The sequence below is a fragment of the Butyrivibrio sp. NC2007 genome (genome assembly GCF_000421405.1).
Classification (GTDB): Bacteria; Bacillota; Clostridia; order Lachnospirales; family Lachnospiraceae; genus Butyrivibrio.
The window spans coordinates 173,015-271,259 of sequence record NZ_ATWY01000003.1 but is presented as its reverse complement, the minus strand read 5'-3'; the positions used below and the strand labels follow the sequence as shown (position 1 = coordinate 271,259).

The following is a 98,245-nucleotide window of genomic DNA, read 5'->3' as shown; positions in this document are numbered from 1 at the left end:
TGAAACGTCCCCGGTGTCTCAAAAAATGAGCCCTTGACTCCGTCCCCAGGGCTCATTTTGCGTAGTCGGCTCTGCGGATGGCGGAGCGGAGGATCTTGCCGTTTGCGTTGTGGGGAAGGGTGGCTTCGAACTTGATCATGCGGGGATATTTGTAGATGGCGGTCCTCTTCTTGACGAAGTCCTGAAGTTCTACCGCCAGCTTGTTATCCCCCACAAAGCCGTCGCGGAGCACAACGCTGGCCTTGACCAGCGCTCCGCGATTTTTAGAGGGGTAGCCTGTAACAGCGCACTCAAATACAGCCGGGTGGCGCATCAGGATGTCCTCGACCTCAGATGGGCCGATCCTGTAGCCACTTGACTTAATAACATCGTCGTTTCTGCCGACGAAAAAGAAATTTCCATTCTCATCCTGAACAGCAACGTCCTTGGTGTGGTAGATTCCGCCTTCCCAGACCTCGTCATACTGCTCCTGATCCCCGAGATATCCGGCAAAGACACCGGCCGGACGCTTGCCATCCTTAGGGATGATGACAATCTCGCCCTCCTCACCGGCAGGAACAGGCTTATTATTCTCATCAACAAGCTCCACCCTGTACAGAGGCGAAGCCTTGCCGATACTGCCCGGAATCTGCTCCCCGTCCACCTGTGTGCAGACCTGGAGCGCAGTCTCTGTCTGGCCAAAGCCCTCCCGGACCGTGAGCCCCGTCAGAGCCTTAAACTTCGCAGAAATCTCCTTTGGCATGGCTTCCCCGGCCGTAGTCGCAAAGTGCAGATGGCTCAGATCATACCTGCCAAGGTCCTCCAGCACCAGATATTTATAGATTGTAGGAGGCGCGCAGAACGTATTAACCTGCTCCTCCTCAAGAAGCCTCAGCATATCCCCGGCATAGAACTGCTCATAGTCGTAGACCATGATGGCCGCGCCCATGAACCACTGGCCATAGAGCTTGCCCCAGGCAGTCTTGGCCCATCCGGAGTCCGCCACAGTAAGGTGAAGACCCCCGGGCTTTACGCCGTGCCAGCATTTAGCCGTAAAAATATGCGCCAGCGGATACGAAAAGTCATGTATCACCGCCTTTGGCGCCCCATTGGTTCCCGAAGTGAAGTAATACAGCATCGGATCCGACACGTTGGTCTTTACTCTGGCAAAAGAGCTCTCGGCTCCCTCCAGTGCATCGTCAAATCCAAGCTTATCCTTATACTTATCTCCCACCACGACCATAGTGGCAGGAAGCCCATTTACAGCCTCCTCCACCTTGTCGCAGATATCATCTGCATTTACGCATATCACAGCCTTAGCCCCTGAGAGCCTTATCCTCTCCCTGATATCCTCCGCCGAAACCATATGCGAAGTAGGAATTGCCACAGCCCCCAGCTTATGAATCGCCAGAATACTGATCCAGAACTCATATCGCCTCTTAAGAAGCAGCATCACGCTGTCTCCACGGCCTACACCAAGCCCCTTAAGCGCATTAGCCGCCTTATCCGACAGCCTCTTGATGTCCCCAAAGGTAAACCTTGTAACCTTGCCATCTGCGGTTTTATGCAAAAGAGCCAGTCCCTGCGGTAATTCATCGGCAAACCTGTCCATGACATCATAAGCAAAGTTAAAATCCTCGCTGTAGCTGAGCTCAACGTCCACAATCCTGCCCTGTGCATCCTTTATTTCTTTATAGAAATCCTCATAGATCATTCCCATAATCCCTAAATTTCCTCAGTCCCTTAATTTCCATATCTGTCTTCAATATCCGACTTTCCTGAACTTCCTGTACCTCTGCATAACCAGTTCCCCGGCCGGCACCGCAAGAAGCTCCCTTAACTGCCCAGCAATCTCCCCGGTGAGTTTCTCCATATCCACGCCTCTTATGACCTTATCAATAAGTCCCAGCTTATAGAGCTTATCTGCAGTCAGTCCCAGCGCAGCAGCAGCCACATCCGCCTTTTCCGTACTCTTCCAGAGGATATTTGCACAGCTCTCCGGCGAAACAACGCTAAAATACGCATCCTCCAACATCCAGATCCTGTCCGCATGGCTAAGAGCCAGCGCTCCTCCGCTTCCGCCTTCTCCGATAACAATGGACAAAATGGGCGTCTCAAGATCCGACATCTCAGCAAGGCACTGAGCAATAGCCCTTCCCTGGCCCCTTTCCTCTGCGTCAATTCCGCAGTACGCACCGGCCGTATCCACAAAGCAGACAACAGGTCTGCCAAACTTCTCAGCCTGCTTCATGAGCCGCAGGGCCTTTCTGTATCCTTCGGGCATAGCGCTTCCAAAGTTATGCTCAATGCGCTCCTCGATATTTTTGCCCTTTTCAATTCCGATCACAGTAACCGCTATATCTTCAATCCTGCCAATCCCGGCAATTATGGCCCTGTCTTCGCCAAAGAGCCTGTCCCCGTGAAATTCCACGAAGTCCCTGACCACACCTCCCAGAAAATCCTTGGAAGTAAGCCTGTTTTCCGACCTGGCAACCTTAACTATCTCAATATCATTCATTTCTCAAAACCACCTCTACGCACCATAGCCATGGAGCTTTAGTATCCTGTCCAGATACTCCCTTTGCTCCTGGCGCGGCACTATCGCATCAATAAATCCGCACTCCAGCACCCTCTCGGCCTTTTGGAACCCCTCCGGGAGCTTCTGGTTTAGCGTCTTCTCAATCACCCTCGGCCCTGCAAATCCCACTCTGGCCCGGGGCTCCGACAAAGTAACATCCCCAAGCATGGCAAAAGAGGCATCGACTCCGCCCGTAGTTGGATTGGTGAGGAGCACCACATAGAGATTCCCCTCCCTGTCATGCCTTTTTACTGCCGCAGAAATCTTGGACATCTGCATCAGGGAAACCATTCCCTCCTGCATTCTTGCGCCACCGGAAACGGTTACTCCCACCACCGGCAGATGCCTTTCCGTCGCATATTCAAAGAGCCTTGTTATCTTCTCGCCCACAACGGCGCCCATGGATCCCATCATAAAATTACTGTCCATGGCAAAAATGCATACTCTGCTTCCGCCAATAGTGGCTTCTCCGCAGATAACTCCCTCGTTTTCACGGCTCTTTTCCCTGGCAGCAACGAGCTTCTCATCATACCCGGGAAAATCCAGGATATTCCTGGACTCCATGTCCCTGTCCATCTCGATAAAGCTTCGTTTATCCGTGAGCATGAGGATCCTCCTCCTTGCCCTTACCGGAAAATAATGCCCGCACTCGGGACACACAAAAAAGTTCTTCCTGATCCTGGCCACAGACACCTGCTTCCCGCATTTCTTGCAGGTTATACGCCTGCTCCTCGGCCTGTTCTCATTATTTTCAAGCTCATTATTCGCCTTTAAAAATAAGCTTTTAAGCTCCATATCTTACAACACTTTCTGACAGATCCCCGTATCATAATTACCTATGACAAACCTGCCGTTTTCCATGAATTTCATGTGCATATCCCTGTTGTTGTCAATGCCCAGCAGCACAAACTCCGACAGAGCGCTCTTCATCTTGCGAATGGCCCCATCCCTGGTATCAGAGCACACAATGAGCTTACCCAGCATTGAGTCGTAGAAGGGCGTAACCACATAGCTCTGATAAAGAGCCGAATCAAACCTGACATCAACGCCTCCCGGCACATGCAGAAGCTCCACTTTCCCTGTAGAAGGCGTAAAATCCCTGGCATTTTCGGCGCAGATCCTGCACTCGATGGCATGCTTTTTCCTGCCTATATCCTCCTGCTCATAGGGCAGCTCAACCCCCGCAGCAGTCCTGATCTGCCATTCAACGATGTCAATTCCGCAGACCATCTCCGTCACGGAGTGCTCCACCTGAAGCCTCGTGTTCATTTCCATGAAAAAGAACTTGTCCCCTTTTACCAGAAACTCCACGGTTCCCACGGTGACATAGCCCACCTTCACAGCCAATCTCCTGGCCGCCTCATACATCCTGCCCCTTAGCTCTTCCGATAAAACCGGCGCCGGACATTCCTCGATGAGCTTCTGGTTCTTTCTCTGCACTGAGCAGTCCCTGTCCCCGAGGATCAGGACCTTTCCCTTGCAGTCAGCGATTATCTGGACCTCAACGTGCTTGACGTTCTCTAAGTATTTCTCCATGAAGACTGCGTCATCGGCAAAAGAGCTTTCGGCTTCCTTTTTCACCTGCTCAAAGGCATGGACGAGCTCTTTTTCCTCACGTACGACCCTGATGCCCTTTCCGCCGCCACCGGCTCTGGCCTTAAGAATTACCGGATATCCGATCTCCCCGGCCCACTTAAGAGCATCGTCAGCACCGCTTAAAATCTCGCTTCCCGGCGTCACAGGAACATCGGCACTCTTTGCAATCTCCCTGGCGACCTCCTTCTGACCCATCTTGTGCATGACTTCCTCTCCGGGGCTTATGAGCACAACGTCATTTTCCCTGCATTTCCTTGCAAACTCCGGATTCTCCGAGAGCATTCCGTATCCCGGATGAATAGCCTCTGCTCCGGTCTTTTTTGCCACGGTAATGATAACGTCCATGTTCAGATAGCTGTCTTTTACCATGGGTCCGCCTATGCAATAGCTCTCATCCGCCATCTCCACATGGAGAGCGTTACTGTCGGCCTTGGAATAGACAGCCACGGTCTGGATCCCCATCTCCTTGCAGGCTCTGATGACCCTGACAGCAACTTCACCTCTGTTCGCAATAAGGATCTTAGAAAACATATTAGTTTCTCTCCTTTTCCTCCAATATGGCAAAAGAAAAATCGCCGTTCATGCACCTTTTCCCATCAACGCTGAGCTCTCCGTGCAGCATATACATCGGATGGCTCTGTTTAAGGACCTTCGTATCAATCCTGATGGTGTCTCCGGGCTTTATCATGCCCCTGAACCTGACCTTATCAAGGCCCGTATATACCGGGGTCGTGCCTTTATTCTTCATCCTGTCCGCAAACATGATGCAGGCGGACTGTGCCATCATCTCGCACTGGATAACCCCGGGAACTATTGGATTCCCCGGAAAATGCCCCTGTAAAAAGAACTCATCTCCCCGGACATGGTAATAGCCCGTCGCCGAACCATCTTCGTTAAGATAAGCCTCATCCACCAAAAGCATGGGCTCCCTGTGGGGGAGAATCCCCTTAATCTCTTCTCTGTCCATATTTCCTTCCTTACTCAATGACAAAAAGAACCTGATCAAACTCCACAAGATCGCCCTCTGCAGCAAGAACCTGCTTAATCGTTCCGCTGACTGGAGCCTTGACCTCGTTCATCATCTTCATGGCTTCAAGAGTGCACAAAACATCACCCTTTTCGACCTTATCGCCGGCCTTGACAGCTCTTTTGCCACCGACAGCTCCGTGGAAAACGCCAAGAAGCGGCGCTTTAACCTCTACTCCCGATACTGCAAAAGACTCAGCTTCCGCCTCCAAAGCCGGCTCTAAAGCCATCTCAGAAGCCTGAATCTGCATCGCACCCTCCGGCACAACAGCAACCGATGGTGCTACCCACTCTCTTTTCATTCTCATCTTAAAATCCCCATCTTCTACCTCAAGCTCTGATAGAGACAGCCTTCTAAACATATCCTCATAGTCTTTTAACGAATTAGTCATCTTCACGCCTCATATCGTTTAAATGCAATGCACGCGTTATGTCCGCCAAATCCAAGGGAAGTGCTGATGGCATACTCGACAGGGACACTGGCCGCCTCGTTCACAGTGTAGTTGAGGTCGCACTCCTCGTCCTTTTCCTTGTAGTTGATGGTTGGTGGGATTATTCCGTCCTCAAGCGCCAGCACGGAAGCAATGGCCTCTACTGCGCCTGTAGCGCCCATCATATGGCCTGTCATGGACTTGGTGGAGCTTATATGCAGGTCATAAGCTTTTTTGCCAAAAACGGCCTTTATGGCCTTTGTTTCCATAGCATCATTGAGATGTGTTCCGGTGCCGTGGGCATTGATGTATATCTCATCGCCATCACTGATTCCGGCCTCTTCCACAGCATTCTTGATGGCTCTTACGGCTCCGCTTCCCTCCGGGTCCGGAGCTGTGATGTGGTACGCATCTGCTGTATTTCCGTAGCCCACAACTTCAGCCAGGATCTTGGCTCCGCGCTTTTTGGCGTGGTTATATTCCTCAAGGATCAGTATCCCTGCGCCTTCGCCCATTACAAAGCCGCCTCTTCTCTTATCAAATGGAAGACTTCCCTCCTCAGGATTTTCGGCAAGATTAAGAGCCTGACAGTTCACAAATCCTGCCATGGCCAGCTCGTTGATGCTGGCTTCGCTTCCGCCTGCGATTATGGCATCGGCATAGCCGTGCTTGATGGCCCTGTAAGCCTCACCAATGGTGTGGGTTGAAGTCGCGCAGGCCGTAACCACAGGAAGTGTGGGGCCCTTTGCTCCAAACTTGATGGAAACCGCTCCGGCAGCCATGTTGCTGATCATCATCGGCACAAAGAAAGGTGATACCATCTCAGGTCCCTTGTCTCTTAACTTATTCTGCTCGCGGATAGTGGTGTTAATTCCGCCGATTCCGGAGCCTATATACACTCCAAAGCGCTCCCTGTCGAGATCCGACTCCAGAATCCCGCTCTGCTTTACAGCCTGCCCTGCAGCTGCCATGGCGTACTGCATGTAAAGATCCGACTTTCTGATCTCCTGCATGCTGTCGTAATAGTCCTTGGGATTAAAGTCCTTGACCTCAGCATCAAGGCTCACCTTCAGCCCCGATGCATCAAACCTCTTTATCTTATCTACTCCGCATACTCCCTTTTTCAGGCTATCCCAGAAAGTATCCAGATCATTTCCAACCGGCGTTATCACGCCCATTCCGGTCACAACTACTCTACACATACATTCCTCCATCTACCTTTATGACTTCTCCCGTGATGTAAGAACTCATCTCGCTTCCCAAAAACAGCGCAAGACGCGCCACATCCTCAGGGCTTCCCAGCTTGCCCATAGGGATCTCACTCTTTATCTCCTCAGTCTGAGTCTCTGAAAGAGCTGCCGTCATGTCCGTCGTTATGTATCCCGGTGCAATGGCGTTGCACCTGATGTTCTTTCTTCCGTACTCCTTGGCAACGGACTTGGTAAAGCCCACAATTCCTGCCTTTGAAGCTGCATAGTTTGTCTGCCCCTTGTTGCCCATAAGTCCAACGACAGAGCTGATATTTATAATGCTTCCCTTGCGATGTCTTACGAAATTTCTGATAAAAGACCTTGTGACAAACATGCAGCCTTTGAGATTGACGTCAATCACGTTATCGATATCCATTATTCCAAGGCTCGGGAGCAGATTGTCCTTGGTAATTCCGGCATTGTTCACCAGAATATCAATGGTGCCAAAGTCTGCAATGATCTCCTGAACAGCGCTCTCCACCTGGTCTGCATCCTTGACATCGCAGTAGTACATTCTGGCTGTGATCCCGAAGCTCTCCAGTTCTTTCAAGGTCTCATCTGACGCCTTGCTCTCCCTGGTGGCGATAATTGCTATATCCGCACCGTTCTTTGCAAACTCAAGGGCTATTGCCTTTCCTATTCCTCTGCTTCCGCCTGTAATAACGGCATTCTTTCCTTTAAGCATCTTTTCCAAGCTCCTCTATAACCTTCTTAAGGGATTCCATGTTATATACGTTATATATCTTTGCTCCCTCAACAGTTCTTTTGACAAATCCCGAAAGAGCCTTGCCCGGGCCACATTCTATGAAGGTGTCGACACCGTCTCTGGCCATGTTTGTAAGAGTCTCCTCCCACTTGACGCTGCTTTTTACCTGGTCGGAAATGGTGCATATCATCTCCTCTTCATCTCCTGAGTAGGGCTCTGCGGTCTTATTGGCATAAAGAGGTATCTGCGCCTTGTTCAGGTTATATATCTTGCCCTCTTTAAGCTCCTTTTTAAGGCTCTTAGCCGCGCCATCCATGTAAGGCGTATGGAACGCTCCGCCAACTGCGAGCTCGACAAACCTTACCTTTTGCTCTGTCAGTCTCTCCTTTAGCGTCTCCATCTTTTCCTTTTCACCGGAGACAACTATCTGTCCCGGGCAGTTGTAATTTACAGGATAAACGCCGACTTCCTTGCACAGAGTCTTAAGCTCATCCCTGTCCATTCGCATCACGGCGATCATCTTACCATCCACTTCCCCTGCGGACTTCTGCATGAACTTTCCTCTCTTGCAGACAAGCTTGAATGCTTCCTGCTTCTTAAGAGCTCCGGAAGCAGCCAGGGCAACGATCTCTCCAAGAGAGAATCCTGCCACAGCATCAGGCCTTATCCCATTCTTTATAAGAGCCAGAGCCCCGGCAATATCAGCCAGGAAAAGACAAGGCTGAGTATTCTCAGTTTTCTTAAGCTCTTCTTCTGTTCCCGAAAACATCTGTGTCAGAGTTCCGGGACGGATAGCCTCCGCAACCCCGTAAAAATCGTGAACTTCGGGTATATTCTCAAATAGATCCTTTGTCATGCCCGGGTACTGACTTCCTTGGCCGGCAAATAAAAACGCTACTTTTCCCATTTATTACTCCTCTAAGCTTCTTCCAAGAAGCGCACACGCATCTCTGCAAATGCCTGTGATTATCTCCTCGCAGCTGTCCTCGGAATTGACAAGTCCCGCGATCTGTCCGCACATACAGGAGCCCGTCTTAACGTCGCCCTCGATAGCTGCTCGTCTTAAAGCGCCTGCTCCCATCTTCTCCAGTTCACCCGGCGTAGTGGCAGGATCAAGCTCTTTTGCCTGAAAATCTCTTGTCATGCGGTTCTTAAGTGCTCTTACAGGGTGTCCCAAGCTCTTTCCGGTCACGATAGTGTCTCTGTCCTTGGCTTTTAGGACCTTTTCCTTGTAGTTGGGATGGACATTGCACTCCTTGGCGGTAAGGAACCTGGTTCCCATCTGCACTGCCTGCGCTCCCAGCATAAATGCTGCAGCCATGCCCCTTCCGTCAGCTATTCCGCCGGCGGCGATGACAGGGATGTTCACTGCATCCACAACCTGAGGTACCAGAGCCATTGTGGTAGTATCGCCCACATGGCCTCCGGACTCGCACCCTTCGGCGACAACAGCGCTTGCGCCCATTCTCTCAACCATCACAGCAAGGGCAACGCTGGCAACTACGCAGATCACCTTAACTCCTGCGCTCTTTAGCTGCTCCATGTACTTCGCCGGATTTCCGGCGCCGGTGGTCACGACTTTTACGCCCTCCTCACAGACAGCGGAAACAGCCTCATCGATGTAGGGACTCATCAGCATCAGGTTTACGCCAAAGGGCTTATCCGTCAGCTCTTTGGCCTTTTTTATCTGCTCACGGAGCTGCTCTCCGTTAGAGTTCATGGCAGCTATAAGCCCCAGTCCTCCTGCGTTTGATACGGCTGCTGCGAGCTCAGCGTCTGCTATCCAGGCCATTCCTCCTTGAATGACCGGATATTTAATCCCAAGCATTTCGCAAATCGGATTCGTACTCATTTATCCTTCCTCTCAGACCCTTTACTGCTTCTCAATGAGCTCTACAAGCTTGTCGATTGTTGTGATCTCCTGTGAAAGCTCGATCTTGCAGTCAAGCTCTTCCTGCATCTGCATTACAAGCTCCATGATGTCCAGAGAATCAAGGCCTATCTCTGTGAAAGTTGCAGATGGCGAAACTTCTGCCTCGTCCTTATCAAGATACTCAGCGATTATACGAATGATTGTTCCTTTAACGTCCTTCATGTTTTCTCTCCTTTAAGTGTGAAAGGTTTATTTTTTATCAATTCCCTGTTACAATAATCTTGGGGGTAACCCCCAAGTCAATAACAAATTTTGTGAATTTTATAAGGTTTTTTATGACGACTTTTAGCGATTATAAGGACGACGAACAGGAATACTCCCTCACCGTAAGCCAGTTTGCAAAACTATGTGGGACCACAAGAGATACTCTCAGGCACTACTATGAACAGGACATAATAAGGCCCAAGGTCGATAAGAATAACGGCTATCACTACTACTCAGCCTCCCAGATCAGTTCATTTTTCTTTATATCCACCATGAGACAGGCCGGGTGCAGTATTGCCGAGATCAGGGACCTCGTGCACTCCTCCTCAAGGGAAGCCATAGAGAAAATGGCAAACTCCAAGATCCTTGAGATGCAGCGCGAACTCTACCGCATAAACAAGAAGATAAGCGCCCTTCACCTCGGCATGTGGATCCTTGGCGAATTCGGCAGGCACAAGCAGGGAACGCCTTTTATTATGGATATGCCACAGCTCAGTGTCAGCAGAACACAGATAAAAAACAAGGACTATGCCCACCACACAGCAGATATCGCCAAGGACATCTCCGTGCACCTCTCAAAGTCCATTGACAAGGATTCCCTCTCCACCTTCCCCACAGGCGTTTCCATAGCCTATGAGGATCTGCTTAAAAAGCATTACGTATACAACAACATAATCAGTCTCTCCTTCCTTGCTGCCGACAACGTGGAGACCTTCCCTGCAGAGGGTCAGCTTGCCGTCTGCTGTCACCAGGACAATCAGGTAAAAGACATCGAGAAGACCTATCAGAAAATGGTTAATTACATAAAAAAGAACAGGCTAAAAGCCTGTTCTGATCTGTACGTTGTTAGTCTCATAAACCTTTATGACAAGGAAAAAGAGCACACCTACTACAAATATCTGTTTATTTTTGTGCAACGCTGAATTTATAGACGTAGTTTACGGGAACGTCCTTGCCCAACTCCGTCTCTTTAAATGCTGCAAGGATCCTTGATATGACCAGATCAAAGTTTTCCTTGCCACACTCTGTCAGCATTACAAGAAAACTCTGAGTGCCGTTCTGGACCATGATATCGCTCATCCTCAGGGCCTTTTCCACAATGGTACTGAACTGGTCTGCCGTGTCCGATATGCGCTGCATATCACCGCCCGGGCAATCCAACTCAAACAACAGGATAGTGGCATCTCCGCCATATCTCCTGTAGAAGCGCATGATATATTTATAAACTGCGGAGAAGTAGTCCTTTCCCAAAAACAGAGCTCCGGACTTACTGTTTCTCTCCTCAAGTATCTGGACCATTCTGTCCAGCTTGTTCTCTGAGGTCTCGTCAGGGTTATCACTGTTGGTGTCATAACCATAAACACTGTAACCGTGTTTGCCGTTCTGCTTTACCTTATAGAGCGCACTGTCTGCCTTGGCGAAAAGATCATTATATTCTCTGCCGCATTCCGGCACCATTGCCACTCCTATGGATATTCCAAGAGGTATTCCGTTGTCTTCTCCGAGAATCTCCACTGCCTTTTTCCGGAGCTGCTCGTTGAGCCTTTTTGCCAGCTTACTAACAGCCCTCTCATCCAAAAGATCATCATAAAAGCCCATAAATTCATCGCCGCCAATCCTGCACAGCGTGTCGGTTTCGCGGGAGTTCTTTCTGATGATCTCAGAAAAGCCCTTTAATATCTGATCGCCCTTTTCATGCCCGAAAAGGTCATTTACCAGCTTAAAACTGTCAAGGTCAAGGATCATGAGAGATCCGTTCTTTCTCTTACAGAGCTTGGTTACTCTATCCGTACCTCTTGCCTTGTTCAAAAGGCCGGTGAGCTTGTCTACAGTAGCCTCTTCCTCAAGGTTTTCCATCCTCTTGTTGTTCTTGATGGAATTCTCGATACGCCTTACAAGGACATCCTTATTCAGCGGCTTTTTCACAAAGTCTGATGCGCCCATAACAAGACCCATCTCCTCTGCTTCGCTGTCATCGGCTCCGGACATAAATATAATGGGAATACGAGATCTCCCTGTATGTTCCTCGAATCTGCGCACCATAATAAATGCCTCAAATCCGTCAACATCAGGCATAACGATGTCAAGCAAAATGAGATCAGGAATATTGTTCTCTATGTATTTGAGAAGTAGTTTGCCTGAATTCATGCAGGTAACCTGCATGTTCTCCTCAGTCAGCAGCATCTTGGCATGATTTAGGCTGACCGGATCATCATCAACTACGACAATTCTGTATTCCTTCATAGGCAGCTTATCTGTTATCTCCCTTATCTTCCTTCATGGTTTCCTGACCACTGGCTCTCATTATCTTGATTCCCTCAAGAGCTACCTGATAGATCATGGCCATTTCTCGTGAAGCAGGATCATCGTAACTGCATTTTGACTTAAGGGCCCTGAAATGCTGCTCTGCCTTCTCGATTATGGGCTTTGTGATCATGATCCCGTCACAGTAAAGAGTTCCTGTCTGCGGATCATACTTTGAATCCTCATACTTGGTCTTGGCAAAGTCTCCGGCGCCCATTGATGCTGCCAGTTGGTTGATCAGATCCATCTTATCTGCCATAGATTACCTCACTTCAAAATGTTTTGTTCTACCCACATAAATACGTAAAAAAGTAGATATATATATTATAAAAGTGTCAGCGTCTTTACGCAATAATTAAGCCCTGAAACCTTTCGGTTCCAGGGCTGTATATTTTTATCAGGCTTTGATCATATCATCTGCGAACTTTATAAGTGCATCCTCAATTTTCTTAAAATCAACCTCACCGGAGCTTGAGATATCGTTGTTATCCTCGATATATTTCATCTGAACTGTGCTAAAAATATGGTATCTACTGTCCATAAGCTCATTCCCTCCTTTTCTACCGATATTCTGTAATAATTATCTATGTATAGGGCAGATGATATATCTCTTCCTGTAGATTCCAAGCATCATTAAAATCTTATCAATGATCATCATATCTTTTCCCTCCGTTTCTCTTGCTCTTTATTATGTATATATCTTAGCAAAAGAAATATCACAGATTTATCACACAAGAAAAGGGCTTAAACAAGCCCTTTATCTCAGTCTTATGTCGGTAAGTGCAACCCTGTCTCCTGTGAGAGCAACGTAGACTTTACCCGGATTCTCTTTTATTATAGTCGTGTTCTCGATGTAAATTCCGAGATTCTCTGTGGTGGTAATTATGGTATTACCTTTGCGCTCAAAGGTTACTTCGCACTCCACTCCTTCCTTGTTCTGTTCCTTCCATTCCTCCCAGCCCGGGAAGCTGTCTTTCTTCTTCATAGTGAAGTTATTCTCGGAGTAATGATCCTTTATCTCATTCTCTCCGTTTATCTTTATGAGCGCGTATTCATGGTAATTCTCTCCAAATACCTGTCCGTTGTCGGACGAGAAAATTACAATATACGGACAATGCCAGATAAAACTTGCTACAGGAAGGCTCATGGCATGGAAGTTAATGCGCATCTTGTTCTTAAGCTCAATGCCGTCGGTTGCTGCAGATCTGGTCTGACTTATCTGGATGTTCTTTATGTCAGACTCCATGTGGTCGATATAGCTTATTTCCTCGGAAATCCTTGGAACATAGGTCTCATCTACAACTTCTTCCGTCTGCTCAATTTCAATATTTCTTATATTGCAGTTTTCACCCGTGATGCCTATATAAACCGAGGTGGATCCATCCATTAAGGAGATGATATCCTCCTTCTCATAATCGCTGCTCCTCATGGTGACCTTGAGATGATCGTCATATTTAGCCGCAATGATCTCGTATTGTCCTTCACCAAGCTTCTCAAATCCGGCTGCATCATCGAGCTTGATCTCCTTGATCCTTCTGGCGCTGGTACTTATGTAATGGTCATCAAACCATATCTCACCATATTCCTGATAATGATAGGCACTAATGGCCTTTTTATTGTCGTGAACACGGCGATCATAGGAGTCAAACAGAACGATAGACGGCGCAGAAAAGGCATTTGTCGGATCCTCTACAGTACTGCTGTTAAACCTGATCTTCGTGATATTGCCCGTAACCGGAATACCCATACTGATAAAGTCTCTGTAGGTGTGGCAGGTCAGCTCTTTTTCTACAAGAGATATGTCATCATGGATCTTGCCACTGGACTCCTCGTCTATGATCTTGACCATCAGACCTGCAAATTCAGGATCAAACTCAATTCCGGCGCCCTTTACAAAGGCCTCTCTGGCAACGAAATCAGGCTTTGCGTCACGATATCTCTTCTTGGTGGTCATTGTTACGAAGGCGTCAGCCACAGCAATGATCCTGGCAATCTCCGGTATTTCGTCTCCTTTTAGTCCCTCGGGATATCCTGTTCCATTATATCTCTCATGGCTGGAATAAGCTCCAACGCTGAGGAATGGGAACTCTGTGATATTAGACAGGATCTCTTTTCCTATGACGGGCTTTTGTCTGAACGCCTCAATATCCCATTTGTTGGGATCCTCTTCATTCTTGATGACCGAATCGGGAATACCGATAAGACCTACATCGTGGAGAAGTGCTGCATAGTAAGCCTTCTCACAATGGTCCTCATCAAGACCGCAACGCGCAGTAAGCTTTCTGGCGTATTCAGCGACCTTTACGGCATTACCCTTGGTGAAATCATCTTTCTTCTCAACAGCAGATACAAATGCCTTCGCAGTCTGGTCAAAGAGCCTTTGCATTCGCTTGTGCTCTCCCTGCATATTCTGCAATTCCACAGCGTGGGCACGTTCCACCGTGTCATTGATGTCGAGGTATGTGAAGATATACAAACTTACGGAAACGGCAACCATCGCCATGTTAACGAGTGAGATTCCATAAGCGAATATCTGGATTATTCCGCATGCTATCGGAACAAAAATGTAAAGAACAAGCGATGTGTAAATAAGCTTACTGACGTACTTCTTGTACTGTCTTATTACCGTATACTGCACGATGGGACAGATTACCGGAATAATATAAGCTATAAGGAATCCTCGTCCTCTGAAATATCTGTTATTTGCATCGAAATAATAATAAATGTTCGTAAATGCAGACACAACAGCGAGAATCATGCCAAAGAAGGAAACAATGCCTACAACATTTAAACGAGTTGAGGTGACCTTCCGATCTTTTATATCGGTAAGCAGGTTCTTAAGGTAAATGTTAAAAGAGAATACTACAGCGCTGGTTAACAGGAACACTGCGCAGTTACTGACCCTTACCATGATATAACCCTTTTGGCTGGTGTCTCCGGCGTAAACATAAGCAAGCCTGTCAAACCATAGCAGGAAGAATGCAACAATTTCCATCAGAAACAGTGCCCATTTCCTTCTAGCGTCCAGAAACCTTGTCATAAGAAGAAGAATAGCCATCATTCCGCATGCTCCGCACAAAAGGAGCATAATATTCAATTGGTATTCTCTAATAAATGCAATCATTGAACACCCTTTTACTTGTGAAGTATAAAGAACTCATTGAGTTTGTCCAAAAGCTCATCCTTCTGGATATTCTTAAGAAAATATCCTTCGGGTTTTAAAGAAACCACCTTCATAACGCTTTCTTTATCACTCTTTCCGGTAAGGAACATTACCGGGATTGACTTGGTCTCCTCGTCGCTCCTTAGCATTTCCAAAACCTGTGGGCCACTGGTTACCGGCATCTCGTGATCCAAAAGAATAAGGTCGACTGAATTTTTTCCAAGCCACTTAATGGCCTGAAGTCCTGAATTTGCCATAAACACCTTGTAGGTATCCTTTAGCCACTCCCTGACAAGACCAAGATAGTTCGGGTCATCATCTACGATCAGAATGCTCTTTTTGAACTCACCGTTTTTCTCTTTTTCAAAATACTCTGTTATGGTCTTTACATAAGCCGCGTTATCCACAGGGCGTGGGAAAACCTTGTATACCAGATGTTCCGGTATAAGGCTCTTAATCTGCGGAAGATCATTTGGCTCTGCTATAAGGACAATCTGCTGACCTCGCTCTTCCACGTTATCCGAAAGAAAGTGAAGAACCTCCTCCTGCGCAATCGACGTACTATCCATGTATAAAGTGATTAGCTTTACACCTTCAAGTTTTTGATTTACTTCATCTACTATACAGGGCACATACTCACACTCTATCCCTGCATCCTTTGTTTTCCCTATTAGCACCCTAACGAGGAACGATTCTTTTTCTCCTACAACGATCATGCGGTCATTAAACATAATCTCTCCTTTTTTGCGGAAGCATCACTTATTAAGCAATTCTTCCATCCCTTCCCAATCAAATACTTTTAGCATTTTTGCAAGCTCCGACATTTTATCTTTATCTTCCTTAGGAAGCTTGTACTCCTTGAGTTGATTCAGGATCATCTCCACTGCGTCGAAATCCATCTGAGGAATCATCTCCTTAAGGGCTTCATACGCATCCTTAAGCTCATCCTCCGGAATCTCTTTCTTATCAGCATCATCATCTGCGCCTTCATTATCATCAAGCGCCGAGAGCTTATCCTTGAACTCCAGATATCCCTTTAGCAGGTCATCGGTGTACATATCGATAAACTCTTTGTTGTTCTTGTTACCCGCTTCCTCAAGGCTCTCGGCAAGCTTGGACATCTCCTGCGCACCGATTATCCTGAGGGAACTCTTAAGGGCATGCACCTTAATGGTGTAAAGTCTTATATCTTCTGCCTCATAGGCATCACTTATAACCTTTGCATTGCCATCGATGGTATCCAGGAACATCTTCAGTGAGAAGATAAACTGCGAAATTCCGCCTGAATTCTTGATTCCCTCGTCCACGTTGATCTCTTTTACATCGTAAATCCAGTTAAGCTCAGGCGGGATACTTTCAATATCAGCCACAGCATCCGTCTGCTCCGGCTTGAACATGATCTGCTCCGGAAGATGCTTCATTATGGCCTTCTCAAGAGCTGCACTGTCGATAGGCTTTGACAGATAGCCGGTAAAGCCCTTGGACTTATAGAATTCCTCACCCGCTGTAGCGTTGGCTGTCAGCGCATATACCGGAATGTCAGGGTCTGTCTCTCTGATATGAGCCACCGTCTCAATTCCGTCCATTCCCGGCATCATGTGATCCAGAAGGACTACATTAAACTTGGTGGACTTCATCTTCTCAAGACAGTCAGGTCCGCTGGACGCAGTGGTGACAAACATCTTGGTAGCTTTCAAAAGACCTTTTATGACATTGAGGTTCATCGGATTATCATCGACAACCAGAATGTCGGCATCAGGAGCCACGAATTTAGGCACATAAGGGCCCTTTGCTTCCGATGCGTCATGCTCCATGAAGATTCCTGTCGGTGTCGGGTCGATTATCTTCTGGCTAAGGCAAAGGATAAATTCCGAGCCCTCACCGTATATACTCTCACAGGTCAGAGTTCCACCCATGAGCTCTGAAAATCTTCTTGATATGTCAAGGCCAAGTCCGGTTCCCTGGATTCCGCTGTTCTTCTGCTCATCCAGTCTCTCGTAGGCGGTAAAGAGCTTGTCCATATCCTCAGGTTTAACGCCGATACCTGTATCTTTTACGGAGAACCTTAGCTTTGCCTCATCTCCGTTTCTCTCATCCATGGAAACAGACAGAACTACACCACCCTTTTGAGTATATTTTACAGCATTTGTGAGCAGATTAAGAACTATCTGTTTGATCTTGCCGTCATCGCCGTAGAGACGCTTTGGAATCAGCTCATCAACCACGACGTCAAACATAAGCTCTTTTTCCGTACTCTTGACACGTATCATGGATACGATGGACCGTAGCTGTTCCTGAACATCGTATTCCTGTTCCACCAGATGCATCTTACCGGACTCAATCTTGGAAATATCCAGAAGGTCATTGATAAGTCCAAGGAGCGTCTCCGATGCATTCCTGATATCCAGCGCATAGTTTATCATTGCAAGGAAATAGCCCTTGGGCACATCCTTGGGATTCTCTCTCATGATCATCTCATCCATACCCATGATGGTATTGATAGGCGTACGGATCTCGTGGGAGATGTTCGCAAGGAACCTTGTTTTGGCGGAATTGGCACGCTCAGCATCATCTCTGGCCTGCTTGATCTCATCATACTGTCTTCTGATGACAGTGGTTTTCATAAATCTCCATACAATGGCACCTGCCAAAAAAGCTATCGCAATAGCCATCAGTGCCCTGACTATCTTAAGGTCTGAAAAACGCGCCTTCTTGTTGATATTTACCGTCTCTTCCAGCACCACGTTCTTCTTGGTATGATCAAGAACCTGTATGTGAAGTACGTGATTTCCGCTTTCCATACCGGTGTATTCAATATCCTGAAGATCACTTCTTAGAGTCAGAGTTTCGTCGTCCTCATCACCCTCCATATAAATCCTTACAGGAGGATCGGTGAGTGTATAATCCAGAACCGAAACAGCTATCCTTACACGTCCTGTTCCGGATGGCAGATAATATTTTCCGGTGCTGTCGGGCAATATATTCTTATCGCCCATATACACGGATTTAACTCTGGCCATGACTGTTGTTCTTTCCTCGAAGAAATGCTTGATATTGACCTTGCATACTCCAAGCCTTCCGGCAAGATATAAGTTTCCGCTTTCATCCAGCGCGCTGTGGGAGTTGGAGGTCGGAGTGCCGGTAAGGCCGTTTGCAAGGGTATAATGCCTGTAATCGGTCACGTCATCATCGACCATTTCCTGCGCTGAAACCATATAAATTCCGGCAGAGGATATTACCCATACATCGTCGCTCTCATCAAATATGATGTCGTAGTTATTCTTATATGGGAATGACGTAACATCTGTTATGATATCATTCTTCATATACTGGATGGAATTGGATGTTACCAGCCAGTACAATCCTCTGGTCTCGTCCTTTTTTATCTTCATGATAACGTCGCTGGTAAGTCCGTCATCTCTTCCGATTCTTCTGATTCCTGCATCGCTGATGACATAAATGCCATCGCCGTCAGTTCCGGCATAAACCTGACCGTTATCTCCTTCTTCAAGAGTTAAAAATACCGTGTTTCTTATGGCCGGATCGTCAGCAACCACCTTCTCAATCTGTCCGTCACGGATCTTTACCATGCCGATATTCGTACCTACCAGAACAGAACCATCTTGGGACTCTATGGTGCATCTGACCTCATCACTGGGCATTCCGTTTTTTGTATTAAAACCTGTTATCTCTCCATCCTTTGTGTAACAAACAAGACCAAGCCCATTTGTAAAAGTAGATATCCATAGGTTCCCCACGCTGTCAGCCATAATACAGCGAATTCTGGCATCACCTATATATTCTGTCAGCTCATTCTCAATTACCCGGTTGTCTTCTCCCAATATGCTTAGGCCCTGATTGGAGCCTACATACAAATTACCGTCATGCACACAGGTTGCATTGACTACATTCCTCGGAAGGCCTGTCTTCTGGGACATATCCACGAAATTACTGGTGACGATCTTCATGGCTCCCTGAGTAGAAGAAGCAACCCAGAGATTGCCCTGATAGTCACTGGTAACCATCTCTATTCCGCTGTCAACCGGAAGGTCTTTTACCAGATTAAAAGTCCCGTCATCTTCAAGATATCCCAGCTGATTAATGGATGATACCCATACTCTGCCACAGTCATAATTGAGCCAGTGAACCATGTTCAGCGGAGCCACGGATATATGCGCCATATCATCAGCAACAACTCCGAAGCGCCCATAGTATACCTCGCTCCCTTCAGTACCTATATATACGTATCCATCTTTATCCGGATCAGTAAGAATGTTGGAGATTCTGTTCTCCATTCCCAGCTCCTGAGTACTGTAGCACTGCGTAACTATCTTGTCCTCAATTGAAAAGATAATGCCATTCTTAGTCTGTCCGTAGATAACGCCCTGAGAGTCACTGCATAGACTAAGTACCCTCTCCTCATTGATCCTGGCATCATAAAGCTCATGTATAGTGAGTGACGGATCTGCAAAGCACACTCCCGCGGTAGTTCCTATATATACATTTCCGTCCTTGTCTTCAGCAAAAACTCTGATGGAAGAAGAAGGAAGGCCCTCTTTGTATGTAATCCAGGTCACCCTCTCATCGTCCAGCACAATGACGCCATTGTCATTGGTTCCTACCCAGATCCTGCCCTGGCTGTCCTCAAACAGACCTCTTCCGCTGGTGAGTCCTTCAGAGGAAGTGATCTTCTCAAACACGCTGCCATCGTAGCGGATGATTCCGCCGTAGCTGCCAATCCAGACATATCCGTCACTGGCGCCGAGGATAAAGTTGGCATCGGAAGTAGGAAGGCCGTTTGTTGCATCATAAACCGTCGTGGCATATCCTACAGAACCGATCTGCCCCGATACAGCATAGCCTCCGCCCAGCTTCTGTGAGCCTTCATTTGCTGTTTCCTGCCCTGTTTCGCTTTCTGTGGCAAAAGAGCTGACAGAACCCGCGCACACAGCAGTAGCAATAAACATTACTCCGATAGAAGCCGCTATGAAGTTTTTGATCCGTCTTCTCTTCAATCCGCCGCTCCTTACATTTCTCTGTTGTACTTCTTCAAAATAACCTTAACTTCAGGCAGGTTCTCCATAAAGACCTCTACGCACTTGGGGTCGAACTGGGTTCCTGAGCCCTCTGTTATGATCGAGAGCGCCTTGTCCATAGGGAATGCAGGCTTATAGACTCTTGGAGATGTAAGAGCATCAAATACGTCCGCTACAGCCATTATTCTGGCTGAAAGCGGAATAACCTCTCCGTGAAGTCCGTCAGGATAGCCCTTGCCATCCCATCTCTCGTGGTGGTAAGCTGCCATATTTCTGGCCTCTTTGAGGTAGTTCTCACCTCTGACGGTACTGATGGCATCCTCCATGATCTTTTTACCGGTCGTTGTATGTGTCTTTATGATCTCAAATTCTTCATCAGTAAGTTTTCCGGGCTTATTAAGCACAGCATCCGGAATGTTGATCTTGCCTATATCATGAAGAGGCGCAGAACGCACTACATCTGAGATAAACTTGGCATCGATCTTCTCCGAGTAATATCCCTTTTTCTGCAATCCTTCCACTATTATCTTGACGTAAGCAGCGGTCTTCTGAATATGCGCTCCGGTGTCGGAATCCCTGTTTTCAACCATGTCCGCCATGGTTATGATAAGACCGTCCTGCATCTTGGCTGTAGTATCAGAGAGCCTTCTTAGGTCTCGCATTTGCTCTGAGAGGTTCAAGGTCATGGTACAGATAGAGTTATAGAGCTGCTCTACTTCGTCCTTGGTCTCAATCTCCAATGACCTGATACTTCTTACGTTTTTATCAAGCTGTTCCTGCTCATAACCAAGGTTCGAGAAATTATCCACGCACTGGGCCATACTTCTTATGGGATAAACCATGGTAACGTTGGTAACCCACAGATTATGCGCAATTACCAGAATGAAGAATCCCAAAAGGATAAAGAATGTCTTTATCGAAAAACTCTTCATGTATTCCCGCATATTAGTAATGGAAACATCTGCAACTCCATAGCACGCCACACGTCCGGCGCTGTCCTTTATGGGTAGGAAAATTGAACGCGTCCAATTGTTGATATTTCCGTGTTCAAGAGGAGCGACATTTTCCCCCGCGAGGAACTGTGGCAAATGCTCCATGAATCCCTCTTCATACTCGATCTTTGTCGGTATGGTCTCTACGCTATCGCCGTCCAGGTCAAAGATTCTTCGTCCCGCATCATCTTCAAATTTCATAAAAAAGAGGTTCTCAACAGACTGTGATGAGTCCTTGATCTTTTTAAGAAGTTCCTGGGTCTCAAGATAGCCTTCAGCTCCCTCTCCTGCTGCAATGTAATCGTTTATCCTGTCCGGATCGATAACTTCTGCAGAAAGTTTCAGCGCATTTAATGCATCAATGGTCTTCTCCTGCTTGGTATTACTAAAGTACAGGCTAAAGCCGGTCCATCCTGTCACAAGCACCAGTAAAAGAGATGTGCTTATGACAATGGCAGTTGTCCTGTTACCCATGCTCTTCTGCGTGGATTTTCCCCATTCCTTGAGTTCTGCGATCTCTTCCTTGCTAAGTGGCTTCTGTTTCCAGTTTCCCCTCTCAAACCTGGTTTGAACGCTGCTTGGGATTATTTTAAGAAGGACTACAGCAACAATTGCAGAGATGCCAAGGTCAAGAAAATACCTGAAAAGAATGTAGATATAGTAAGCTGCAAACAGATTTCCGCCTATTGCTGCAGCAAAAAGAACCGTAGACTCAGAATTTCTGGCTACAGTTGCACCGTCAAGGAGATTCCAGTTCATGACAGCACTTACAGTACCGGCAACGAACGCTCCGATCAAAATATAGATTATAACTTTGGAAATTTTTTTAAATGAGTATTTTCTGATGTACCACACTGTATATATGGCTATTACTGCGTTAAGAAAGCCAAAATACACAGCCTCCGGGTAATAGATCCCGCATACTGCACTGGTCATTACTGCGGTGAAAATGCCGGGGAAAAGGCCTCCTACCGCGGCTACAGTGATGGTACCGAAATTATTAAAGAACAGTGGCATTCCGATTTTGCCCATCACAAAAGACAGCAAAACATTGACCACGACTCCGATCAATGCAAGCACAATTCTGATGCCGGCTCCGCCTTTTGTTGGACTGGGATATCTATATTCAGCCATGATTCACCATCCACGGGTATAGAGTACGATAAAGCGCATGTCTATTATCATTTTACCACAACCATCGCTTCTATATTTCCCCAATCAAAATTTCTTAATAGTTTTTCTAAATTTTTAACTTTTTTTTCATCCTCCGGCGGAAGTTTGTACTCATTTAGCTCAGATAAGACCATCTCTACTGCTTCGTAATCCATCTGGGGTGCAAATTCCGCAATGGCTGCATAAGCGCCGGCAAGCTCAGACTCGGATATGAAAGGCTTATCGCTTTTAGCATCTCTGCCGTTGTCATTTATAGATTCTATTGGTGATAGTTTTTCTTTGAAAGAAGCACAAACCTCAAGAAGCTTCGGAGTTTTATCAGTGATCTTTTCCCTGTTGTTTTCATCTCCTGCGTGTTCCAGCTCCTCTGCGAGGTTCGAGAGCTCTTTTGCCCCCATTATCCTTGCTGTGCTCTTAAGAGAATGTACCTTGATGGTATAAGTCTTAATATCCTCGCTGTCAAAAGCGTCCCTGATCTCCTTAATACGGTTCTCAAGGGTATCAAAAAAAGTCCTGATAAACTTGATATACTGCTGAGGCTGGCCACAATTCCTCATGCCCTCAGCCGGATCAATGTCCTCAACTTCATTGATCCATTTCAAAGATTCAGGTAGTTCCATTGCTATTTCCCCTCTAGATAAATCTTTAAGTACAAATATATGATAAAATATTTATATGATAAATGCTAATAAAACCGATCAAAAAAATCGCGAATCTATCTTCTTAAACGAACATCTGATGACGGCCACTTGCCTGTTCACCGTTATAACAAGTGTTATTTCACTGTTCTTTATCCCCTCTCAGGGCGATTCCTTTACAAAATTTGAGATCCTGGTCAAACTCCTGACCACCATCGCAATGCTTTTTGCCTTCAAATACTACAACTGGGATGTGGCAAAAGGCCTTATGGGTGGCGTATTGTTTTGTCTTATGTATCAGGAGGCCTATCTGGTCCTGGGGCGTCTTTGGGGCGAGCAGGATTTCGACACCTACCTGGTGGTGGGCGTTCAGGGCAGTCTGTACCTGGCAGCTGCCGGAATGTCTTTTCTCATGACCATCATTATAACCATCAACCACTTCATTATAAACTACGCATCCCACGGGAATCCCGAAAATGTCATATTCAACCGCATGGCAATTATCTTCAAACTGGCTGTGTATGTGCTCCTTCTGGTAACCAACAGTAAACTGGGCTTTTCCTCTGAGATGCTTTGGAAAAATGCCCTCCAGTATCTGACGGACATTGCAATACTGCTTCTGATTGTCAGCATTGAGTCGCAGTTTGATTCCTTTAAAGTGCTTCGCCAGGAGCTACTGAAATTTAAGCGTGAACGGAGAAAAAATAAATGAACACTCGCAAACGTCTGACAGGAATATGGCTCATGGCCATGGCTCTTCTTTCGCTGTGCGCATATACTGCCTTCTTCGTGGCCCAGATGTGGCTAAATATCCTTTATGCTGTATATCTTTCTCTGGCGATCATGCAGGTATCGGCCCTGATCGTCTATTTGTGGGGCACGGAAAAGCTGACATTTAAGCCTCTGCGAATGCTGTACCACCTTTTCTGTGCATCGTCCTTTCTGGTTATACCATCATTTGTCTTTATTTTCATGGGTTTAATTTCACAATATCACATCAAAATTCCCGAGAGCATCGATGCCAGGAATATGCCCGTGGAAAAGATACTTCCCGGAAACAGGACAACCATCTATAACACAGGGACTGTCTATGTCTTTTTCCCTGAATATACCAGTGCCGAGCTGGTTACAGGAGATCGTCCTTCAAAAAGAGATGATTCCATTACCTGGTGCTGCGGAGCAGCTTTCCAGCACACTGTAAGCCTTGGATTTTCCGAGGAAAATGTAGAGGGAGATCACGCTGTAAACGGCGCTTACTATGAGAGTCCCTACACAAGAGATGCCTTCGGAGCATTTACTTTTGCTGATGGAAAGTTTGCTTTTACCTTTGACGGCGCAAGAGATGCCATTAAAAGCGCTGCTGATGCCGGCGGAAATGGATTCATGCAGTTTGCACTTATAGACAACAAAAAGACCGTTATGAACTTCGACAGACCCAGAGCGCGCTGCTACAGGACTATCGCCGAACTTAACGGCCATCTTTGTATTATAGATTCAGTTAACATGCTGCATTTCGATGAGTTCCTCTCTGAACTCGACAGGCTCGGCGTCACAAACGCCCTCTACATGGACATGGGCGCAGGCTGGAACTACTCCTGGTATCGAAATGCTCAGGGGAAAGTTGTTACTCTCTTTGGGCTTCCGGTGCCCTGGTCTCACAACTGGATCGTTCTCCGTAAATGAGCTTTAGAATTCAAGCTCTTTTTTCCTGAAGATCAGCATGGTTATTCCGAGAGCTCCGAGGATGTAGATCAGTACCGCAAATAAAACATATACAATTCCACCCGCAAAATCTCCCATTATAAAATCTGAGGCTGCAACAGACATCATGCCATCGACATAATATCTCTCTGCATGATATTTGGCGAGATTGGTCATCTGTAATATCAGCTCAAGGGAGAGAGGAATTATTATCTGGAATGTAAGATACGCAAAAAGGCCTATTGCCGCATTTTCCGAAAGGAAATAGAAAAAAGCTGCTATTGTAACATAGGCTATTGTCGCAAGGAATTCCATTATAAAGGATACAATAAGGAACCTGGTCTCAATAGGAGCAAATGTCGCTCCAAATACAGCCTTAAGTATAAAAACATAGATAATGGTAATGGCCTCCATCAGCAAAGTCATCACGCACAGATCCAGAAATTTCCCGATAACAAATTTGTCTCTCGAGAGCCCTCTTCCTATTACCCCTATCATTACCATGGATTTGAACTCATCGGCATATATGCCAAGAAGTGCCGCAAATCCGATGATCTTCATTGCAAAAGAATGAAGTCCAATAAGCTTGCTGAATACGGCAAAGCTTCTGTCCGGGGCTTTGCCAATTGAGTTTGCAATGGATACAGCATCGAATATGAACCATGCAAGGAGCAGTATCCAAGGGAGTATTTTAATAAGGACGCGCTTAAGATCAGCTTCAAGTAGTCTTCTCATAGATCCATCTCCCTTCTGTCAAATGTCGCAATATTGATCGCTACAACGATAGCCAGATAAATAAGTGCCGGTATGATCGTATAACCAATGTTTCCCGCCTGGAAATCCGCAAAGGAAGAATCCAAAAGGCCCATAAAGCTTATGTCATAAACAGGAAGTTTAAATCTATCCTGGACCGCCTTTAGAAGGCCGGTCCCAACAGCGCCTGCCAGCACCAGTACCAGCATGCCTCCGGCTGCGCTCATGGTTAGGAAAAGAACCAGTGATGCCAGTGCCATTATTCCAAGTCCTCTGATGACGCTGTATACGCAAAACAGAAGAAGAAACGCGTTCTGTTTGGGAGATATCGGAAGCCCTGAAACAGTATTCTTTATCAGTGCTGCAACATACAGGATAAGATATGTTCCGCAGTATAATACGAGTGAGTCCTTAAGCTTGGAAAACACTATGTTTTTGCGCTCCATTCCCATTCCGATCATGCTTATCATGATTCCGCTCTTTATCTCATCGGAATAGACTGAGAGAAAAATTGGAATACTAAGGAATATGAGTCCAATATTACCGAACATAGACTTGTACAACTCCATCTGTCCGGCAGCTGTACTGGCAGCATCCTTAAACAGTATAAACAGCACCAGTATCAGCACGATCACGTACATTGACGGCTTGGCTATTATTCTTTTTAAATCTGCTTTCATCAGTCTATTCATTGATTTGAACCTCCGATCAGTCGGAAATAAACATCCTCGAGAGAAGATTTCTCTGTGACCTCACGCATGATCTTGATTCCGTTCTCTTCCAGCACTTTCTTGGCTCTTTCAACGTCATCTACTGCGATCTCAACTGCCGGCTGATTCTCCTGAAGATCCTGCTGAGTGATCTCTTTTACCACATAGCCTTCATTGACAATTCCAAATCTGTCAGCTGTATGCTCAAGCTCTCCCAGAATGTGGGATGAAATGATAACCGTCATACCAAACTCATCTCTGAGTTTCTTGACCAGATTACGGATATCGGCAATACCCTGTGGATCAAGTCCGTTGGTGGGCTCGTCCAGAATGAGAATGTCGGGATTTCCAAGGATAGCATTTGCTATTCCAAGTCTCTGCTGCATACCAAGAGAGAAGGATTTTACAGGCTTATTGACGCCTTTAAGGCCAACTATCTCAAGAACCCTTGCAATCTCCTGCTTGCGCTCTTTTCTGGGGATTCCCTTTACAGTTGCAAAGTACTTAAGGTTCTTTTCAGCATTGAGGTAATTATAGAATCTGCAACCAACAAGGAAGCCTATCTTGCTTCTGTTCTTAAGAAGCTCCTTCTTGGTCGTAGAACCCACAATTGATACGTTACCTGAATTAACCTCAGACAGGCCCAGGATCATCTTAAAGATTGTGGTCTTACCTGCGCCGTTTCTGCCCACAAGGCCGTAGATATCGCCCTTGTTTACCTGCATATTTACGTTTTTAAGCACTTCGTGCTTGCCATAGGATTTATTTACATTTTCAAGTTTAATTACCGCTTCGCTCATCTTATTTCCTCCCTATTACCAAACCGCGATCCTTTTTTCAGGTTCGAGGTACATGCCATCGCCTTCTACTATTCCGTATGTCTCGTAAAACTCATCAAACTGCTGCAATCCAACATTTACTCTGTAAAAAGCAAGAGGATGAGAATCCCCGGAGAAATAGCTCTTTTCCGCTTCCAAAGGCATGTTTACCCTCCAAAGCCGTGCATAGGAGGTAAAGAACAGATCATAGTCAAAGTCCGGAACCTTGGAGGCCAGATAAAGAGTTGCCTTCAGGCCGCCCATGTCGGCTGTTGCTTCTCCGGTAAGGTTTGCTCCGTTATAAAGACCTGATCCCGGAAATGGCGTTAAGGTCGAATAATATGAAGCAACCTTGTCGTTGAGATCAACAAATGCCACCTGATCATTGTAGGGCAGCCAGGAACTCTTTATGCCGTTCTTGTCGTAAAGAGATCCGCCACTGTCAAAGCCGTGAGTAATCTCGTGACCGATTATGGCGCTGAGTCCCCCCAGCTTCTCTTCATAGGTCATATCAGGTGAATAGCTGTTGGGTTCGCATATTCCGGCACAGATATATATTCCGTTGGTTGCCGGGTTATAGAATGCGTTTGTAGTTGTAGTAGATGTGTCTTTTCCAAGCGGATCCCAATAATCCTTCCTGAATTTCTCACCTGCGAGGAAAGCTCTGTGATTAACCGAATATCTCTGCATAGCATAATAGGCATCCAAAAAGCTTCCGCCCTCTTCTTTGGATTTGAACGGAGTCTTGCTGTAATCAAGAACTTCAAAATTCTGATAGGCTATATGGATTCCTATATTATTAAGCTTATCAAGGCATGCTGCCTTGCCCTCGTCAGACAGCCAGGGCTCTTCGGCAAAGATCACATTATATGCGTCAATAATGTCCTCTGTCATTTTTGTAAGCTCTGCTGTGGTTGCATCATCGAAATAGTTCTCAACATAGGTTTTGTTGAGAGCTCCGAGCATTGCTGTATGGCCTATGAAATACTCGAACTGCAGAGAGTCTTCGCGCTGCTGCTCTGACTTACCGAAGTCCATAGGCTGCTGGGTCTTGGATTTAGAGAATTCACTCATTTTATCCAGTGTGTCCCTATCAAGGCACATTGCACTGTCCAGGCAATAATTGACTATCAGATAGTCCTTCATCTCGTCCAGATTGCTCTTCTTGCACAGCCCTGCGAGCCTCTTTGTGTAAAACTCGGAAATAACCAAATATTCAGCGTTTGAAAATCCCCAGTCATCCAAAAGTTTGATAAGCGGGAATTTTCCTGCGATATTTGCTGCCTCATCCCTGGTTTTTGTGCTCTGTGCCACGTCTTCTAAAGTCATGTCCACTGTTGAAGAAGCAACTGCTTTTTCCCACTTAAGGCAGTTCTTAAAGATCTTTTTCGCATCGCTCTTCGGATAGCCAAGGGCCTCTAACATGTACAGCACCTTGTTCTCTACCTGTTCATACATCTCAAGAGCCGATGCTGCATTCAGCCTGTCATAATAAAACTTCCCGTTCGGAGCCTGCAGGGAAAGCTTCGGGGTATCTACTATTGTAAGGTTAATATCGGGATACTCTTCAATATGATATGAATCCATTACGTCCACCGTTATCGGCGCAAGCGCAAGTGGATTTCTCTCAAGATCTCCAAAGAAAGCATACAGTTCATCCATGCTGCTTATGGATTCAATGTCTGCTATATAGGGCTTTAGAGGTTCTACGCCCTGACTATTTCTATAATCCCAGTCTGATGAAAGCGCATAGTACTTTCTGAGTACCTCCGCCTCTTCTCCGGGTAGTGATTCATCTGTGGCAGCTTTTTTCATCTTTTCCAGAACTGCATCACTGATGTCCTGGAATACTCCGTAGTATTCATTTCCAACTTCCAGCTTCCACTCTTTGTTTTTGGCCGCTGCGAAATCATCCTGCGGGCGATACTCCTTATCCGCCTTCACTGAATCATAAAGGTCGGAGTCAACCCACCCCTTGCTCAGCGCAGAGCTAAGACGATCCTGAAAGCTTTCTGCCGTCTCCTTGGAAACTGCAGAACATGCCGTTAGGACAAAGGCCATCACCAGCGAAGTCACAACAATCGTCGGTCTTTTCTTCATCAGTCCTACTCCTCTCGTAACTGTGTCATTATAAACCTCAACAAATCTCCTATTTACCATTATAACGGTAATTATGCACCAAAATTCCAAAAAGAATATAAATTTTGAGCCCCGGGGACGGAGTCAGGGGCTCATTTTTCGGAGACAAAAAAAGAGCCTCCGCGTAATGCGGAGGCTCAAACACTTACATATCAGGTATCGGTTATCCTTCGATAGCTATCAGATTCTTTTCCGGAATCTTCTTGTCCATAGCTTTTTTAGGAATTGTCAGATTCAGAACGCCGTGTCTGTAGTTGGCTTCAATGTCGCCTTTCTCGACATTCTCACCTACATAAAAGCTCCTGCTCATGGATCCGGCGTACCTCTCCTGACGGATCAGTTTGCCTTTCTTGTCCTCATCTCTGTCAAGGTTCTTGGATGCGCTTATCGTGATGTAGCCGTCGTTCAGTTCTACTGTGATGTCTTCTTTCTTGAAGCCCGGAAGATCTATTGAAACCTCATAGTTGTCGTCCTTCTCACGGATATCGGTCTTCATCATCCTTGCTGCCTTTCTTCCGTAGAGCTTACGCTCCATGCCTCGACTCATGTCGTCGAATTCCTTCATGTAAGGGAATCCAAACAGATCGTCTATGAAATTCTCTTCAAAAATACTAGGTGTTAACATAATGCTTACCTCCTTTGCACAAAAACAATTGGTTAACTGTTATTGAGCAATGGGACGGAGGGTTTAGATCTTAGGAAAGTTAAGTCCTAACGGTCTTCTCTGTTCCTTTGTTCTATAATCACTATAACACCACTATTAGCACTCGTCAACCGAGAGTGCTAATTTGGATAAAAAGCTATTGTAAACTCCAATACAAAATTAATCTTTTTCCAAAAAAGGGGAATTAAACTCCGCTATTACGCTGCATCAGCCATGTAACTATGCGTCCCACTGGCTTATCATCGTATTATCTAAAACACTATTTTGTTTGATTTAAACGGAGGAAATACCATGTTTGATATGAGAACAAGAGAAATACAGGAAGCCATTGCTGCAGCAGACGTTGCACTTGATCATCTTGAAAGAGCTAAAAGGAGCCTCTCAAGCGCCAGCGGATGGGGATTATTCGATACCCTCGGCGGAGGATTTATCAGCGGCCTTATTAAACACAGCAAAATGAGCGATGCTGAGCATGAAATTAACCAGGCAAAGCAGGCGCTTGAAAAATTCTCAAAAGAGCTTAGAGACGTAAACGGCTATTCATCAGTGCACATCAACGGATTCCTTACATTCGGAGACCTCTTCTGCGATGGATTTTTGATGGATGTCATTGTACAGTCCCAGATTGGCAAGGCAAAGCGCGAGTGCGAAAACGCAATAAATCAGGTTACAAGCATTAGAAATGACCTTCAGAGGATGCTCTGATCAGGCCACTGCTCATCATAATTGGAGCAAAAGAGATATCAGCGGAATGGTAGCTACTGACAAAAGCGTAGATAATGCTACTCCCTTAGAAGCCAGGGCGTAATTACCCCCATATTGCTGTGCAACCATTGCAGTCATAGAGCCTATCGGAGTTGCCAGCATAACATAGCACACCTGCAATATCAGCTTGTCATCGATGAATAAGCCAAGGAGCAGAACTCCAAGGATCGGCACTGCTATCAGCTTTATCAGTGAGAACAACAGGAGCTTAACATCACCAAATAGCTCCCTGACTTTTATGGAAGTCATGGACTGGCCGATTACCATCATACTAAGAGGTGCAGCAATGCTGCTGAGGTGCTTGGCAGACGAAGTGATAAAAGAAGGCATATGAATACCGGAAACGTATATAGTGATCGAAATGATGCAGGAAATAACGCCAATGTTCAAAATCTTTTTGAGTGGATTCCCGCCTTTAAGCGGATTATCACCCTTAATTGCTGCTATTCCGTATGTATACATGAGAAAATTATAGGGGAACTGAAAAAGCGCCCCGTACAGCACTGCTTCCGGACCATACGCAGCCTGTAAGATGGGAAGCCCCATAAACCCTACATTGGAAAAGATCGTCATGACGCGGTATATACTTTTGTCATCGCTCTGTACCCTTAGAATTGGCAGAATAATGAAAGATATCACGATCAAAAAAGCATACACTGCCAATGTAACAAGAAATCCAAATAACAGGGAGCTTCCCCTGATGGTACTTTCCTCATTCATTCCCGCCGACAGGATCAAGGCCGGCGTTGCGATATTTACCACGATCCACGAGAGGGTCTTACAGCCGCTGTCTGTGAGAAAGCTCTTTTTCCCACAAAAAAACCCGATCCCCATCATTATGAATAAAACGATCATCTGCTGAACCAGAACCATCTGTCAGTGCCCCTTAACATAAAACTCTTCCATAGTCTCCAGGCATATCGCCACAAGATTCCCTCCCATGACACAGCCACAATCTATATCTAAAAGATTTCCGTTCCTGAAAACATGATTATCTTTCTTTCCAAGAAACCAGGTCGGAGTGTGGCCGATAATGAATATGTCATCTCCCCTATCCCAGTCTTCCTCGAAATCGGGCCTGTCATACAGAAACTCCTCAATCGACGACAGGTCAGCATTCTCAAGGTCTTCAAGGCTGTGGATGTTCTTGCCGATAGTGTGAACAAGCACAAACCTCTGCCCGTTAACCGTAACTTCCTCATAAAGAGAGAACTCCTGAACATACTCCACAAGAGCTTCCCGATCATACGCCGAAAGCCGCCTAAATGCGTCAGAAGTTATCTTACCACCATTTTCGCTCAAAAACCAAAGGTTTGTATCCGTGATGAAGTCCATGGTAAGCGTCTTTTCCACTGCTTCCTCAGAATTTACCTCTTTTAATCCGGGCAAAAGAACTTTAAGCATCATATTCTCGTGATTCCCGGCGATGGGGATGACATTTGGCTTATTCATCATCCAAGCCAGAACCTCCACCGGCTTAGGCCCACGATCAACGCAGTCTCCAAGCACATATAGCGTATCTTCATCAGAGAAACCAATGAGCTTCACTAGCTCCATCAGTTCGTCGTAACATCCATGGATATCTGAAACAGCGTAAGTTGCCATAAATACCCTCTTTGAGTCCGGTTTTGGTTTCCTTTAACATTGTATCACAGTGAGTCATTGGGGACGTTTCACTTTGTCTCATTTTGAGTCACCGGGGACGTTTCACTTTGTCTCATTTTGAGTCACCTTATTTCTTGAGTATCAGCACCCCGTTAGGCTCCAGCTTACCATCACTCCACTTGCGTGAGTATACAACGCCCTCAAATCCGCTAACATCGATATCCACCGCATTCTCCTCACAGTTAAGGTAAATCTGAATGCTCTCATTTTCCCCGATCTTGGTAAAAGAGATAACCCTCTTCTCCTCAATATCATTGGGGAAGTGGAAGTTTCTGCTCTTGCAGGACTGCAGAGTCTTTCTCATCTCGATGAGGCGCTTCATCTCTGAAATCTCGCCATCTTTAAGGCCGGCGTCAATCTCATCCCAGGGCATACAGCGTCTGCAGTCAGGATCATAGGATCCATCCATAGCCACCTCTGTACCGTAGTAGATACAGGGGCTTCCCGGCATAGTGAACAGAACAGCAAGCTGCTGGTAAAAGATATCTATGTTGTGCCCTGCTTTATCCAAAAGCCTGTTGGTATCATGAGAATCTAGGAGGTTGAACAAAACATCGTTCACCTGGGCATAATACATGGTAAAGCATCTGTTTATGTCGTATTCAAAAGACTCTCTTCCTCTGTTCTTGTATACCCAGAAGTCCGAAATTGCCGTAGTAAGCGGATAATTCATGACAGAATCATACTCATCTCCACGCAGCCATGAGATCGAATCATGCCAGATCTCGCCAAGAAGGTAGAAGTCCTCCTTCATATGGCAGGTCATATACCTCAAAGCCTTAAGGAATGAGTGTGAAACCTCATTTCCTACGTCAAACCTCAGTCCGTCTATGTCAAAGGTCTCAATCCAGAACCTGACAATATCCAGCAGATAGTCCTGAACCTTGGGGTTATTGGTGTTGAGCTTTGGCATGTACTCTGCGAATGCAAAAGAGTAATACCTTCCGTCCCTTGTATCCCTGCCCTTCTCAAGTGGCCACTTATTGATCATGTACCAGTCAGCATATTCAGATGCCTGGCCCTTCTCCACAATGTCCTCCCACATAGGATGGTCAATTCCGGTGTGGTTAAAAACCGCATCCAGCATAACTCTGATGCCCAGCGCATGAGCCTCGTCCACCAGCGCTCTGAGGTCCTCATTGGTGCCAAACTGAGGGTCAACTTTCTTGTAGTCCTTAGTGTTGTACTTGTGGTTACTGTGCGCTTCAAATATAGGATTTAAGTATATTCCGGTAATTCCAAGGTCCTTAAGATAAGGCAATCTGTCACGAATACCTCTGATATCTCCGCCATAGTAGTCCTTAAAGCCAACTTCTCCGGTCTGCCAGGGCATAACACCCTCGGGATCTATGCTCTTATCACCATTGCAGAATCTCTCGGGAAAGATCTGGTACCACACCGTATCGTTGACCCAGGCCGGAGTCTTGCACACATCCGCAGGATTCATCCAGGGCATGATAAAGTAAGAAAGCACCTTTCCTTCAGTATTCATCTCTTCTTCGGTGTAAAAACCATCCTCGAAGAAGTACATAACCTCATCTCCGGCGTGGAGCTCAAAATAATACTTGCATCTCTTATATTCCGGGCGAAGTGTGGTGGTCCACCAGATGTGATCCTTGAGCCTTTTCTTGAAGCAGATTTCTTCCTTCTTTCCGCTCCAGCGCTCGTTTCCGCCCATTATTCCGGCATCATAGGGGTCTCCGTAGTATATAAAGACTTTGTCCACATCATATCCGGTTTTGATATTGATTATTAGCTGCTCTGAATCCAGTGGATAGCAGTACTGTTCTGACATTCGATGATAAATAGCACTTAAAAACATGGGTATCTCCTTTCGGAAAACGTTTTCCGTAACAAACACTACTATATCCTATCCGTTTCAAAATTGCAACACAATTCTGAAAATGAGCCACTGACTCCGTCCCCAGGGCTCAAAAATGAGCCCTTGACTCCGTCCCTAGGGCTCAAAAAACACCTGCCGGGAGGCAGGTGTTTTTATATACTATATATGTTATATATTTTATTTAACTTTGACTCCGAATATCACCATTCTGTTGTTGGCTCCGGAATACTCGCAGGTACTGAGAATTACGATATTATCCAGCTTCAGGTCCTCTCCTGCGTCGTATAAAGATTTCTCCTTTGCTTCCTCAAAGAGCAGTTTGAGTGCATCGCCCTCTTCTCCGTTATTTACAGCATTCATAAATGTATCGCCATAAACCACGTTATTATCTGCAAAAAACGCTGAGAAAACCCTGTAGGTAATCTCCTCATCCTCGGTCCAAACCACAAATGTCGGATGCTGTTTAAAATACTGTTCATCCTTGTAGTTCAGCAGCGGATGGAACATGCTGCCGTCCTTACGGTTGTGGCCGTAGACCACGGTCAGAGGCGCACCAAACGCATCCGGAAGCTCTGCATCCGCAAAGAAGCACCCAACGCTCCCTGAAGAGCCATCAAACCTGTGATCCAGATAAAAGCTGTTGCCTGTGGTCTGGACCACAGGCCCGTCGATTTCTCCATCGCAGGCCTGTAGCCATCCCATTGTATCAGAATTGATCTCTATGAGGGATGCGAAATCAATGCTAATGCCTTTATCTGCCGCCTCTTCGGCAGCCGTCCCGGACTCTCCCGGCTCTTTTACCTGATTCTCCGAAACCGTACCATATGCAATTTCCCTGATGTTATCGGCCTCTATCCTGTCCTCGTAATATCCCTTTACAAAGTATGCAAGGATCACGCCGGTCAGAACCATTCCTATGAGGAAAAGACCCATAAGCACTTTTAATCTGGTCATATTAGCCTCAAATCATTATTTCTTGCCGGGTTTAATGCGCATATACTTGCCAAATACTGCTGAGAAGCAAAGTGCAAAGGCAATAAAGAGCATTATCAGCGCTGTAAGCGGTGTATCGTCGCCGGTTCTTACACCCTGTATTGAACCATCGCGAGTGATCTGATCCTGAACTTTGTTGTCAGTAGCCACAACAGCTACTGCTGTAGCTGCTTTGCTGTCGCTATTGCTATTACTGTTGCTATCGCTGCTACTACTGTTGTCAGAACCGCCACCTGATGGTGCAGGAGCAGGTTTTGGAGGTGCATTAAACTCTACCTGTACCAGGGTCTTAGCAGGCATCTCGGTTGCAGCACTTGCCAATGTAACAACTACCGATCCTTCAAGCACTGTGACATGCTTAAATGGTGCATCTCCACTGAGCAGAGGACTCCAAACAGCTTCAAACTCCGCATAATCACTTTCAGAAGAAATGACATCGCCATTCTTTTCAATCCTGCCGGTGTATGGATGCTGAATTCCGGCTGCGTCAGTATAAACATATCCCGAAATACTTACATGGTGAGGTGCTCCGGCTCCACCGTCTTCACCTTCTGCCCACCAGCTGATCGTCAGGGTGTTGGAATATGTATAACCATTGGCTGCATCAGGCTCAAACTCAACTGACATAGCCTCTTCAATATATGGAGTCTCGTCGTTTACATAACCATAATCATCGTGACCGATTTTTTCCGGATCATCTACAACGATTCGCTTCTTATATACCTTAACTTCACCGCCGGTAAGAACTTCGCCCTTGCTGTTTGTTACTACATCAGTTGTGTTCTCAACCTTAAGGTAGTTTTTACCCGCTAGATACAGAAGCCAGTTAGTGACTGTCACTCTTACTGCAGCGTCAGAAGCCGTGGGCACTTTACCCTGTGCATATCCGTAGATTCCTCCAACAGCCGTATCTTCTTCAGTACCTGATGTAGCACTTCCATCGGTAACAGAAATCTCTTTTACCTCATATCCCGCATGATTAGGATTCTCGGTAACTGTGTACTGATACATTGTATTGATGCCAACCAGCGCAGCAACCTTGCCCGAAGGGATCCTGATAGTTCCATCCGATGATGACAGCTCAATCCTGTCATATGCCGGCTCAGAAGCCTTGGCATCAGTCCTAAGATCCTCATCGCCGATAGAAGCATCATACAGGTAGTACTTGCCGGTATAAGGAACTACTGTAGTATCCGGTCTTGTAAAGCTTACCTTGAACGGGAATGCATAAGTTGTAACTGTCTCACCATCAGATCTCTTCTCTATCTTCTTCTCAACCAGCAGCACACCATCACTCTCCATCGCGGTATTGGTAATGGTTGTTGCGATCTCGTCAACGCCATAAGTGGTCTGATAGTAATTCTTGATTATGAATCCGCTCTCGTATTCATAATCAACGTCCTCAGTGATCGTATAAACAATCTCTGTAGGATTAGCCACGCTTGCGCCTGTGCCATACGCATACTTAGGAAGTCCTGTAAATACGTATGTCCAGGTATTTCCGTCGCTGCTCTTTGTAGGTGTCACATTGAGGTTCTTGTTTGTGATAGGCGCATTTTCGTACTTAACGTAACCTGCAGCTTCATCTACGAAAAGAGTAATCTCCGCCGGTCTGATCTTCTGAGAATCAGAGTTATCATCCCAGATCTTAACTGCTGTAATACTCTTGGTAATCAGCGTATTGGTAATAACAGTCTTATATGCGTCTGATTCATAAGTAGTAACGTAACCTGCCTCAGTTCCGTCGTTGGTCTGAGCATACTCAGCATCTGCTGAAGCAAGACTGTATCCGAGAGGAACGAATGGGATTCCGCCTGCATTGGTCTCAAGGAATCTGTACTCATATCTTACAGGATCAACTCCTGCAGCGTATTCCACGTAAAGTGGCAGATTATCAACAGAAGCTCTCCAGCTGTTAGTCTCATTGAGCTCTATAACTGCCTGTCCGGTTACATCAGTCCAGTTCTCCTCAGCCGTAGCCTTTCTCTGAAGCTTTACAAATGTGCTCTCCGGCCTTGTGCCGAACTTGTTTGAATCATCGCTCCAGACCTTCTCTACGCTTGCAGTAGTATAAGGGGTATTGATTATCTTTGTTAAAAGAGCTTTCTCCGCGTCGCTCTTTACCTGCTGTTCCTGTACTTTTTCGAAGTCCGTACCGTTGTATAAGTAGTATTCTGTCGCAGCCCCGTCCACGGTTGTCTCAGAAATGTAGTAAACGATGAACTCGCCGCTCTTGTTCTTAAGCGGAAGATCTTCAATCACTGCCTTCCAGTTAACACCTGCATTGAGGTTTCTGATGTACTCGGCGCCGTTCTTCTTTACTACAGAAAGAGCTCTTGTTCCATCATCTGTACCGGTCTCAAAATTCCTTGAAAGAAGCTTAACCACTACAGCATTCTTCTGTAAATCATTATCGGTGTTCCAGATCTTCTCTACTTCTATTGCCTGGTCTCTAAGTACAAGATAGTTAGTTACTTCACTGGTCTGCTCCATATCAGAACCAGCGTATACATAGCCATCATCCGGTAAGAGCTCTGTTATCTCTTTTGCCCTATCTCTTGTATAAGCGCTGATGGAAACCGGCTCTGCAAGTCTATACTGATACTTCGCAGGATTTGCACCATCAGAAAGTACGTACAGTGGAAGCTTATCGATTGTTGCTTCCCAGGAGCCTGCTTCAATAGTAACAACAGGGCTTGCAGTTGCATTTGTATTGTGAAGCTCATCCTCAGATACATCTGCCCACTCTCCGCTTCCAATCCTTCTCTGAAGTGTAAGAGTCAGTTCATCAGGTCTTAAGCCAAATCCATTATTGTCATCTTCCCAAAACTTTCTTCCGGTGATCTTGGTAAGTGGTGTATTTACGATCTTAAACTCAAAGGATCCTGTTCCACTGCTCTTTGCATTTGCCTTTTCCACTTTGGCAAAGCCTGTGCCATCCTGAACGTAGTAAGCTGTGTCATATCTTGGATCTGCAGTCTCTTCTACGTAGTAAACAATCTCGTTGCCATCCTTGTTTACTGCAGGAAGTCCTGTGAAAGTCTTGCTTAAGTTGCTTCCTGAAAGAGTAGCTGTAGCGTCCGGAACATCTGCATTTGCACCTGTTCCTGTTCCGTTTTCAAGGTTCTTGGAATATAGCTTAACGTATACATCGTGCTTATCTGCTTCGCTATTTGTATTCCATACCTTGTTTACTGTGATATCGCCTCTTGTTATGAGGTGGTTGGTAACAGTGCTGGTCTGAGCTTCATCGGTTCCGCCATATTCATAGCCGTCTTCAGGTGTAAGAGCTGCAACAGCTGTTCCGGCCTTCCTTGTGTATGCATTAGGAATTGTTAGCTCTGCAAGTCTGTACTGATACTTCACAGGACTTGAACCATCTGAAAGTGCGTACAATGGAAGCTTATCTATCGAGCCGCTCCATGCAGAATCTTTAACTGTCACTGTAGGACTTGCACTTGCATTGGTCTTATGAAGCTCATCAGCTGAAACGCTCTCCCACGCTCCATCTCCAATTCTTCTCTGAAGTGTAAGCTCAACGCTTGCAGGTCGGAGACTATATTTATTATTCTCATCTGACCACTTCTTGCTTCCTGTGATCTTGGTAAGTGGTGTATTTACCACCTTTACATAAAGAGAATCGTCAGTAGTTCCGATAGTATGCTGGAGTGCATCAACGACTGTTGCTCCGTCTGCCGGGTAAGCAGCGCTACCTGACGCATACTGTGTCTTGTAGTCACCTGTTGATGTCTCTTTTACGTAATAGACAATAGTATTGCCATCCTTGTTGTACATGGGAAGGCTGGCATATTCGCACTCGCCTTCATGTCCAAGAGTATTAACGCTTCCTGTAAAGGTAACGGGCTTAAGGCTGCTCTCATTGGTTACAACGCCATTTGCACCGCCCTCAAAGTTAGCACTGTACAGGGTCACATCTACATTGTTTCCTGCCTCGGAACTGTTCCAAATCTTCTTAACATGTATAGATCCGGTCTTCTTTATAAGTGTATTGGTGATATTTGTTGTATATACTCCTGCAGAAGAACCAAACTCATGTGCAACACTATATGATCCGCCATTTCCGATAAAAGAGCTATCGAGGGTAGTAGCTGTACCACCAATTGCAATTTCAACAACTCTGTACCGGTATTCAACATTTTCTGTGCCATTAAAGAAGTACTTCGGAAGATTTTCAAATGTATATGTCCAGGTATCTCCGCTTACTTCAAAATTAGAGATTGTCCTTCTGGTTACTTCGCTCCAATCAGTTCCGTCAATAGACTTGTCAATCCTTAGTGTAAGGTTGGTTGGTCTTATACCGTATTTATTGGAGTCATCTACCCAACTCTTGGTAACTGTCAGACTTGTTGTGGCATTATCTGTATCCAGCTGGTTTACAATCTTCCTGGTTGCTCCGCCTGCAATTGTTGTAATGATTGCAGGATCATAGACCTTGTAGTTACTTGCGCCGACAGGTTCGTAAAAGACATCTCCATCCGGCGTATCATATCCATGAGGAGTCCACTGAGCTGTCTTAGAAACGTCAGGTCCAGGAACAGAAATTTCCTGAGCTCCGGTCACGATCTTGGTCTCAATTACCTTGTACTGATAAACAGTACCTGTAGCACCGGCATTATTAGCAGTTATAGGAAGTCCGCTGAATGTAGTCTTCCATCCGTTTGCGCTCTTGAGCTCTACATTCTCACGGCATTTAGTCCAGCTTGTGCCTCCATCAACGCTGTAATAAACATCAAACTGTACAGAGCCTTCTCTCATGCCATAGTCGTTGTTAAAGTCATCCCATCTCTTTTGAACAGTAAAGCTTCCCTTAAGTGAATTTGAAAGTGTTCCCATAGCAAGGGAATGTTCTCCTGCCGTAGCTGTCTTATAGACTACCGATTTGCCTGCTGTATAGTTTGCCTTAACAAACTCAGAATTCAAGGTCTCTTCTACGTAATATTTGTAGAGATTACCGTTAGCAGAATATATGGGAGCATCCTTATTCGCATTAAATGTAATGGTATAATTCCATTTCGTTGGATCCTGAGAATCCACTGCGACGGAAATTGTATAATCTGTGCCCGCAACAAAGTTCAGCGTATCATCATTTTCTTTTCCTGACTGAGTAACTGCCTTGGCGTAGAGTTTTATGTTCAGCGCCTTAGCTGTAGCATTTGTTCCATTCTCAATATCTACAGAAGGGACAAGAGATGTTTTCGTTTCAGCTGGGGCATTTCCAACGTTCCACTGCTTGCTGAATGTAATGGTCTGGATATTTTCTGTTGCTTTGTATTCGTTTCTGAAAGTTTCTGTTCTCTTGTTTTGTGCATCTGTATCTCTGAGTCCTATTCCATGATTTTCAAAGGCAACACCTATATACATGCCTTCTTGTCCCGTTTTAGGGGTTATTATCGCATTCTTTCCTGTACCTGTGACAGTAGACGTATATCCCGGCATATCGTCGATCATCTCAACAACATAGTAGGAATACAGCTTTCCACTTGGGGCAAAAATCTTGCAATTATCCCAGGGGATTGTATTAGTAGTAGTCTCATCATTCTGACGATATACGATTTGAGTAGCAACAAGCTCATCGTTATCTATATCAAAATTGTTTGCTGCCCATGCTGCCGCTCCTACTTCAGAGGAATCCAAGTCGTTTTTGGCATAATTGTCATTAGTATATCCATAGCCGTCAGAATCAAGCTCTTTTCTGTAAAGCCTGAACGTCGCCTTGGCTGGCTTAATTGCATAACTACTTGTTACATCCCACTCCTTGGTTATCTCGAAGCTTCTTATGTTATGCGTATGTGGAACATACTGATTTACCAGATCAGAATTGTTATCAGACAGCGAATAAATCGGATACATAATATCCGCCGGAAGCTCATGAACATAGGTGTTGTAAATAACTTCACGAACGCTGTACTTGTACTGATATCCCAGATCATCATATTTAGGAAACTGAGCATATGATGCCACTCCGTCGTCACTGTAGATTCCAAACGCATACATGGCTTTGGATGGATTAAGCCCACGAGGAGATGCGGAACCATCGTTCTCATTACCGGCTACAGCTTTTTCCAGATAGTCATGCATCTTCTCTGCTTGGGTTGCAGTATCAGCTACTACAGGAGCTTTATTAGAATCATCATGTTCACTATATCTAAACAGGTAAATATACGCATTTGGCAGCTTATCCTTATCAATGCCTTCAGGCACGCCCTGCCAAAGCTTACGTCCCTCAATCTGAATCGTATCCGTAATGCCTGTAACAGTAAAGCTCTCCTCCTGTGTAAGCGAAGTAGCATTATCGTCAGCCTTAACAGTATTCGGTATAAGCTCGCTTAATGCCTGAAGCTGAACCTCAGTGCCAACTGTTATTTCCTCCACGGCATTTTCGTTATAGCCATCCTCATCAAAGAGCGGCTCTGTATAGTGGTCAGTTTTATAGTCCGATGTCGCATTATTCAGAGTTTCAGCTACATAGTAGGTATAAACATTACCATTTTCGTCAGCAATCGGAAGTCCGCTGAAAATAGCCTTCTGAATATATTTATCTCCATCAATAACGCTCTCCCAGCGCTCCGTGTACTCGCCCATAACCGAGCTGTTATAAAGAGCCGGAGTACTTCCATTAACGCTGTAATAAAGCGTGAGATACATATCAGGTCTCTGGTCACTCTTAGCCTTGTCATGCCATATTACATAGAAATCAACTTCACTTCTTGCACCGGATGCCTGGTTTGTGTACTTATAGTTATCTTCAATGCGCACACTGTTCACATCGCTGTAACCAAGATCCGCCGATCCCTCCACTGATTTATATACAGTAGTTACAGGATCTACAGTTACAACGTAACCAGATTTTGTTGTATCCTTAGTGGAATTTACATCCACAAGTATCTTAGAAGTAGGTGTATCCTTCTCCTTTCCGTTTTCACACTGCATCTCTCCGGTTGCAGGCGTACCCTTGCAGATATACTCTTTAACGCTATAAGTATAGTTATTTCCGTTATCATCGTAAGCAGGATAATAGCTCTCAAATTTAACAGTAAGATCAGTGTTTAGTACGTCTCCAGAAACATAAGTAGGAATATCCCTATAGGCAACCTCAGTCTCAACACCGCTAACTTCTCTGAACAGAGCAACCCTAAGGAAATCTCCTCTGCTCTTTAATGCGTTTGCTGAATCTTGCCATACCTTTGTGAAGGTAAAAGACCTTCCGGCAACCCTGGTATTTGTGATTGTATAGCTGGTTCCGGCTGTATTCCTTACAATGTTAACCTTATATCCGGGCCTGAAATAATTGCTGCTCTCATCAACAAGAGCTTCAATTACACCGTCAGTTATATTACCTTCAGTAACCTGTTTCTTAATCTCTCTTACTTCAGTGCCGTTTTTCAATGTAGCCTGGATATTCAGATGATCCTGGATAGCTTTCGCCCTAAGGGCCTTTTTTGTATTCTCATCAGTTGTATTATTATAGGTCTCACGCTCAGATGCCGTCATAAACTTTGTCGGATCTACCCATTCATGACTCTGATAATCATTTCCGGCCGTTAGTGTCATACTGTATTCTGATGGCACAAAGGTTGAACCATCATAGGTTCCAATCTCAATAAGAACGTCTCCTCTCTGAGAATAATCAGAGTCGTCCTTCCATGTCTTGCTTACATCGATTCTTATGGATGATGTCTGACTTCCGGTGTAGTTCCTTACATAGAGCCTTATTTCCTTACCGGTAATACTTCTGTCGTACTCTTTACCGTAAGTCTGCTCAGTAACAACGCCTGTCTCTTCGATTGTATAGTTGTACTGTCTTCCTTCTTCATCATAGGCAGGAACAACTATAGCTTTAGTTTCCCAATATGCACCGTCTGCAGATGTGGTATATGTCTGATTCTCAGCAATAACCAGTGGATCACTGCAATCCAGTGTAAACGTTCCGGCACTGCCTTTTTCATCCGTTTTGCTTGCAGGCTTTTCAAGCACTATTGTTGCATAGGCTGCACCATCACGCTTAAGCGCTATTGTTACATTACCCGTTTTACTGTCTTTATCTGCATCACCTATATCCCAATCACCGGACCACTGTTTTCTGATATAGACATTCTTAGTACCATACAGCTTGTTGACTACAGTAGCTTCAGCTGACTCAACACCGTTCTCATCAACAGTAGCCTGATACTCAGTAGTTGCCTTGTATGTGTAATTGTTCAGCTCATAGAGCGCACTAAACTTATTTGTTCCCTCTTCCTGCCAGCCATCGCCATTAAATACCGCATCAACGTCGCTTCCTGATCGAACAGACTTCTCAATAACTCTATATTCATATCTTCTTCCCAGTTCATCGTAAAGCTCCTGAGACTGGAATGTTCCTGTAACCTTCTTCTTGGATGATGAGAATCCCGTCAGAGTATGCTCTGCTACATCCACCCAGTCACCATCAACCTTCTTCTGAAGCTCAAATACACATTTTGAAGATACATAATCTGATATTGCAGATACTTTCCAGTTCTTAGTAACAGTAGGCGCAATCTTTCCGTTTCTTACATTGCAGAGTTTTCCGCCATTCTTAACAGCCTTATCACTTGAACTGCCGGTAAAATCACCGGTCTGATTCCAGTAAACAGTCTTGTACAGCTCTGAATTCGAAACCTCTGTCACATAATATACGTACTTATATCCCATCTCGTCGTAGCTTGGGAACTTCTCACCGGAGACAGCAAAACGAGAGAGCTCAATGTTAATCGCATTTACGCTCTCACTTCCTGCATCTGCAGCCTTTAACTTATATATGTACTGAACAGCATTATGAGTAACAGGAGCTCCGTCCTTCATTTCCTTGTTGATAGGATATCTCCAAAGGTACAGAGTAATGCCTCTTGTAATAGCAAGGCTTCTTCTGTTTACGCTCTCTGTATCATTGCCGTCGTACCATACTTTGTCAAAAGAGAATTCGGCGTCACCTATAACAGTGGCATAAATGAACTCTCCGGAAAGACACTTATCTGTGTCTGTTGATGCTGTCCCGTTATCATAAGTGAATTTAAATGTAGGCGGATTAGTCGCTCCGCTGTATGTATAGGTCTCAGCCATCTTTGTATAGTACACAATGGCATCACCGTTAGCTGCATATAAAGGAAGTCCACTGATTGAATATTGCCAGGTAACATGTGTATCAAGCCCATCGGTTTTCTGACCTTTTGTCCAGCTGACTGTATAGCCCTCGGTAACCTCTGCCGGATCAGCACTTCCAACCGCCTTATACAGTTTCATTCCTGCATCGGTAAACAATCCACTGTTTATCATTTCAGGCAGCGCTACTGCACTCTCAGCTCGCCATACAATAGTTCCCGTGATAGCATCCGTATATGTAAGCGTAAGCTTAGCTGTAGTGCCTTCAGAAAGAGCTACATATTCCCCTGAAGCCTGATAATACTGCACAGGATAGAACCCATCAGCAAGTTTTGCATAGTAGCTGTACGCTACACCTGCTTCGTTCTTCTTAGGAAGGTTTTTAAATGCTACATTCCAGGTACTAAAAGAGGTTCTGCTTACAGATGTTGGATGTGCGCCATCTACCTTGACATAAGAACCTCCGTCCTGATAATAGACATCAATCTTACTCAGAATAGTTGGCACATCTCCAGTATTGATCTCATCTTTAGTGGAATAGGGACGATTATCCGCATAGTTTCTGTTATCCTGCCACTCAAGATTAAAAGTGGGGCTTGTGAGCTCCATGATCTTATTGTTTATGGTAATAGTAGATGTGCTCCAAATCTTATCATTGTCATCCTTTTTGGGATTTAATGCATAATAGCCGGGCTCCGGTAGACTCTCAGGTGTATAACCATCTACAGTCTCAATCTTGATTCCGTAAAAGCCCTCAGGTATCTTATATGTGCCCTCTCCACCGGCTGTCTTATCACCTGTTCCCTCCTGGATATAAACAGGGATTGAGTCAAAGCTGGTAGAAATGGTTGCACTTGTCTTACCTGTACCGGGATCATCAACTTCAGTAATAACTATTTCCTTGGCCTCACCAATTATGAAAGCCTCAGTGCTGGCATTTCCGCCTTCTTTGACGTTCATATTTGCGATATTGCCGTACAGAGTCAGCTTTATCTTTGATGTGCCTTCTGTGATAAGTGAAGCGTCAGCAAATTTAACAGTTACAGCCTGATTAAATGTAAGTCCTGTTGCAGGTTCAACATTATCAGTTTCGCCGGTTCCCTTTAACGCTGTTAATGCGATAGGTGAAAAGCTATCCATTTCAAACTCAAGCTCTCCCTGATCGTTGACCTGTGTCTCTACAACTTCCTTTTCGCTCTCATCCGGGAAATGAACAAGCTCAAATGTCTCATTTTCAAGAACTTCTGTCTCGATATCTGCAGGAGGAGTCAAAGTCACCTTTACAGACTCATCGGGTTCTATCTCTTCTCCGTCCAGCATTATGCATACATCCAGCGCATACAGCACAACCCTGCTCGGGTCATCCAAAAGGCTCTCGGCCTCGGATATGTCAATTGGTGTTACCTGCAGAGTACTTCCAACAGGAAGATTACCCTCAACTCTTACGCCCTCCGCCTCAAGAACCATGTACTCAAGAGGCACTTCTTCCTTCAGGATTTTAACTGTGATAGTAGGTAAAAGAGCTTCTACCTCATATAAATCAGAAATAGCAGGCACATAAACAAACTCAGCCCCTGCTTCATCAGATGAGAATTTGTCAAAAGAGCTGTTCTCTTTATCAAGTTCCCACTTAACATTTTCAATTGTGATGTCTTCGGTTATTGTGACGATCTCTTTTACGATCTCGTACTGTTCTTCTTCAGGCTCACCTTCCTTATTCTCAGGATCAGCCACAGGCTCTGTCTTAGGTTCTTCGATCTCTTCACTCTTATCAAGATCCGCTTCGTCAGAAGCCGCATAAGCCTTGATAGCAGGGAAGATCATGCCGATGAGGTCCTCTCCGGACTCCTCTGATGCATTATCCGCAGGCTCAGAAGTCTCTTCAGGTGCAGGTTCGGACGCAGGCTCCGGTTCAGGTTCTACTTCCGGAACTTCAGGCACAGGATTTTCGGGGTCTGGTGTCCCAGGCTCCGGCGTTCCGGGCTCTGGTGTTATCTCCGGGTTCTGCTCCGGATCAGCGTCAGGATCTATATCCTCGGGAAGGTCTTCATCAATCTCTTCGGTAGTAGCCTCAGTTGATGAATCTCCTGCAGGCTCTATCTCATCATCCTTCTCAATCTTTCTCTTTGTCTCTATTTCCTCCTGATATGTCACAGTGACATCCAGAGTATCAGGGAATATGATATCCTCTTCGGAGGCGCCAATATAAAGAGTTTGACGAGCAATCTCCTCATCAATCTCCTGTATATTTGTTATGGTCTTCCTTGGCCCTTCATCACCCATCTCAGCAAAAACTCTCAGGTCTACGTTAGTAAACGTAAGAACTGCGCTAAGACCGATTGCCATCATCCTTGAAAATGTGTTTTTTTTCATAAATTCTACCTTCCGATGCAAGACATAGTACTCCCCTCCCTTCTAAGATGATACCGACCGGCCGGTCACAAAAGCGTCACAAATCTCTAAAATACGGCACCTCAACTCTAAAACAAACATAAAAAGAGCCTGAAATTTTAGTTCCAGGCTCTTAATGATTTGTTTATTAATTTTTCGGTATCGTGATGGTTGCTGTGGTCCCTTCGCCTCTTTTACTGCTATATTCAAGCTTTCCGCCACACAGGTTTTCCAGCCTGTAGGTGGCAGCGTAGATTCCGACATGTTTTCGTTTTCCGTTTTTCTTCTCGTTTTGGACGATGTCATCCTCGCTAAAGCCAACTCCGTTGTCCGCGATGGTAACAATGATGTTCCTGCCATCTTCCCCGGAAGAAACCTTAATGGTTCCTCCTCCGACTTTTTTCTCAATGCCATGTTTTATGGCATTTTCAACGATTACCTGTATCGACAGCGGCGGAACCGAAAAGTCCGTTGCTCCAATATTGTACTCTACCTCCAGCCTGTCTCCAAAGCGAATCTTCTCGATTTCTACGTAGTTTTTAACGTATTGTATTTCTTCTTCGAAAGGTATCAGCTTGTGACTATCCAGGTCAACAAGACTTGTCCTAAGGTACTGTGCGAATAGCGCGATAGCTTTTTTCGCCTCATCCACCGAGTGATCACAAAGCACATAAATAGAGTTTAATACATTGTAGATAAAGTGGGGCTTCATCCTGCTCATAAGAAGATCTGTACGAAGCTCCGACAGCTCTACCATCTTCTGCCTAAATAGCATCTCTTTTGCATTCTGGACAAATACCTGAATGATGATAAGGGATAACGATATCATAAGAGGCATCAGAGTAATGTCTTTTAAAAAACCTCTTATAAGAGAGCCCAGCAACGGGCCTGCGATAAACAGGATAAACGCTATAGTTTCACGCTTCCTGAAACTCTTGACCCTTTTGATCAATATGATAAGCATTATAAGAGTTGTCACGTATCCACCAACCTGGCCAAAGTAATACATGGGTCCGTGGCTCATAGCTTCAGCATTCTGGGTATAAATACTTCCGTTGAAATCGGAAATAAACCAATATATTCCGTATATAAAGCTGATGATCACCGCTGCTTTTGCAAGTTTGCTTGCCTTATAACTTTTTTCTCTGTCATACAGATCAAGATATATGGTGAAATGGCCTATTATCAGGAAGTAAGCAAGATCGCTTATTCCGGCTGCCAATGACTCCAGAGCGGGATTATGTTTGTGCATCGGAATCAGCAAATAGCTGTCCCAACCTCCGGCAAAGAGCATGATCACACCAAGAAAAAGCATAACGTAAAAGACCCTTACACTCCTATCCCTTACATCTCGGTTGACTTGCAGATTGCCTACCAGAATAATCGCAAGTACTACAGCTGCATAAAGCTGTATATACATGTTTACATGAGCCATATAAATACCCCTTATTTGTCCTTGTTGGGAATGATTATTTCAACCGTAGTGCCCTTTCCGGGTTCAGAAAAGACATTCATCTCTGAATTTTCCAAAATCTTCAGCCTGTCTCTTACGTTTGCGATGCCAATCTTATCGGTCGATGATTTATCCATGGCGTTATATTTCGCCAGATCAAATCCAACACCATTGTCAGCTATGATTATTTTGACGAATCCATACCCCTGTTCAGTTCTAATAGTAATGACACCCGGGTCGCTTGGACTTTTCTTACAAACGCCGTGTTTTACTGCATTTTCAACAAGCGGCTGAATTGTCAGAGGCGGAATATTGAAGTCAGCGACTTCAATGTCATACTCTACGACAAATCTGTCACCAAAGCGAGCCTTTTCAATTTCAAGGTATACATTGGTATGATCAAGCTCTTTTTCAAAAGATATTGTCTTACCCGTACCGATGGAGCCTATATCAGTTCTTAAATACTCTGAAAGATTATTGATCAGCTTCTTCGCCTTAGGCGGATCCTGATCGCATAGAACGTAGATGGAATTTAGTGCATTATACAGAAAGTGAGGCTTTATCTGGGATAGAGCTATCTGTGTCCTTAGATCTTCCAGTATTTTTTCCTGATTCTCAATAAAGATCGTCTGTTCCACCAACGTCCGGGTATTAGAATTAACCGCCTGTCCAAACAATATGGCAGAGGCAATAATAATCGCTATGTTTGAAAGCGAGAATCCATATATGAAGATCTGAAGAACGGACGCGATAAGAGGGAGAATCACAAAACTCATAATGACTATAAAACGCCTTTTCTCTATGTGTTCCCTTTTTATTGTCAGATAGACGATGGTTCCTGCAGTTTCCAGCAATATCAGCGCGGACCATATCCCGAATCCGGCTCCTCTGTGATAGAGGTTTGTGACCGGATCAATACTGAAAATAAAATTCCTTGATTGGGCGATCATGTAGAACAGACCATTGAAGGCGCCTATACCGGTGACCACCATAAGCATTCGGTGGGTTCTGTACTCTTTTTCAACAGAATAGACAGTATAAGCCATGACTGCCACAGGCAAAAAAGCGTTACACAGAATTGTGATATAGTTTGAAGCAATAAGAATAGAATGGACAACAGGGCCGGGGACTCCCCTGAAAAACCATGCAACCGCATCAAAAAAGAGCATCACACCAACTATCAGTTCCAGCGCTCCGAGCGTGCGATACTGTTTGCGTATTACCGATTTACTGAGGTAGAGGTAGATTGCTACAGCATTGGCAAAAAAACTACCCCATAATTCCAGACAAGTATAAAAATACTTTATTTCCGGCACTTTTCTTCCTCCAAAACGGAGATCCTATCTTCTCCCCAGCTGTATTGAGACATATATTCACCGTGGAACGAGCCTTTGGCAGCTGCTCCACCTTTTTGGAAATCGTAGAGATCGCATTTCACCTTGCTTACATCAACACCAAGCATTCCGCGCTGCTTGACAAGCACATCTTCAGCACCGCTTTTCTTTAGGGTGTTTGTAAGGTCAGACTGAAGGTTTCTCATATATGAAGTACGGGAAACAAGATCATCCTCATCCTCCCAGAGCACACTCATGAGCTCACCTACAGTACACATCCTGCCTTCCTTGTCCACAAGGATAGCCAGAAGCTCTTTACTCTTGCTGTACGCAAACTTAAGTGGCAGGTCATCGACAAAGATCTCGAACTTGCCAAAGGTCTTTATGACAACGCCATTGCCATCTTCTTCAATCGGACGCCTTAGATTTGCAAGCTGCTCCCTGACCTTGTCCTCAGTGGCAGGCTTGGTTATATATCCGCTTGCATACAAAGCGAAGGCTTCTTCCATATACTCTTTATAACCTGTGGAAAAGATAATGTTGATATCCGGATGGATTTCTTTTAACTGCTTGGCAACTTCGATTCCATTGGTGTCGTACATTTCGATGTCAAGAAATGCTACATCCACCTGATTGTCTTTGGCATATGCTATGGCAGGCTCCACCAAAACGAAGCCGTTTACTTCAGCATCCGGCGAAACTTTACGGATTGTATTACAGATACCCTCCATAGCGAGTTTTTCGTCATCCAAAGCTATTATATTCAATAAATCACCTCGCAAAATCGAATACAGACGGTTTTTTGAAATTGCAAACACTTCATATATATTATATCGTCTTTTCGATTCAAAATAAACAGGAGACCTTTCGGTCTCCTGCCGAAGTTTTTTATTTACTTTGAATTATCTCTCTTCATCTCTTCTTCTCATAGAGATAACTACGATTACCATGAAGAGGATTGCAAGGAATGTAACTACATACATTACTACGTTTGTATTTCCATTGTTATATGTAGGTGTTGTTCCTGCTGCTGATCCGTAAAGTGTTCCTGATGCTGCATTCTTAGCAGACTCTGCAAAGTTATCATCGTAGATAACAAGGTAATCTGAGAATCTGTCTGTCTCGATTGTCAGTGTCTCATCGTTGTCATCAAGGTCTCTAAGGATTGTGCACTCACCATCATGGTTTCTGATGATGAAGAATGTTCTTCCGCTCTGTACAAGGTTTGCAGGTACATCGATTGCGATTCTTACTGCATCCTCTGTCTCAGGAATGTACTGCCAAGCACCGTTGTTACGACGCTTCTCAAGTGAAATGTCAAGGTATTCGCCCTTTGTAAGTCCTACAAAGCTGTCCTGAACTGCTACCATTGCATCGTCAAACTGGTTCTTGTGCTCTTTGGAAACCTTATCCTCGTTAGGATTGATACGAAGTCTGATCTCCATTGTATCGCCGTTGTTTACGTCGTTGAGCTCTGATGTTGTAAGAACTGATGCAGCAAGTCTGTCTGCATTCTCAAGTGTGTAGCTAACCTGTGACTGATTTGCTTCAAGGTGCTTATTTCTTGCACTTGAATCTGTCCACATTCCCTCGCCTGACTCTGTGTTTGCAAGCCATGACTGAACGTTGATGAGGATTGCGCCGTTACCAAATGTAGCCTTTGCTGTCTCTGTAATAGATGAAGCAATCTGGTTTACAGTCTTCTCAAGCATTGCGAGAACGTCTGTCTTCTCGTTTTCTTTCTTTGTAAGGTTGTTGAATATTTTCTCTAATGCATTATCATTCTCTTTGCGAAGCTTAGAGTCGTCAGTTGTCTTCTTTGTTGAATTGCCTGTTGAATGCTTCTTTGTGTTGTGTTCTGTCTTTGTCTCTACTACTACAGGCTCTTCCTTCTTAACTTCTTTCTTAGGAAGGAATACAGGGTACACTTCCTCTGGTCCATCGTATGGATCAAAAGCTTCAGGAGCTGGTCTGTTAAGTAACTCTCTAAGAGCATATGCGTCTGCAAGGAGCTTTTCGAATGTGATCTCATTTGTAAGAACTCCACCCTCTGCGCCAACTTCGCCATTTCCAAGGTTAAGGGCCTTGTTGATATACTTACGCTCTTCCTCTGTGAGGTTCTTCCAAGCGTTTGCTCCGCTTATGATCTGTGCATAGTTAGATGTATTTGTTCTGTTGTATGTTTCTCTCTGGTCTGGGTCCTCTTCGTTATCCTTCTTTACAAGGATTGAAGCGTACTTCTCAACGAAAGCGTCTGCTGTTGTCTTGATGTTAAGTGCTCTCTCATAGATTTCTGCATATGTAAGAGCTGCATTTTCTGTACCTGTGTTAGCTTTTGTGTACTTTTCATCAATAAATCTCTTGATTGCCGGTGCAAGCTTGTCATAATCACCCTTTGAAGCAAGAATCTTATCTGTGTTATCTGCTGTTGCATCTGCATAAGGATTTGTATCTTCATCTGAAGGATTAGTCTTGGCATCCTTAAGTCTTGCTGCCATAAACTTATCTGCTTCGTCATTAACTTTCCTCTCAACAATTACCCATCTGTCAGAGATGCCCTTAGAAGTAGTATTCATATACTTCTTAACATTATTATCAACTTTAGCATAGTTAGCACTTGCTTTTGTTATAGCATCATAGTTGAAAGGATCATTTGCATCTAACGCAAGAGCTTCCTGGTTGTTTTGCTGCCAGATTGCTGCTGCAAGCTTTTCGCTAAGAGCCTGAAGATCTTCGTTGTTTGCACCAACTAATTCATTTGCAAGACCTTCTGCGATTGCTCTCTGAAGCGCTGCAACGTCGCTACCACTTACTGAAGCAGCCTCACGCATGCCCTTGTGATCTCTTTCCCAAACCTGCTTACCAAGACTTGATAAGTCAACCTTAATAGTCTTTGTTGTATTTCCGAACTTGATGGATATTGTATCGTCACCCTTTAAATAATCAAGAGTTCCGTCCTCAACGGTACATCCACCTACTAAATAGTCCTTTTCTCCAATTTGAAGACTAACATCCAGATATGACGCGATGTCTTTATCTGTAAGCTTTAAGCCATCTAATCCAACATTGTCAAAAGCACCTTCTTTAGCTTTTGCTGTTAAACTATCTGCTGTTACTTCAGCCTTAAGATATGTATATACTCTTCCAAAGATATTGCCATAGTAACCATAGAAGGCTTGTGCACCACCGTATCCACACCAATATCCCATTAACTGATTAATTTCATATTCCTTACCATCAGTAGTTACCTTAAAACTACCACTCTCACCCCAATCAAGATAATATAGTGCTCCTTCTTTACAGCTGTCAAAACCATTGCCTTTCTCTGCTACAAAAACATTGTTTAGTATTTTGGCTTTATTTGCTTCAGTATTTTCAAGATTATTATATGTAACTAGCTGGTCAAACGCATAGGAATTCTGAGTTCCGAGCTTTCCCGTGTTATATGTTTTACCTTCAGGAGCAAGAGACATATCTGTAAAAAGTGTAGCTGTTCCTATTGGAACACCTATCATAGCGTTGTCACCAGTTAATGCGCCATATGTATAAGGCACAAAATAATATTCGTTTGCTGAAGATGTATCAATCTCATGCACTTCTGTAAACTGATAATATACTGTTGTCTTTGGACCTGTTGTTGTATTTGTGGTCTCAGTTGTTTCTGTTGTACTTGATGTTGCTGGTTTTTCCTTGACTTTTACAATATTGACAATTCCGCAATCAAGGTCATATTCTACTGTATAGCCTTCTCCAATCCCTGAAAGATCGAAGTCTTCCTCTTTAAGAGTTATATTTGAACCATCATTGGTATGAAGAAAAATAGTTGTTATATCATCGCCTGTTGTTGATGTGTAATGATTAACTGTTGTTGAATAACCTTCAAGTCTGCCTGTTCCTTGTGTTCCGTCACTTACTGTTGCTCCGGATTCTACAGTGTTATCCCATGCAAATGTGATCTTTGGTGTTGCAGCTTTCTCTGCAGCAAGCCTTTCTGCTTCTGCCTGCGCTGCTGCAGCCTGCTCTGCCAAAACCCTATCTAATTCTGCCTGCGCTGCTGCAGCCTGCTCTGCTGCGAGCCTTGCCGCTTCCTCTGCTGCGAGCCTTGCTGCTTCCTCTGCTTCTGCCTGCGCTGCTGCAAGTCTTTCTGCTTCTGCCTGCGCTGCTGCAAGCCTTTCTGCTTCTGCCTGCGCTGCTGCAAGTCTTTCTGCTTCAGCTTGCTCCGCTGCAATCCTTGCTGCCTCAGCCTGCTCCGCTGCAATCCTTGCTGCCTCTTCTGCTGCAGCTCGCTCTTCGTCTGTCATTGTTTCTGTTGTTCCAGGTGTTTCTGTTCCTGTTGTTGGAGGAGTTAAATCATCTTCGTCCTCAGTCGCGTAAGATGTAACTGATCCTGCAAACATAAGACCAAATGAAAGGAAGAAAGCAGCAAGTATATATGCGAATGTAAGCTTGCTGGTTCTTCCCTTATTTGTTCTTGACTCTTCTCTACCGTTTGATGATAAATACTTCATAATGTGTTCTCCTTTACTAGGTCCTCATCCGTGAGTGAACATGTTTCGTAAACCGATGAGAACACATTACATCTGTGACAGTCACAAAAGAGTCATAAAATAGTGTGATTTTTGTGATTTGGGGTTGTTTTTATGATTGTTTTAGAATTAGGATATTTTTTGGAAACAGATTCTGACAGTCTGTTTATAAATTTTAGAATTTGATTAGTTTGAGAGCTCTACGAAACGTCCAAAAACCAAAATATGATTATAACCTTCACGACTTTTTTCTTTATAACCCACCATATCGTCATACCTGTAGCTTGTATAAGGCTCGGCGCAATCCGTGGCAAACTCAAGTATATCGCCGTCTGCAGACGCTCCATAGCAGCATCCGTCCTCTGATATAAAGAAACATCTCTGGGTATAAGAATCATACAAAAGAGAAATCGTTCCCTTTTCAGTCACCTTTCCGAATACAGTGCTCATACTGCCGGTTGTCATATCTACCATATAGACCTGCTCTTCATTACTGTCGTAATACCACAGAACTGATCCGTCATCATTTATGGCATATCCGCCCGGAAAGCCTTCGCCAATAGGATTTATGGTAGTTATACTTCCATCAAAGCCCACAATATTATAAGCAAGCCCGTGACCATCGTAATACACACAGATATCCTTATCTTCCAGCCTGTTTATAAGAAGAGCGCCATAAGCATCATCATCAGCGCGCATTAACTCCATATTGTCTTTTAACATATACAGACCATCTGTAGTTTTGATCATAGCACCGGTCAGAGTCTTCGATGCGTAAAGAAATCTATTCACATGCCTGGGGGATACTTTCTGCCTTTTCCCGTCTATGCGAACACTTAAAGCCATTCCACCAATCAGCTGCATAGGCTCATCCATCCCGGGTTCAAAGCAGTACACTCCATTTTCTCCTTCATATAAGAAGAAACTGCAATCCCTGTTAAAATGCATAGAGACAACATAGTCATCCGCCAGCTGCACGATATTGCCATCATCCCAGCAAAACAGAGTCCTGCTCCCATCCTTATAAGTACTGTAAACGATCATCTTTCCATCATCGGAAACAGCATAGATTTCGTCCACATCCCCCGTCAGAACCGCAGGCTTTAAGCCCCATCCGCTGATAGTAAGGAGCTTTTTGTTATAATCGAGTTCATCATGCTTAATGTACGCAATATACTCACCGCTGGGAGACATGACCATTTCTGTGGTATCTGTCTCCTCAACTTTATATTCATCACCCGTTTTAACATCATATAAGTAGAGATACTTATTAAATTTCTGATCTATTATTTTGTAAAAGACATAATCCCCGCTGTAGGAAAGCCCTGCATCGTATACGTTCTCAGCCAGCGGAACCGTATTCAGATCCGGAGTTATGTAAAGACAAATTTTTCTTGAATCGTAGAGCACACCGGCATTTTGGGCCTCATTGACATAGAAATCTCCAACCCTTGATTCTCCGTCATAAATCCCTGTAATCACTCCGCCCTGATCATTGTAGATGATCTCATCAACCATCATGAGCTTATCGCCGGGTTCTCCCAATGCACTTAGGCCTTGGAATTCTTCCTCCTCTGTCTCTTCATCCTCCTCATCCTGAACTTCCACAGCATTCATCTCAGACTTAAACTGCTTTTCCACAATCATATATTTAATAATCTGAGGCAGGATATACGCAGTAACCAATAATCCCAGCAAAACAAATAGAGCCGCCAAAAGTAGCACGACTCCTTTTCTCTGTTTAGGTACCACGGGTTCTGTAATCTCTACGCTCTCATCTTCAGGCACAATAAAGAAACCACACACGTTGCAGTATCTGGCTCCGGGTTCAATTTCATTTCCACAGTTGCTGCATTTCATTCAGTAGTTCCCTCATCACACCAATATCGCCCGTTATTAAACAGTCCCCTTATATCCCTTATCCTTAAACAGCTTCATCATCTCGTTGGTCAAGCTGTAATCCATGGGCTGCAGAACTATCTCCTCAGGAGCATTCCACTCAGCGTACTTCAGCTCCTGATTGTCCATCTTTATCTCTTTATCCCCTGTCACATCACAGAAGAATCCCGCCAAAACGTCACTGGCTATTCCCCAGGGCTGAGACTTGTAATACCTGATATTGTTAACCTTAAGGCCTACTTCCTCCATAACTTCGCGTTGAACAGTCTCTTCAAGAGTCTCTCCGATCTCCGTAAAGCCCGCCACCAGTGCATTGTGACCAAATCCAGTCCTGTACTTTGTGAGGATCAGCCTGTTGCTCTCTTTATCTGTGACTCCTATAATAACCGCCGGATTTATCCTCGGATATATCTTGTTCCCGCACTTAGGGCATACTCTTGCCCTCTCGACCTTGTCGTTATCGTTTCTTGCACCACATTTTCCGCAGAACCTTGTGACATCGTACCATTCCGAGAGCTGATATGCTGTGAAGGCCGCATACACATAGTGTTTTGGGGAAAAGAGCCTGCTCCTCACCCCTGCAAAACCGGCAAATGCAAACTTCTCCTCATCAAAAGAAATAGCACCCACATCCCCAAGATACAGGAAAAACTTCTCTTCACCTATCCCAAAGATGTATACAAGTTCCTCTAAATTAGTACCCGTTATCTCCGAAAGGCACGGATATGCCATCTCTCCGGTCTCTTCATTTAAATGTAGTAAAATGTCTTTTCCCTTAAAAACAACAATAAGGCTCTCATCATCCGCCTTGATCGCCGGGTCATAGTGGTTATTTAGCTGTAAGGGACCGATATCCTGAATCATTTATATACCTCTTTAATCAAAATCAGCGTAATCGCCGGAATCTTCACTCTCATCATGTTCATGTCGTCTTCCGCCATCAGCTTTCTTTTTCTTGATAATATGATAAATCTGGCGTCCGTGATGCAGCGCAAACACTGCGATCAGCAGGAATACATGGGTATAGAACACGCCAACAATATAGTAATTTCGCTCCAGCAGAAATCCGGCGCTAAATCCAAAAAAGCTAAGGCCTCCAGAAATCGCCAGTCCCAGCACCAGAAGCGGTGTTCTTACTATAGTTCTCTTCATTGCCGTAATAAAATCCATGAAAGATGCATCAAAATAGACAAAACGACCGACCATAAGCCCCAGATAGTACATCATTACAGGGGCGTACTCGCTCTCATCGCCAATAACATTAAGATACAACAGTACTATGATCGCATAGAACATACCCAGCATCCTGACAGATGCAATCTGGTCTCTTGTAAGGCCCTTGATAGGTATGATGAATTTATCAAGCAACGAATTCAGCACACAGGAGAGGCATATCATGAGAAGAAGTACAAAATCCTTCCAGTTCTCCCATGCGTAGAGAAAGGTCCCCAAAGCCCCTGCCTGATACGATCCGTTGTACAGGTTGTACACGTGGTTTAGCACCACATAAGCACAGGCAAAAGACATAACGGAAGTAGCCGAGATTATCAGCTCATAAAAGTACTCAGACATGCGGTAGTAATTGTCTTTTCTGCGTCTGTCCGCCCCTTTTCCCTTGCCCGGCTCTGCTATCTTGTTCCATGCCAGGATCAAAAGATTTCCAACTACTATGGCCAAAACCGCCACAATAAAGAAGATCAGCTTCTTGGGCCATGTAAAATCAGGATTCATATAAGCTTCAATTGTCATTTCAAATCACGTCCTTTATTATAGAAGATATACTTAGTCCATAACCTTCATGGGCTTAAATTTCAGATAATCCCCGGAAACCAGGCTGTACTTAACGCCGCCTACCTTCCCCAAAAGACTGTCATGGAATCTCTCTTCCCCGTGACAGTGGGCATAAATCACCTGCTCTACCCCGTAGGCCGATGCCATAAAGGTAAACCGGCTTGTCTTTTCCCCGATTCCGGTGGGCGGATAGTGCAAAAACATCACAAATTTCTCATATCCGTCGGCTCTTGCTGCCTCGAAGGACTCTTTTAACCGCTTCGCCTCACGCTCAACCAGCATGGCAGCATGTTCGCGGGTATCAAATCCCTCATAGCAATAGCCTTTGGTGCCAACGATTGCATAATCCCCGTAGGGGAAGTAGTTGTTCTGTAAAAAGAAAAGTCGCCCCTTGTACATTTCATTGAGGCGATTCGTCTTTTTTGCCTGCCAGAAGGTGTCGTGGTTGCCCCTTATCAGCACCTTTTTCCCCGGAAGGTCTTCAATAAACTGAAGGTCCAGCCGGCAGTCTTCAAGCCTTCTGCCCCAGGTGTGGTCTCCCACAAGGACCAGGGTATCGTCGTCTGTTATGAGCTTGTTACAGTTCTTTTCTATCTGCTTGTCATGATTTCTCCAGACTTTGCCAAAGATGTCCATGTTTTTGTCGGACTGAAAGGACAGATGCAGATCTCCCAGGGCATACAAAGCCATCAGGTTTCTCCTTTATCAGAGTATCTTCTTGACCTTGAAGAAAGTAAGGCTTCCAACAACAATAAGGATACTCAGGCCGATAACTATCGGATATCCGAGCTGAGACTCCAGCTCAGGCATGTATTTAAAGTTCATTCCATACCAGCCAACGATGAGGGTCAGAGGCATGAAGATTGTGGTAACCACGGTAAGCACAGTCATTATGCGGTTCTGACGCACATCAAGCTGTGACTGATAGAGGTCGTTCAGCTGAATAGTGTAGTCACGAAGGTGAGTGGCTGTGTTGTAAAGCCTGTCAACACGGCCCGAGAACATGCTAAAGTATCTGAGGTTATCCTCCTTAAAGAAGCCGTTCTCGTTCTCCTCAAACTCCCGAGCAAGGTCCAGCAGCTGCTCATAGTGGATACGAAGGTCTCTTATATCGCCTCGAAGCTCGTTGTTTCGCTGTATCTGGGCTTCCTCAGCGTCATTCATTATCTGTTTCTCAATCTGATCAAGCTCCAGCTCGTATTTTTGCATTATCTGGAGATCATTATGGATTATAAGTTCCAAAAAGTCGTATAAAAAGCGCTCTAGACATGGCTTTTTCCACTTCTTGAATCTCTGTATCTTCTTTATTATGTTAAGTACGGTTTCTCCCCGATCGATAAAGACAATTCCAGTTTCATCCAGAACATAAGAGAATCTCTGCAGTTCTGACGCCCCTGAGGATTGTGTGGGAATCACAAAGGTTCCTGTCAGTGAATCATAGTTAACCTCAGCCTTGGTGGTCATGACCTCGTCATTGTTGAGGTCAAAGTCAATGCCCATGTCGAAGTTTTCACTCTCGCTTGCCCACTGTTCCGGAGTAAGTACGGCCACAAATGCGGAATCAGCATCGTGACACTGTTCTGCGCTGCATTCCTCCAGTATGTTTCTTATTAAAAAATACATCCCGTTCTTCCCCTTTCATACACATATACTTTATAATAGCATAATATGGAGAAAAAGGAGGTCAAAGTATGAATGAAGTAGCAGCAAAGAAGGTTTACTCAAGATTCGGATTCAGTTATACCGCCCTCTATCTGGTATATGTGGCGTTCATAGCTCTTTTTCTGCTGATAAGAAACGTTGCATTTTCTGAGGGTGCACTTAGCGGACAAACTCAGATGATCATCTATTTCCTGATCAGATTTGTCATTATATATCCGCTTATGTTCCTTGCTATCAGTAAGCTTCCCAAGTTTGAAATAAAGAAAAACAAACTCGGAGTCGGGGGCTTTATTGCCTGCGTATTCATAACTTACTTTGTTATGGTCGCAGCCAACGTAGTCGGAATGGTACTTAACTCCCTTATAGGAGGCGCCACGGGGAATGGCGCTGTCAATCCGCTTTTGGATGTAGTGGACAATATGTCACCGTTCATGATGGTACTTTTTGCAGCAATCATTGCGCCGATATGGGAAGAGCTGCTGTTTAGGAAATTCCTCATCGACAGGGTAATAAACTACGGCGAAGTAACAGCCATGCTGATGTCCGGTGTTATGTTCGGACTCTATCACGGGAACCTGGCCCAGTGCTCCTACGCATTTGCAATAGGCTGCTTTTTCGCCTTCATTTACATGAGAACAGGCAAGATTGGCTATTCCATCGCAATACACATGATAGTCAACGGATTTAGTACCTATTTGAGCAAGTTTATGTTAAGCGGAGTCAACATCTCTGAGATGCAGGGATATCTTCTAAACGGAGATACAGAAGGCTATATGAACTTTATTCAGGAGAATCTGGCTGCTCTGGCAGGCATGGCTACTGTAGGATTATTTGTTATCATAGCCGTTTTCACAGGCCTGATCCTGACAGTTCTGCTGCATAAGAAGTTTGTGTTTGATCACCACGAAGAAGAGATTGAGAAAGGCAAAAGATTTAAAACTGCCGTCCTCAATCCCGGAATGATAGTGTATTTTATCTACTGGATCGGAACAATCATCCTGACCCAGCTTGGTATCAGCTTTGTAAATACATTTTTGGCAAAGCTTGGCGGTTAATACTTATAGACCCTCGCTTCGTAGGGTTTAAGCCAATTGTCCTTAAGAGGTTCATCGGAGTAGTTGCAAAGAACCATCTCTCCGGTGCATCCCTTGTAGGAATCAGGGATCCTCATCCTGTGCGGAAGCCTTGAAAATGAGCATATTATAAGATATCGCTCGTTATCCAAAACTCTCTCATAGGTATAAAGCTCCTTGTGTTTAGGGAAGTACTCGTTGTACTTACCGTAAATAAGTGTTTCAGAGCTCTTTCTGAGGGCGATGCAGCGTCTGTAGAAATTCAGGATGCTGTCATCGTCCTTTTCTTCTGCAGCAACATTCACCTTCTTATAGTTGGAATTTACAAAAAACCAGGGCTCTACTGTAGAAAATCCGGCATGTGGACTGTCATCCCATTGCATAGGTGTTCTTGAGGAGTCTCTGCTGGAGACATGGATCCTCTGAAGACGCTTTTCTACGCTCTCTTTTAAGTGATAAGTATTGTAATTGGTCTTGCTGGAAACATCCACGTACTGATCGATGGAGGTCAGCCTGATGTTCATCATTCCAATCTCCTGCCCCTGATAGATAAAGGGCGTTCCCTGCTGGAAAAGATATGACACAGCCAGCATAGTTCCGCTCTCACGCCAGTGGTGTTCGCTCCCGTAGCGGCTGATGATCCTGGGATGATCGTGATTCTCGATATAGAGCGCATTCCAGCCCTTTCCATCAAGTGCTTTCTGCCACTTGGTAAAGGCTTTCTTTAGTTTGACCAATGAAAATGGCCTGTGCATGTACTCTGTAAAGAAACAATCAGCCATCATATGGTCAAATGAGAACATCATGTCGAGGGACTTTGTTGGTCCCGTCAAATAATTAAGTGCAGATTTAACAGTTGTCATTGGCCCTTCGCCAAGCTGGAAACAATCATACTCATCACAGACTTTTCTGAACTCTGCAAGGTACTCATGGATATGAGGACCATCTTTGTAGTGGGACATACCTTTTGCTGCCGGCAAAAATGGCAGACCATTTGGAAGCCCCTCTTTTTTGGAAATGAAGTTGATGACATCCTCTCTGAAACCATCAACACCCATGTCCAGCCAGAACTTCATTATAGATTTAACTTCTTCCCTAACCTTAGGATTATCCATGTTCAGGTCGGGTTGCTTCTTGGCAAAAATATGCAGATAATACTGTCCTCTTACCTTGTCATACTCCCAGGCTTCGCCCTCGAAGAGGCTGTCCCAGTTGTTGGGCTTATCGCGCCAGATGTAATAATCGCTGTAGGGATTGTCCTTACCCTTGCGACTTTCTATAAACCAGGGATGTTCATCGGAAGTGTGGTTGACCACCAGGTCCATTATTACCTTAAGTCCCAATTCATGGGCTCTTGTCAGAACCTTTTTAAACTGATCCAGATCGCCGTATTCCGGATGAATATTCTTGTAGTCTGAAATATCGTAGCCAAAATCGGCATTGGGAGAAGGATAAATCGGCGAAAACCAGATTCCGTCCACACCCAGGCTCTTTATATAATCAAGCTTGTCGTATACGCCGTACAGGTCTCCAATACCGTCTCCGTTACCATCAGCAAAGCTCCTTATCCATATCTGATAGAAGCTCATTCTCTTATACCAGTCTCTATTCCTGACCTCTTTCGATGAATTCATCGATCTTCTCCCTTATTTCCTGAAGTCCATCCCGAACTTCGTCTTTGAATTCCTCAAAGTTTTCTCTCATACCCTCGTGAATACTTCTGGAGGTGTTAAATATCTCTCCTGTTCCGCTTATTATCTTGGATGCAGAGTCAAGAAGAAGCTCCGTTCCGGACCATTTCTTTCTTGGGAGACTACCGTCCCTGAACATCTGAAGGATCTCATCATACCTGTTTCTTGCATCCCTGACACTCTCATCCCAGGAAATATAGATCTCATCCATCGCGTTTTGACCGACCTGAGCCAGGTGAGAGAGGTCTTTTGATGCCTCTTCCAGTAATGCAGCCATGGAATGGGGATCTTCCTCGATGATAAAGCCGTTTCTGTCATGTGTTATGCCCTCGGCTGCGCAGGAATCCTTGATCAGGACGCTAGCAAGACCACAGGCTGCAGCTTCTCTGACAACAATTCCGTTGGTGTCATAGACAGAAGGGAACAGAAACAGATCCGCCCTGGTGTTCCAGGCTCTTAGTTTGTCTCTCTCATGGATGGGACCTGTGAAAATGACACTGTCCGAGATGCCATATTTGCATACCTTCTCCTGCATCTCTTCCGCATCAGCTCCGCCTCCCACAAATACCATACGATATTTTATGCCTTTATCCGAGAGCTCTTTCAGCGCGTCGATGATAATGGGAATTCCCTTATATTTCATAATTCTTCCCACGAAAAGAAATACCGGAACCCCCTCAGGGAGATCGTAGCCGGCAGTAGTCTCTTTTACCAGCGCATCACTTGTCTTTCCTTTCTGGAAATCCACACCGTTGGAGACAACACGGTAATCGCCCTCATAGCCAAGGGATCTTAGATTCTCGCCGGCGCCTTTTGAAACAACCCAGACATCATCGCAGGCAGAGATATTGGATACCATAGCCTTTATGGTCTCCTTCTTAAGAAAGCCTTCGCCCACTGCTCTGGCGATATCAACATCAAATTTTGTGTGGTAAGTAAAGACAATCGGCACATCCAGCTCTTTTTGAAGAACTCTTGCCATGATTGTAGAAGAAGCCGGACAGTGAGTATGGATTATCTCCGGCTTAAATTCTGAAAGCCTGCCCACTCCGCTTACAGAAAGCGGATTTCCTGTCCTATAGCCCTTTACCAGATCAGTGGTATCTACACTAGAATAGGCTACCACCTCGTAGGGGTAGCCTGTATAATCAACATCCGGATAGCGCGGAGTTCCGACAATCACCTGGTCGCCCAGATTTTCTGTCATTATCCTCGCATAATTCATTACTACGTTTGCAACTCCGTCTATTATAGGCGGAAAAGAGTCATTTAAAAGACAAACTCTCACCTTATTTTCCCTCCAGATCAGCCACTCTCACAGGTTCTCCGTTAAGAAGTATGTATCCCTTTGGAAGTTTGGACGCATCAGCCATTGAAGTATAATGATTCTTCTCATGCTTATGAGGCATTGTACCGGAATCATTTCTTGGAGACTTCTTGTTATAGGTCTCATATACATTGGCCGGCTTGTGCTGATGGGGCATGGCGCCGGGGTTACTTGTATTTATCTTATTAAACTTTTTCTTCCTGCTTATGATCACAACAGCGATGATCACTACATATACGGCTAAACTTAATAAGCCTTCCATCTCTTATCCTCCCCACGCTTGCAGAATCTGTTCATTTACTTCATAGCATCTTCTTCAAGGTCGTAGCTTATCTCATCCAGCTCAGCATGGTAAAATTCCGACCAGCTGTACTGGTTCATGTAATCACCCATGTATTTGTATTTCGAATCATTGCCGTTATCAAGCCAGTCATAGAGATCGCACTCTATCCTGTCCTTGGCAATAGCCATGCTTCCGCGCTGCTTTAAAAGGATACCGTCAAGCTTAAGCTTATTAAAGGTATTCTGAAGATCCTGACGCAGATTGCAGAGGTATGAAAGTTTCTTTTCGGGATCACCGTCATCCTCCCACAAGGAAGCGATGATCTCGCCGTTTGTGGTCTGGGCTCCTCTATTGTTGATAAGAAGCGCTACAATCTCTTTTGTCCTCTTATACTTAAATTCTACCGGCTGCCCATCAACAAAAAACTCAAAGTTACCGAAGGTCTGAGCAAAAACTCTCTTGAATTTCTTGCGCATCTCAGGATAACGCAGGGATTCAAGCTCGCCCTTCACATCCTTGTCGTTTCCGGGCTTTTTCAGGTATCCACTGGCATGAAGCTTCATAGCCTCATACGCATAGTTGGTATCCTCAGTGAGGTATATTAAGTTTACATAAGGATTAAGCTCTTTGAGATACCTTCCAAGATCTATTCCTGAAAGCTCCGGCATTTCCACATCGAGAAAAGCCACATCTATCTCTTCCTCACGAGCCTTGGCAAGAGCTGCCAGGGACTCATCGTAAAAATAGCATGTGGCATCAGGCAAAGCCTTTGCAAGGATGTTCTTGATCTTCTTTAAGGAGGTATTGTCGTCATCTACTGCCAGAATTGTCACTGTGCACCTCCTGAAGGAAATGAAACTGATTTAACCTTCTGGTTCTTGCGCTGCTGAGCAGTCATATGAAGAGGATCAGCCTCTCCAACCACCAGGGTGTCTCCATCATTAAGAGCAGCATCATGAAGCGGGCCACAGTTCATGTCGGCCAGCACCAGTGCTGCGAATCTGTCATAATTATCATCGTCGATAACCGGGAAATGATACTTCATACGATACCAGTGCTCCGGATCGTAGCCTGTACCTCCGATATAGAGCCTGTCAGCTGTATCAGCGACCTCGTCCACCCCCGCTTTATCACCGGGCTCAAGACCTGCTTCTTCGCAAAAGAGAACGCCGTAAGCCTTTAAGATTCTGTCTCTTACAGTCTCATCGCTTCCGCTCTTATTCTTCCTTCCGGTCGGAGTATCCATGACTTGATAATAGAGTTCTTTGGCTTCATCACTCTCGTCAAAGTGAACTATCGCATCATAAAACAGCTTAGGATCAAGATCTCTTGCAATCGATGCCATTTTTTATCCCCCTTTATGCCCAAGAGTAACCCATGCTGAAGATATTCTTGTTATCCTTTCTTTCATAGGCTGTCTTGTCCATACTTTTTTTCACGATAAATATACCTAATCCGCCAATCTCTCTTTCCTCAGCGGACAAGGTTACATCCGGATCCTCTTTTGCCAAAGGATTGTAGGGGATTCCCTCATCGGTAAAAGTAATCGTTACATACTGATTTCCAGGGTCAGCATCCACCTCAATCTTGCAGTTGCCTTCTTTGCCTTCATAGGCATAGCTTGCAACGTTGACGAAAATCTCCTCCACGGCAACATCAATCTGCATCATTCCCTTCATGGAACATTCAGCTTTTTCAAGCTCCTCATCCACAAATGAAAGGACCTGAGGCAGGTTATCGACTTTTGCATCTAATACGATTTCTTTCATATTGTAATCCTATAAGAAATAGGCAAAAGGCATAAACATGCCTTTTGCCTGTACCATATGCAACAAAATTATTCGATTGTAAGAATATCTACGAAACCTGTTACTTCAAAGATCTCGTTGATCTCCTCGCTAACGTTCTTAATAACCATGCTTCCCTGCTTATTCATGATCTTCTGAGCTGAAAGCAGCACTCTGAGTCCGGCAGATGAGATGTACTCGAGGTCAGTGAAATCGAACTCAAGCTTCTCTACTCCATCAAGCCCCCCCTTAAGCTCATCATCAAGCTGCGGTGCGGTTGTAGTATCAAGCCTTCCTGCTAAAGAAATAATGAGATCCTTTCCATTTGCTACTTTGTTAATTGTCATTGTGCTATTTCTCCTCTCTTGAAACTCATGAATTGAGCCCATATACCATTGTAATATCTATTCTATCACCTTTTACGCCAACAAGTACGTCCTTGGCAAGACTTGCAACGATAGATTTTTCAAGTTCATCCCAAGCCTCTTTTGCACTGGGATCATTCTCCTGATCGTTTCCAAGTGACTCCCTGTAGTCGCTCAGTGACCACATAACTCCGGGATCGGAGCTACCTTCCATGATACCATAAATACCCATAGAACCAAAGCTTACATATCCGGTTCCATACTGCTGCTGAAGCTTCATAACCTCAGAGTAGTTCAAAAGTCCGTTCTCAACGACATCTCCGATCTTGCTCATAAAGCCCTTAACAGCGCTGTTGTCTCTGTCTGAAGCCACCTGGATCAGGTCTTTCTTCTTGCCTGCGTCCATAAGTGTCTTGGCTGTAAGCTTAAGGCAGCATACGTTCTTGTATTTCTCAAACCAAAGCTCTGCTCTGAAGTCTGCTGTCATTGCCTTGAGCATTCCGATGGTCTCTTCAAACAAGAGTTTTAAGTGAATTGCATCCTTGGCAGATACTTCAAGCTCTTCGATGAGCTCGTCTGCTCTTGCATATACCTTGCCCTCATCGATCTTGTTGCTGTCAACAAAGGTAAAGTCGCTCTTTGCAACAGGAACTCTTGATCCGATAGCTCCCAGAGCCTCTGAGAAGTCCTTGGTAACTATCATCTCGATATTGTCCTTGCCCACACCGACTTCGATATCATCAGCAAGGTTGGCTACAAGTGATCTCTCCAGATCATCCCAGGCTTCCTGAGAATATTTATCCTCTTCCTTCCTGCGCCTTAACTCTTCCTGATAGTCCTTCAGTGACCACTTTGATGTGGTTGGTGCATTTACTACAAAGAGTGATCTGAGCTTTCCAAAGAAGCCCTGTTCAACCTTGTTCTCTCCTGTTGATGATACAGAGATCAGTTCATCCTCTTTGCTCTTATCCATATGGTTCTCGGCTGTGAGGTAGATCTTGGTTACCCTTGAGTTACCCTCAAGCCAGAAATTCATGATTCCATAACCTATTATTGATTTTGCCAGACGAAGCACTTCTTCCGAGAGAAGCTTAAGTCTTAAGGCATCCTTGCCCTTTATCCCTGTATCAAAGATGTAGTTCTCAACAACTTCCTGAGCTACGTCCATCTTAGACTCGAGATTTGCAATTTTAATCTGCTCTGATTGAACGAAACGCATTTCCCCCTCCTCTTAACATGGATACTTACTTTAAATTGTACATCTCTTTTATCATTTCTTCTACACTTAAATCATGCTCTTCTTGGTCTGTTTGCCCTTCTTGCTCTTCTCTTATATTTTACAAGATTTACGAAGCAAATTATCGCAAGAATAAATGAAATAAATGCCACTATAACAACTCTGAGCACAAGCTTGTTTACATTTATTGCTTCATAAGCGATAGCATATTCAGAGAATCTGTCGGTTCTGAATGTGATTGTATCAGGGTCATTTCCTACATCTTCAAGAATATCTACCACACCGTTGTGATTTCTTATCACGAAGAACTTTCTGCCATCTTTTTTGTACTGCTCCGGGATGGGTACTACTACTTCGAGGTCTGTCTTTGTCTGGTTGATTACTGTGGTTGTACCATTGCTGGTCTTCATGATAAGGAAGTCAAAATAGCTTACCGGCTTGTAACCGATCTTTTTCTGCATTAGCTCTTTTGTTCCCCGATCAACAGTATCTGTGTTCTCAGTAATATCAATATTGAAGGAAATAGGTGTTCCTGTAAGAACCTGATACTTCTCTTCTGCTGTAAGGGTCTCAGCAATTACATCCTCAAAATTAACAAGTGTAGGCTGACTGTAGTAAAGCTGAACTGCTGTCTCCTGCTGATCTGCAGCATATGTGTTATTTACTGTGATCTGAAGAGTTCCATCCTCAAATGCCTCTCTGAGCATCGGAAGCACAGCGTCGTCCTCGATGAGAATTCTAAGTGTAGTCTCATCCATGTTGTGCTTTGCCATTACGCTGTTTGATACTGCTTCTGAAGCCTCTTCAGTTTCAGCCGCTGTAGCCTCAGTGTAAACATCTTCTGCATGCTGCTCATCATCAAGAACCTCAACCTGCTCAGGAATCTTCTCCTCAACAACTTTCTGCTCCGTAACGGCTCCTTCTGCTGCTGTCTTTTCGTTGAATTCAGTCTTTTTCTGAGCCCCTGCTACAGCCGGATTATTGTCTGAGTTCTTCTTGGTAGTCTGCCCGGATGTATTTGACTTCTTGGGAGCTTCCGGAATCTTCTCAAAGCTTGCTGTTATGCTGTGTCCGCCTCTTACATTGTTGAAGGTGTAGCTCGTAACAGCACCGATATTCTTACCATCTACCATAACTGCAGTGATCCTGTAGCCTGCCTGAGCCATGATGTTGTAAGTAACACTGCTTCCCTCGGGGATGTTGAAATCACCGCTTGGAGAGATTGTTCCGCCTGTAGTTGCGATTCCAGCAGTCACCCTGTAGGTCGTTGTGTTTATCTTCATAAAGTTAGCAACTACGTTGAGATCGCTCTTTATATGCTCAATTATATATTTGTCATCTTTTGAAACTATCTGACTGTTAACGCTCCATCCAACAAACTGGTATCCGTCATATGCCTTTGCAGTAAGAGCCACCCTGTCGCCCTTGTTATAGGTTCCGGCTCCTTCGTACTTACCTGTATCCTGAGGATATACAGATACGTTAACTGTGCACTTTTCACGATTGAAAACAGCTGTTATGTTTCTGTCAGTAGTTATATTGTTGAGCTCAATTGAAGAAGCGGTGCTGATGGTCTTGTTATTCTCAACAAATCCCGCAAAGCTGTATCCACTGTTAGCCTTGGCTGTGATAGTCATCTTTCCGCCGTAAGGTACGCTCTGACTTGCTGTGATTGTTCCGCCATCACCGTTGTTAACGCCTGTTCTTATGTAACATGACTGTCTCTCAAACTTAGCAACAAAGGTGTGATCTGAAGTTATATTGTTGATGGTTGTCTGTCCGGTGCTGGAAATAAGGTTTCCACCCTCGTACCAACCTTTGAATACATAGTTGTTATTAGGAGAAGCTGAAATCGTGCAGTTTCCGCCATTTCTTACAGCTCCGCCTCCGGCAATTGCTCCGCCCTCAGCCGGATCTGCCTTGATGCTGATAACATGATCAACAGTTGCTACGGTTATAACTCCTCTGTCGGACTTTGAAGGATCCTGAGCAGATGTAGCAACTACTGTGAAAGAAGATGCTGTCTCATTGGGGCTTACATATACTGTTCCGTTTCCGTCAACAGTTGTTCCGGTGCTCTGATTTCCTGCCAAAGACCAGATTACGGAAGGATCATAATTATTTCCACCGCTTACATTTGCATCGAAGTCAAAGCCCTTTCCTGCGGGAATTGTAGCAGAAGCAGGAACTACGTCAACGCTTGTGATATATGGTGCAGCGTCAACAACTGTGATTGTTACGTCAACAATTGCTGTATGGTGTCTCCTATAATCGTTCTCTGAAAAGAATGTATATCTTGCTGTATATGTTCCGGGCTTAAGTCCCTCATTTGGTGAAACTGAGAAAAGGATTGAATCCTGAGGCTTCATAACATTGGTTGGAGATATGGATCCAACATCAAATGCTGTGTAGGGATCAACTTCTTCCCATGTAAGAGGGAATGTTGTGGTTCCTATATTAACGATTGCAAACTGTCTTGCATAAACCACATCACCCTGATTTACCTTGCCAAAATTTATACTTGGAGTGTAGCAGACAAGGTTATAGTCAAAAGGATCCGGCTGTACAGGATCGGGATCCGGATCGGAATCCGGATTCGGCTCAGGATTCGTATCAGGATCAGGGTCTACTACAAAATCTGTACTTTCCTGTTCAAATGTCTCATTCTGATCTTCTTCAGCAAAGACCTTTACGATCTGTACTGCTGTTGCGCTTGTCAGTACAAAACAGATAGTTAATAGTACTGCACAAACCTTCAATAAAATCTCGCTTTTCTTCATAATTCCCACCTCTTCATTAAGCATATATGTTCACGGTTCACTTTATTCTAATAAAGCCTCTATCACAGTTTTGTCACACTGTGGTAAGATAATGAAAAAGAACTGTCGGAGTCTTAACATGTATATAAGTGTCAAAAAGCACATTTTATCAAAAGCAATAATGTCTGTAGCCGTGATCAAGCTGATTGCCGCCGTTGTTGAAGGCGTTTTGCGCTTTTTTATCCAAAGAGCAAATACATCAAGTCCCGATATGCTGGACATCAAGCTCTGGCACAGCCAGCTTGCAATATCTTTGGTTCAGATTTTAATAACAGCAGTTATTTTCTATATTACCTGGAGCAGACTCAACCGCTATGTAAGCGTTATTCCTCCGGAAGATCGCAGAAGTATGGGTGATCTTCAGAAAGAGGTTTTTGGCGATAACATCGCTTCTTTGTCTGTTTCTTCAGTCAACAGGCTTCTTCAGCTCTGGGCCGTTATTTTTGTAGGCGCTGAGCTCATCTATCTGTTTACATCCATAATGTACAGAAGGTTCATCGGTATGCTCATGGATGCCCTGTCCTCAGGCGAAGGCATGACCGATGGTACTTTTATCATGCTCTATAACATGACTCACGGCTTTAAATACCTGGAGATCCTCTCCGCCATACTTCTCGGCGTAGTAATGACCGGTATTTTTTTAAATGACCGCTATATCAAGCTGGGGTCACTGGCAATTCTTTTGCTGTTCCTTGTTTCTTTTGGGGCCATCCAGATGCAGACTGTATATCTGATGGGAAGAGAGATCGGCATAGTGTGGACATCCCTTATCTATCACATAACTGAAACCTTGGGGCTGTTCCTTCTTTCACTCTACCTGTCTGTAAGATATAAAGGGCTTTAAGCGCCCTGAATCCCCTGTTCTTTTTCCATAGTCAGTTTCTTTATCATTTTTGCTGACCGCAAAATGCCAATCAGCATTATGATTACCGTCACATCAACCATAAATGCTGCTATTGTCGTGTCGTCAAAGCTGAAATTCGACAGATCTCCGGCCTGCCCACCATATCCCAATAAATTGATTATGCCGAAGATCAACAAAACGACCGTCACTCTGAGATATCCTCGTTTCTTACTTCCACTGCTTGCTCTTATAGCTCCAAGTCCTACATAGAGATGCAAAAGAACTACAGCAACAGCAGCAATACCAATAAGGGTGAAATAAAAGGCTTCGAAAAACACCAAAGCTTCCGGCTCTATTTCATAAGTGTCAACGATTTTTTTGACAGATAATTCCCCTACAAAAACGCTCATAACAACCTTGATGGCTGACCATATTCCAAAAAGGATATAGCCACCCCCCGAAGTAGAGAGCTCTTTTTTATAGCGCCTTAGTGAGACGTCAATAGCACTGTTTTCTGCTGTTAGCAATTTTATTTCTCCCATGCGGTTGTTTTTGACAATAAAATTTTAACACAATTAATGCCCCAAACTTGCAGTTTAGAATAAATTAAGAAATGGACGCCCTCGAAATGTCTTCATTCAAGGTCGTCCATTATTCTCTCTGCCGCTCTGCGCCTGGATATTCCCTCATTCATGGCCTCACTTCCAATAAATCTGTGGGCTTCATCCTCGGTCATACCCTTCTTTTCTATCAAAAGAACTTTAGCACGGCTTATTATCTTGATTTCCTCCAGCTTTTCTTTTGCCCGGAAAATCTCTTTTGAAAGCTTCTGCAGCTTATTCTGCACAGAAATCAGGTATCTTATGGATTTATTCAAAAGACCTCTCTGAAAAGGCTTCTGAATAGCCAAAATCCCGATGTCTGTGACTCTCTCCAGCACATCTCCATATATATCCGGCGTGGTTACGATCAGAACGCTGATGTTGGTGTCCTCGGCAATGTCCAGAGCCAGATCAATTCCGGAATCATCCGGCAGAGGCGCATTTATAACGACAATGTCGTAATACCTCTCTAAAATGTTCCTTCTGGCCGAGCTTGCGCTCCTAAGGAAGTCCACCGTCATGTAGTCCCCTTCCGGGAGCGACCTTTTCACCACGGGGTCAAACTGCTCCGAGCCCGACACCACTAATATGGAGTGTTGAAAGTCATCCTTTCTCGGCATAACAATCCTCCAATCAGTGGCCCATGTACGCTCCCATCAGGTCATCAGGTACAAACTCTTTTACAAAGCTGCTTTCCTTTGCAAGCTCTTCAGCTTCCTTCTTGGACTTTGGCAAAAGAAGTCCTTCCTCATTGGTCTTCTCTGACAATTCCATACGATTTTTGATGCCGTAAAGCCCTGCCCTTATCAGCAGTGCATACACTAAATAGGGGTTACTTAAGGCATCCGGTGAACGCAGCTCCACGTGGGTCCTGCCCTTGTAGGTCTCAACAAACATAAGCTCGGATTCTCCGGCACCGGACCAGTTTACTTTATCCGGAGCCATGTTATTTCCAAATCTTGCATAGGATTCATTACTTGGATTCAGGAAAAGAGTGATCTCTCTTATCTTTTCCATTATTCCTGCCGCAGCAAAACCTGCCACATCATTGCCGTCCTTATCAACGGCATAAATGTTGATATGATAGCCGTTTCCGGGCTTTCCGGGAAGTGGTACCGGCGAAAAATCCGACACCAGTCCGTATCTGTCAGCTATGGTACTTACTACCATCTTGAAGGTTGTCATCTGATCTGCAGCCTTTAAGGGCTTTCCATAGTGGAAATCTATCTCGTTCTGTCCCGGGCCATGCTCATGATGACTTCTCTCAGGAGTAAGTCCCATCTTTTCTATGGTGAGGCAGATCTCACGCCTTATGTTCTCACACCTGTCAGCCGGAGCAATGTCCATATAGCCTGCAGTATCATAAGGAATTCTGGTGGGATTTCCGTTTTCATCCTTGTTAAAGAGATAAAACTCCGTCTCAGAACCGAACCTGAACTCAATTCCGGCTTCCTTGGCAGCATCGACAGCCTTTTTGAGGACATTTCTGGTGGATGATAAAATCTCCTCTCCATCAGCGGTATAAACATCACAGAACATACGCAGCACTCTTCCGCTGTCAGGTCTCCATGGAAGAACCGCCAGCGTTGAAGGATCAGGCTTTAAGTACAGCTTGGCATAAGGGCTTCCCCTGAATCCCGCAATCTCCTTGGCACTTATGGGTGCCCCGTCCTCAAAGGCCTTCTTGAGCTCCCCCGGCATTACCGAAATATTTTTTTGCACGCCAAAAGCATCGCAAAACGCAAGTCTGATAAACTTGGCATCTTCCTCCTCAACGTACTTAAGAACCTCTTCAACTGTGTACTGCATGAGTCCTCCTTAAAGCTTCTTTATTCTCTCTATTGCCTCTAATGTATTCTCTCTGCTTCCAAAGGCTGTAAGCCTGAAATAATGCTCACCGTGAGGTCCAAAGCCCGATCCCGGTGTTCCTACAACATTAGCCTTTGTAAGGAGATGATCAAAGAATTCCCAACTGGTCATGTTATCCGGCGTATGGAGCCAGATGTAAGGCGCATTTACACCGCCTGATACCTCGTATCCGGCGCTCTTTAAACCGTCATAGATATATCTTGCATTCTCCATATAGTATGCGATCTGGGTCTTTATCTGCGCTCTTCCCTCTTCTGAATATACAGCTTCTCCTGCCTTCTGAACAATATAAGGTGCTCCGTTGTACTTTGTTCCGTGCCTTCTTGCCCAGAGGTCCCAAAGCTTTACGCCGCCTGCCTCAAGCTCTTTTGGAATAACGGTAAATCCGAGCCTTAAGCCAGTGAAACCTGCGGTCTTGGAAAAAGACCTGAACTCGATAGCGCAGGTTTTTGCTCCCTCGCACTCATAGATGCTGTGTGGAACGTCTCCTTCCGAAATATATGCTTCATAGGCTGCATCATAGAGAATGATGGCCTTATTCTTGTTTGCATAATCAACCCAGGCCTGAAGCTGATCCTTTTTGATCACAGCTCCTGTAGGGTTGTTTGGAAAACACAGGTAGATAAGGTCCGGAGTCTCCTCAGGAAACTCGGGAACGAAGCCATTATCTGCTGTACAAGGCATGTATACTACATCTTTGTAGCTCTGTGCGATCTCATCATAAATTCCTGTCCTTCCGGCCATAACGTTTGAATCCACATAAACCGGGTAAACCGGATCGCAGACAGCAACCTTGTTATCAAGGCTGAAGATCTCCTGAATATTGGAGCAGTCGCACTTTGCGCCGTCGGAAACAAATATCTCATCGGGAGAAATATCGCATCCCCTGCCCTTAAAATCGACCTCGGAAATCTTTTCTCTAAGGAAGCTGTAGCCCAGATCAGGCGCATATCCCTTAAAAGTCTCCGCGCTTCCCATCTCATCAACCGCGCTATGAAGCGCCTTTATAATGGCAGGTGCAATGGGCTGTGTCACATCACCGATTCCCAATCTTATCACCTTAACCTCAGGATTTTTGTCCTGAAAATCCCTGACCTTTTTTCCGATTGTGGAAAAAAGGTAATTTCCGGGTAATTTTAAATAATTCTCATTAGCTTTAACCATTGTTTCTATCTCCAATCAAAGATTAGTATATCCCATGAGATATTCATCTATCTCTTTTGCACACTCTCTGCCCTCGCAGATGGCCCAAACAACCAGCGACTGGCCTCTGTGCATATCACCTGCGGAAAAGACCTTGCTCTCACCCACACGGTAACTCTCAGCGCCTGTAACTACAGTGCCTCTCTTGCTTAGCTCAAGTCCAAAATCATCAGCCACGTAATTCTCACATCCTATGAATCCGGCTGCAATAAGCAGAAGATCGCACCTTAGTGTCTTCTCCGTGCCGGGAACTTCAACAAGTTTGCCGTCCTTGAACTGTACCTTCACGGTCTCCACCTGCTTGATATGTCCCTTTTTATCTGTCTTTACGCTCTTTATCGTGGTCTCAAAGACTCTTGGATCCTCCCCATAGAGGTAAATTGCTTCCTCATGGCCGTAGTCGGTCTTAAGGACCTTGGGCCACTCAGGCCACGGATTGGAAGAAAGCCTCTCTACAGGCGGCTTTGGCATCATCTCGATAGCTGTAACGCTCTTTGCTCCATGTCTTATAACGGTTCCGATACAGTCATTTCCCGTATCGCCACCACCTACTATAATAACATTCCTGCCCTCTGCATCAATATACCCTTTTTGAGTTTTTAGAGCAGCTACAGACCTGTCTCCTGCTTTTAAAAGAGCTTTTGTATTCATTGTAAGGAAATCAACGGCATTATACACTCCCTTTACCTTACCGGGATCAGCAACTGCAAGGGGTCTTGCCTTCTTGGCTCCGCAGCACAAAACCACTGCATCAAAACTATCAAGAAATTCCTTGGAATGCTTGTCCTGTCCGATATTTACTCCTGTGTGGAAAACAACTCCCTCCTGCTCCATAAGGTGCTTTCTGCGAAGAACAACGCTCTTATCAAGCTTCATATTGGGTATTCCGTACATGAGAAGACCACCGATCTCATCTTCCCTCTCAAACACCTCAACGCTGTGGCCTCTGTGATTGAGCTCATCAGCAACTGCAAGGCCTGATGGTCCGCTTCCGATAACTGCCACCTTTTTACCGCTTCTTATCTGCGGTATAACAGGTGTTATGTATCCTTTTTCATAGGCCTGCTCTATAAGATAGAGCTCATTGTCGTGCACGGTCACGGAGTCTCCGTTCTGTCCGCACATGCAGGCCTTTTCACAAAGGGCTGGGCAGACCCTTCCGGTAAACTCAGGGAAATTGCTGGTCTTATGCAGCCTTGCAAATGCGTGTTTATCATGTCCTCTGTAGATCTCGTCATTCCACTCGGGAATGAGGTTGTGAAGGGGACATCCTGTAACCATTCCGCCAAGGTTCATGGCCGACTGGCAGAATGGAACTCCGCAGTTCATACACCTTGAAGCCTGTCTGCGCCTTTCTTCGGAATCAAGAGGAACATGAAATTCCTCAAAGTTTTTTATCCTTTCTTCTGGAGGAACATCTTTATTATTTGTCCTGTTATATTCAAGAAATCCTGTTTCTTTTCCCATCTTAAACTTCTCCCATTATTGATAACATTTGTTATGCCAATTCCTTGAAAGCCTCTAATACAGCGGTTTCATGGTCTATTCCCTGTTCTTCAAACTTGCTGATTGCCGACAGCATACGGTGATAATCGTTTGGCACGATCTTCTTGAAATCAGGGATGTATTTATCAAAGTTTTCCAGGATCTCTTTTCCGAACTGTGAACCTGTCTCTTTTACATAATCCTCAAGGATTGTCTGAAGCTCAGCGATATCGTATTTCTCTGTGAGCTCGGTAAGGCTTGCCATGTCCTTGTTCATGCGAAGGTAAAGAGTATGCTCCTTATCGAGAACATAGGCGATTCCGCCGCTCATTCCCGCTGCAAAGTTCTTGCCTGTCATACCAAGGATAACTGCTCTTCCGCCGGTCATATACTCAAGGCCGTGGTCTCCGCAGCCCTCTGAAACTGCCAGCGCACCGGAATTTCTGACACAGAACCTCTCTCCTGCTATTCCGCAAACATAGGCTTTTCCTGCTGTTGCGCCGTAAAGTGCAACATTACCGATGATGATGTTCTCGTGAGCCTTATAAGTAGCTTCCTTAGGAGGTGCAACGATGACCTTTCCGCCGGATAATCCCTTTCCGAAGCCATCGTTGGCATCGCCTGAGAGCCTAAGCGTTATTCCCTTTGGAAGGAATGCGCCAAATGACTGTCCGCCGCCTCCTGTTGCCTCAACAGTGATGGAATCATCAGCAAGTGAATCTGCAAAATCCTCCGTTACCCTGCTTCCAAGCAGTGTTCCAAAGCTTCTGTCCGTGCTGGTAATATCCACTTTTACACTCATCTTTGTATCTGGTTTTTTCTTAAACTTCTCGTATGCAGGTAAAAGAGCCTTATGATCAAGTGTCTTTTCCAGACCAAAATCATATACATCCTTGGGATCAAAGTGGTTCTTGGCCTGTCCCACATAGCTTGTATCAAGGATTCTTGAGAGGTCCGCAGCATCCTTGCAGCGCGCATTCGGAATGGTCCTCATCTTGAGGCAGTCAGTTCTTCCCACCATCTCCTCGATAGTTCTAAAGCCAAGCTCGCTCATGATCTCACGAAGCTGCCTTGCTACAAAGAGCATGAAGTTCATGACATGCTCGGGTTTTCCCTTAAATCTCTTTCTGAGCTCCTCATTCTGGGTTGCGATGCCCACAGGGCATGTATCCTTGGAGCAGACACGCATCATCATGCAGCCCATGCATACAAGGGGCGCTGTGGCGAATCCGAATTCCTCAGCTCCGAGAAGCGCTGCTATGGCAACATCTCGTCCTGTCATGAGCTTACCGTCAGTCTCAAGGACTACGCGGCTTCTAAGGCCGTTATGCAGAAGAGACTGATGAGCTTCACTGACTCCCAGCTCCCAGGGAAGTCCTGCGTGATGAACAGAGGACGATGGAGCTGCTCCTGTTCCGCCATCGTAGCCTGAGATCAGGATTACCTGAGCTCCTGCCTTGGCAACACCTGAAGCGATGGTACCTACACCTGCCTCAGATACCAGCTTTACTGATATCCTTGCCTTGTCGTTGGCATTCTTAAGGTCATAGATAAGCTGTGCCAGGTCCTCAATTGAGTAGATGTCATGGTGAGGCGGCGGTGAAATAAGGGCTACGCCCGGGGTTGAGAAACGTGTACTTGCAACCCATGGGTAAACCTTTTTGCCCGGAAGATGTCCGCCTTCACCGGGTTTTGCACCCTGTGCCATCTTTATCTGTATCTCTTTTGCACTCTGAAGATATCTGCTGGTAACGCCGAATCTTCCGGATGCAACCTGCTTAACTGCGCTGTTTCTCTCTGTTCCGAATCTTGCGATATCCTCTCCACCTTCGCCGGTGTTACTCTTTCCGCCAAGCCTGTTCATGGCTGTAGCAAGAGTCTCATGGGCTTCCTTGGAAAGCGAACCGTAGGACATAGCTCCCGTCTGGAAGCGTTTTACGATCTCCTCAGCAGGCTCAACCTCTTCAAGAGGCACCTTCTCTCCTGCAGGAACGAAGGATAAAAGAGCTCTCAGAGTATGTGGCCTGTCCTCATCATCAACAAGCTGTGTATATTCCTTAAATCTCTCGTAGTCCCCTTCCCTTACAGCTCTCTGAAGAGTAACTATGGTCTTTGGATTATACATGTGGTCTTCCATGTCTTTTCCGCTGCGAAGACCGTGGAATCCAAAGGAATCAAGGCTTGTGTCGGTGGCAAGTCCCAGGGGATCGAAGGCCTTGTTGTGACGAAGCTCAACATCCTCACCGATCTCGTTTATGCCGATTCCGCCCACTCTGCTGGTGGTTCCGGTGAAATACTTATCAACAAACTCTTTTGACAGGCCGATGGCCTCAAATATCTTGGCGGACTGATAGGACTGGAGGGTTGAGATGCCCATCTTGGCTGCAATCTTAACAACTCCGCCCAGGAGCGCCTTGTTGTAGTCAGCTATTGCTGTGTGATAATCCTTATCAAGGATTCCGATATCTATGAGCTCTGCGATGCACTCATGAGCCAGATACGGATGGATAGCACGGGCACCAAAACCGAGAAGTGTTGCGATCTGATGGACGTCCCTCGGCTCTCCGCTCTCGAGAATAAGGGATACTGCCGTGCGCTGCTTGGTCCTTACCAGGTGCTGCTCGACGCTGGATACAGCCAGGAGCGAAGGGATAGGCATGTGGTTTTCATCAACACCCCTGTCTGAGAGAACGATGATGTTAACGCCCTCTGCAGTAGCCCTGTCCACTGAGATGTTCAGCTGGTCCAGAGCTCTCTCCATAGGAGTGTTCTTGTAATACAGAAGGGATATCTTTTTTACATGAAAGCCCGGCTGATCCAGAGCTTCGATCTTCATGAGATCAACGCCCGTAAGGATCGGGTTGTTAACCTCAAGAACACGGCAGTTGTCGCTCTTTTCCCCAAGGAGATTCCCGTCAGAGCCGATATAAACTGTGGTATCGGTGACTACCTTCTCGCGAAGCGAGTCGATTGGCGGATTAGTAACCTGGGCAAAGAGCTGTTTGAAATAGCAAAACAGCATCTGATGATGCTTTGAAAGCATGGCAAGAGGGACGTCAGTTCCCATGGAAACAGTAGATTCTATGCCATTTGTAGCCATTGGCATTATCTGCTGTTTGACGTCCTCGTAGGAATACCCGAATACCTTGTAGAGCTTGTCTCTCATCTCTTGGGTATGGGTAGGTATCTTTTTATTTGGAACCGACAGCTTGTTAAGGTGCAGAAGATATCTGTCGAGCCACTCGCCATAGGGCTTTGCCAGTGAATATCTGTCCTTACACTCCTTGTCGGAGATTATGCGTCCTTCTTTTGTATTGACCAGTAGCATGTGTCCCGGTGAAAGCCTTGATTTCTCAAGGATATTCTCCTCCGGGATATCCAAAACGCCAACTTCGGATGCAAGAATCAGTCTTCCATCCTTGGTCACATAATATCTTGATGGTCTGAGTCCGTTACGATCCAGCGTTGCTCCAAAGAGCTCACCGTCCGTGAAAAGAACTGCAGCCGGTCCGTCCCAGGGCTCCATCATTGTTGCGTAGTAGTGATAAAAATCTTTTCTGTCCTGAGACATGAAATCGTTGTGCTTCCAGGGCTCAGGTATTGTGATCATCATGGCGAGAGGGAGATCCATGCCGTTCATGTACAGGAACTCCAAGGTGTTATCAAGCATGGCTGAATCAGATCCGGAGGATGCAATGACGGGATAGACCTTGGAAAGCTCCTCCTTAAATACATCTGACGACATGGTCTCCTCACGGGCCAGCATCCTGTCACTGTTACCCTTTATGGTATTGATCTCACCGTTGTGTGCGATCATGCGATATGGATGCGCCCTCTGCCAGGAAGGTGTGGTATTAGTGGAAAATCTGCTGTGCACCAGCGCGATAGCGCTCTGGTAATCAGGTGATAACAGATCCTCGTAGAAATTGCGGAGCTGTCCCACCAAAAACATTCCTTTATAGACAATGGTTCTGGATGAAAATGAGCAAATATAAGTATCCTCAGAAGATTTCTCGTACTCTCTTCTGAGGCAGTATAACTTTCTATCAAACTCTATTCCCTTCTCCACATCGGATGGCCTCTCAATGAAGCACTGGCTGATGTGTGGCATGCAGTTTCTTGCCACCTCACCAAGGATTTCGGGATGTGTTTCCACATCCCTCCATCCGATGACCTTAAGGTTTTCTTTTTCTGCAATGACTTCAAGCATTCGCTTTGCGAACATGCGCTTCATGGAATCCTGCGGCAGGAAAAACATTCCTATACCGTAGTCCCCTGCGCCTCCAATCTTAAACCCGAGCTTTTTGGCTTCTTTTGAAAAGAACTTGTGAGATATCTGAACTAGAATTCCCACGCCGTCGCCGACTTTTCCGCTGGCATCTTTTCCTGCTCTGTGCTCAAGCTTTTCTACGATGGAAAGGGCATCGTCAAGCACCTTGTTATCAGGCTTTCCGTTTATATTTATCACCGCTCCTATTCCGCATGCATCATGTTCGTTCATCCAGTTTTCCATTGCTTTTATACCTCTATCGTATTCTTTATGTCTTTTTATCTAAGTGAAAAGAGCATCTGGCCGTATGTAGGGTAGCTTAAGTATTCATCAGGGATAACGGCCTCAGCTTCATCCGCATATTTTCTAAGCTCATCCATATCCTTAAGGATTGTCTCCTGGTAAAAGCTTGCCTGTCCCAGAAGATCATCCATGCCTTCTGCTTTCTTGGTGTCCTCATAGAGTTTCTTGAGCGCTCCGCTGATTCCTGCGGATGCTCCATCCAGGGTCTTTAAAAGTCCGCATTCCAGCTCACACGCTGCGCCCTCAAGAACACTCTTTTTCTGGATCACCTCTTTTGTAAGGTCCTTCTCATAAGCGATGATTCCTTCTGTCAGGTCTTTTCTCACCATCTCCTGCATTGTCAGGGACTCGATGTGAATTGACTTTGAGTAGTTCTCAAGAAGAATGTCATATCTTGAGTGGATCTCTTCCTTGGTGAAGATTCCGTGCTTTGTAAAGAGCTCGATTGACTCATCCGAGATCCAGTAAGGCATTGCATCGGGAAGTGACTTGAGGTTCGCAAGACCTCTCTTTTCAGCCTCAGCGACCCATTCCTCTGTGTATCCGTTTCCGTTGAAAAGAACTTTCTTATGAGCTGAAAGCACTTCCTTAAGTACCTCCATTACCTTCTCTTTAAGAGCATCAGCAGGTGTTCCTTCAAGCTTTGCATAGATCTTGGCAATCTCCTCTGCAACTGCTGTGTTGAGGACGATGTTTGCGTTAGCTACTGAAACTGCTGAACCGGGCATTCTGAACTCGAACTTGTTGCCTGTAAAAGCAAAAGGTGATGTTCTGTTTCTGTCTGTGTTGTCCTTTGTAAAGTGCGGAAGAACGGTAGCTCCCATGGCCATCTGAACCTTGCCCTGGCTCTCATAGGCTGTGCCTTCCTCAACACTCTTAAGTACTCCTGCGAGCTCATCGCCGACGAAAATTGAAATGATGGCAGGTGGTGCCTCGTTTCCGCCGAGTCTGTGGTCATTTCCTGCAGATGCTACGGAGAGTCTCAGGATCGGTGCATACTCATCAACTGCTGCGATAACTGCCATGAGGAATACCAGGAAAGGAATGTTCTCACCGGGCTTTTTGCCGGGATCAAGAAGGTTCATTCCTGTATCTGTGCAAACAGACCAGTTGTTATGTTTTCCTGATCCGTTGATTCCCTCGAAGGGCTTCTCATGAAGAAGACATGCGTAGTTGTGCTTGTCTGCGACCTTCTTCATAACCTCCATAGTGAGCTGGTTGTGATCTACAGCGATGTTTGCTGTCTCAAATACAGGCGCCAGCTCGTGCTGCGAAGGAGCAACCTCGTTGTGCTTGGTCTTTGCAGGAATTCCAAGCTTCCAGAGCTCCTCGTCAAGATCATGCATGTAAGCTGATACCTTGGGCTTAATTACACCAAAGTAGTGATCTTCCATCTCCTGGCCCTTGGTAGCCGGTGCGCCGATAAGTGTCCTTCCGGTGAACAGAAGGTCTTTTCTCTTCTTGTAGTAGTCCTTATCGATCAGGAAGTACTCCTGCTCTGAACCGATTGTTGTATTTACTCTCTTAACATCCTCATATCCAAGAAGGTGAAGCATCTTGACAGCTTCCCCTGAAAGAGCCTCCATTGAACGAAGAAGAGGTGTCTTTTTATCAAGGGCTTCTCCGCCGTATGAGCAGAATGCTGTAGGAATGTAGAGGGATCCGTCCTTAATAAATGCAGGTGATGAAGGATCCCAGGCTGTGTAGCCTCTTGCCTCAAAGGTTGCGCGAAGACCTCCCGAAGGGAAGCTTGATGCATCAGGTTCACCCTTTACAAGCTCTTTTCCTGAGAACTCCATGATCACCGAGCCGTCATCAGTTGGTGAAATGAAGCTGTCGTGCTTCTCTGCTGTAAGACCTGTCATAGGCTGGAACCAGTGTGTAAAGTGTGTGGCTCCGTTCTCAACAGCCCATTCCTTCATGACTGCAGCAACCGTATTTGCTACATCCAGCTCAAGGTGTGTACCTTGCTCAATAGTCTTGTGAACAGCCTTGTAGATATCCTTTGGAAGGCGCTGCTTCATGACTCTGTCGTTAAAGACCAGACAACCAAATTCTTCTGTAAGTTTTCCCGCTTCTACCATTTTCTTATCCTCCGTTTTTATTTACTCTCCGCTGGCGCCATAATTTGACAGCACTCTTGCGGATGGATCGTTAACATTACATCCTTTCCAGGATTTGTTTGGCATCCAGAAATCTACAACCATGTGTGACTGGCCTTCGTAGTATTTCTCAAATATCTCTCTGTAAAGGAGAGACTCTTTTGTAAATGGTGTCGCATGAGTATAGGCTTTTCTCTTAGTCTCATACTCTGCGTAAGTATATGTATTATCTGCATATTCCATGAGGTCATCTCTGAGGGAATGTCCGACTGCATCGGAGAAAGCTGCTTTTTCTCTCATCAGGATCGACCTTGGAATGAATTCATCTTTTTCAAAGGCTTTTCGCAAAAGAAATTTTCCGATTCCGTAGGTATTTAGCTTCTTTTGAGGGTCAATGCTCATTACGTAATCTACAAAGTCCAGATCTCCGAAAGGAACTCTTGCCTCTAAAGAGTTGACGCTTATGCATCTGTCAGCCCTTAGTACGTCGTACATGTGAAGCTCTCTGACGCGCTTTTTAGCCTCTTCCTGGAAGGCTTCGGCGCTTGGAGCAAAATCCGTGTACTTGTAACCAAAGAGTTCGTCTGAAATCTCTCCTGTAAGGATTACCTTGATATCTGTGTTTTCGTGGATCCATTTACACAGAAGGTACATTCCGATGGAAGCCCTGACTGTGGTGATATCATAGGTTCCAAGAGCATGGATCACAGGTTCTACGGCATTTATTACATCCTCTTTTGTGATGATCACCTCATGGTGATTGCTGTGGATGTACTCTGCAACTTCTCTTGCGTACTTGAGGTCTATGGCATCTATGTCCATGCCGATTGCAAAAGTCTCGATTGGTTTATCTGAGAGACTTGCTGCAACTCCGCATACCAGGGAGGAGTCAAGTCCTCCCGAGAGCAGAAACCCAACCGGTGCATCTGCGCTGAGCCTCTTTTTGATACCGCGGATCAGCTTGTCATGGATGTTTTCCGTGATAGTCTGAAGATCATCTGTCTTTAGTTCTTTATCCTCGGTCATGTCCCTGTAGCAGATAAATCTGCCATCCTCGTAGTAATGTCCCGGAGGGAAGGGCTTAATGCACTTGCAGACATCAGTTAAGTTCTTGGGTTCTGAAGCGAAAAGGATATATCCTTCGTCGTCGTAGCCGTAGTAAAGCGGCCTGATTCCTATCGGATCCCTCGCTGCCACGAAGTCATTCTTTTTGCTGTCATAAATGACACAGGCAAATTCTGCATCCAGAAGGCTGAACATCTTGGTTCCAAGCCTCTCATAAAGAGGAAGAAGTATCTCGCAATCACTGTCACTCTTAAAGCTGTATCCCAAAGACACCAGATAATTCTTAAGGAAAGTAAACCCGTACAATTCGCCGTTACAAACTACTGCGTTACCATTCAGGGTAAAGGGCTGCATTCCGCTCTCTGTAAGTCCCATGATCGATAGTCTGTTAAATCCCATATAGCCCTTGTTTGTCTGCAGGGTCCTTGTCATATCCGGGCCTCTGGAAGTTGTCTTTTCCAGGATCTCTTCAAAGAAATCCTTTGATACATCTGCTCTTGCGTATGTCAGTATTGCGCACATACTTCAAATCCTCCTAAATGTTCCTATTTACTCAACGTCAGCCAAAGCTGCTGCACCCTCTTCTCCGGTGCGGATCTTGACTACGTTGTCGAGACTGTAAACGAAGATCTTTCCGTCTCCGATATGGCCTGTGTAAAGAGTTCTCTTGGCTGCTTCAATAACATCTTCAACAGGGATCTTGCTAACTACTACTTCCAGCTTGATCTTAGGAAGGAGTGTTGCATCCATCTCAACTCCACGGTACATCTCACCGGAGCCCTTCTGAACACCGCAGCCCATAACCTGTGTAACTGTCATTCCGGTTACGCCCAGAGCATTCATAGCCTTGCGGAGCTTGTCGTAGCGTGAGAGTTTAGCAATGATAACAACCTTGTGGATTCCTGATGTATTAGGAACCGGTGCTGTAACAACCTTTACAGCTGCATCCTTCTGTACCTGTGAAGCATTGTCGTACTCGCTTACACCAAGATCTGTGTTCTCGTTTACGCTCATGTTCAGAGTGTTTGAAACATCCATGATGGCAAATCCGGAATAAGCAGACGCAAGACCATGCTCTGTTGAGTCAAGTCCGAGAATCTCTTCTTCCTCTGTTACACGAAGTCCCATAACGGCTTTAATTAAGAAGAATGTGATTGTAATAGTAATAACTGTCCAGGCTGCTGTAGAGAACATTCCTACGAACTGGATTCCAAGGAGCTTAAGTCCGCCGCCGTAGAAAAGACCTACCATTTCGTTACCTGCTGCATCAGCTATTGAATAGCCGGGAGCTGAATTTGTAGCAAAAAGACCTACTGCAAGTGTTCCCCAAATACCGTTGAGGCAATGTACCGAAACAGCTCCGACAGGATCATCAACATGAAGCTTGTAATCAAGGAACCAAACACCGAAGCAAACAAGAAGGCCTGCTACGATACCGATCACGATTGCGCCAAAAGCATCTGTTACATCACAGGGAGCTGTGATGGCTACAAGACCTGCCAGTGAAGCGTTCAGACACATTGAAACATCGGGCTTACCGTATTTAACCCAGGTAAATACCATACAGGTTACTGTTGCAAGTGCAGGAGCAATTGTTGTTGTTACGAATACGCTTCCGAGCTGCTCTACGGTTGTACATGCTGCGCCGTTAAATCCGTACCAGCCAAGCCACAGGATAAATACACCGAGGGAAGCTGCTACAAGGTTGTGACCCGGGAAAGCATTTACTTTTGTAACCTTTCCGGAAGCATCCCTTTCGAACTTACCGATACGTGGTCCAAGCATTGATGCGCCAACAAGAGCTGCAATACCACCTACCATGTGGATGCAGTTGGATCCGGCGAAATCATGAAATCCCATCTGAGCAAGGAATCCGCCGCCCCAGGTCCAGTGTGCTTCAATCGGATAAACGATTGCTGAGATAACTGCCGAGTACACACAATAAGATAAGAATTTAGTTCTCTCAGCCATTGATCCTGAAACGATTGTTGCTGTTGTAGCACAGAACACAAGGTTGAATACGAAATTTGACCAGTCGAAATTTGCATAATTTGTGAAAATATCAAATCCGGGTCTTCCGATTATGCCTGCCAGGTCTTCCCCAAGAAGCAGGCCAAAACCGATGAGAATAAATACTACAGTTCCGATGCAGAAATCCATCAGGTTCTTCATAATGATGTTTCCTGTATTCTTTGCTCTGGTGAAGCCTGCTTCACACATTGCAAATCCGGCCTGCATCCAGAAAACTAAAGCTGCGCCGATCAAAAACCATACGCCAAAAACACTGCCGTTAATAGCATCTAAGATTTCTCCACTCATACGTTTCTCCTCCTTTTTGTGCCTTAAAGCACAAAAAAACGACGCACTGGCACACTACTTTCGTAGTTTGATGCGCCATTGCATCGTTTGCTTTTTTGTATTCGTGTATACACTTTACTTATTCATGGATTGTACTCGGATGTTTAAGACCTGTCAACAACTTTTTAAAAAATTTTTCAACATAGCCTTTCCATCAGGGGTCATGATGGATTCCGGGTGGAACTGAACCCCGTAAATAGGGTATTCTCTGTGCTCTATTGCCATAACTTCGCCATCATCGGTAACACCTGTTATCTTTAGGCAGTCCGGAATTGTGCTCTTTTCAGCCGCCAGAGAATGATATCTTGCAACGGGTGCTTTCTCAGAAATACCCTTAAACAAGGTGCTTTCAGTATCGAACTTAACCACTGACTGTTTGCCGTGCATAAGCTCTTTTGCATAAGTGACCGTAGCCCCAAAGGCCATACAGATTGCCTGATGTCCAAGGCACACGCCCAGCGTCGGGATCTCTTTTCCCAGAGTTCTTGCAGCCTCAACGATAATACCTGCATCCTCAGGCCTTCCGGGACCTGGTGAAAGAATGATCCGCTCAGGCTTTAGTGCTCTTATCTCCTCTATTGTCATCTCATCGTTTCTGATAACCCTGATATCAGGATTGATCTCGCCTATAAGCTGGTAAAGATTGTAGGAAAAGCTGTCGTAGTTATCTATAAGAAGTATCATCTCTCCACCTCCTGTGCCAGCTCCAGTGCACGAAGCGATGCTCTTGCTTTATTAAGGCACTCCATGTACTCTTTCTCGGGGTCTGAATCAGCTACGATTCCCGCTCCGCTCCTAACAAAAACGGTATCGTTCTTCTTGTAAATAAGACGAATTGCGATACAGGTGTCCATATTTCCCGAAAAATCTATGTATCCGATGGCTCCGCCGTAGATTCCGCGCTTGTTGTTCTCAAGCTCTCCGATCAGCTGACATGCCCTTATCTTGGGCGCTCCGGAAAGTGTTCCTGCCGGAAGCACTGCATTTATTGCATCAAGTGCATCGTTCTCCGGCCTGATCTCTCCTCTTACCGTCGATCCGATATGCATAACATGGGAATATCTCTCGATGGAATGGAGTTTTTCAACCTGCACGGTGCCGAATTTACTGATCTTTCCAAGGTCATTTCTGCCAAGATCCACCAGCATGTTGTGCTCCGCCAGCTCCTTCTCATCCGCCAAAAGCTCTTTTTCCAGAGCCTTGTCTTCCTCATCTGTTGCGCCTCTGGGCCTTGTTCCTGCCAGCGGGAATGTGTGAAGAATGCCCTTTTCAAGCTTAACCAGCGTCTCAGGAGAAGCACCGGCCACCTCAACGTCAGTACCCGAGAAATAGAACATGTACGGAGAAGGATTTATGGTGCGCAGAACTCTGTATGTATTGAGAAGGCTCCCTTTAAAGGGCGCTGAAAGCCTGTTTGAGAGCACGATCTGGAAGATATCACCCTCTTTGATGTGTTTTTTGCCGCTCTCAACCATGGCACAGTACTCCTCTTTACCAAAAAGAGGTGTAACCTCGCCCATGAGTTTTCCTCCCTCACAGGATTTCTCAGTATCGGCATATATCAGCTCTTTTAGCTGTGTAAGCTCCTCTATGGCCTTTTTGTAGCCTTCCTCGATATTCTCGGTCCTTGCGTTTGCAATAAGAACAATCTTCTGTTTCACGTTATCAAAGGCAATGACCTTGTCAAAGAGCATCAGATCCAGGTCCTTGAAGGCATCGTTATCAACGCCCTTCCAGGCTGCACTGGGTTCGCAGTAGCCAAAGTAGTCAAAGGCAAAATACCCAACGAGACCACCTGTAAACGGCGGAAGCTCCTCGAATGTTGGACTCTTATAGCTTGCGAGAATATCCCTTAGTATTGTCCATGGCTCTTTGGTCTGTACGGTTTTATCGCCAAAAGACATCTCGCCGTCCTTAAGTGTGATTGCAAGCTTCGGATCATAGCCGACGAAAGTATATCTTCCCCAATATTCGTTGGCTTGTGCTGATTCCAGCATATAGCAGTGTCTGGATGCAGCTTTTAGTTTCCTGACCAGTTCGATGGGTGTTATGAAGTCCGAGAGGATCTCACAGCCCACCGGTATAACGTCATATTTGCCGCTATTTGCGATTTCTTTTGCCTTATTCAGGCTAATTGTCACATCCAATATAAACCTCCCCAAAATCGTCCCCTAGGCGATTTTTGCATATTTGCATAAATATTAGCGCATAAACCGCGTAAGCGCAACAAAAAAGGGCTGAACAATAATGTTCAGCCCTTATATTTTTATATTTATTCTTATTTAACCTTGTTTCCACCCCATTCAACAACGGTAAATCCATCTCTTGAAGGTGTATCCAGAATCTGAGGTTTGATCCTGATATGGTGCTCTGATGGATACCACGCCATGAATACTCTGATCATGTTGTCAGGTTCAGGAGTAACGGTAAGCTTGGCGCCTTTTGTATAGGTCTTACCCTGGAAACTGATCACGTTGTAGGGATTGCCTTCCATATCTGAGAGCCAGAACTTAAGGAATTCAGCAATCTCGGCATCGTTTAGTCCCTGCTCGGCAAGCTTCTCCCTAAGGAATCCTTCCGTATCCTCACCCTTTACACAGTAGCCTGTATAGAAGTCGTACTCAAACCTCGGAACGCCTTCCCAGAACAGGTAATCATACTCTTGTCCTTCAAAAGTGATCTTGCCATCCCTGTTAGCTGTAACATTCCATGTATTTTCTGCATTGAACTCCGGGATAAGATCGGTGATATCTCCGTTGTAGTCAAGGCTTACTGAAATTTCGCTTCCATCCTCCTGCGGATACAGGTAAATTACAGGCTTAAGATCAACTCCCTCGGGAGTATTACTCTGAGCCGCTCCGCCGGAGCATCCCACAACCGACATTAAAGCGATTGTCATTACTATTCCCACAATACTCTTCATCCTCATAGGCTTATACCTCCTACACCTTCATTATAAACCATAGGCAGTCAGATTGTGTACAAGTTAACAGAAATTTAACATTGTTTACAATTTAGTGCCAAAATACCTCAAGTGTAGATTCCTGCGTGGGTTTTGTCAGTTCTATAAACTCGGAAACAGGTCTGAATTCTCCGGGTTTGTCATGAACATTCATACGGCATACGGGAGTCCCTTCTCCAGCCATAAATGCCTCTTTATAATCCTCAATGGAATTTATGGGAAAAGAGAACTTCATTCCGCCCATGTTTTCCTGAGAAAAATTGTGGATGTCAGAACCGCCGGCCATTCTGAAGCCTCTTTTAACAGCATACTCATATGCCAGGCTGTTCTGCCAGTCGGGATTGGCTGCGTTATATACCTCAACACCATCACTGATATCAGGCGTTATGTTAATCTCGGAAAGATATCCTCTCTCCCTGTAGGGATGAGCCTGAATCATGATTGCTCCTGCTTCATGCACCATTTTATACACCTCATAGCGATCCCTGGTTTCAAACCCGGGGTGATTAAGGAGCCATTTCTTATCAAGGCCATAGATCATGAACTCATCGCCGTGGAAATTGTATTCGATACCAAACAGGACTGTGAAATCGCTTCCAGCCGCCTCTTTTGCGTGTTCGAAGCCACTACAGTACTTCTCAACCCTCTTCTCCCAAGGCCAGTCTCTGGGCACACAGCTGTTACCCGCGAAATAATGGTCGGTCACAATGATCCCACTGTATCCAAGGCCCTTCATATAGGTAATATAATCCTCTCCGGGCGTGGAAGAACAGGCGCTTGCTTCGATTGTATGAAGATGTGTCTCGTAAATGTACTCCAACTCTGAAACCTCTTTAAGTTAATATTTTTTTTATAAAATCTTTAGACGCAGATTAGTTACTGTACACATTTTTCGCTTATGATGTTGAAAGTAATTTTTTTATGGATTGGAGGAAAACGATATGGACACATTAAACTCTTTTGAGTCTTACAACAAAGTAAATGAGCCCAAGGTCGTAGACACAGTAAACCTTTTCGGCAAGTACGTAGACGCTGCATCCTTCAAGATCAAGGTTATCACCGCTTCAGCATCAGCTCTTTTTATAGGCGGACTTACTGCTCTGGTAATCCTGCTCTGATATTACTTTCGCCAGCAGGCGTATTATATATGTTATATAACTTATATGATAATCGATGGGGTTATGCCCCATCTATTTTATTGTCATCATTTATGATATGCTTTTTTATGTAAATTGTTAAATTAAGGAGAGAATTATGGATACAAAAATGATAATTGAAATGGTCGGTTACGTAGGATCAGCTCTTGTGCTGGTTTCCTTCTTTATGTCCTCCATTTTTAAGCTCAGGGTAATAAACACTATCGGAAGCCTTATTTTTACCGTATATGCCTTTATTATCCACTCATACCCAACAGCAGTCATGAATATCTGCCTGGTTGCCATCAATATCTATTATCTGATCAAGCTCAGCAATACAAGCAAAGAAACAAGGGAATACGATCTTGTGAAGGTATCCCTTGATGACTCCATGCTTAAATACTCTATTGATAGAGCAAAAGACGATATTCAAAAGTGCTTCCCGGGATTATCTCTGGATTTTTCCGACGCGACAACTTCCTATATGGTCTGCTATAACGGCGCACCGGCAGGAATCTTTATCGGAAAAGAGACTTCAGACAACAATCTGGATATTCTCCTGGATTACTCACTTCCGGAGTACAGAGACTTCTCCATAGGAAAATTTCTTTTCTCCAAACTTCCTTCATATGGGGTTAAATCTCTTACCTACAGTGGTCCGGATGAGCATCACAAGGATTACCTTAACAAATACAGTTTTGTTAAAAAAGACGGCAGCTACGTAAAAACCTTCTGATAGAGCAGATTATCAGCTCATTGCACCGGGATCGGACATCATTTTGATAGTCTCAATATCATTAGCTGTAAGCTTAATGTTTGACTCTATCTTCCTTCCGTCCGGTGTTGTAACCGTAACGCCAAGAACGGTTCCTTCCTGCAAAGCATTGTCCTTAATAGCCATAATAAATGGTACAAATTTGGGATGATCCTGCTGGAAAGTCTGTATTCTTTGCTGTAATTGCATAAACATCATTGGATTCATATTCATATTTTTGTCACCTCTGCTAAAATTTAGCATAAAAATTGAGTGAAATCAAATTTTTTTATTTTCCTTTAGTCTATAATGACATTCGCATATAAAAATGTATGCGCTTACATTAGTGAAAAACCGTTGTTTTTTAAGGAGGAAAAATAAATGTACGGATTTGGTGATATGATCCAAAAACTCAAACAGGACCCTAAGACAATCGTATTCCCTGAGGGTTCAGATCCACGTATTCTTGAGGCTGCTTCAAGACTTCTTGCAGGAAACTTCATCAAACCTATTCTTCTCGGAAATGTAGACGAGATCAATAAGTCAGCTGAAGAGGCAGGTTACAACATCCGCGGCGCTCAGATTATCGATCCCGAGAACTATGATAAGTTCGACGAGATGGTTGATGCTTTCTGCGAGCTCAGAAAGAGCAAGGGCATGACACCAGAGAAGGCAATACCTATTCTCAAGCAGACCAACTACTTCGGAACAATGCTCGTTAAGATGGGTCTTGGCGACTGTCTTCTCGGAGGAGCAACATACTCAACAGCTGATACAGTTCGTCCTGCTCTCCAGATCATCAAGACAAAGCCTGAGAACACCATCGTTTCTTCATGCTTCATTCTTGTTCGTCCATCTGCTACAGGTGACAACGAAGTTATTGCAATGGCCGACTGCGGAATCAACATCAATCCTAATGAGGATGAGCTTGTTGAGATCTGTGGCGAGACAGTTAACTGCGCAAGACGTTTCGGCGTAGATCCCAAGGTTGCTTTCCTTTCATTCTCAACAAAGGGATCAGCTAAGGACGACACCGTAACCAAGATGCAGAACGCAACCAAGAAGGCTCAGGAGAAGTATCCTGATATTCCTATCGACGGTGAGCTTCAGTTCGACGCAGCAGTTTCACCTCGTGTAGCTAAGCAGAAAGCTCCCGGTTCACCTGTTGCAGGACATGCAAACACCTTCATTTTCCCTGACATCAACGCAGGAAACCTTGGTTACAAGATCGCTCAGAGAATGGGTAACTTCGAAGCATACGGCCCTATTCTTCTTGGTCTTAACGCACCTATCAACGATCTTTCAAGAGGCTGCAACGCTATTGAGGTTTACTCAATGTCTATCATTACTGCAGCACTTGCATAAAATGAAAGTTTATTGAGACGTGAAAAGAGTAGTCACATTACGTGACTACTCTTTTTTGTTTAGGTATTATTTGCATGACGGCGTTCATGACTCTTGTAGAACATCGATTTGTCTTTGTACATGTTCTCGTCAGCGCTTCTAATGACCTTGTTTACATCCTTGGAGGTTCTCGACCACTTATATCCTATGGCAAGTGAAACCTTCTTGGTTTTACTCTTGAGTTTATCTACCAGCTCGCTGAACTTTTCTTCCTCTATATCGGGAATTACTGCCACAAATTCATCTCCGCCAATCCTGTAACAGTATTTCTTTTTGAACACCGATCCTACCAGTTCAGCTGTATCTTTTATCAGCTTATCACCTTCCTGATGTCCCTTATCGTCGTTTATAGCCTTAAGGCCATTGATATCTGTGTAGCATATACCAACAGGTACAGACATTTCTGAAAGCGACGTCAGAGACTGATTAAGCGCATATCTGTTTCCGAGTCCCGTAAGGGCATCATGTCCACCCAGGAACATCAGCTCTTTTGTCAGATCATTGTTTCTTATCTGGCCTGCGATAAACGCAGAAACCGTCTCCATCATCTCAACCACATTGACCTGGATCTCAAGCGAATGATTATCTACAACAAGAAAGCCTATGAGTCCGTCTTTATCCTTAAGGGTTGTCACCAGGAATCTGGAGATTTTTCCCGCCAGAAATTCATTGTACAGCTCCGGGCTTGAATCCTGTATCACAGTCACATCGGTCATGTGCAGAACATTACCGCCCTCAAGATCCCTGAGCCATATATTGATCATATCGGTCTTTTCAAACATCTTTTTGGAAGGAAGCTCTGTAGAGCAGGATTTGCTGACCCATTCATGAAGCTCTTTTATCTTATGAGTATCAGGCTCAATTCTCATCACATAGACGCGATCTGCTTCCATGGTCTGCCCTATACGGCGCAGAACTCTTTTTATTCCCTTGTTAAAATCAGGTGTAGCGATCGCCTTGGCGCACTCGATAACAAGGTTATTAGTATTGGCATTAAAGGTCTGAGTTACCTCATTTCGCTTATCCGCTGTTACATCATGAATAATAAAAGCACAGAACCCCTTCTGATATACGGGAACAACCCAGAATTCAAACCACTTGTTGAACTGGCTGTTGTAGGTCCTATTAATGGAAGACTGCCTTAGAACCGCTGCCTGATAACTGAATTTGATCCAGTCCTCATCCTGATTCGACACAGTCTGGTAATAGGTACTTCCTATAAGCTCAGCAATGGGACGTCCCACCAGCTGCGCATATTTCTCATTCGCATATAAAAAGAGCATATCTTTTACTGTTCCGAAGGGATCCGTCAGAACTTTGAAGATGCAACATGCATCGGGAAGATCTCTTAGCATGTATAATATGTCGTTAGCAGTAAATTCAGTATCTGTTGAATAGCCAATTTTTCCTTCGCTGTTAGTTTCAGGCATATGCTCACCTCTTTTTAATTATGCAATATATTCTGTGCCATTTTAATTATACTATAAAGTTAATCATATTATTATCTATTTTTAATAAACAAACAAACTTAATATGATAGTATTGTATTGTTACGGAGGTTTGCTATGCACAAAAGTAGGACTTTTCTATCATTCATAATGGCTACATGCATGTGTTTCCTTGCTGTGGGATGCGCATCTTCTCAGGGATCTGTTCAGTCTCAGGATTCTTCTGAAAGCACAAAAACCTTAACTATCGCAGCCAGAGACGGATCACATGCAGATGTAATAAATGCTGTAAAAGGAAAGTTTGAACAAGAGAATAACTGTACCGTCGAGGTAATACCCTTAAGTGCAGATGACATACGAAAAAATGTAATCGAAGATATCTCAAACCCTGAGGGCAAATATGACGTCATCATGATAGACGATCCATTAATGCCTGAATATATAGAGAAAAACGTACTTCAAAACCTCACACAGCTAGGATATGCCGATGACGAGGACTTTGTTGATAAATCAAGACTTCTGGGAAAAGACCCTTATCCACTGGGCGCCACTTATGCTCTGCCCTTCTCAGGTAACGTTCAGCTCATATTTTATAATCCTGACTTAATAACCGATTCCGGATCTTTAAATACATGGAGTGATATTCTGACAGCCTGTGAAGAAGTTCAGGCATCAGGGAAAAAAGGCTACGCCATAAGAGGACAGGCAGGAAACCCTATTGTTTCTGATTTTCTTCCCATACTTTGGGCTTTTGGCGGAGATCTTTTTGACGAGAACAACAAAGTCATTCTGGATTCGAGAAAGAGCCGTGAAGCTCTTGAATTCTACTGTAAATTGTACAAGACAGGTGATAATTACGATAAAGACGGACTTATAGAAGCCGTAAACAGTGGCGAAGCTGCTATGGCACTTGGATGGCCATCCTGGTTTATAACCGGAAGCGGACCCACAGCTTCCATAGCCCAGATTCCCGGCAAATATTACAGTATATCCGAAACCTTTGCCACAGGTGAAATCGGTAACTGGCTCCTTGGAATCACCACAAATTCCAAAGATCCCGAGCTGGCACTTAAGCTCTCGATCTACTTAACCAGCGCTGATGTTCAAAGAGAAGCTCTGGAACACGGCGGAATTCCCACAAGGAAGAGTGTATTTAAAGACGATTCAACAATTGCCAAATATCCATACTTCCAGCAGCTGTACAGCGGAACCAACAACTCCAGAGTGCGTCCGAGAACCACTAAATGGTCACAAATTGAGACCGTATTCGGAGAAGAGCTGGTAAAGTGCATAGAAGGCAGCCAATCCGTCGATGATACGATCAAAAACTCACAGAAAGCAATTTCCGATCTTATGAATGAATAATTCAGCTCTTTTTGGCAGCAAGCTCCCAGAATGTGACGGCGCTTGCTGCTGCTACGTTAAGGGAGTCTACTCCGTTAGACATCGGGATCTTGACAACGTAGTCGCTGTCATCAATGGTCTTTTTCCTTAAGCCTTCTCCCTCTGTTCCCATTATTATCGCAAGTTTTTCTTCTTGTGCCAGGTGCTTGTCATCTATGCTTACGCTGTTATCCACCAGTGCAAGCGCAGCTGATCTTAAGCCAAGCTTATGAAGCATGCTGATACCATCTTCATACCATTCATCACCGATAAAAGTCCATGGAACCTGGAAAACATTGCCCATGCTGACTCTTATTGATCTTCTGTAAAGCGGATCACTGCAACCTCCTGTCAGTATCACTGCATCAATGTTAAGAGCTGCTGCAGAACGGAATATTGCGCCGACATTAGTGGGATTTTCCACATCCTCAAGAATGACTATTCTGCGCGCATCCTTTACTATATCCTCCGGTGACAACAGCTCTTTTCTCCTCATTGCGCAGAGAGCGCCTCTTGTGAGTTTAAAGCCGGTTATCCGGGATAAAATATCCTCTGTTGATGTGTAAATTGGAATATCTCCAAGCCTTAGCAGAATATCTTCCATCTCCCCGGTAAGAAGCCTGTCCTCCACAAGTGCAGAAACAGGCTCAAATCCAGCATCCAAAGCCCGTACAATAACTTTAGGGCTTTCCGCAATGAAAAGCCCTAAGTTCGGTTCATATATTTTTTTTAATTGATTCTCGTTTAAAGAATTGTAGATTGCGACATCTTCGCAGTTTAAATCCTTAAGATTAATTATTTCGCTCATTTTCCACCAGTTCGTTTTTCAGCTCTATTAAAGATTTGCCCGTTCTCCTTGCAATGCCTGCCAGGTCTTCGTATTCAAATTTTTCGCGCTTAATTCCGTGTCCGTAAGATCTTTTCACCCTGACTTCACCATAAGGGGTGTCAATCTTCTTGATCTCTCTAAGCATGGTATATCTGTTGTAGGTATGCTCACGAACACCAAGAGTAGTGGTATATTTGAACATCACACTAAGGAGTCTCTCTTTGTCATCCTCGTTGCAAAGGACTGTCAAAATGAATCCCGGGCGGTTCTTTTTCATATCAACCGATATTGTAAAAACATCGAGTGCTCCTCTCTCAAAGAGTATCTCTGTTGCAAAACCAAGCTCCTCTCCGGTCATATCGTCGATGTTACAGGAGAGCTCAATTATCCTCTCAGCCTCTTCCGATGAATCACCGATCATGGCCCTTACGCAGTTGGCCTGGTCGAAATCTTTTTTACCCATGCCATAACCGATAGCATCTACCGTCATCACCGGCTGCGCGCCAAAATCAAAGGCAAAATACTTGACCAGAGCTGCACCTGTAGGAGTACAGAGCTCGCCCACAATCTTCTCCGGAGAATATGTTGGTATGCCTTCCAGCAAAAGAGCTGTCGCAGGCGCCGGAACCGGAAGAATGCCATGAGCACATTTAACAGTGCCATTTCCGACGTTTATAGGTGAAACGATTATTTTATCAGGATCAAGCTCGTGAAGCAGATAACATACAGCAGTGATATCAGCTATGGCATCCATCTTACCGACTTCGTGGAAATGGATCTGAGAAACCGGCTCTCCATGGACCTTGCTCTCTGCCTCTGCAAGAATCTGGTACACTTCCCTTACGTCACTCTTGATTTCCTTTGAAATGTTAAGTCCTTCTATAATTTCTTCTATGTCATCAAGAGTGCTGTGATGATGCTCATGGTCATGCTCGTCACCTTCTTCAATTCCATCTATCAAAACCGTAATATGATCGCCCAAAATGCCGCATTTTTTGATCTGGTCGAGTTTATATACCACATTGGGTATATTTATCGCATTTAAGGCCTCTATAACGCTGTTTTTATCTTCAAACAGCCCAAGTAACGAAGAAGCCATCATATCGCCGGCAATACCCATCTTACATTCCAGATACAGTGTTTTCATAGCACGTTCCCTTTCTGTTACTCCTCTATCACTACATTATTCAGTACAACCCCTTTTCCCTCGATTATGTGGGCTTTTCTGCCTCCACAGACAGGACAGAGGTATCCGTTTTCTCTTGACGGAAAATATTCGTTATTGCACTCCTCACACAAAGCCTTCACCGGAACCTCAACGCATATAAGCTCTGCTCCCTCAATTATTGTTCCCTTGGAAGCTTCCGGGAAATACTTCTGCATATAATAAGGCATTACGCCACTTGTTTTTCCGATATAAACCTCGATGCTCTTTACCTTTTTCGCCTCATTTTCCATGGCAACTTCGGCAGCCATTGAAACCATTTTAGCGATATAACTCATCTCATGCATCTATACTTCTCCGCCCAATTTCTCATGTTTTACTATATTTTATTACAATTTAATTGATTATGACTACTTTTTTGTCGATAATATAAAAAGGAGGTGTGATATGGCTCACAATGTGGTTATAACCTGTGTTGGATGCGGTCGTTCTTTTACAGCTCATAACAGCATGAATCCATTTTGCTGTAAAACCTGCAAAATAAGATATTCATACCACTACACGTTTAAGTGTCGCGAATGCCGAAATACGTCCTGTGAAGTAAGAAATAACGCGCTGGCAGGCTGTGCGACAGACTGTCCCAATCTAAAATGGGCTCCATAATAATTTGGATATAGCAAATCCGCGGTTTTGCGCCGCGGATTTTATTTATGTTATATAACACATATATGTTATATCACTTACCCTGTAGATGTGTAATAAACTGCTGGGCAGTTCTTCCGGAAACGCCTCCATGACTGAGTTCCCATCTGTCTGCCTCAAGTCTTAGCTCTGATTCCTCCATCACAATACCGTTTCTCTCGGCTAAAACCTTCACGATATCATAGAATTCCTGCCTCGATGGCTTGTAATATCCTATTGTTACACCGAATCTATTAGCCAGTGAGAGTTTCTCTTCCATGGTGTCAGATCTGTGGATATCTCCATCCTGCTCAATATCCCTTCTGTCCTTCCAGGTCTCCTTGATCAGATGACGCCTGTTGGAGGTCGCATAGATTAGAATATTGTCCGGCTTGGTCTCAACACCACCCTCGATTACGGCTTTCAGGAACTTGTAATCAGATTCATCCTCCTCAAAAGAAAGGTCATCCATATAAATTATGAACTTATAGTTCCTGTTCTTGATCTGCGAAATAAGCTGTGAAAGAAGCCTGAACTGATACT

The 98,245-nt window shown here is 44.9% G+C and carries 76 protein-coding genes (1 of these 76 only partly in view); 10 read left to right on the top strand and 66 right to left on the bottom strand.

What is annotated here, in order from left to right:
- Positions 1-52 precede the first annotated feature (52 nt).
- From G632_RS0104050 to G632_RS0104000, 11 genes are read right to left on the bottom strand one after another with little or no spacing between them, the layout of a single operon-like run.
- Positions 53-1,699: an AMP-binding protein gene (locus G632_RS0104050; protein WP_022767756.1), complete on the bottom strand. Its 1,647-nt coding sequence runs from the start codon at positions 1,697-1,699 to the stop codon at positions 53-55.
- Positions 1,700-1,741: 42 nt separating this feature from the next.
- Positions 1,742-2,497: a carboxyltransferase subunit alpha gene (gene accA, locus G632_RS0104045; RefSeq protein WP_022767755.1), complete on the bottom strand. Its 756-nt coding sequence runs from the start codon at positions 2,495-2,497 to the stop codon at positions 1,742-1,744.
- 15 nt (positions 2,498-2,512) lie between these two features.
- Positions 2,513-3,352, bottom strand: coding sequence for an acetyl-CoA carboxylase carboxyltransferase subunit beta (locus G632_RS0104040; RefSeq protein ID WP_022767754.1), 840 nt, complete (start codon positions 3,350-3,352; stop codon positions 2,513-2,515).
- A 3-nt stretch (positions 3,353-3,355) separates the two neighbouring features.
- The gene (locus G632_RS0104035; protein WP_022767753.1) at positions 3,356-4,684 is read right to left on the bottom strand and encodes an acetyl-CoA carboxylase biotin carboxylase subunit; all 1,329 of its coding nucleotides are present in this window, start codon (positions 4,682-4,684) and stop codon (positions 3,356-3,358) included.
- A 1-nt stretch (position 4,685) separates the two neighbouring features.
- Complete coding sequence (gene fabZ, locus G632_RS0104030; protein ID WP_022767752.1) at positions 4,686-5,120, bottom strand: 3-hydroxyacyl-ACP dehydratase FabZ; 435 nt, start codon at positions 5,118-5,120, stop codon at positions 4,686-4,688.
- Between the two features lie 10 nt (positions 5,121-5,130).
- Positions 5,131-5,571 (bottom strand): acetyl-CoA carboxylase biotin carboxyl carrier protein, encoded by a 441-nt coding sequence (locus G632_RS0104025; RefSeq protein WP_022767751.1) that lies wholly within the window; start codon positions 5,569-5,571, stop codon positions 5,131-5,133.
- Positions 5,572-5,573: 2 nt separating this feature from the next.
- Positions 5,574-6,812, bottom strand: a complete 1,239-nt coding sequence (gene fabF / locus G632_RS0104020; protein ID WP_022767750.1) for a beta-ketoacyl-ACP synthase II — start codon at positions 6,810-6,812, stop codon at positions 5,574-5,576.
- The gene (gene fabG, locus G632_RS0104015; RefSeq protein ID WP_022767749.1) at positions 6,805-7,545 is read right to left on the bottom strand and encodes a 3-oxoacyl-[acyl-carrier-protein] reductase; all 741 of its coding nucleotides are present in this window, start codon (positions 7,543-7,545) and stop codon (positions 6,805-6,807) included. Before fabG ends, fabF begins: the two co-directional genes overlap by 8 nt.
- The gene (locus G632_RS0104010; protein ID WP_022767748.1) at positions 7,538-8,473 is read right to left on the bottom strand and encodes an ACP S-malonyltransferase; all 936 of its coding nucleotides are present in this window, start codon (positions 8,471-8,473) and stop codon (positions 7,538-7,540) included. Before G632_RS0104010 ends, fabG begins: the two co-directional genes overlap by 8 nt.
- A 3-nt stretch (positions 8,474-8,476) precedes the next feature.
- Complete coding sequence (gene fabK, locus G632_RS0104005) at positions 8,477-9,418, bottom strand: enoyl-[acyl-carrier-protein] reductase FabK (protein WP_022767747.1); 942 nt, start codon at positions 9,416-9,418, stop codon at positions 8,477-8,479.
- Positions 9,419-9,439: 21 nt separating this feature from the next.
- On the bottom strand, positions 9,440-9,661 hold the full coding sequence (locus tag G632_RS0104000) for an acyl carrier protein (protein WP_022767746.1): 222 nt from the start codon (positions 9,659-9,661) through the stop codon (positions 9,440-9,442).
- Positions 9,662-9,774: 113 nt separating this feature from the next.
- Here G632_RS0104000 and G632_RS0103995 point away from each other — a divergent pair, with 113 nt between their 5' ends.
- Positions 9,775-10,626: a MerR family transcriptional regulator gene (locus G632_RS0103995; RefSeq protein ID WP_022767745.1), complete on the top strand. Its 852-nt coding sequence runs from the start codon at positions 9,775-9,777 to the stop codon at positions 10,624-10,626.
- On the opposite strand, the gene G632_RS0103990 is transcribed toward G632_RS0103995, so the two are convergent.
- The 8 genes from G632_RS0103990 to G632_RS0103955 form a co-directional block, all read right to left on the bottom strand.
- The gene (locus tag G632_RS0103990; protein ID WP_022767744.1) at positions 10,607-11,947 is read right to left on the bottom strand and encodes a GGDEF domain-containing response regulator; all 1,341 of its coding nucleotides are present in this window, start codon (positions 11,945-11,947) and stop codon (positions 10,607-10,609) included. The two genes, G632_RS0103995 and G632_RS0103990, sit on opposite strands and share 20 nt — an antisense overlap.
- 7 nt (positions 11,948-11,954) lie before the next feature.
- Positions 11,955-12,266 (bottom strand): hypothetical protein, encoded by a 312-nt coding sequence (locus tag G632_RS0103985; protein ID WP_022767743.1) that lies wholly within the window; start codon positions 12,264-12,266, stop codon positions 11,955-11,957.
- A 138-nt stretch (positions 12,267-12,404) separates the two neighbouring features.
- On the bottom strand, positions 12,405-12,548 hold the full coding sequence (locus tag G632_RS21895) for a hypothetical protein (RefSeq protein ID WP_022767742.1): 144 nt from the start codon (positions 12,546-12,548) through the stop codon (positions 12,405-12,407).
- A gap of 216 nt (positions 12,549-12,764) precedes the next feature.
- Complete coding sequence (locus G632_RS0103975; RefSeq protein WP_022767741.1) at positions 12,765-15,131, bottom strand: HD-GYP domain-containing protein; 2,367 nt, start codon at positions 15,129-15,131, stop codon at positions 12,765-12,767.
- 11 nt (positions 15,132-15,142) lie between these two features.
- A complete protein-coding gene (locus tag G632_RS18775; protein ID WP_022767740.1) occupies positions 15,143-15,901 on the bottom strand; it encodes a response regulator in 759 nt (252 codons plus the stop codon).
- 24 nt (positions 15,902-15,925) lie between these two features.
- The gene (locus G632_RS18770) at positions 15,926-20,185 is read right to left on the bottom strand and encodes a hybrid sensor histidine kinase/response regulator (protein ID WP_022767739.1); all 4,260 of its coding nucleotides are present in this window, start codon (positions 20,183-20,185) and stop codon (positions 15,926-15,928) included.
- A gap of 11 nt (positions 20,186-20,196) precedes the next feature.
- Positions 20,197-22,332 (bottom strand): HD domain-containing phosphohydrolase, encoded by a 2,136-nt coding sequence (locus G632_RS0103960; protein ID WP_022767738.1) that lies wholly within the window; start codon positions 22,330-22,332, stop codon positions 20,197-20,199.
- Positions 22,333-22,379: 47 nt separating this feature from the next.
- The gene (locus tag G632_RS0103955; protein WP_022767737.1) at positions 22,380-22,991 is read right to left on the bottom strand and encodes an Hpt domain-containing protein; all 612 of its coding nucleotides are present in this window, start codon (positions 22,989-22,991) and stop codon (positions 22,380-22,382) included.
- Positions 22,992-23,109: 118 nt separating this feature from the next.
- Here G632_RS0103955 and G632_RS0103950 point away from each other — a divergent pair, with 118 nt between their 5' ends.
- On the top strand, positions 23,110-23,721 hold the full coding sequence (locus tag G632_RS0103950) for a hypothetical protein (protein WP_022767736.1): 612 nt from the start codon (positions 23,110-23,112) through the stop codon (positions 23,719-23,721).
- Positions 23,718-24,692, top strand: a complete 975-nt coding sequence (locus G632_RS0103945; protein WP_022767735.1) for a hypothetical protein — start codon at positions 23,718-23,720, stop codon at positions 24,690-24,692. The genes G632_RS0103950 and G632_RS0103945 overlap by 4 nt, the downstream gene beginning before the upstream one ends.
- Positions 24,693-24,695: 3 nt before the next feature.
- Here G632_RS0103945 and G632_RS0103940 read toward each other — a convergent pair whose 3' ends face one another.
- From G632_RS0103940 to G632_RS0103920, 5 genes are all read right to left on the bottom strand, one after another.
- A complete protein-coding gene (locus G632_RS0103940; RefSeq protein WP_022767734.1) occupies positions 24,696-25,445 on the bottom strand; it encodes a hypothetical protein in 750 nt (249 codons plus the stop codon).
- A complete protein-coding gene (locus G632_RS0103935) occupies positions 25,442-26,155 on the bottom strand; it encodes a hypothetical protein (RefSeq protein WP_022767733.1) in 714 nt (237 codons plus the stop codon). The genes G632_RS0103940 and G632_RS0103935 overlap by 4 nt, the downstream gene beginning before the upstream one ends.
- Positions 26,152-26,973 (bottom strand): ABC transporter ATP-binding protein, encoded by an 822-nt coding sequence (locus G632_RS0103930; protein ID WP_022767732.1) that lies wholly within the window; start codon positions 26,971-26,973, stop codon positions 26,152-26,154. Before G632_RS0103930 ends, G632_RS0103935 begins: the two co-directional genes overlap by 4 nt.
- Before the next feature lie 15 nt (positions 26,974-26,988).
- Positions 26,989-29,091 carry a M13 family metallopeptidase gene (locus tag G632_RS0103925; RefSeq protein WP_022767731.1) on the bottom strand — a complete coding sequence of 701 codons (2,103 nt, stop codon included), beginning with the start codon at positions 29,089-29,091 and terminating at the stop codon, positions 26,989-26,991.
- A 202-nt stretch (positions 29,092-29,293) separates the two neighbouring features.
- Entirely contained in the window at positions 29,294-29,755 is a 462-nt protein-coding gene (locus G632_RS0103920; RefSeq protein WP_022767730.1) for an Hsp20/alpha crystallin family protein, read from the bottom strand.
- Positions 29,756-30,085: 330 nt separating this feature from the next.
- Here G632_RS0103920 and G632_RS0103915 point away from each other — a divergent pair, with 330 nt between their 5' ends.
- Positions 30,086-30,499 (top strand): hypothetical protein, encoded by a 414-nt coding sequence (locus G632_RS0103915; protein ID WP_022767729.1) that lies wholly within the window; start codon positions 30,086-30,088, stop codon positions 30,497-30,499.
- A 15-nt stretch (positions 30,500-30,514) separates the two neighbouring features.
- Here G632_RS0103915 and G632_RS0103910 read toward each other — a convergent pair whose 3' ends face one another.
- The 14 genes from G632_RS0103910 to G632_RS0103845 form a co-directional block, all read right to left on the bottom strand.
- Complete coding sequence (locus G632_RS0103910; RefSeq protein ID WP_022767728.1) at positions 30,515-31,432, bottom strand: AEC family transporter; 918 nt, start codon at positions 31,430-31,432, stop codon at positions 30,515-30,517.
- A 3-nt stretch (positions 31,433-31,435) separates the two neighbouring features.
- On the bottom strand, positions 31,436-32,164 hold the full coding sequence (locus tag G632_RS0103905; protein ID WP_022767727.1) for a metallophosphoesterase: 729 nt from the start codon (positions 32,162-32,164) through the stop codon (positions 31,436-31,438).
- A 127-nt stretch (positions 32,165-32,291) separates the two neighbouring features.
- Complete coding sequence (locus G632_RS0103900) at positions 32,292-34,046, bottom strand: glycoside hydrolase family 13 protein (protein ID WP_022767726.1); 1,755 nt, start codon at positions 34,044-34,046, stop codon at positions 32,292-32,294.
- Positions 34,047-34,244: 198 nt separating this feature from the next.
- Positions 34,245-35,021: a class B sortase gene (locus G632_RS0103895; protein WP_022767725.1), complete on the bottom strand. Its 777-nt coding sequence runs from the start codon at positions 35,019-35,021 to the stop codon at positions 34,245-34,247.
- A 15-nt stretch (positions 35,022-35,036) separates the two neighbouring features.
- Entirely contained in the window at positions 35,037-46,574 is an 11,538-nt protein-coding gene (locus tag G632_RS0103890) for a Cna B-type domain-containing protein (protein ID WP_022767724.1), read from the bottom strand.
- A 166-nt stretch (positions 46,575-46,740) separates the two neighbouring features.
- Positions 46,741-48,027: a sensor histidine kinase gene (locus G632_RS20920; RefSeq protein WP_022767723.1), complete on the bottom strand. Its 1,287-nt coding sequence runs from the start codon at positions 48,025-48,027 to the stop codon at positions 46,741-46,743.
- A gap of 11 nt (positions 48,028-48,038) precedes the next feature.
- A complete protein-coding gene (locus G632_RS20915; protein WP_051154857.1) occupies positions 48,039-49,361 on the bottom strand; it encodes a sensor histidine kinase in 1,323 nt (440 codons plus the stop codon).
- Positions 49,349-50,146 carry a response regulator gene (locus G632_RS0103875; RefSeq protein ID WP_022767722.1) on the bottom strand — a complete coding sequence of 266 codons (798 nt, stop codon included), beginning with the start codon at positions 50,144-50,146 and terminating at the stop codon, positions 49,349-49,351. Before G632_RS0103875 ends, G632_RS20915 begins: the two co-directional genes overlap by 13 nt.
- A gap of 135 nt (positions 50,147-50,281) precedes the next feature.
- Positions 50,282-53,887 (bottom strand): hypothetical protein, encoded by a 3,606-nt coding sequence (locus tag G632_RS22100; protein ID WP_022767721.1) that lies wholly within the window; start codon positions 53,885-53,887, stop codon positions 50,282-50,284.
- A gap of 204 nt (positions 53,888-54,091) precedes the next feature.
- A complete protein-coding gene (locus G632_RS0103865; RefSeq protein ID WP_022767720.1) occupies positions 54,092-55,765 on the bottom strand; it encodes a zinc-ribbon domain-containing protein in 1,674 nt (557 codons plus the stop codon).
- A 36-nt stretch (positions 55,766-55,801) separates the two neighbouring features.
- On the bottom strand, positions 55,802-56,668 hold the full coding sequence (gene nudC / locus G632_RS0103860) for an NAD(+) diphosphatase (RefSeq protein WP_022767719.1): 867 nt from the start codon (positions 56,666-56,668) through the stop codon (positions 55,802-55,804).
- A gap of 12 nt (positions 56,669-56,680) precedes the next feature.
- Positions 56,681-57,553 (bottom strand): hypothetical protein, encoded by an 873-nt coding sequence (locus G632_RS0103855; protein WP_022767718.1) that lies wholly within the window; start codon positions 57,551-57,553, stop codon positions 56,681-56,683.
- Positions 57,554-57,586: 33 nt separating this feature from the next.
- Positions 57,587-58,285, bottom strand: coding sequence for a metallophosphoesterase (locus G632_RS0103850; RefSeq protein WP_022767717.1), 699 nt, complete (start codon positions 58,283-58,285; stop codon positions 57,587-57,589).
- 15 nt (positions 58,286-58,300) lie between these two features.
- Positions 58,301-59,218, bottom strand: coding sequence for a magnesium transporter CorA family protein (locus G632_RS0103845; RefSeq protein ID WP_022767716.1), 918 nt, complete (start codon positions 59,216-59,218; stop codon positions 58,301-58,303).
- 68 nt (positions 59,219-59,286) lie between these two features.
- Between G632_RS0103845 and G632_RS0103840 the strand changes: the two genes are divergently transcribed.
- Complete coding sequence (locus G632_RS0103840) at positions 59,287-60,312, top strand: CPBP family intramembrane glutamic endopeptidase (protein ID WP_022767715.1); 1,026 nt, start codon at positions 59,287-59,289, stop codon at positions 60,310-60,312.
- Here G632_RS0103840 and G632_RS0103835 read toward each other — a convergent pair.
- The 9 genes from G632_RS0103835 to G632_RS0103795 form a co-directional block, all read right to left on the bottom strand.
- Entirely contained in the window at positions 60,309-61,964 is a 1,656-nt protein-coding gene (locus G632_RS0103835) for an alpha-glucosidase (protein WP_022767714.1), read from the bottom strand. The genes G632_RS0103840 and G632_RS0103835 overlap by 4 nt on opposite strands.
- Positions 61,936-63,309 (bottom strand): glycosyltransferase, encoded by a 1,374-nt coding sequence (locus G632_RS18750; RefSeq protein ID WP_022767713.1) that lies wholly within the window; start codon positions 63,307-63,309, stop codon positions 61,936-61,938. Before G632_RS18750 ends, G632_RS0103835 begins: the two co-directional genes overlap by 29 nt.
- 1 nt (position 63,310) lies before the next feature.
- Positions 63,311-63,610, bottom strand: a complete 300-nt coding sequence (locus tag G632_RS0103825) for a hypothetical protein (RefSeq protein WP_022767712.1) — start codon at positions 63,608-63,610, stop codon at positions 63,311-63,313.
- A 35-nt stretch (positions 63,611-63,645) separates the two neighbouring features.
- Positions 63,646-64,464: a response regulator gene (locus tag G632_RS0103820; RefSeq protein ID WP_022767711.1), complete on the bottom strand. Its 819-nt coding sequence runs from the start codon at positions 64,462-64,464 to the stop codon at positions 63,646-63,648.
- Positions 64,461-64,976 carry a hypothetical protein gene (locus G632_RS0103815; RefSeq protein ID WP_022767710.1) on the bottom strand — a complete coding sequence of 172 codons (516 nt, stop codon included), beginning with the start codon at positions 64,974-64,976 and terminating at the stop codon, positions 64,461-64,463. Before G632_RS0103815 ends, G632_RS0103820 begins: the two co-directional genes overlap by 4 nt.
- Before the next feature lie 13 nt (positions 64,977-64,989).
- Positions 64,990-65,400: an ATP-binding protein gene (locus G632_RS0103810; protein WP_022767709.1), complete on the bottom strand. Its 411-nt coding sequence runs from the start codon at positions 65,398-65,400 to the stop codon at positions 64,990-64,992.
- A 68-nt stretch (positions 65,401-65,468) separates the two neighbouring features.
- Positions 65,469-65,765, bottom strand: coding sequence for an STAS domain-containing protein (locus tag G632_RS0103805; protein WP_022767708.1), 297 nt, complete (start codon positions 65,763-65,765; stop codon positions 65,469-65,471).
- 25 nt (positions 65,766-65,790) lie between these two features.
- Positions 65,791-67,002, bottom strand: a complete 1,212-nt coding sequence (locus G632_RS0103800; protein WP_022767707.1) for a hypothetical protein — start codon at positions 67,000-67,002, stop codon at positions 65,791-65,793.
- A 71-nt stretch (positions 67,003-67,073) separates the two neighbouring features.
- Positions 67,074-69,800, bottom strand: a complete 2,727-nt coding sequence (locus G632_RS0103795) for an InlB B-repeat-containing protein (protein ID WP_155828834.1) — start codon at positions 69,798-69,800, stop codon at positions 67,074-67,076.
- Positions 69,801-69,918: 118 nt separating this feature from the next.
- Here G632_RS0103795 and G632_RS0103790 point away from each other — a divergent pair, with 118 nt between their 5' ends.
- A complete protein-coding gene (locus G632_RS0103790; protein ID WP_022767705.1) occupies positions 69,919-70,683 on the top strand; it encodes a hypothetical protein in 765 nt (254 codons plus the stop codon).
- Here the strand turns inward: G632_RS0103790 and G632_RS0103785 are convergent.
- The 13 genes from G632_RS0103785 to G632_RS18745 all read right to left on the bottom strand — a co-directional run bounded on the left by G632_RS0103785 (position 70,680) and on the right by G632_RS18745 (position 89,722).
- On the bottom strand, positions 70,680-71,210 hold the full coding sequence (locus G632_RS0103785; RefSeq protein WP_022767704.1) for a hypothetical protein: 531 nt from the start codon (positions 71,208-71,210) through the stop codon (positions 70,680-70,682). The genes G632_RS0103790 and G632_RS0103785 overlap by 4 nt on opposite strands.
- A 107-nt stretch (positions 71,211-71,317) precedes the next feature.
- Positions 71,318-71,905 carry an ANTAR domain-containing response regulator gene (locus G632_RS0103780; protein ID WP_022767703.1) on the bottom strand — a complete coding sequence of 196 codons (588 nt, stop codon included), beginning with the start codon at positions 71,903-71,905 and terminating at the stop codon, positions 71,318-71,320.
- A 13-nt stretch (positions 71,906-71,918) separates the two neighbouring features.
- Complete coding sequence (locus tag G632_RS0103775) at positions 71,919-73,094, bottom strand: glutamine synthetase family protein (RefSeq protein WP_022767702.1); 1,176 nt, start codon at positions 73,092-73,094, stop codon at positions 71,919-71,921.
- Between the two features lie 9 nt (positions 73,095-73,103).
- Positions 73,104-74,318, bottom strand: a complete 1,215-nt coding sequence (locus G632_RS0103770; RefSeq protein ID WP_022767701.1) for an LL-diaminopimelate aminotransferase — start codon at positions 74,316-74,318, stop codon at positions 73,104-73,106.
- Positions 74,319-74,333: 15 nt separating this feature from the next.
- Positions 74,334-75,824, bottom strand: coding sequence for a glutamate synthase subunit beta (locus G632_RS0103765; protein ID WP_022767700.1), 1,491 nt, complete (start codon positions 75,822-75,824; stop codon positions 74,334-74,336).
- 31 nt (positions 75,825-75,855) lie between these two features.
- Positions 75,856-80,355 carry a glutamate synthase large subunit gene (gene gltB, locus G632_RS0103760; RefSeq protein ID WP_022767699.1) on the bottom strand — a complete coding sequence of 1,500 codons (4,500 nt, stop codon included), beginning with the start codon at positions 80,353-80,355 and terminating at the stop codon, positions 75,856-75,858.
- Positions 80,356-80,390: 35 nt separating this feature from the next.
- Positions 80,391-82,499 (bottom strand): glutamine synthetase III family protein, encoded by a 2,109-nt coding sequence (locus tag G632_RS0103755; protein ID WP_022767698.1) that lies wholly within the window; start codon positions 82,497-82,499, stop codon positions 80,391-80,393.
- A 21-nt stretch (positions 82,500-82,520) separates the two neighbouring features.
- Complete coding sequence (gene asnB, locus G632_RS0103750; protein ID WP_022767697.1) at positions 82,521-84,104, bottom strand: asparagine synthase B; 1,584 nt, start codon at positions 84,102-84,104, stop codon at positions 82,521-82,523.
- A 27-nt stretch (positions 84,105-84,131) separates the two neighbouring features.
- On the bottom strand, positions 84,132-85,901 hold the full coding sequence (locus G632_RS0103745; RefSeq protein WP_022767696.1) for an ammonium transporter: 1,770 nt from the start codon (positions 85,899-85,901) through the stop codon (positions 84,132-84,134).
- A gap of 153 nt (positions 85,902-86,054) precedes the next feature.
- Complete coding sequence (locus G632_RS0103740) at positions 86,055-86,624, bottom strand: anthranilate synthase component II (RefSeq protein ID WP_022767695.1); 570 nt, start codon at positions 86,622-86,624, stop codon at positions 86,055-86,057.
- Positions 86,621-88,081 (bottom strand): anthranilate synthase component I, encoded by a 1,461-nt coding sequence (gene trpE / locus G632_RS0103735; protein ID WP_330361275.1) that lies wholly within the window; start codon positions 88,079-88,081, stop codon positions 86,621-86,623. Before trpE ends, G632_RS0103740 begins: the two co-directional genes overlap by 4 nt.
- A gap of 137 nt (positions 88,082-88,218) precedes the next feature.
- Complete coding sequence (locus G632_RS22265) at positions 88,219-88,869, bottom strand: hypothetical protein (RefSeq protein ID WP_022767693.1); 651 nt, start codon at positions 88,867-88,869, stop codon at positions 88,219-88,221.
- Positions 88,870-88,954: 85 nt separating this feature from the next.
- Positions 88,955-89,722 (bottom strand): PHP domain-containing protein, encoded by a 768-nt coding sequence (locus G632_RS18745; RefSeq protein WP_022767692.1) that lies wholly within the window; start codon positions 89,720-89,722, stop codon positions 88,955-88,957.
- A gap of 121 nt (positions 89,723-89,843) precedes the next feature.
- Between G632_RS18745 and G632_RS21890 the strand changes: the two genes are divergently transcribed.
- Both G632_RS21890 and G632_RS0103715 read left to right on the top strand, forming a co-directional pair.
- Complete coding sequence (locus G632_RS21890) at positions 89,844-90,020, top strand: hypothetical protein (protein WP_022767691.1); 177 nt, start codon at positions 89,844-89,846, stop codon at positions 90,018-90,020.
- Positions 90,021-90,156: 136 nt separating this feature from the next.
- Positions 90,157-90,774, top strand: a complete 618-nt coding sequence (locus G632_RS0103715) for a YgjV family protein (RefSeq protein WP_022767690.1) — start codon at positions 90,157-90,159, stop codon at positions 90,772-90,774.
- A gap of 12 nt (positions 90,775-90,786) precedes the next feature.
- Here the strand turns inward: G632_RS0103715 and G632_RS0103710 are convergent, their stop codons facing one another.
- A complete protein-coding gene (locus G632_RS0103710) occupies positions 90,787-91,026 on the bottom strand; it encodes a hypothetical protein (RefSeq protein ID WP_051154855.1) in 240 nt (79 codons plus the stop codon).
- A gap of 147 nt (positions 91,027-91,173) precedes the next feature.
- Between G632_RS0103710 and pta the strand changes: the two genes are divergently transcribed.
- Positions 91,174-92,157 carry a phosphate acetyltransferase gene (gene pta, locus G632_RS0103705; RefSeq protein WP_022767688.1) on the top strand — a complete coding sequence of 328 codons (984 nt, stop codon included), beginning with the start codon at positions 91,174-91,176 and terminating at the stop codon, positions 92,155-92,157.
- 59 nt (positions 92,158-92,216) lie between these two features.
- Here the strand turns inward: pta and G632_RS0103700 are convergent, their stop codons facing one another.
- Positions 92,217-93,626: a diguanylate cyclase domain-containing protein gene (locus G632_RS0103700; protein WP_022767687.1), complete on the bottom strand. Its 1,410-nt coding sequence runs from the start codon at positions 93,624-93,626 to the stop codon at positions 92,217-92,219.
- A gap of 135 nt (positions 93,627-93,761) precedes the next feature.
- Between G632_RS0103700 and G632_RS0103695 the strand changes: the two genes are divergently transcribed.
- The gene (locus G632_RS0103695) at positions 93,762-95,009 is read left to right on the top strand and encodes an extracellular solute-binding protein (RefSeq protein ID WP_022767686.1); all 1,248 of its coding nucleotides are present in this window, start codon (positions 93,762-93,764) and stop codon (positions 95,007-95,009) included.
- 1 nt (position 95,010) lies between these two features.
- On the opposite strand, the gene G632_RS0103690 is transcribed toward G632_RS0103695, so the two are convergent.
- The 4 genes from G632_RS0103690 to G632_RS0103675 all read right to left on the bottom strand — a co-directional run.
- Positions 95,011-95,835 (bottom strand): TrmH family RNA methyltransferase, encoded by an 825-nt coding sequence (locus G632_RS0103690; protein ID WP_022767685.1) that lies wholly within the window; start codon positions 95,833-95,835, stop codon positions 95,011-95,013.
- On the bottom strand, positions 95,819-97,003 hold the full coding sequence (larC, locus tag G632_RS0103685) for a nickel pincer cofactor biosynthesis protein LarC (RefSeq protein ID WP_022767684.1): 1,185 nt from the start codon (positions 97,001-97,003) through the stop codon (positions 95,819-95,821). The genes G632_RS0103690 and larC overlap by 17 nt, the downstream gene beginning before the upstream one ends.
- 17 nt (positions 97,004-97,020) lie before the next feature.
- Positions 97,021-97,368 (bottom strand): hydrogenase maturation nickel metallochaperone HypA/HybF, encoded by a 348-nt coding sequence (locus G632_RS0103680; protein ID WP_022767683.1) that lies wholly within the window; start codon positions 97,366-97,368, stop codon positions 97,021-97,023.
- A 389-nt stretch (positions 97,369-97,757) separates the two neighbouring features.
- Positions 97,758-98,245, bottom strand: partial view of an ATP-binding protein gene (locus G632_RS0103675; protein ID WP_022767682.1) — the 3' portion only. Its footprint extends 814 nt past the window's final position; 488 of the gene's 1,302 nt are visible here — the last part of the coding sequence; its start codon lies off the right edge, out of view; the stop codon is at positions 97,758-97,760.

What these genes read in the sequence shown, in the direction of transcription:
- G632_RS0103935 (WP_022767733.1), bottom strand. Translation starts at nt 26,155, where the DNA reads ATGAATAGACTGATGAAAGCAGATTTAAAAAGAATAATAGCCAAGCCG.
- gltB (WP_022767699.1), bottom strand. Translation starts at nt 80,355, where the DNA reads ATGGAAAACTGGATGAACGAACATGATGCATGCGGAATAGGAGCGGTG.
- G632_RS0103950 (WP_022767736.1), top strand. Translation starts at nt 23,110, where the DNA reads ATGACGGCCACTTGCCTGTTCACCGTTATAACAAGTGTTATTTCACTG.
- G632_RS0103960 (WP_022767738.1), bottom strand. Translation starts at nt 22,332, where the DNA reads ATGGCTGAATATAGATATCCCAGTCCAACAAAAGGCGGAGCCGGCATC.
- G632_RS0103780 (WP_022767703.1), bottom strand. Translation starts at nt 71,905, where the DNA reads ATGCCGAGAAAGGATGACTTTCAACACTCCATATTAGTGGTGTCGGGC.
- G632_RS0103915 (WP_022767729.1), top strand. Translation starts at nt 30,086, where the DNA reads ATGTTTGATATGAGAACAAGAGAAATACAGGAAGCCATTGCTGCAGCA.
- G632_RS0103890 (WP_022767724.1), bottom strand. Translation starts at nt 46,574, where the DNA reads ATGAAAAAAAACACATTTTCAAGGATGATGGCAATCGGTCTTAGCGCA.
- G632_RS0103840 (WP_022767715.1), top strand. Translation starts at nt 59,287, where the DNA reads ATGAATGAAGTAGCAGCAAAGAAGGTTTACTCAAGATTCGGATTCAGT.
- G632_RS0103695 (WP_022767686.1), top strand. Translation starts at nt 93,762, where the DNA reads ATGCACAAAAGTAGGACTTTTCTATCATTCATAATGGCTACATGCATG.
- G632_RS0103865 (WP_022767720.1), bottom strand. Translation starts at nt 55,765, where the DNA reads ATGAAATGCAGCAACTGTGGAAATGAAATTGAACCCGGAGCCAGATAC.
- G632_RS0103995 (WP_022767745.1), top strand. Translation starts at nt 9,775, where the DNA reads ATGACGACTTTTAGCGATTATAAGGACGACGAACAGGAATACTCCCTC.
- pta (WP_022767688.1), top strand. Translation starts at nt 91,174, where the DNA reads ATGTACGGATTTGGTGATATGATCCAAAAACTCAAACAGGACCCTAAG.
- fabZ (WP_022767752.1), bottom strand. Translation starts at nt 5,120, where the DNA reads ATGGACAGAGAAGAGATTAAGGGGATTCTCCCCCACAGGGAGCCCATG.
- G632_RS0103740 (WP_022767695.1), bottom strand. Translation starts at nt 86,624, where the DNA reads ATGATACTTCTTATAGATAACTACGACAGCTTTTCCTACAATCTTTAC.
- G632_RS0103920 (WP_022767730.1), bottom strand. Translation starts at nt 29,755, where the DNA reads ATGTTAACACCTAGTATTTTTGAAGAGAATTTCATAGACGATCTGTTT.
- G632_RS0103790 (WP_022767705.1), top strand. Translation starts at nt 69,919, where the DNA reads ATGTATATAAGTGTCAAAAAGCACATTTTATCAAAAGCAATAATGTCT.
- G632_RS0103755 (WP_022767698.1), bottom strand. Translation starts at nt 82,499, where the DNA reads ATGGTAGAAGCGGGAAAACTTACAGAAGAATTTGGTTGTCTGGTCTTT.
- G632_RS21895 (WP_022767742.1), bottom strand. Translation starts at nt 12,548, where the DNA reads ATGGACAGTAGATACCATATTTTTAGCACAGTTCAGATGAAATATATC.
- G632_RS0103690 (WP_022767685.1), bottom strand. Translation starts at nt 95,835, where the DNA reads ATGAGCGAAATAATTAATCTTAAGGATTTAAACTGCGAAGATGTCGCA.
- G632_RS0103835 (WP_022767714.1), bottom strand. Translation starts at nt 61,964, where the DNA reads ATGAATTCATCGAAAGAGGTCAGGAATAGAGACTGGTATAAGAGAATG.
- G632_RS21890 (WP_022767691.1), top strand. Translation starts at nt 89,844, where the DNA reads ATGGACACATTAAACTCTTTTGAGTCTTACAACAAAGTAAATGAGCCC.
- G632_RS0104025 (WP_022767751.1), bottom strand. Translation starts at nt 5,571, where the DNA reads ATGACTAATTCGTTAAAAGACTATGAGGATATGTTTAGAAGGCTGTCT.
- fabK (WP_022767747.1), bottom strand. Translation starts at nt 9,418, where the DNA reads ATGAGTACGAATCCGATTTGCGAAATGCTTGGGATTAAATATCCGGTC.
- larC (WP_022767684.1), bottom strand. Translation starts at nt 97,003, where the DNA reads ATGAAAACACTGTATCTGGAATGTAAGATGGGTATTGCCGGCGATATG.
- G632_RS0103795 (WP_155828834.1), bottom strand. Translation starts at nt 69,800, where the DNA reads ATGAAGAAAAGCGAGATTTTATTGAAGGTTTGTGCAGTACTATTAACT.
- G632_RS0103940 (WP_022767734.1), bottom strand. Translation starts at nt 25,445, where the DNA reads ATGAGAAGACTACTTGAAGCTGATCTTAAGCGCGTCCTTATTAAAATA.
- G632_RS0103815 (WP_022767710.1), bottom strand. Translation starts at nt 64,976, where the DNA reads ATGGCATCGATTGCAAGAGATCTTGATCCTAAGCTGTTTTATGATGCG.
- G632_RS0103765 (WP_022767700.1), bottom strand. Translation starts at nt 75,824, where the DNA reads ATGGGAAAAGAAACAGGATTTCTTGAATATAACAGGACAAATAATAAA.
- fabG (WP_022767749.1), bottom strand. Translation starts at nt 7,545, where the DNA reads ATGCTTAAAGGAAAGAATGCCGTTATTACAGGCGGAAGCAGAGGAATA.
- G632_RS0103985 (WP_022767743.1), bottom strand. Translation starts at nt 12,266, where the DNA reads ATGGCAGATAAGATGGATCTGATCAACCAACTGGCAGCATCAATGGGC.
- G632_RS0103975 (WP_022767741.1), bottom strand. Translation starts at nt 15,131, where the DNA reads ATGATTGCATTTATTAGAGAATACCAATTGAATATTATGCTCCTTTTG.
- G632_RS0104050 (WP_022767756.1), bottom strand. Translation starts at nt 1,699, where the DNA reads ATGGGAATGATCTATGAGGATTTCTATAAAGAAATAAAGGATGCACAG.
- G632_RS0103855 (WP_022767718.1), bottom strand. Translation starts at nt 57,553, where the DNA reads ATGACAATTGAAGCTTATATGAATCCTGATTTTACATGGCCCAAGAAG.
- G632_RS0103805 (WP_022767708.1), bottom strand. Translation starts at nt 65,765, where the DNA reads ATGACAATTAACAAAGTAGCAAATGGAAAGGATCTCATTATTTCTTTA.
- G632_RS0103810 (WP_022767709.1), bottom strand. Translation starts at nt 65,400, where the DNA reads ATGAAAGAAATCGTATTAGATGCAAAAGTCGATAACCTGCCTCAGGTC.
- G632_RS0103770 (WP_022767701.1), bottom strand. Translation starts at nt 74,318, where the DNA reads ATGGTTAAAGCTAATGAGAATTATTTAAAATTACCCGGAAATTACCTT.
- G632_RS0103945 (WP_022767735.1), top strand. Translation starts at nt 23,718, where the DNA reads ATGAACACTCGCAAACGTCTGACAGGAATATGGCTCATGGCCATGGCT.
- G632_RS0103910 (WP_022767728.1), bottom strand. Translation starts at nt 31,432, where the DNA reads ATGGTTCTGGTTCAGCAGATGATCGTTTTATTCATAATGATGGGGATC.
- G632_RS0103800 (WP_022767707.1), bottom strand. Translation starts at nt 67,002, where the DNA reads ATGCGTTTCGTTCAATCAGAGCAGATTAAAATTGCAAATCTCGAGTCT.
- G632_RS0104040 (WP_022767754.1), bottom strand. Translation starts at nt 3,352, where the DNA reads ATGGAGCTTAAAAGCTTATTTTTAAAGGCGAATAATGAGCTTGAAAAT.
- G632_RS0103700 (WP_022767687.1), bottom strand. Translation starts at nt 93,626, where the DNA reads ATGCCTGAAACTAACAGCGAAGGAAAAATTGGCTATTCAACAGATACT.
- G632_RS0103955 (WP_022767737.1), bottom strand. Translation starts at nt 22,991, where the DNA reads ATGGAACTACCTGAATCTTTGAAATGGATCAATGAAGTTGAGGACATT.
- G632_RS0103850 (WP_022767717.1), bottom strand. Translation starts at nt 58,285, where the DNA reads ATGGCTTTGTATGCCCTGGGAGATCTGCATCTGTCCTTTCAGTCCGAC.
- G632_RS0104035 (WP_022767753.1), bottom strand. Translation starts at nt 4,684, where the DNA reads ATGTTTTCTAAGATCCTTATTGCGAACAGAGGTGAAGTTGCTGTCAGG.
- G632_RS0103895 (WP_022767725.1), bottom strand. Translation starts at nt 35,021, where the DNA reads ATGACCAGATTAAAAGTGCTTATGGGTCTTTTCCTCATAGGAATGGTT.
- nudC (WP_022767719.1), bottom strand. Translation starts at nt 56,668, where the DNA reads ATGATTCAGGATATCGGTCCCTTACAGCTAAATAACCACTATGACCCG.
- fabF (WP_022767750.1), bottom strand. Translation starts at nt 6,812, where the DNA reads ATGTGTAGAGTAGTTGTGACCGGAATGGGCGTGATAACGCCGGTTGGA.
- G632_RS0103900 (WP_022767726.1), bottom strand. Translation starts at nt 34,046, where the DNA reads ATGTTTTTAAGTGCTATTTATCATCGAATGTCAGAACAGTACTGCTAT.
- asnB (WP_022767697.1), bottom strand. Translation starts at nt 84,104, where the DNA reads ATGTGCGCAATACTGACATACGCAAGAGCAGATGTATCAAAGGATTTC.
- accA (WP_022767755.1), bottom strand. Translation starts at nt 2,497, where the DNA reads ATGAATGATATTGAGATAGTTAAGGTTGCCAGGTCGGAAAACAGGCTT.
- G632_RS22100 (WP_022767721.1), bottom strand. Translation starts at nt 53,887, where the DNA reads ATGAAGTATTTATCATCAAACGGTAGAGAAGAGTCAAGAACAAATAAG.
- G632_RS0103680 (WP_022767683.1), bottom strand. Translation starts at nt 97,368, where the DNA reads ATGCATGAGATGAGTTATATCGCTAAAATGGTTTCAATGGCTGCCGAA.
- G632_RS0103930 (WP_022767732.1), bottom strand. Translation starts at nt 26,973, where the DNA reads ATGAGCGAAGCGGTAATTAAACTTGAAAATGTAAATAAATCCTATGGC.
- G632_RS0103745 (WP_022767696.1), bottom strand. Translation starts at nt 85,901, where the DNA reads ATGAGTGGAGAAATCTTAGATGCTATTAACGGCAGTGTTTTTGGCGTA.
- G632_RS18775 (WP_022767740.1), bottom strand. Translation starts at nt 15,901, where the DNA reads ATGTTTAATGACCGCATGATCGTTGTAGGAGAAAAAGAATCGTTCCTC.
- G632_RS0104010 (WP_022767748.1), bottom strand. Translation starts at nt 8,473, where the DNA reads ATGGGAAAAGTAGCGTTTTTATTTGCCGGCCAAGGAAGTCAGTACCCG.
- G632_RS0104000 (WP_022767746.1), bottom strand. Translation starts at nt 9,661, where the DNA reads ATGAAGGACGTTAAAGGAACAATCATTCGTATAATCGCTGAGTATCTT.
- G632_RS0103825 (WP_022767712.1), bottom strand. Translation starts at nt 63,610, where the DNA reads ATGGAAGGCTTATTAAGTTTAGCCGTATATGTAGTGATCATCGCTGTT.
- G632_RS0103925 (WP_022767731.1), bottom strand. Translation starts at nt 29,091, where the DNA reads ATGAAGAAAAGACCGACGATTGTTGTGACTTCGCTGGTGATGGCCTTT.
- G632_RS0103905 (WP_022767727.1), bottom strand. Translation starts at nt 32,164, where the DNA reads ATGGCAACTTACGCTGTTTCAGATATCCATGGATGTTACGACGAACTG.
- G632_RS0103845 (WP_022767716.1), bottom strand. Translation starts at nt 59,218, where the DNA reads ATGTATTTTTTAATAAGAAACATACTGGAGGAATGCAGCGCAGAACAG.
- G632_RS22265 (WP_022767693.1), bottom strand. Translation starts at nt 88,869, where the DNA reads ATGAGGATGAAGAGTATTGTGGGAATAGTAATGACAATCGCTTTAATG.
- G632_RS0103715 (WP_022767690.1), top strand. Translation starts at nt 90,157, where the DNA reads ATGGATACAAAAATGATAATTGAAATGGTCGGTTACGTAGGATCAGCT.
- G632_RS0103710 (WP_051154855.1), bottom strand. Translation starts at nt 91,026, where the DNA reads ATGAATATGAATCCAATGATGTTTATGCAATTACAGCAAAGAATACAG.
- G632_RS20920 (WP_022767723.1), bottom strand. Translation starts at nt 48,027, where the DNA reads ATGGCTCATGTAAACATGTATATACAGCTTTATGCAGCTGTAGTACTT.
- G632_RS0103775 (WP_022767702.1), bottom strand. Translation starts at nt 73,094, where the DNA reads ATGCAGTACACAGTTGAAGAGGTTCTTAAGTACGTTGAGGAGGAAGAT.
- G632_RS0103990 (WP_022767744.1), bottom strand. Translation starts at nt 11,947, where the DNA reads ATGAAGGAATACAGAATTGTCGTAGTTGATGATGATCCGGTCAGCCTA.